The sequence below is a fragment of the Gordonia sp. Z-3 genome, from assembly GCF_036233855.1.
Lineage (GTDB): Bacteria > Actinomycetota > Actinomycetes > Mycobacteriales > Mycobacteriaceae > Gordonia > Gordonia tangerina.
Window position 1 is genome coordinate 57360 of record NZ_JAZARS010000001.1, and the last position, 115343, is coordinate 172702.

Below are 115343 nucleotides of genomic sequence, written 5' to 3' on the forward strand. Positions count from 1 at the left end.
GCTGACATGTGCAATCTCCCTGATGGTGACCGTCAGCGCGGGTCGGGGATGCGCTGATGAGTAAGAAGTTAGGAACGCATTGTTACCCGGCAATTAACGAAGGGATATATTTTCTCCGATTGGTCCGGCTCTACCGGAGTGAGGTTCCACGGAGCCTTCCGCTACCGTCCGTAGTCACGATCTGTGCCGCTCAAAGCGAAACTGTGTGCCACAACGGCGCCGACCCAACTGGTGGCGACCGTCGTCGATGAGCAAGTCCGTGCCATGCCGACGGCCAATTTGTTCCGACGGTGACTCGACATCAAGATCCACGTCGACGGTGCCTCGGGCGCCATGATCGCACCGTTCTGCCAGCCCGAACTCGAGTGGGACTTCCGTGTGCCACGGGTGGTGTCGATCAACACCTCCGGCCACAAGTACGGGCTGGTCTATCCCGGCCTGGGGTGGATCATCTGGCGCGACAAGGCGGCGCTGCCGGAGAGCATGATCTTTCACTGCAGCTACCTGGGTGGCGACATGCCCACCCTGGCGTTGAACTTCTCCCGCCCCGGTGCGCAGGTGCTGCTGCAGTACTACCAGTTCCTGCGGCTGGGCCGGGAAGGATATCGCCAGGTGCAGCAAGGCTCCCTCGACGTCGCGCAGTACCTGTCGTCCGCGATCGCCGAGATCGGCCCCTTCGAACTGGTCAGCAAAGGCGACACCATCCCGGTCTTCGCGTGGAAGTTGAAGGCCGACCACACCGACAAGTGGACGCTGTATGACCTCTCGGATCGGCTGCGGATGAAGGGGTGGCTGGTGCCGGCCTATCCGATGGCCGACGATCTCGCGGACCTGACCCTGCAGCGCATCGTCGTTCGGGCCGCCCTGAGCCGCGACCTGGCCGATGCACTGTTGCGCGATCTCGAAAGTGAGGTCGCGTTCCTGGACAATCTCTCGGCGCCGATGCCGAGCGAGGGGACCGGGTCACACTTTCATCACTGAGCTGGACGTCGGCGCGACCCGGAGCCTGTCCCGGTCGCGCCGACGACTCTTCGACGGAGGAGACCGCCGATGCATCCTCGACACCGCTGCCGACCCCGGGCGACGCGGTTCTTCACCGGTGCCGCGTTCATCCAACTCGTCACCAGCGGGCCGGTCACCGTGGCGGTCGGATATGCGCCGGGAACGATGGTCCGGGCCCAGTGGCTGGCGGCAGCGACTCAGTTCGTCGGGACTTTGCTGTTCAACGTCAGCACCGGGGCGGCGCTCGCCGCGCACTCGATTGCCGCGCAGAAGCATTTGGTGTGGACCCCGAACGCGGAGGGTTCGGTGGCGTTCCTCATCAGCGGGTTCTTCGTGCTGATCGCCTACTCGCACACCGACCGGGCCTGGGCACCGCGCAAGCGCGACTGGTGGTCGGGTCAGATCAACATGTTGGGCTGCATCGCTTTCGGGGTGTCGGCGGTCGGCGCCTACATAACCACGAACGGCGTCACCGTGGACGCAGTGCTGGCGAACCTCGGTACGTTCATCGGCGCGATCTGCTTCTTTGTCGCGTCCGCAATCGTGCTGCCGGAGGCGGACGACACATGACCGATGTCGCCGCAGAACAGGACCAAAGTCCATGTCTGTGTCCACGTCGCGATGGGAGGATCAGACGTCGGTCGGGGACCCGTGAGAAAGGCCGCATGTGACGTGACGGGCTCTGGACTCGACCCAGCGGTCGTCGATCGTTGGCGCCGACTGAACGGACCAGCACACGAATTGGGGAGTCTGCGTTCCCGCCAGGTCCGTACTCGCGGTCGGCACGGCATCGACGCCTATGCCGATCTCGTCGAACTGGAAGCCGACGATCCCGACGAGTTCGAGCAGTTGGCCCTGTGGCGTCCGTTCTCGAAGATCATCGCCTTCAGCATTCTGCAGACGGCCGCGCGGACACGACGTACCAGCGCACGGATTCGTGAGTATCCATCGAACTTTCTGATCGTGGCGTGTCAGACGATCGGACGCACCACCGGGGACGCCAACGGCCACCGGGTGTCGGCCGAACCCGGTCAGATGTCGATCACCGATAGCCGACGGCCGTATGACCTGCGCACCCACGGGGTGACCGATGCCACCGGGATCTGGGTGCCCACAGAGCTGATGGGCGCCGAGATCGCGGGTGGCGCAACAGTATCGCCGATCGCACCCGACACGGTGCTGAGCCGGTCGTGCGCTTCGCTGGTCGTCCGGTTGGCCCGCGATGCCGCCTTCGGTGGCGCCGACATCGACCTCGACACCGAACTCGCGGCCATCGAAGTCGTGCGCGCGACGCTCGAACAGGAGCACGCCGGTGACGATCTACGCGGCAATCCGCTGTTCTTGCGGGAGGCGGTCATCGACCTGATCGAGCGCAACTTCCGCGACCCGGATTTCGGGGTGGACGCCATCGCCCGCCACCTTCACATCAGCAAACGACACCTTTACCGCGGGCTCGAGGGACAGGGACTCTCGCTGCCGGAGATGATCGCCGATCGTCGGCTGGACTGGGCGTGTACGTTGCTTGCGCAACCCGCACGGGTCCGACTCGACGGGGTCGCGCAGGCGGCGGGGTTCACCTCCGCGGCCACCCTGCGCAACAGATTTCGGGCGAAGTTCGGCGTCGGTCCCGCGACATATCGGCGACAGCTGCAGTCAGGTGCACTCGACGGTGGCGAGGTGGATCGATGACCCAGGGGTGTACCGATGACCGGGGCGTACCGATGACCGGGGCGTACAGATGACCGAGGTCTGCGCGGGACCGCGTGGCCACATCGTGCCCGTCGGCTCGCTTCCGCCGTACTTCGCGGATTCGGGCGCCCTCGGGGTGGCACAGCCATCAGGAATTGACCGCGATCGGGTGGATCGCTGGCGATCGGCAGCAGGAGCAGACGATCCCGGTGTGACGATTCGCCGTTTCCGGGGCCGCCGCGGTCTGGCTGAGTTCCTGGGTCCGCTGCGGGTCGTATCGAGGAGTGCCGACGGCTTCGAGGCACTGGTCAGAGTCCATCAGGTGGGTGCGATCACCATTGTCGACGCGCTCGCGATGCCGTGTTCGGTGATTCGCTCGCGGCGTGAAGTCGACCCGGCCGTGGATGCCGAACTCGTGTTGCTGATCACGTCCGCCCCGGGCCGGTTGTCGCTGGCCGGGCGACCCGAGGAAGATTTTCGGGCCGGGCAGCTCATCATTCTCAGCACCGCGGAGCCGGCGACGATGACGGTGGACGACATCTGCGAGACTGTCCAGCTCACGGTGAAGGCCTCCGTGCTCGGTCGGGATGTCGTGCAGGCGTTGCACCGGTCGCGCCCGGTCTCGCCGGACACGGCACTGGTTCGGGCCGCGACCACTTTTCTCCGACGGTTCGGACAGACCGCAGCAGCAGGGACATCGACCGAGGTCACCGATGTCCTCGCCCAACGCGCAGCCGTCGGGCTACTGAGATCGGTTCTGGCGCAGCAGGCCTACCGCACGCACAGCGTCGACGACACGAGCCGAGCGGTTCGTGAACGCACCCTGCAACTGGTGGAACGACGCTTCGCCGACCCGGACTTCGCGGTGGCGGATGTGGCCCGCGAGCTGCACGTGAGCCGGCGTCAGCTGTATCGCCACTTCGCCGATTCCGGCGAATCGTTGGCGGCGGTTATCGCCGAGCGACGACTCGAGGAGGTGCGGATCCTGCTTGACGCACGGCCGGAGTTGCGCCTCACCGACGTCGCGGCCCGGTCGGGCTTCTCGTCGTCGGCGACGATGCGCAACCGTTTTCGCGCAGCGTTCGGCGTGACGCCGACCGAATACCGGGCCGGGCACACCATCGCAGGTGCCCCGGCCGGCCGTTTCGGTCCCGGCGAGGTGGCCGACCTCTGAGGCTCTCGCCCACCAGCGTCCCGGAGTGATTCAGTCGCCGCCCTGACGGTCACCCGTCGTGGCGGACGTCCAGCGACGCGGCGGTCTCGATGACCGCACTCTCCAGACGCCGATGATGTGTTTGCGCCACCTCCAGCACTGCTTCGGTGTCGCCGGCGACGAACCCCTCGAGCATGTTCGCGTGATCGGTGTTGAGTGCTTCCTGGACGGTGGTGCCCACCGAGCGCATCACCTGGAAGGGCTCGGTGAGATTCCAGGTCGCCTCGAACATGTTGAGCAGACGCGGCATCGCGCACGGTGCGGTCAACTCGCGATGGAACTCGCGCGAGATGTCGTGGAAAGCCTTGCGATCGCTGTATTTGACCGCGGTGACCAGTTCGTCGTGATGGCGTCGGGCACGCTCGATGCCGGCGGCGTCGATACGCGACACGGCTTGTGCCAGTGCAGCCTGCTCGAGAGTGCCCCGCACGAAGTAGATCTCGCGCAGCTCGTCGATGGACAGCTGGCTCACGCGATATCCGGCGTTGCGCTGATGTACCACGAGGCCCTCACCCACCAAGGTCTTGAGGGCCTCGCGCACCGGGATCGGACTCACCTGGAAGGCGTCGGCGAGCTCGCCGGGCGGGAGTTGGATGCCCGGTGGCGCGCCGCCGGACAGGATCAGCCGACGCAGCTCTTCGAGGACGTTCGCACGCGCACTGTCCGAACGGGTTTCGACGAGTTGTGCGATCAGCCGTTCGGTCATCCGGGAGGTCATCGGCGGGCTCCGGTGGCGCGCGAGGGATGTGCGTGAATCCATCCGGCCACGGCTTCGGTGAGGATCTGTTGGTTGTGCCGTTTGACGATCTCGTGCCCTTCGTCGTTGAACAGCAACAGCTCGGCGACCGCGCCGCGCGCACGCAGCTCGTCGACCATCTGTTGGGATTCACTGACCGGGACGTTGGTGTCGTGCGCCCCGTGGATGACCAGCAGGGGTGCGCGGACGTCGTCGATCCGGTGGATCGGGGAGAGGTCGGCGAGCAGTTCGCGGTCGGACTCGGGGTGCCCGTACTTGGTGTAGGCGGCCACCGCGATCCACGGTTCGGTGTTGCGGAAGAACGACTCCAGATCACTCATGCCGCAAATCGCGATCCCGGCGGCGAACATGTCGGGATGAAAGGTCAGACACGCCAGGGTGAGATAGCCACCGTAACTGCGTCCCGCGCAGTACACCGCGTCGGGATCGGCGATGCCGTGGTCGATCAGATATTCGGCACAGTCTGCCGCGTCGTCGATGCCGGCGTAGCGCCCGTAACGGTCGTCGGCGTGAGAGAACAGTCGGCCGTAGCCCGACGATCCGCGCACGTTGGGGGCAAACACGGTGATGCCGGCGTCGACGAGCGGTCCGAACAGGAAGTTGTACTCGGGCCGGGTCTGGCCCTCGGGACCGCCGTGGAAGTACACCAGCGTCGGACCGGGGCCCGATCCGTCGTTCGGTGTTGCCCGAAACAGCCATCCGGACAGAGGCATACCGTCCCGTGCGGAGAACTGCACGAGTTCGGGCCGCAACGCGGCCGACGGTCCGTCGCCAGCGACCACGTCGTCGCGGACCGCAACCACATCGCGGCTGATCGTGTTGATCAGGTGGACGAGTGGAGAGCGCTGCGGGCTGGAGACGGTGACCGCGACGAGTTTGCCGGCGGCGCTGATGGACAGCTCGTGCGCCACCTCGCCGGGCAATCGGATCGGTTCGTGCAGCGTCTGATCGGGCAGGGTGAGGATCTGAAGTTCACTGCGGCCGGCATGATTCCACAGGAGCGCGACGGTGGACTGGTCATGCGACACGGCGAACTCGTCGACGCCGACGTCCGGCCGTTGGGCCAACACCCGGAACCGCACCCCGCGATCGGCCACTTCCACGCCGAGCAGACGCGGGAATTTGGCGTCGAAGTCGCTGACTACCAACGCCTGCACACTGTCGAGATCGCGTTGTTCGTCCTGCGGCGGACCCACGAACACCAGGGACGGATGGTCGAAACCCTGATCGAGGATGTAGCCCTGATCGGTGACCGAGCCGGGATCGTTCGGCAGCAGCGGCGTCATGGCGATGGCGTCCTCGACGGTGTCGATCCGGCGACGGATGAGGACGATGTCGCGATACCCCCGGGGGCCGACCCGCACGAGTGTTGCGCCCTTCCACGAGTCGATGAGGGCCCCGCCGACGCGGACGTCGAGGGTCATCGTCGTGCCCGTGCCGGGGTGCACCCGCAGACTGTGGGCGGTGCCATCGGGTTCGGTGGCGGTGATCAGCACCCAATCGGTGTCCCAGCCGACCAGCGACACCGTTCCGAACGAGCGTCCGTCAGGCCTGGTGGCGCCGACCCGATAGGCGGTGTCGTCCTCGGCGTCGGTGGTGACCACCCACACCTGGTGATGCTCGCCGCCGCTGGGGGCGATCTCCACGGCCAGCCAGCGGCTGTCGGTGGAGTGGATCACCCGGCGCACCGGGCCGTTGGCACGAAGTCGCACCCAGCGGAGTTCGCCGACGCCGTCGGTGGACAACGACCGCTGGGCCGCGCGTGGATAGCCGTCGCCGTCGTCGACGATGTAGGCGAAAGCCGACCCGTCCGGAGAGACCGATGCGCCATAGGTGTGCCAGCCCCGGTCGTCGAACCGGACCCGACTGGTCGGTGCGGTGGCCCGCGGGTCGATGGTGGGGCCCGACGCGAACGGCTCGCGAGCGGTCATCGAGCGGTGATCGCTTCCATACTCTGCAACCACATCTCCAGCAGCGCGACCTGCCAGAGTTCGTTGCCGTCGAGGGTGGTACGGATTCCGTTGGGGTCGGCGAAGAGTCGGTCGAGGGCCGCCGGCCGGTACAGACCGCGGTCCACCGCCGCGCTCGACCGCAGCGTGTCGGTGACCAGGTCGAGCAGTCCGCCGTCGAGATGGCGGATTCCCGGTACCGGGAAATAGCCCTTGGTGCGGTCGATCACCGCAGCGGGCAGCAGGGATCGGCTGGCCTGCTTCAGAACTCCCTTTCCGCCGTGGGCCAGCTTGAGGTCGGGCGGACAGGTCGCGGCCAGCTCCACGAACTCGTGATCGAGGAACGGCACTCGGGCCTCCAGACCCCACGCCATAGTCATCGTGTCGACGCGCTTGACCGGGTCGTCGACCAGCATCACGGTGGTGTCGAGCCGCAGTGCGGCGTCGACGGCCGTACGCGCGCCCGGCGCGGACTGGTGGGCCAGCGCGAACTCCCAACTCGGGTCGTAGTCGGCGTCAACGTGATAGCGCTCGTCGAGGATGTCCAGGACAGCGCGATGGCCGCGGTCGAAGAATGCGTTGGCGTAGGCCTTGGTGGTGTCGGAGCGTGGGGTGTCACGCAAAGGTGGATACCAGGAGTATCCGCCCAGGATCTCGTCGGCGCCCTGCCCGGATTGCACCACCTTGATCGACTTGCTGACCTCCTCGGAGAGCAGGTAGAAGGCAACACAATCGTGGCTGACCATCGGCTCGCCCATCGCGGCGACGGTGTCGGGGACCGCCGGCAGCAGGCGGTCGGTGCCGATGTGGATCTTGTGGTGATCGGTGGCGAAGGTGTCGGCGATCAGATCGGAGTAGGCGTACTCGTCGCCGGATTCTCCTCCGGCCGAATCGAACCCGATGCTGAAGGTGGCCAGATCGTGTTGCCCCTGCTCGGCCAGCAGCGCCACCACCAGCGAGGAGTCGACCCCTCCGGACAGCAGGACGCCCACCGGGACGTCGGCGACCATGCGGCGCCGGACCGACGTGCGCAGCGACTCCAGGATCTCGTGCTGCCAGCGCCGTTCGTCCCAGTCGGCTCGATCCGGATGCGGTTCGAAACTCGGTTCCCAGTAGCGTCGTTCGGTGCTGCGCCCGTCCGGTGTGATGGTGCGCACCGTGGCCGGAGGCAGTTTCCGGATGCCGTTGTAGATGGTGTGTGGTGCGGGCACCACCGCGTGGAAGCTGAAGTAATGATGGAGTGCGACCCGGTCGATCGAGGTATCGACATCACCGGCACGTAACAGCGCTTGCACCGACGAGGCGAACCGGAGCCGTCCGGGGGTCTCGGCGATGTAGAGCGGCTTGATGCCGAGGCGGTCGCGCGCCAGGGTCACCGTGCCGCTGTCGGTGTCGACGACGGCGAAGGCGAACATTCCGATGAGATGGTCGACGCAGTCGGGGCCCCACGCATGGAAGGCCTTGAGGATCACCTCGCTGTCGGCATGGGAGAAGAAGCGGTAGCCCTTGGCCTCGAGTTCGCCGCGTAGTTCGCGATGGTTGTAGATACAGCCGTTGAACACCAGTGCCAGGGCCAGTTCCGGGTCGACCATCGGCTGGCCGCCGCGTTCGGTGAGGTCGATGATCTTCAACCGCCGATGGCCCAGTGCAACCGAGCCCTTGGCGAACACGCCGGAGCCGTCGGGGCCGCGTCGGGTCATCTCGCAGGTCATCGCGTCAACCGCCGAGATGTCCGGAGAAGTTGCGTCGAACCGGATCTCACCACATACGCCGCACATTTCTGAGTCCTCTCCCATTGCCCCGTCGTCAGGCGCCCTCGCCTGCACAGCCGCCGGTGCGACGTGTCCACTGCGCATCCCCGCCGTCTCAGCCTAGAAGTATGTGGCGGGGGTGGCAGAGTGAACGATCAGTTGTGCGGCGTGACCCATGTGGTGATGTCGCAATGCACCACCTCGGTGCCGTGCTTGTCGAGCACTCGGACATCGATCACCACATCGGTCCCCTCGACGATGCTCGCGAAGTCAACGTCGGCGGGCAGGGTCGCCTCGGCGGTCAGCCGCGTGGTGGCCTTGGCGAGGTAGCGGGTGGACATCGCCTTGGGTATCCACCGATGGGTGGTCGGGGTGCTGGCCTCCATGAGCATTCCCATCGCCGCCTCGGCGAGGTTGCAGGCGGCGATCGCGTGGAACGTGCCGAGATGGTTGTGCACGCCGAACCAGTTCGGCCCGGTGACCCGGCAGTAGCCGGGTCGCATGTCGGTGACGTAGGGCAGCACCGTGCCGAAGTAGGGCACCCGGGCGACCATGCCCAGCGAGAACAGGGTGTGGCCGACGACGTTGTCGGGTAGGCGGCGACGGAGGCTGTAGGTCGGGGAGGTCATGGGGGTACCTTACCCGTCGGTAAGGTGCAGTTCTGCTCGCCGACGGAACCCTGTTTCGCGTCGACAGAACCCTTTTTCGCGTCGACAGAACCCGGAATCTCGCCGAGCGAACCTTCAGGGGGGCCGGGTCTGGTGGTGGTTGGGGCGGTTCTCTCGGCGAGATTCCGGGTTCTGTCGACCGCCGTGCCAAGGCCTGGTGAGTCGGGTTCCGGAGTGGATTTGAATCTGCGCCCCGGGGTGGTGCATACTGTTCGGGTTGCCTTGACCGGCGGACGCAGGATCACTGCGGCCTCGATCAGGTGAATGACTCCCAGGCCCCGGATTCCGGGCCAGGGCGTGTAACGCGTGCGCTGAATCAGGCGTACGGACACGACACGCCCGACCGCGGGTGCCGGAGCACAGCCGGTTCGCTCAAGTGGCGAGCCAACGTACAACGATAGATGAACAGCGTCGATCCCCGAATCTCACGCGGGTGGTCATGTGTCCAGCGGCGAATTGCGCCGGCTTGTCCTTCGGGGCGGCATCAGGTCACGCGGTGTTTGTCTGTCGAGAACAACTGACGGAAGAGGACACAGCGTGGCGGGACAGAAGATCCGCATCAGGCTCAAGGCCTACGACCACGAGGCGATCGACGCTTCGGCGCGCAAGATCGTGGAAACCGTGACCCGCACCGGGGCACGGGTGGTCGGCCCGGTGCCGTTGCCCACCGAGAAGAACGTCTACTGCGTCATCCGTTCGCCGCACAAGTACAAGGACAGCCGCGAACACTTCGAGATGCGCACCCACAAACGACTCATCGACATCCTCGACCCGACGCCGAAGACGGTCGACGCGCTGATGCGCATCGACCTGCCGGCCAGCGTCGACGTCAACATCCAGTAGGCGGGGGGCGAGAAGAAATCATGAGCAATCAGAGCGCGACCAACCATCAAAGTGCCACACGGGGAATTCTGGGCACCAAGCTCGGGATGACCCAGGTCTTCGACGAGAACAACCGTGTCGTCCCGGTGACGGTCATCCAGGCCGGACCGAACGTCATCACCCAGCTCCGGACCGCCGACCGCGACGGCTACACCGCCGTGCAGCTGGCCTACGGCGCCATCGACCCGCGCAAGGTCAACAAGCCCGTCGCCGGCCAGTACGCCAAGGCCGGTGTCACCCCGCGCCGTCATCTCGCCGAGATCCGCATCGCGGACGTCTCGGAACTCGAGATCGGCCAGGAGCTGACCGCCGAGATCTTCGAGAACGGCACCAAGGTCGACGTCACCGGCACCTCCAAGGGCAAGGGATTCGCCGGCGCGATGAAGCGCCACGGCTTCTCCGGTCTCGGTGCCAGCCACGGCGCGCACCGCGTGCACCGTGCACCCGGCTCGATCGGTGGCTGTGCCACCCCGGGTCGCGTGTTCAAGGGCATGCGGATGGCCGGCCGGATGGGTAACGACACCGTGACCACACAGAACCTGACCGTGCATGCGGTGGACGCCGAAGCCGGTCTGCTGTTGATCAAGGGCGCGATCCCCGGCCGCAAGGGCGGCATCGTGGTGATCCGCGACGCAGTGAAGGGTGGTGCGACCAAGTGAGCACCGAGACAACGACAAAGCTGACGCTGGACGTGAAGACGGCCGACGGCACGACCAACGGCACCGTTGATCTGCCCGCCGAGCTGTTCGACGCACCGGCCAACATCTCGCTGATGCACCAGGTGGTCGTGGCCCAGCAGGCCGCAGGCCGTCAGGGCACCCATGCGACCAAGACCCGTGGTGCGGTCTCCGGCGGCGGCGCCAAGCCGTACCGCCAAAAGGGCACCGGTCGCGCCCGACAGGGTTCGACCCGCGCACCGCAGTTCGCCGGCGGTGGCACCGTGCACGGTCCGCAGCCGCGTGACTACAGCCAGCGCACGCCCAAGAAGATGAAGGCCGCCGCCCTGCGTGGCGCCCTCTCGGACCGGGCCCGCAACGAGCGCATCCACGTGATCACCGAACTGGTGGCCGGGCAGACCCCGTCGACCAAGTCGGCACGTCTGTTCCTCGAGGCACTGAGCGACCGTCGCAAGTTCCTGGTGGTCCTCGGCCGTGAGGACGTGACCGCCTGGAAGAGCGTCGCGAACCTGCAGAACGTTCTGCCGATCGCACCGGATCAGCTCAACACCTACGACGTCCTGGACTCGGACGAGGTGGTGTTCAGCGTCGAGACGCTCAACGCGTTCATCGAGCAGAACACCCAGAAGAAGGAGGCCTGAGATGGCTACGCAGGCAGACCCGCGTGACATCATCCTGGGGCCGGTGATCTCCGAGAAGTCCTACGGGCTCATGGAGGACAACGTGTACACCTTCCTGGTGCACCCGGAGTCGAACAAGACCGAGATCAAGATCGCGGTCGAGAAGATCTTCGACGTCACGGTCACCAGCGTGAACACCGCCAACCGGCAGGGCAAGCGCAAGCGCACCCGCTTCGGCTACGGCAAGCGCAAGGACACCAAGCGCGCGATCGTGACCCTGGCCGCCGACAGCAAGCCCATCGAGATCTTCGGAGGACCGGTCGGCTGACCGGGACTCGCAGAACTGAGGGACTAGAACATGGCTATTCGTAGATACAAGCCGACGACCCCGGGTCGTCGTGGTGCCAGTGGCGCCGACTTCGCCGAGGTCACCCGTGACCATCCGGAGAAGTCGCTGGTTCGCCCGTTGCACGGTCACGGTGGACGTAACGCCCACGGCCGCATCACCACCCGGCACAAGGGTGGCGGTCACAAGCGCGCTTACCGCGTCATCGACTTCCGTCGCAACGACAAGGACGGCATCGACGCCAAGGTCGCCCACATCGAGTACGACCCGAACCGCACCGCGCGGATCGCGTTGCTGCACTACGTGGACGGCGAGAAGCGCTACATCATCGCCCCGCGCGGCCTGAACCAGGGCGATGTGGTGGAAAGCGGTGCCGGCGCCGACATCAAGCCCGGCAACAACCTGCCGCTGCGCAACATCCCGACCGGTACCCAGATCCACGCCGTGGAGCTGCGTCCGGGTGGTGGCGCGAAGATGGCCCGTAGCGCCGGTGCCGCCATCCAGCTGCTCGGTAAGGAGGGCACCTACGCGACCCTGCGTATGCCGTCCGGCGAGATCCGTCGTGTCGACGTGCGCTGCCGCGCCACCGTCGGTGAGGTCGGCAACGCCGAGCAGAGCAACATCAACTGGGGCAAGGCCGGCCGTATGCGTTGGAAGGGCAAGCGCCCGACCGTGCGTGGCGTCGTGATGAACCCGGTCGACCACCCGCATGGTGGCGGCGAGGGCAAGACCTCGGGTGGTCGTCACCCGGTGAGCCCGTGGGGCCAGCCTGAGGGCCGGACCCGTAAGAACAAGGCCAGCGACCAGCTGATCGTTCGGCGTCGTCGCACCGGCAAGAACAAGCGATAAGCACAGGAGGGAGTTAGAGAATGCCACGCAGCCTCAAGAAGGGCCCGTTCGTCGACGACCACCTGCTTGCCAAGGTGGACACGCAGAACGAGAAGGGCACCAAGCAGGTCATCAAGACCTGGTCGCGCCGTTCGACCATCATCCCCGACTTCATCGGTCACACCTTCGCCGTCCACGACGGACGCAAGCACGTGCCGGTGTTCGTCTCGGAGTCCATGGTCGGGCACAAGCTGGGCGAGTTCGCCCCCACCCGTACCTTCAAGGGTCACATCAAGGATGACCGGAAAGCGAAGCGCCGGTAATGACTACGCAGACCGATAATCCCACGGCCAAGGCCACCGCACGGTTCGTGCGCGTCACCCCGATGAAGGCACGCCGGGTGCTGGACCTGATCCGCGGCAAGAACGTGGACGAGGCCCTCGACATCCTGCGGTTCGCTCCGCAGTCGGCCTCCGAGCCGGTGTACAAGGTGCTCGCCAGCGCCGTCGCCAACGCGGAGAACAACCTGGACCTCGATCGCCGGAGTCTCGTGGTTGCGACCGCGTTCGCCGACGAGGGCCCCACGCTCAAGCGGTTCCAGCCGCGTGCGCAGGGCCGTGCGTTCCGCATCCGCAAGCGCACCAGCCACATCACCGTCGTCGTCGAGAGCCTTCCCGAGAAGGCCCCCGCCGGCCGCGGACGCTCACGTCAGCCGAAGAAGGGAGCTCAGTAGTGGGCCAGAAAATCAACCCGCACGGCTTCCGTCTGGGCATCACCACCGACTGGAGTTCGCGGTGGTACGCCGACAAGCAGTACGCGGACTACGTGAAAGAGGATGTCGCCATCCGCAAGCTCCTGTCCACGGGACTCGAGCGCGCCGGCATCGCCAAGGTGGAGATCGAGCGCACCCGTGACCGGGTCCGCGTCGACATCCACACCGCCCGTCCGGGCATCGTCATCGGTCGCCGCGGCGCCGAGGCCGACCGGATCCGTGGTGACCTGGAGAAGCTGACCGGCAAGCAGGTACAGCTGAACATCCTCGAGGTGAAGAACGCAGAGTCCGAGGCCCAGCTGGTGGCCCAGGGCGTCGCCGAGCAGCTGAGCAACCGTGTGGCCTTCCGACGCGCGATGCGCAAGGCGATCCAGTCGGCGATGCGTCAGCCGAACGTGAAGGGCATTCGGGTCCAGTGCTCGGGTCGCCTGGGTGGCGCAGAGATGAGCCGCAGTGAGTTCTACCGCGAAGGTCGGGTGCCGCTGCACACGCTGCGCGCCGACATCGACTACGGACTCTATGAAGCCAAGACCACCTTCGGCCGCATCGGCGTGAAGGTGTGGATCTACAAGGGCGACATCGTCGGCGGCAAGCGCGAGCTCAGTGCAGCTGCGCCGGCCACCGAGGACCGTCGTCCCCGCCGGCCCAGCCGGCCCCGTCGCAGCGGTGCTTCGGGCACCACTGCCACGAGCACCGACGCGGGACGCGCGGCGGAGGCTCCGGCAGAGGCGACCGCGGGTGCTGGTGCGGCCACCGAGAAGCAGGAGGGCTGATCATGCTGATCCCCCGTCGGGTCAAGCACCGCAAGCAGCATCACCCCAGCCTGAAGGGCCAGGCCAAGGGCGGCACCAAGGTGACGTTCGGCGATTACGGCATCCAGGCTCTCGAGGGTGCGTACATCACCAACCGGCAGATCGAGTCCGCTCGTATCGCCATCAACCGGCACATCAAGCGTGGCGGCAAGGTGTGGATCAACATCTTCCCGGACCGTCCGCTGACCAAGAAGCCTGCCGAGACCCGTATGGGTTCGGGTAAGGGTTCGCCGGAATGGTGGGTGGCCCCGGTCAAGCCGGGCCGCGTGCTGTTCGAGATGACCTACCCCAACGAGGAGACCGCTCGCGAGGCTTTGCGTCGCGCGCAGCACAAGCTCCCGATCAAGACCCGCATCGTGACCAGAGAGGAGCAGTTCTGATGGCACTCGGAGTGGCTGCGTCTGAGCTGCGCGAGCTCAATGACACCGATCTGGTCGATCGTCTGCGTGAGTCGAAGGAAGAGCTGTTCAACCTTCGTTTCCAGATGGCCACCGGCCAGCTCGACAACAACCGTCGTCTGCGGACCGTGCGTCGCGAGATCGCGCGGATCTACACGGTGATGCGTGAGCGTGAGCTGGGTCTGGCGTCGGGACCGGATGGTGATGACGCATGAGTGAGGACCAGACAGTGAGCGCAAGCCAGAACGTCGCGAGCAACCCGCGTGCGAGCCGCAAAGAGCGGATCGGCTATGTGGTGAGCGACAAGATGCAGAAGACCATCGTGGTCGAGCTGGAAGATCGTACGCGGCATCCGCTGTACGGCAAGATCATCCGGACCACGAGCAAGGTCAAGGCACACGACGAGAACGAGATCGCCGGTATCGGCGACCGCGTGCGGATCATGGAGACCCGCCCGCTGTCGGCGACCAAGCACTGGCGCATCGTCGAGGTGCTGGAGAAGGCCAAGTAGGCCGTTCTCCGACGCGAGACGTACACGCGGCCCGTTCCCCGATGGGGGACGGGCCGCTGTCGTGTTCGGACACCGCTGTGACGCGCGGACCCGCAGAGTCCGTCGGGGTGCGGCATAATCCCGACCATGCTCATCGGCCGGACCGCGGGTGTGTGATGACCGATTCCGCGGTTGCCGTCATCTGTGTGCTGTTGCTGCTGTGGGCGGTGCTGTCGCGGGTGCTGACCCGCCACGACGTCACCGGGCCGCTGCTGTTCGTGCTCGCCGGGTACCTGCTCGCCAACCCGGAGTGGGGTGTGTTGGCGGTCGATGTGGACACCTCCATCGTGCACATCCTGGCCGAGCTGACCCTGGGCCTGGTGCTGTTCACCGACGCCTCCCGCGTCGACGTGGGCCGACTGCGCCGGGCGATACGACTACCGGCGCGGCTGTTGCTGGTGGGTCTGCCGCTGACGATCGCGCTGGGCACCCTCGGCGCCGAAGTCATCTTCGGCGAGTTCGGCTGGGGATTGGCGTTGTTCGTCGGTGCCGCCCTCGCTCCCACGGACGCGGCGCTGAGCGTGCAGGTGATCGACGACGACCGCATCCCACGCCGACTGCGGTTGTCGCTGAACGTGGAGAGCGGACTCAACGACGGGATCGCGACGCCGGTGGTGACCCTGGCCATCGCACTGGGGGCGACGGCGCTCGGCGTCGGTGGTGCCGAGGGCATCACCCTGGGCCAGGCCGGCATCGAGTTGGCGGTCGGGGTGGCCACCGGGGCCGTGGTCGGCGGCATCGCCGCGTGGGCGATCAACGTCTCGGCGCTGCGCGACCTCTCGTCGCCCAAGACCCGGCAGATCGCCGCACTGGCGACCGCGGTCGGCGTGTTCGCGCTGGCGGTCACGATCGATGGCAACGGTTTCATCGCTGCATTCGTTGCGGGAATGACGTTCGGTCACGTGCTCGACCGCGATCGGGCGGAGAGCAGCGCAGACCCTTCCACGCAGGAGTTGGGCCGCCGTCGCAACGAGGACTCCACCGTGCTGGAGGTGCTGCCCGAGCTCGGTGGCGAACTCCTCGCGCTGGTGGTGTGGTTCCTGTTCGGCGCCATTCTGATGCCGCTGGCTTTTCACGTGGTGGAGGCGGGCGATCTCGCACTCATGGCCGGCTACGCGATACTGAGCCTCACCGTGTTCCGCATGATCCCGGTCGCGGTGTCCCTGTGGGGGAGCGGTCTGCCGACCCGCGATGTGCTGATCGTGGGCTGGTTCGGTCCGCGCGGCCTGGCATCGGTGGTGTTCGCACTCCTCGGTGTCGAACAACTCGGCACCGACGGCGGCGCCGGTCCCGCCGTCGCCGCGATCGCGGTGACCGTGCTCGCCAGCGTGGTCCTACACGGAGCGACCGCCGGTCCGGTGGCCCGCCGATACCCTCACGACGGTGGCGCTGACGCATCCGACGCAGGACATGTGCGGCTGCGGCCCAGCGGTGTGCACCGGTGGCGTCGATGACGGATCGACCAGCCGATATCGGCCCTCGTCGGCTCCCGCCGTCCCCGTTGATCTACGAGATCAACACCTGGGTGTGGCTCGCCGAGCTGTCCGACCGAATCGGCTGCACGGGCGCGAGCGAACCGATCACGCTCGCCGACGTCCCGCACGCCACCTGGGACGCCATCGCGGAGTCCGGCTTCGACGCCGTCTGGCTGATGGGGGTGTGGCGGCGCAGTGCGGTCGGCGCCCGGATCGCGCGTGGCGATCGCGCCTTGATGGAGTCGTTCGCCGAAGCGGTAGGGGACCTGCAGTCGCAGGACGTCGTCGGCTCACCGTATGCCGTGCGCGACTACACCGTCGATGACCATCTCGGCGGGCCCGCCGGGTTGGTGGCGGCACGGCGCGCACTCGCCGACCGGGGAGTGGCGCTGATCCTGGACTACGTGCCCAATCACGTCGCACTCGACCACCCGTGGGTCGGCACGCATCCGACTTGGTTCATCGGCGGGGATCGGGCCGACCTCGCCGGCGACGACGCGTCGTTCACCGAGATCGACGGCCGGGTCATCGCACACGGCCGCGACCCGTACTTCCCGGCGTGGACCGATGTGGCGCAGCTCCACGCGTTCGACCCGCACCTGCGCGCGGCCACCGACGCCGAGCTGTCCCGGATCGCGACGCAGTGCGACGGCGTGCGCTGCGACATGGCGATGTTGGTGATGAACGAGGTCTTCGCGTGGACCTGGGGTAACCGAGCGGGCCCGGTGCCCACCGACGACTTCTGGCCCGACATCATCGCCTCGGTGCGCGCCCGACACCCGGGGTTCGTGTTCATCGCCGAGGCCTACTGGGGCACCGAGTGCGCGCTGATCGATCAGGGTTTCGACCACTGTTACGACAAAACGCTCTACGACACACTGCGAGATGAACCGGGCACGCTGGCCCACCGCCCGAACGCCGACGATGGAGATCCCCACACAGGCGTGCGTTTCATCGAGAACCACGACGAGCCGCGCGCTCCGGAGGCCTTCGGCGAACGCGACCGGCAGGCCGCGGTGGTGATCCTCACCGTGCCAGGAGCCCGGTTGATCCACCACGGGCAGCTCACCGGCCGCCGACGTCGCCTTCCCGTCCAACTCGGTCGCAGCCCTGACGAACCGGTCGACGGTGACCGCGCGGTGTTCTACCGTGCCCTGCTCGGCGTCGTCGACGACGACGCGTTCCGGTCGGGCGGGCAACGGTGGTGCGACACCCGGTCTGCACCCGCTCTGCTCGCCTGGACACGGGGCGCACGACGGTGGCTCATCGTGGTGAACACTGCGGGTACGGCGACGGCAGGGCGCATCAGGCCGGACTGGTCCGATCCTGATTCCGATCCCGATGAGGCGCACCCGGCCGGACAACCCGCACCGGGCACCCGGCTGGTCGACGCGCTCTCCGGCCAACCGCTGCACATCTGCGGCGACGGAGCCGTCGACGTGCGGCTGGGGCCATGGGGGTGGTTGGTGCTGCGCCTCATCGACACCGACACCGACCGCGCTGATGTCGGGTGGGTGCCGTGACGGCGGCAAAGCGTGGCAAGGTCGTCACCGAACCACAGGACCGGGCGACGAGGTGGCCGCGGCAATGACGATCGTCTCCACGCCGAAACGCAGGGCATGGTTGCATGCCTGGCGCTTGCGGCTGATCGGGCCGACCGACGACTCCGATCTGGCTCGCATCCGCCGATTCGGCGCCCGGTTCGTCGGTACCGGACTACTGATCTTCCCGGTCGCACTGACGCCGCTGATCGCCTCGGAGTCCGCGTTGACCGACCGGTGGTGGCCACCGGTGAGCGTCCTGCTCGTGACGGTGCCGGCCATGGTCGTCATCATCGCCACCTACCGTCGGCGACCGACCGGATTTACCGCTCTGGCGACGGCCTGCTGCGCCGGCCTGCTGCTGGCCACTCTGTTGTGGTTCGGCGCCTGGACGGGAGCGGTCGCATCCGAGGACACCACCTGGAGCGTGTGGTTGGTGCAGTTCCCCGGGGTGCCGGGTCTACTCCTCGGGCTCAGTGGCCACCCGCGTCTCGCGTTGGCGTACATCGTCATCGCGACGCTGGTGACCCAAACCGCCAATCAACTCGGGCTGGACGGTCAGATCCGCCCGGAGTTGTACCTGGGTTCCCTGCTCACCATCGCGCTGACCGCAGTGTTCCTGGCGGTCGCAGTGGTCACCGTCCGGACGGCGCAGGTCCTCGACGAGACCCGAGCAACGGCGATCGAGGCGGCGGCCGCGTCGTCGGCGGCGGCCGCCGAGGACGCCGAACGCACCCGGTTCGCCACGCTGATCCATGACAAGGTGCTGGCCATCCTGCTCGCCATCGACGTCGGTCGACCATCGTCGGCGCTTGCGGCGCAGGCGTCCTCGGCCGTCCATGAGCTCGACCGTCGCGGCGAGCACCCGACGGCCGGCCCGCTCGACGCCGACGAGTTCGCGCGGCGCATCCGGTTGGCGATCCGATCGACCGGGGTCGAGGTGGACCGTGAGCTGTCGATCGACCCCGACGCGAGTCGGCGCTATCCCGCCGAGGTCGCTGCGGCTCTGATCGATGCGATGGGCGAGGCCATCCGCAACCAGGCGCGCCACGCCGGCGACGACGCCTCCTGCCTGGTCGTCGGTGACCTCGGGGACGCATCGATCAGCCTCGCCGTCGTCGACGACGGCCGGGGATTCGACGAGGCGCATGTGCGACCGGAAAGGTTGGGGTTGGCGATCGGTATCCGCCGGCGGATGGCCTCGGTTCCCGGTGGTTCGGCCGAGGTACGCAGCACGCCTGGACACGGCACCACGGTGATCCTGCGGTGGACCGACGAACCGACCACACACGCGCCGGTGGCGATCGCGGTGCCCGATGGACGGGCCTGACGTGGCGGCCGACGAGGCCGACCCGGCGATCGAGGACACCACCGACCTGTTCGGTCTGCGCTCGCCGTTGGTGGTGCGCGCACTGCTCGCCCTGGCTGTGATCTACCTGGTCGTCACGATCGGCTCCGGCGTCAACATCACGTCGGTGTGGAGCTGGGTCGGCTTCGCCGGTGCCTTCGGGTTGCTGGCCGTCGACCTGGCCGTGCTGACCCGGCTGCGAGGCGACCCGCTACCCGCGCGGGCAGCGGCGGTCGCCGCAGGGTTGATGCTCGGCGGGACCGCACTCGCGTGGTGGTCGGTGCCGGCCGCGACTTTCGCGCCGGTCCAGTGTCTGCCGGCGGCCATCGCGGGCATCGTCGCCCTGGCGTTGCTGGTGGTCCGCGGACGGATCGGCACGGCATGGGTCGGTGCCGTCGCGATGAGTCTGTCGGCTGCGACATGGACAGCGGCGCGCGGACTCGGATTCACCGCCGGTCTGGTCTTCACCTCGTGGGTCTATCCGGTGATGCTGTTCGCATCGCTGTTCGGCGTGATGCTGCGGCCCATCGCCGAGACGATCGGCACGCTGCGCGCCCGGGCGGTCCGGGACGCGTCGGATTCGGCGGCCACGGCGGCCGCCGCCGAGGAGCGGGAGCGCCAGGTGGCGCTGCTCGACCGGCAGGCGCGACCCCTGCTCATGCAGGTAGCTGCCGAGCACGCATTCACCGTCAACGAGGTGAGGGATGCGCGTCTGGTCGAAGCCGGATTGCGTGACGGCATCCGGGCACCGGCCTGGCAGGCGGTCGCGGTGCGTGCGGCGGTGTGGCAGGCACGACGACGCGGGGTCACGGTGGTGTTGTTTGACGACGGCGGCACGGCCGACGTCCCGGCCGTGCAGGCGCGCCTCGACGACCTGCTCGTGGCCGAACTCGGAGCGATGCGGACCGGCCGGGTGACCGCGCGGGTGATGCCACCCGGGCGACCCACCCGCGCCAGTATCGTGCTCGCTCGCGCAGACGGCGTGCGACGCTACGACTGTGCCCACAACGGACAGATCACCGGCGGGGATGTCGAAAGCCGATGAGGACGGCCGTGCGGTGAACGGCATCGCTCGACTGCAGACCGCCACCCACGGGGTCGGCCGCGGCCAACTGCGCGCCGACGACTCCGACCTGGCGCGGCTCGAACGCGTGGGCACCCGGTTCGTGGGCTGCGGGCTGCTGGCATTCAGCCTGCTGATGGCGCCGGTCGCGGTGCGCACCATGCACCTCACCGACCCGTGGTGGACGGTACTCAGCGTCGTACTCGTGGTGGGTCCGGCGGTCGCACTCGTGGCGATGTCGTTCCGCGACGAACCCGGCAGGCTCGACTGGCCGGTGGGCGCCTGCGCCGTGGGTTACGTGTTGTCGACGCTGCTGTGGTTCGTGGCGTGGCGGGGCGTACCCGACGGCACCGACCGCTACACCATTTGGCTGATCCAGTTCCCGTCGGTGGCCGCCATCGCGCTGGTGCTGATCGGCCGGACCCGGTGGGCGATCACGCATCTCGTCGTCGCGACGACCCTGGTACATGCGGCCAATCAGATCGGGCTCGACGGTGCGGTGACGCCGCGTGAGTTGTTGAGTGCGCCACTGACCATGGCGCTCAGTGGGGTGTTCATGGCGGTCGCGTACGCGACCGCGCGCAACGTCCGGTCGTTGGACACCCGTCGGGCCGCCACCATCACCGCGGCAGCCGCCACTGCAGCGATGGTGGCGCGCGAATCCGAGCGCGCTCGATTCGCCGCGGTGATCCACGATCGGGTGATCGCCGCGCTGCTGGCGGTCGGGGTGGGGAAGCCCGATCGGCGCCTCGCCGCCCAGGCGGCATCGGCGTTGGCCGAACTCGACCTGGGCGACGAGCGGGACAGTGCCGAGGTGCCCGCGTCGCTGTTCGCGCACCGACTGCAGGCCCTCGCCGACGAGGTGGGGGACGGGGTGGTGGTCGAGTTACGGGTCGTGGACAACGCGGTTGCGTACCCCGCCGAGGCGTTCACCGCGATCAGTGGTGCGGTGGGTGAGGCCTTGCGCAACTGGCGACGACACGCCGGGGTGGGCAGTCGGTGCGTCGTCGACGGTGAGCTGGCCGGCGACGCGGTCTCGATCACCGTGCGCGACGACGGCGTCGGCTTCGACCCGACCGCGTTGGGCAATGAGCGATACGGGGTCGCGGTCGGCATCCGCGGCCGGATGGAGGCCGTGGCCGGTGGGTCGGTCGACGTCGCGGCAGCGCCGGGCGACGGTACCCGCATCCACGTGGGCTGGCGCCGCTCATGACCGGACGCGATGGCGGGTTGCGCGGTGGTCGCCGGACGCCGAAAGGTACCGGAGATCACGACGACGAGCACCCGGCCGATCCCGCCGCAGTCGATCTGTTCGGCCTCGGTTCGGCTGCGGTGATCTGGTCGTTGGGGATATTCGCCTTGACCTATGTGGTGGTGGCGGTAGGTGCGGGTTGGGAGATCCGGTCGTGGGTGAGCTGGGTCGGTGCGGCGGCGGGACTGGCGGCGTTCGGCGTTGCGGCGGCGTTCGTCGTCGGAGGCCGCGGAGCGCGGACGCCGGCACCGGTCGCCGTGGCGGTGACCGGATTGGTGGTGGGTGCGCTGGCGCTGTCGTTGTGGAGTCTTCCGGTGGAGACCTACCGCACGTTGCAGACGTCGCCACCGGTGTCGGCGCTGACCGTGGTGGCGACGATGCTCGCACTGCATCGGCGCCCGGTGTTCGCCTGGGTGGGTGCGGTGTGCGCCAGTGTGGTCGCCGGGGTGTGGGGTGTCGCGCAGGGGTTCGGCTATCCGGCCGGCGCCGAGATCACGTTCTTCTGTTTCCCGGTGCTGGTGATGGCCACCTTGTTCGTGTTGATGGCACCGCCGATGGAGGTCCGCATCCGAGCGCTGCGCGAGCGGGAGATCGCGCAGGCGCAGACGGAGGCCGCCGCGAGAGCCGGGGCTGCCGAACGTCATGATCAGTTACGTCGTCTCGACCGCGGTGCCCGCCCGATCCTGCAGCGGATGGTCGACCGGCATGCCTTCGGCCCGGACGAGGTGATCGACGCCCGGCTGACCGAGGCACAACTGCGTGACGGCATCCGGGCGCGGGCCTGGGAGTCCGAGGAGGTGCGCAGCGCCGCGTGGCAGGCGCGGCGGCGCGGAGTGACGGTACTGCTGCTCGACGACGGGGCGCTGGACGCGCGCGGCGATACGGAGACCGCCCGCCGACTGCGGCGGCTGCTGGTCGCCGAGCTCCGAGCAGCTCGCGACGGTCAGATCACCGCCCGGGTGCTCCCGCCGGGACGCGAGGTGATCGCATCGGTGGTGGTGAACTCCAGCACCGGGGTCAGTCGTACCGAGTGCCGGTTCGACGGCGCCGTGTGCGTGTTTCCGGGAACCCTCAGCTGAGTTCGGCGTCGAGCCACCTCAGGATGTCCGGCGTGGGCTTGCGTGCGGCGTCGGCATATTCGGGATGTTTGCCGAGATAGGCCGCCACCATCGGGCACACGCCGACGATGACGATGCCTTCGGCGCGGGTCTGGTCGAGGGCGTGTCGGATCAGGATCGTGCCGAGTCCGCGGCCTCCGAACTCCTCGGCCACCTCGGTGTGGAAGAACACCCGTTGCCGACTGTCGCCGTCAGCGCGATCGCGGTAGGCGGTGAATCCCGCCGGGGCCGGTTCGGATGCGGTGTCGGCGACCGCGATCTCGAAGCGCTGCACGTCAGGCTCGTGGGTGACGGTGACCGCGGCCCCGGTCTTGTCGATCGTCATGGTGACGACCTTACGGCCTGGCAATGGGAGGACCGGCCGAAGACGGCCGGTCGGCCGCCCGGAGTTCTCGCCAGGCGCACAGCTGGCACGTGCGCGCGGCGATGACGTGCACCCGCGTGGGGCGACGCGGGCGTCTGGGCCGATTGTCATCACCGGTACCATCGGGTCCACTGACCTCGATGCGCACCATCCGGGTCCGGGGACGTTGCGGCGCGCCTGCCGCGGGCGCCCAGGGCGACGGATGCACTACCCACACGAGAGGAACGACAGAGCAGATGACCAATCCGTTCGACGACGAGAACGGGCGTTTCTACGTCCTGGTGAACGACGAGAACCAGCATTCGCTGTGGCCGACCTTCGCCGACATCCCGGCAGGCTGGACCGCGGTGTTCGGCGAGGACAGCCGGGCGGCGTGTCTGGAGTATGTCGAGAAGAACTGGACCGATCTGCGTCCGAAGAGCTTGATCGACGCCATGGAGGCCGACCGCGCCGAGCGCGCCGCCGAGTGACACGCCGGTAAGGCAGCCAAACCAGTAGAAATCCACCGTGCCCCGGTGACATTCGGGGCGTGAGCTGTCATCATTTCCTCAACAGGGAACTGGTCGGGTCTGGAATCGGTGGTTCTCAGGTGCTGCGGAAGCAGGTGAGACATGGTCGGCGAATACGGACCGTGGGAGGCCGCACGTTTGCGTGCGACCAGTGACGAGATCGCGCGCAGGGCTCAAGTCACCCCGACGCTCACAGCGGTGCGGGTGCATGGCGAGTCCGCCACCTACCGCGAGCTCGCCGGTGCACTGGTCCGCTACGGCCGGGTGTCCGACCTCAACGGGCTCGGGGTGGGCTCCACGATCGCTGCGGCGATCCTGCACTGTCTGCCCCGCATCGGCCGACTCGGCGAACCGATGGCGGTGGTACACACCGTGCGTCAGGTGCTCGATTGGCTGGCGCGTGACCTCGACGAAGGTTTCGGCGGTCTTCGCGCCATCGGCTGATGCGATCGGTGGGCCGGGCGACCCGGCGTCGGAAACCGCGCAGGCGTCACCGCGCGGTCGCCGCCTTTCGGTAGCCGCGCAGGGCCGGGTACACACACACGGCGATGATCCCGACGGTCCAGATCGTCACCTTGATCAGGTTCTCGGCGATCGGACCGCCGGCCGCCAACGAACGCATCACCTCGATCGTGGGCGTCATCGGCTGGTTCTCCACGATCGGTTGGAGCCAGCCGGGGTAGGCGTCGATGGGGGAGAACCCCGAATTGAAGAACATCAGCACACTCGACACCAGCGACAGCAGCGGCACGAGCGGGGCCGATGGAGCGGCACTGACCGCGAGTGCCAGGACCAGTGTGGCGTAGGCGACGCCAAACATCAGCGCCACCCCGAAGATCCCGGCGATGGCACCGAACCCGCCGGTGATGTCGAACCCGATGAACGAACCGACCACGATCAGTAGCGCCGTGACGAGCACGATCCGGAACATCTCGCTGAGCAGTCGCGAGGTCAGATCGGCCGCGCGGTTGATGGGCAGCACGTACAGCCGCGACAGCAGACCGGTGCCACGCTCCTGATTGAGTCGGATGCCCGCGGCGACCGATCCGAACATCGCGCTCACCAGGATGACCAACGGAACGGTGCCGTAGGTGCTGTCCTGGCCGGTCGCGCTGCCGATGGCATCACCGAGGACGACCTTGAACATCAGCAGGGTCAGGATGGGGACCAGCACCAACTGCAGGAATGTCGCCTTGTCGTGCACCATCACCGACAGCTGACGCCACGACAGCACCCCGCTCTGGGTGAACCAGGCGCGGATCGTGCCCTCGCCGGGGGCGGCGACCGGTGGCGCCTTCTGCGCAGACGCGGTCTGGTCCTGCACCGAGCTGGTCTGGTCCTGCACCGGGGTGGTGTGGGGCGCGACGGCGGGGGTGGGCGCGGCACCGGGTGTCCGGGCGGGCACGGCGGTCATCGCACAGCCTTCCGGATGCCAAGTCCGGTCAGGAACACCCCGGCGATCCCGAGTCCCACGCACCACCAGATCGTGGGAGTCAGAATCTCGAGGGTGACCGTGCCGTCGCTCAGCGCTCGCATCGACGTCGCGAACTGCGAGATCGGCTGGTTGCGGACGAACGGCTGTATCCACTCCGGGAACTGGTCCTCGGGGACGAAGCCGGTGGACAGCAGGCCGAGGACGAGAATCGGCAGGGACAGCGCCTGACTGGTCGCCTCGGGGCTGTTCGACAACAGACCCAGGGCGTCGGCGAGGATGGCGATCAGCAGCCCCACGGCAAGCACCACCGCGAACAGTCCCACCGTCTCGAGTACCGAACCCGCCGGTCGCCAGCCCATCACCAAGCTGGTGACCGCCGCGCAGATGACCGAGATCACCAGCAGAGCCCCGTTGGTGCCGAACCGGGCGAGCGTCGGGATCGCGACCGGCATCGGCATCGTCCGGAACCGGGTGTTGATGCCCTTGGTGGTGTCCACGGAGGCGCGCATCGCCGCCGAGGACGCCACGAAGCTCACCGATTGCAGCGAGATGATCGGCATCAGGAACGCGGCGTAATCCATGTCGGGATCGGCGTCCATGATCGACCGCAGTGGCAGGTAGAAGCAGATCGCCAGCAGCACCGGCGCGGCGAAGGCGAAGATGATCTCCCCATTGCGGAAGATCGCGCGCAACCCGCGGATCGTCAGGGCCCACCACTGGGCGGTGGCGTGAGTCCGCGGGCGGGTGATCACCGTCGGCGTCGCGACGGTGTCCGTCGCACCCGCACGCCCGACTCCGGCCGGGTCGACCCGAGCGGTGTTCGCCCGCGCGGTGTGCACTGCGGTCCGAGCGGCTGGGGTGGAGGTCACGCCGGATCGTCCGCGGGTTCGGCAGCCGGGTTGGAACTCGGCGCGCTGGGATCGGTCAACGCGAGGAAGACCTCGTCGAGACTGGGGCGGCGCAGTGCGACATCCGAGAGCCGGATCCCCGCCCCGGTGGTGCGTTGCACGATCTCGACGAGGGTGTCCGCGCCGTCCGGTGCGGGCACCGCGACCGAGGCCGACGATTCGCCGTCGGCTCCGCCATTAGGGGACGCTGGGCCACGTGGGGACGTTGGGTCGCTGGGGGAATCGGTGAGCAGGTCACCGAGGCAATCGCGCAACCGTGGCAGGTCCTCCGGGTCGGCCGGCGTGACGTCGTAATGCGAGGCACCGGTAGCGGCCTTGAGCTCGTCGGCCGTACCCGATGCGATGACACGACCGCGGTCGATCACCACGATGTGGTCGGAGAGCGTATCGGCCTCTTCCAGGTATTGGGTGGTCAGTAGCGTGGTGACGCCCTGGTCGCGCAGCGACTCGACGAGTTTCCACACCTCCTGGCGGCTGCGCGGGTCCAAACCGGTGGTCGGCTCGTCGAGGAAGACAACCTCGGGCTGGGTGACCAGGCCGCACGCGATGTCGATGCGACGCCGCATACCACCGGAATACTCACCGACCCGGCGGCCGGCGGCTCGGGTGAGGTCGAAGGATGTGAGCAATTCGTCGGCGCGGACGCGTGCCGCGGATTTGGACAGCCCCATCAGCCGTCCGAACAGGATGAGGTTGTCGCGGCCGGACAGCGCTTCGTCCAGTGCAGCGAACTGCCCGGTCAACATGATCGAGCGTCGCACGCCCGCAGCGTCGGACACCACGTCATGGCCGGCCACCGTCGCGGTACCGCCATCTGGTTTGAGCAGTGTGCACAGCATGTTGACGGTCGTGGTCTTGCCTGCCCCGTTGGGGCCGAGGAGCGCGAGGATCGAACCCTTGGCGACCGAAAAACTCACCGATTCGACGGCCACGTTCGCGCCGAACCGCTTGTGCAGACCGGTCACCTCGATCGCGGCGGGAGCGGCCGGCGTGAGATCGAGGGACTCGGATTCGGCTGCGGTGTCGGGTTCGGTCGCTGACGGGGACGCGGCCCGGTGCGCGGCCTCGGACCGTCGTGCCGGCTCCGGCACGGACGGCGCAGCGATCGGGGCGCGCTCGGCGCGGTTTTCATCGAGGAGGCCGGTGTCGCTGACGGCGGGATCGCTGACGGCGGGATCGCTCATGTCGGCGATGTGGGAAGTATCACCCGGCGGGGTGAGGATTCGCCATCCATCGGCGACGTCTGGCGCGACCTGGTCCACCGGACCGTCGGCGATCGAACCGTCCCGGGTGGCCGGGTCGGCGGTAGGGGCATCGACGGTGGGCCGGGGGCTGTCGGTGGCCTCGGGTGCAGGCGTGGCGGCCGGGGTCAGCGCCGGAAAGGCGACGGTCGGCGAATCGTCGCCGGTCACTTTCGCGTGCCGTGCCCGGCGGTGGCGGGCTGCGGGCGCAACGCCCTGGTCCGACGGGCCCGAGGCATCGGAATCGCCTGCGTTGCCGTTGGTCCATGCACGAGTGATCTCGAGGTCACGAGAGGTCAGCAGATCGGCGTCCCGACCGACATCGACGGGTGAACGGGGCGTCGCCGAGGTCGTGGACCTGTGGGACGGCTCGGCCATCGACTACTCCTCTCGGGCCACGTCGGTTGCCGGAGCACACGGCCGGTTGCTGTGGGCGATGGTACCCAAACAATCGACACGCCCTGCGACATTGTCGTCGGGGGATACCAAAACATTACTTTCGGGCAGGTACGGTTCCTACGTTTGGACGACGCGCCGGGGCCGCGCGTAACGATCTGGCGTCCGGATACGAAATCCATCTGTGAGCTTGTCGTTTACCGGCAATTCAGGTGGTTCGGTCTGGGCTCATCCATTCAACCGAATCATGGTGAAGTAGGAATTGAAGGGTGGATAATGACGCACACTGTTGCGAGGGAACACCGTTTCCGCGGAACAGACAGCCCACAACGGTCGTTGCGGTGGACACATCGATCGACGTACGACCGGGCTTGCCGATGAGTCGCTGGATCAGGCTGGCCGACGAACTGGAAGAGAGAGGCGATGGGGTCAGCACATACTGCGCGTGATGCCGACGGCACGGAAGCGACCCCTCTCGAACTCACCGCTGCTCAGCGCGGGATGTGGTTCGCGGAGAACCTCTCCGCCGACTATTCCGTTACCGTTGCTCAGTACCTCGACATCCGCGACGCCGGCCGGGAACTCGACCGCGAGCTGTTCCGTCGGGTCACGGTGGAGAGCGGTCGCGCCCGGGAGTCCGCATTCACCCGGATCGTCGAGGTCAACGGCGTCCCGATGCAGATTGTCGATCAACAGATCGACAATGATCTCGATTTTCTCGATTTTCGCGATCAACCCGATCCGGTCGCCGCCGCGCACCAATGGATGAATGACGATTATCAACGACAAATGGATCTGCGCGGTGACCGGCTGGTGGTGTCAACGCTGATCCGCGTCGCGGATGATCGGTCGTTCTGGTACGTGCGGGCCCACCACATCGCACTCGACGGATATGCCGGACTCATGTCGGTCCTCGACGTCGTCAACCGGTACAACGCGGAGCTTGCGGGCGACGAGTACGCGCCGAAGGCGGGCGCAAGCCTCGCCGACCTCGTCGCCGACGACATCAAGTACCGCGAGGGCACTCGTCGCGCCGCCGATCGGGCGCACTGGGTGGACCGGGTCGCGGATCTGCCCGAGCGGGTCACGCTGGCGCAGCAGTCCGCCGCCGCCACGCTGTCGCCACGCAATCTGGTTGCCGGCGCCCAGATGAGCGTTGCTGCCCAGGATCAGCTCGACCGCGTGGCCACCGAACTCAACACCTCGGCCGCCGTCCTGCTGACGGCCGGTTTCTCGGCCTATCTCGCGCGGATGGCCGGCACCGACGATGTGGTTCTCAGCCTTCCGGTGACCGGCCGCGCCACGGCGAAGATCAAGAATGCCGCCGGGATGCTGGCCAACATGCTGCCGATCCGCGCCCGCGACGTGTCCCGGCTGACGATGCGCGACCTCATCGAGCAGAGCCAGCTCGAACTGACCGGCGCCCTGCGCCATCAGCGATATCGGTTCGAGGACATCCGCATCGATGCCGGGCTGGCCGATGCCAACACGGCGTCCTTCGGACCTATCGTCAATCTGATGTTCTTCGACAAGCCGATCGAGATGGTCGGTGCCGACGTCGAATACCAGATCCTCAGCTCGGGCATCCTGGAGGATCTGCGCCTCAACGTGTACCAGGCCAGCCCCGGCGCACGCCTGGTCGTCGACTTCCACGGCAATCCGCATCTGTACACCGAGGACGAGTTGCGCGGTCATCTCGAGCGGTTCCTGGTGTTCCTCGGACGGGTGTTCGCCGGTCTCGACACCCTGGTGGCCGACGTCGATCTGCTGATGGACGACGAACGTGCGGAGATGCTGGCGCTGGGCAAGGGGCCCGCGCTCGCGCTGCCGGAATCGGTTGATCATCTGCTGACCTCATTCGAGCGTCAGGTCCGCGATCACGGGGACCGCATCGCGGTCGAGTTCGACGATCGGCAGTGGACGTATGCCGAATTCGACCAGTTACGTGCGGTGATCACCGCGCATCTGCTCGCCGAGGGCGTCGGACGCGGCGACCGCGTGGTCGTGTCGGTGGGCCGCGGCCCGGGGCAGGTGGCGGCGATCTACGCTGTGCTCACGGTGGGGGCCGCCTATGTGCCGGTCGATCCCACCCAGCCCGACGAGCGGCGACGACTCATCGTGGATGCGGTGTCGGCTCCGGTGGTGATCGATGCCGCGCTGCTCTCCGCGATCGGCGTCGATGCGGTGGCCCGTGATGCCGCGGCCGCGCAACCGCCCGCCGTCGCTGCGGTCGGCGGGCGCGACGAGGCCGCCTATGTGTTGTTCACCTCGGGTTCGACGGGTACGCCGAAGGGTGTGCAGGTGTCGCACTCGGCGGTCCTCAACCGGCTCGCCTGGATGCAGGCGAACTATCCGCTCTCCGAGGCGGATCGGGTGCTGTACAAGACCCCCTTCACCTTCGACGTCTCGGTGTGGGAACTGCTGTGGCCGTTGGCCGAAGGCGCGCGGATGGTGATCGCCCGCCCGGACGGACATCGCGATCCCGAATACCTGCTGGACCTGATCACCCGACGTGAGGTCAACGTCGCGCACTTCGTTCCGTCGATGCTGGACGTGTACACCGAGGTGTTGCAGAACGAGGGCCACGAGACCCTGCTGCCGGCCACCGTGCGCCGTGTGTTCACCTCCGGTGAGGCGTTGCCGCGGCTGCTGGCCGATCGGGTGATCGACGGCTCCACCGCCGAACTGGTGAACCTGTACGGCCCAACCGAGGCCGCGGTCGACGTCACCGAGCACCGCGTGGTGGCCGACGACGGTCCGGTGCCGATCGGTCGGCCGGTGGCCAACACCGAAAGCTACGTCCTCGACACCCGGCTACGTCCGGTGCCCACCGGTGTGGCAGGAGAACTGTATCTCGCCGGCTGCCAGTTGGCCGACGGCTACCTGGGGCGTAGCGATCTGACCTCCGACCGGTTCGTCGCCGACCCCTTCGGTGGCGCGGGCTCGCGCATGTACCGTACCGGCGACCTCGTGCGCTGGGATGCGGCCGGCGAGCTGCAATACCTGGGGCGCACCGATTTCCAGGTGAAGATCCGTGGCCAGCGGATCGAACCCGGTGAGATCGAAGCGGTGCTCGACGCGATGCCAGGTGTGGACGCCACCGCGGTGGTACCCCGTACCGACCTGGGTCCCAGCCCCGTACTGGTGGCCTACCTGCGATCCGACGACGACTCGGTGACCGAGGCTGCGGCGCTGTCGTGGTGTCGCCGCCATCTGCCCTCGCACATGGTGCCGTCGGCGGCCGTGCTGCTCGACCAGTTCCCGGTGGGTACCGCGGGCAAACTCGATCGAAAGAGTCTGCCGGCTCCCGATCTCACCCCGGTCGTCGGTTACGAGGCGCCGCGCACACCGGTCGAGATGACGCTGGCCTCGCTGATCTCCGAGCTGCTCGGGGTGGAGCGAATCGGTTTGCGTGACAACATCTTCGCGCTCGGCGGTGACTCATTGATGGCCGCCCGCCTGGTGTCGCGAGCGCGAGTGGAGCACAACGTCCGGGTCGATCTCACCGACGTGTTCACCTCGGTGGACGTCGGTGAGATCGCCGAACGTTCTCGATCGGGCGGGGCCGACGGCCGGCCGGCGCTCACCCGTGTCGACCCACGCCCGCAGATCATTCCGCTGTCGCACTCGCAGACGCGACTGTGGTTCGTCAACCGGATGGATCCGGGTGCCGGTACCTACAACATGCCGGGCGCGGTACGGCTCGGCGCCGACGTCGATGTCGCGGCCCTGCAGCAGGCGCTCGGCGACCTCATCCAGCGCCACGAGACCCTGCGCACCCGGTTCGGATCCCATGGTGGGGAACCGATTCAGGAGATTCTGGATGCCGCCGAGGCGTCGACATCGGTGGACACCGAGGTGGTCGACGTCGATGGCCGCCTCGATGAGGTGATCGGCGCCGAGGCGGCTCGTGGATTCGACCTCGCACACGAGATCCCCTTCCGGGCAAGGATTCTGCGTGACGGCTCGGGATATGTCGTGGTGGTGGTGCTGCATCACATCGCCGGTGACGGCTTTTCCCTCGTGCCGCTGATCCGAGACCTGTTCGTCGCCTACACCGCCCGGCGCGACGGCGTCGACAACCCGCTGCCGCCGCTGGATGTCCAGTACGCAGACTTCGCGATGTGGCAACACCGCCTGCTCGGCGCCCCCGATGAGCCGACCGAGGTCGCGATCGACGGGCTGGCCTTCTGGGAGCAGGAACTGGCCGGTCTGCCCGGTTTCCTGCCGCTGCCCACCGACCATCCGCGCCCGCATGTGGCCACCGGCAGCGGTGGATACGTGGACATCACCATCGAGCCCGATCTGGTTGCCGGCGTCCGCGCGCTGGCACGTGACCACAACGTCACCCCGTTTTCGGTGCTGCACACGGCATTTGCCATCCTGCTGGCACGGTGGGCCGAGGTGGACGAGGTCGCGATCGGTACTGCCGTCGCCGGACGCGACGAACCCGAGACCAGCGATCTCGTCGGCATGTTCGTCAACACGGTGGTGCTGCGTACCGCGATCGCACCAGGAGACACCACCGCCGAATTGCTCGATCGTGCGCACACCACCCGCACCCGCGCGATGCGGCACGCGACGATCCCGTTCGAGCGGGTCGTCGAGGCCGTGGCGCCGGAGCGGTCGGCTGCCCACACCCCGCTGTTCCAGGTCTCTCTCACCATGCATCCGGGTCAGGCCCGCGCGCTCGAGGAATGGGCCGACTCGGCGGAGATGCTCGACGCCCGTGTGCAGTCGGCCAAGTACGATCTGTCGATCACCGTCACCGATCAGGTCCGCGACGCCGGTCTGGACGTCGAACTCGCCTATGCCGCTGACCTCTTCGACCAGCGGACCATCGAGCGGGTCGCCGATCAGCTGGTCACGGTGCTGCGTGCGATGGTCGCGGCCCCCACCAGGCGGGTCGGCACCATCGACCTGGTGGCCGGCGCGGAGTTCGCCGCACTCACCGAGCGTCCGAAGACTCCGGCGATCCCCGAGACGTTGCGGGATCTGCTGTTCAACGGTGTGGTCCAGGCCAATCCCTCTGGTGTCGCGATCAGCGGCGCCGGTACGATCACCTGGTCCACCCTGGAGGCCGGCACCAACCAACTCGCCCGCGAGCTGATCTCCCGTGGACTCGGTCCGGGTGATGTTGTTGCCCTGTGCATCCCCCGTTCACACCAGTCGGTGATGGCCATGCTGGCGGTCGCCAAATCCGGTGCGGCGTTTGTGAACATCGACCCGGCTCATCCCGCCGGCCGGCTCGCGGAGATCCTCGCCGACAGCGAGGCCGCGCTGGGGCTGACGGTCCTCGAGGTGTCCCGCAAGGCCCCCGACGGGGTCGAGTGGCTGTCGATCGACGACGAGACCATGGAGCTGCAGCTCGCCGGACACAGCGGCGCGCGGGTGCGCACCGACGAACTGATCCGGCCGCCGGTCCTCGATGACCTGGCGTATCTGATCTACACCTCCGGTTCCACCGGTAAGCCAAAGGCCGCCGCGTTGAGTCATCGCGGCCTGGCCACGGTGGTGGCCAATCAGAAGAAGATCCTGCGACTGGATCAGCGGTCTCGGGTGCTTCATGTCGCGTCGCCGAGCTTCGACGCCTCGATCTTCGAGATCCTGATGGCGATGTGCACCGGCGCCGAACTCGTGGTGAGCCCCAACGGCGTCTATGGCGGCGACGAACTCGCGACGGTCATCGACACTCATCAGGTCAGTCACGCCGTGATGACACCATCCGCGCTGGCGACGCTGGAACCGGCTGCGGTGCCCAGTCTGTCGCGGGTCATCAGTGTCGGTGAGGCCTGCCCGCCGGACCTGATGCGCCGATGGGCCCGCGCGGGTCGCGCGTTCTTCAACCTCTACGGCCCCACCGAGGTCACCATCTGGGCGACCGCTGCCGGACCCCTGCACGAGGGGGACGAGGTCACCATCGGCCGCGCGGTCCCCGGAGTCGGTGCGCTGGTACTGGATCCGGCGCTGCGGCCGGTCCCCGCCGGGGTCCCCGGTGAGCTGTACCTGTCGGGCATACAGCTTGCGCAGGCGTATCACGGTCGGCCAGACCTGACCGCGACGCGGTTCGTGGCGAATCCGTTCGGTGACGGCGAGCGCATGTACCGCACCGGTGACCGGGTGGTCCGCACCACGTCCGGCGCGCTACGGTACGTGGGACGCACCGACTTCCAGCTGAAGATCCGCGGCCTGCGGATCGAGCCAGGCGAGGTCGATGCCGCCATCGCGCGGCATCCCATGGTCAGCGAGGTCATCAGCCTGGGAGTGCCGGGGCCCGGCGGCGACGACGTGCTGGTCGCCTACGCGCGTCTGGTCGACGGGGCGGCGGCGGACCCCAAGCGCATCCTGGAGCAGGCGGCAGTGCACCTGCCCGCCTACATGGTGCCGCATTCGCTGGTGGTCGTCTCGGAGTTCCGGCTTACCACATCGGGCAAGATCGACCGCAGATCGCTACCGCCGGTGGACTTCTCCGCCACGATCGGGTATCGCGCACCGAGCTCGCAGATGGAGACCGTGGTCGCGGGTATCTTCGGGCAGGTGCTCGGGCAGGATCGGATCAGTGCGGACGCCGACTTCTTCGACCTCGGCGGCAGCTCGTTGTCGGCGACCAAGGTCACCTCGCGGCTGTCGGCCCTGCTCGACCGGCCGGTGCCGGTGAAGTTGCTGTTCGAACGTCCCACCGTCGCAACGCTGGCACAGGCGTTGGCGGCGAGCCCAACCGGTCACGGGGCGCCACCGTTGCTGGCCCGCAGTCGTGCCGAGCTGGTTCGTGTGTCGGGGATGCAGCGCGGGCTGTGGTTGATCAACCGCGCCAACCCGGGATCGGCGGCCTACAACGTCGCGATGGCGTTGCGGTTGACCGGTGATCTCGACGTCGCTGCATTACAGCTGGCCACCGCCGACCTGGTGCGCCGCCACGAGTCGCTGCGCACCACCTACCCGATGATCAACGGGGAGCCGATCCAGGTGATCCTGCCCGCCGATGTCGTCGAGAGCGAGCTGACGGTGCAGGTCCGGGAGGTGGGGTCCGCGCTGGAGGATGCCATCGGTGAGGTGACCGGCGAAGGATTCGACATCACCACCCGGCCGCCGGTACGTGCGGTGTTGCTGCGGTTGTCGACCACCGAGCACATTCTGGTCTTCGTCATCCACCACATCAGCGCCGACGGTGCGTCGATGTCGCCGCTGGCGCGCGATCTGATGACGGCGTACGCGGCACGCAACACCGGGGCCGAACCCGCGTGGAAGCCGCTTCCGGTGCAGTACGCCGACTTCAGCCTGTGGCTGTCGGAACGCCTCGCGGTGACCGATGGCGAGGGCACCACCGAGGAAGAGCGTCAGCTGGCCTATTGGGATGATCGCCTGGCCGGTGTCCCGGAGCGACTGGATCTGCCGCATGACCACCCGCGGCCGAAGTCGCCCACCTTCCGTGGCGCTGCGGTTGACCTGGAAATCCCCGCCGCGGTGGTTGCGCAGCTCGAAATAGTTGCGCGCCAACACCATACGACATCATTCATGGTGATCCACGCTGCCTTCGCGGTGTTGCTGAACCGGATGTCGGGTGCCACCGACCTGGTGATCGGTACGCCGTTCGCGGGCCGCGGCGAGCAGAGCCTCGACGACGTGGTGGGTATGTTCGTCAACACCCTGGCGCTGCGTACCCGCATCGACCCGTCCGAGCCCTTCGTGGACCTGCTGGCGCGAGTCCGCAACGAGGACCTCGCCGACATGTCGCACACCGACGTGGCCTTCGACAACATCGTGGCGCGCGCTCTACCCAAGCCTCCGACGTCGTACAACCCGATCTATCAGGTGATGTTGGCCTTCCAGGACGTCGAATTCCCCACCCTGCAGTTCGACCGGTTGACGGTCGCACCCATCGGGGAGGAACTGACCTCGGCGAAGGTGGATCTGCAGCTGACCCTGTTCCCCAACGACCCTGAGCGCGACAGTCGCGGTGGCGGGATGCGGGCGCAATTCCTCTACGCCACAGACCTGTTCGACCCGAGTACCATCGAGCGGCTGGCGGCACGGTACGTGCAGGTGCTGGATTCGGTCACCACTGATCCGGACCTCCATGTCGGCGACGTCAGTATCCGTCTCGACGATGAGCTCCTCGCCAGCGCGGTCGACGACACCGTGGCCGAGGTGGCGCTCGCCGATCTCGTGGCGCAGGCGTCGGCCGCCGACCCCGCCGCATTGGCGGTCGCCGGGCCACCCGCGCTGAGCTTCGGTGATCTCGACATCATGATGCAGGCGATGAGTCCCACTGCGCCCGACGCGGACTCGGCGTTGACGATGGCGGCGATGACGTTGATACCCGGCCTCGCGGAGGCCGGACCCGAAGAGTTCGACGCGGTTCTCTACGAGTTGCGCGAACGTGCCGGGAGGGTAGTGGCCCAGGGCGACCATGCGACAGATTCCACTGAGTCGGAAGGCAGCGAACGAACGTGACAGGGATCGGTGTGGACGCGGTGGACATTTCTGCTGTATGGGGAAGACGACCACCGACGCGAGACCTGATCACCATCGCGGCGCAGCTCGCACCGCAGTCCGTCGCGCTCGACGCCAACGGAGCCGAGGTGTCCTTCGCCGACCTGTTCACGCGGGTGTCGGCGACGGCCGCGGTGTTCGAGGCGCGCGGGATGGACACCGAGGCCGCGGTCAGCGCCATCGTCACCGCTCTGATACCCAAGGACGGACTCGATCCGGCGGGGATCGCGGCGGCGATCCGATCGGCCACCGACGGCATCCGGGAACGCGCGTGTGCGATCGCCGGCACCACCGATTGGCAGTCGCTACCGGGTATCTTCCGGTCGGCGGTGCACCGTCACCCCGATCGGGTCGCGGTCACCGACCTCGACGACGGTGCGCTGACCTACAGGGAACTCGACGATCGTTCCGACCGCGTCGCAGCCGGACTGCTGGCCGCCGGCGTGTCGGCGGGTGCCGTGGTGGGTCTGGCGACGCCGCGCACGGTGGACGTCATGGTCGCGATCCTGGGCATTCTCAAGGCCGGCGCAGCCTATCTGCCGCTGGACACCTCTCATCCGGCCGACCGGCTGACGTTCATCGTCGAGGATGCGGGCCCGACACTGGTCATCACCGATCACGACGGTCGCCAAGCACTGGGCTTCCTCGACGTTGCGCGGCACACCATCTCCGATCTGATCGAACACCCACACGCCGGTGCGGCCGAGCTTCCCGCAGTCGTGGACGACCGCACCGCCGCGTATATGATCTTCACCTCCGGCTCCACCGGTCGACCCAAAGGTGTTGTGGTGGAACACCGCAGCGTCGTGGCGCTGATGGCGGCCGCGCAACAGCACTATGGCTTCACCGAGAACGACGTGTGGACGATGTTCCACTCCTATGCCTTTGACGTATCGGTGTTCGAGATGTGGGGTCCGCTGCTGTTCGGCGGACGTCTGGTGGTCGTGGACTTCCTCACCACCCGCAGCCCCGATGAGTTCGCCCGCCTGCTGACCACCGAAGCCGCGACCGTCGTCTCCCAGACCCCGTCGGCCTACTATCAGCTGGCCGCCGCCGTCCGCCCAGGTGCGCCCAACGACCTGGCCGACAGTGTCCGCTACATGGTGTTCGCCGGTGAGGCACTGGATTTCGCTCAGGTCAAGCGGTGGTACGCCGACCGTCTCGCCAGTGAAGGCAGGGTCGGGCCGGTATTGGTCAACATGTACGGCATCACCGAGACGACGGTCCACTCGACTTTCCGGGCCTTGGACCCCGACTTCGTGGAGACAGCCAAGGGCTCCGATGTCGGCACCGGGCTGCCCAACCTGACGATCCACCTGCTCGACGATCGTCTGCGGCCCGTGCCCGACGGTGTGCCCGGCGAGATCTATGTGAGCGGCACCCAGGTCACCCGTGGCTACCTCGGCCGTCCCGGTCTGTCATCGATCCGGTTCGTGGCCGATCCGTTCGCCGCAGACGGATCCCGGATGTACCGGTCCGGCGATCTGGCGATCTCCCGCGACGGAACCCTCGAGTATCTGGGCCGCTCCGACGCGCAGGTCAAACTCCGTGGCTTCCGGATCGAGCTCGGCGAGGTCGAGACCGCGCTGTTGAGCACCGACGGAGTCGATGCCGCCGCAGTCGCGGTGAAACGTCGCGACAACGGCGACGAGCTGTTGGTCGGCTATGTCGTACTCGAGGCGGACGACGCCGCCACACCGTCGGATGTGCGGATCGCGGCGGCGGCGTCGCTGCCCGGCTACATGGTGCCCGACGTCGTGATGGTGCTCGACCAGTTGCCGTTGACGGTCAACGGCAAACTCGACCGGCGGGGACTGCCGGAACCGCAGATCACCGGCGCCGCAGAGTATGTCGCGCCGAGTACGGAGACCGAGAAGATCCTCGCCGAGATCGCTGCCGACGTGCTGGGGCTCGAGCGGATCAGTGTCGCCGAGTCCATCTTCGATCTCGGCGGAAACTCCCTGGCGGCCGCGCGTATCGTCGGCCGCGCCGGCGAGGCGTTCAACGTCGAACTCTCGGTGCGTGATGTGTTCGACATGCCCTCGGTGCGCGGATTGGCCGAGACGATCGGTGGCCGTAGCGTGGGCGTAGCCCCGGTGCTGGCCGTAGAGCCTAGGCCGCAACGGATTCCGTTGTCGTTCGCGCAGCTGCGGATGTGGTTCATCAACCAGTTCGACACGGCGGCGTCGACGTACAACATCCCGATGCTGCTGCGGTTGACCGGGCCGGTCGATGCCGACGCACTACGTGTCGCGCTGACCGACGTGGTGATCCGTCACGAGGTTCTGCGCACCGTGTTCCCCACGGTTGACGGCGTGCCGGTGCAGGTCATCTCGCCGGCCGACGAGGTGACCGATCGGCTGGACTGGGCGATCGTGAGATCGCAGGCCGATCTCGCGGCCGCGATCGGCGCCGGGTTCGACGTCACCGAGCAGTGGTCGTTGCGGGCGCGGCTGTGGCAGGTCGCCGAAGACGAATTCGTCTTCGGCCTCGTGGTCCATCACATCGCCGCCGACGGCGAGTCGATGGGGCCACTGGTGGCAGACCTGGTGACCGCCTATGCGGCGCGCGTGGCCACGGTCGAACCGGAGTTCGTCCCCCTCGATGTCCAGTTCGCCGACTTCGCGATCTGGCAGCACGAGGTCCTCGGTTCCGCCGACGATGTGGACTCGGTGGTCGCACGGCAGTTGTCGTACTGGGACACCCAACTGCGCGGACTCCCTGACGTCCTGGAGTTGCCGACCGACCGGCCGCGGCCGGTGGTGGCCACCCAGCACGGCGCGCAAGTTGGATTCGAGGTTCCCGGCTGGGTCGTGGACCGGATCGGCGTGATCTCCCGCGAGTACGGTGTGACCCCGTTCATGGTGGTGCACGCCGGTCTCGCCGTGTTGTTGGCGCGGCTGTCGGCGTCGGACGACATCGCCGTCGGCACACCGATAGCCGGTCGCGGCCAACGCGTCCTCGACCCGCTGGTGGGGATGTTCGTCAACACCTTGGTGTTGCGCTCGCAGATCGACTCGTCGATGTCGTTCGCCGAACTGCTCGATTCGGTGCGTGCCACGGACCTGGAGGCCTTCGCGCATGCCGACGTGCCGTTCGAGACGGTCGTCGAACACCTGCAACCGGTTCGGTCGGAGTCCTTCGCGCCGCTGACCCAGGTGCTGCTGTCGTTCGACCAGTCCGTGCTCGCCGAGTTCTCCACCGGTGTCCTCGCCGACGATGTCGCGGGTGTGGCGGTGAGTTCGGTTCCGGTCGAGGAGATCCCGGCGAAAGTCGACCTCACCGTCGGTGTCACCGATGCCGGCGATCGCTGGCAGGGCACCTTGATCTACGCGGTCGACCTGTTCGATGCCGACACCGCCGACCACATGGCCGCCCAGTTCGTCCGGATCCTCGATCAGCTCACCGCCGACCCCGCTGTGGCCGTGGGAGATGTCGCGCTGCTCGGTGAGGACGAGGCGGCGGCGCTGCTTCCGGTCGCCGGAGCGGTGGGCGCGCCGGCGCGGCATCTCGCGGAGGTGTTCGCAGAGGTTGCCGCTCGCCATCCGCAGCGTCCGGCGGTAACCGATGACACCGGCGCCGCGCTGACCTACGCACAACTCGACGAACGCTCGAATCAACTGGCCCGCTGGCTGATCTCGCGTGGCGTCGGGACCGAGTCGCTGGTGGCGCTCGCCGTCGGACGTTCCGCCGAACTGCTGGTCGCGATGTGGGCGGTGGCCAAGACCGGCGCCGGCTATCTGCCGATCGACCCCGACTACCCGGCCGAGCGCATCGAACACATGCTGACCGACTCGCAGGTGCGCATCGGCCTGACCACGGCGCGGGTGCACGATCGGCTGCCGGCCGGTCCCGAGTGGTCCACCGTCGAACAGCTCGGTGCCGCAGGGGTTCTCGACACTCTCGACTCCGCGCCGCTGCGTGCCGACGAACTGTCGGCCGCGCGGCATCTCGACGCCACGGCCTACGTCATCTACACCTCCGGGTCCACCGGCGTACCCAAGGGGGTGTCGGTCACCTATCGCGGCATCCACAACTTCGCCACCGCCGAGGTCGTCCGTTTCGGTACCGGGCCGTCGTCGCGCATCCTGGGCTTCGCCTCCCCGAGTTTCGACGCCTCCATCCTCGAGTGGTTGCTGGCGTCGGTGGCCGGTGGTGCGCTGATCTACCGGCCCGACGGCGTACTCGGTGGGGACATGCTGGCGGCGTTCATCACCGAGCAACGACTCACCCATGTCTTCCTGACCCCGACGGTGCTCTCCACGCTGGAACCCGGGTCGGTTCCCGGCCTGCAGGTGTTGATGTCGGGCGGCGAGGCGGTCTCGCAGTCCCTGGTGGACCGGTGGTCTGACCGACTGCGGTTCTTCAATGCGTACGGCCCCACCGAGGCGTCGGTGGCGGTGGCGATGAGTGCTCCGCTGCGGGCCGGCCGGCCGGTGCACATCGGTGGCCCGGTCGACGGTGTGGGACTGATGGTGCTCGACGAACGGCTGCACGCCGTGCCCGTCGGCGTGGCGGGCGATCTGTACGCCGGTGGGGTGGCCCTCGCACGTGGTTACCTCGACCGACGCCGGCTCACCGCCGAGCGGTTCGTCGCCGATCCCTACGGCGCGCCCGGCGAGCGCATGTACCGCACCGGCGACGTGGTCCGGTGGAGCCGCGACGAATCCGGTGATCTGGTGCTGGAATACGTCGGCCGCAGTGACGATCAGGTCAAGCTCCGCGGCCTGCGCATCGAACTCGGCGAGATCGAGGCGGTCCTGGCGTCGCATCCGGCGGTGTCCTCGGCGGTTGTGATCGGCGTGGGCGGTTCGGTGGCCTCGGCACTGGCCGGGTACGTGGTGGCCGACCCGGCTGCCACGGATCCCGGCGTCGACGTCGCCGCGCTGCGTGGCTTCATCGCCGAACGTCTGCCGGCGCACATGGTGCCGGCCAGCCTCCAGATCCTCGACTCGTTGCCGTTGACGCCGGCCGGGAAGCTCGACAAACGCGCCCTCCCGGACCCGCAGATCGACACCGATACAACGGACTACGTCGCTCCCGGGTCATCGCTGGAAGAGCGATTGGCGCAGGTGGTGGCCGGTGTGCTCGGCGTCGATCGGGTCAGTGTCACCGAGTCCTTCTTCGCGTTGGGCGGTGACTCGATCACCTCGATCCAGTTGTCGTCGGCCGCGCGGTCGGCCGGGTTGTCGCTTTCACCGCGCGACATCTTCGAGCACAAGACGGTCCGCGCGATGGCACAGGCGGTCGCCGAGGGCGGCGAGCGCCTGCCCTTGCTGGCCGACCCACACGGCGGGGTCGGCGATATCGCGCTGTCGCCGGTCGTGTCGTGGATGCTCGAATCCTCTGACACCGCAGCCGACTTCGCGGACTTCTCGCAGGCGATCGTACTGATCGCGCCGGAGCGTCTCACCGCCGACGACGTGATGCGTGTGTTGTCGGTCGTCGTCGATGCCCACCCGATGCTCTCGGCGCGGCTGACCGAGGTCGACGGTCACTGGACCTCGACCGCGGGTGTGGGATCGCGTCCGGTGGTGCGCACGACATCCACCCCGGCGACCGACGGATCGGTGGAGCTGCAGTCGGCGATCGAGACCGCGCACGCCGACGCGCTGGCCCGTCTCGATCCGTCCGCAGGCGTCCTGGTCTCCGCGGTGCTGGTGTCGGCCGCCGACACCGCACGGCTGGTGCTCGCCGTCCATCATCTTGGGGTCGATGCGGTGTCGTGGCCCATCCTGATCGAGGACATCATCACCGTGTGGGGGCAACTGCAGTCGGGCAGTGAGCTGCAGGTGCGGCCCGAGGTGACCTCGGCACAGGCCTGGCATGCCGCGATGAGCGAGCAGGCCGACGACCGGGCCGACGAGGTCGCGTACTGGTCGGCCCGGTTGGGTGAGCCCACTGGGTTCGGCGCCTCGTTCGACCGGACCCGGGATCGGTTCTCGACGCTGCGCTCGGTACGGCATCGGGTCGACGCAGAGGTGACCGAGGCGCTGGTCACGGTGGTGCCCGAGGCCTTCGGCGGCCACGTCAACGACGCGCTTCTGGCCGCGCTGGCCCGTGCCGTGCGGTCCTGGCAGCACTCGGTGGGTATCGCCGACGAATCGCCGATCGGCGTGCTGCTCGAGGGGCACGGCCGTTACGAAGAGCTCGTCGCGCAGGGCGACCCCCCGCGCCACGCCGACCTGTCCCGCACGGTCGGCTGGTTCACCACCATCGCTCCGATGGCGCTCGACCCGGGCATTGACGTGGTGCACGCGGTGAAGGCGGCAAAGGAGCAACGACTGGGACAACCCGACCGCGGGGTCGGGTTCGGCGCGTTGCGCTTCGGTGGGGACGAACGCCTGGCCGGCCGCGCACTGCCGTCGATCGGTTTCAACTTCTTCGGCGCGGGTGGTCGCGCCGGCGCGACCGAGGACCTGGTCGTTGATTTCATGGTGGACCCGGATGCGCCGGCATTGCCCGCAACGGTGTCGGGCGCGATGGCCGCGATGCACGTACTGACGGTGAACGTCGGTACCCGGCAGACCGGCAGTGGCCGGGAACTGTCGGCCGATCTGCTGTTCATCGACGGCATCCTCACCGAGGACGACGTCGCCGGTATCGCGCAACGGTGGTCGGCGGAACTCGCGGCAATCGTCGACGTCGTGGCCCACGGTGACGTCGGCCCGTCACCCTCGGATATCGCGGGTACGTCGGTGACGCAGGAGGATCTGGACCGGATCACCGAACTGCACCCGGGTGCCGCGATCTGGCCGCTGTCACCCCTGCAGAAGGGTCTGTATCTGCAATCGGCGCTCACCGACGCCGCCGACGCGGTGGACGTCTACGTCAGTCAGGCGGTCCTGCGGCTCGGCGGGGACGTCGACGAGGCGCGGCTGCGCGACGCCGTGCAGGCGCTCGTCGCCCATCACCGCGTCCTGCGGTCGGGCTACCTGCGCACCGACAGCGGCGCCGTGGTCGCGGTGATCCCCGACACTGTGGAAGTACCTTGGCGCACCGTCGATCTCGGTGCGGTGGACGAGGCGGACCGGCGTCGGCTGGTCGAGGAACACACCGCGCGCGAGCGCGTGGAGCCGTTCGATCTGGCGCGCCCGCCGCTGCTGCGCGTGGTCCTCGTCCGGGATGCGGTCGGGGTGAGTGTGGTGATCACCAACCACCACATCCTGTTCGACGGCTGGTCGGGGCCGCTGGTGTTGGCCGACTTGCTGGCCCTGTACGCCTCCGGTGCCACCTACACCGGTCAGATCGCTTCCGGCGGCGGTGATTTCGCCGACCACCTGCTCCGCCTCGCGACAGCTGACGATGCCGCCGGCCGGGATGCGTGGCGACGAGTTCTCGCGCCCGTCGAGGGCGCCACCCTGGTGGCACCCGGCGTCGAGGCGACCAGGGAGTCATTGCCGCGCAACCATGCGGTTGTGGTCGATGCCGAGCTGACCGCCGCACTCGAGCGCCTCGCGCGGTCCCACGGCGCCACCATGGCCACGGTGCTGCAGTTCGCCTGGGCGCTGCTCGTGTCGCGCCTCACCGGCAACCGGATCGTCACCTTCGGCGAGACAGTCTCGGGACGCCCGGCCGACCTCGACGGGGTCGAGACGATGGTCGGACTGTTCATCAACACCCTGCCCGCGGTCGTCGACGTCGACCCGTCCGCATCGGTCGGGGAGGTGCTGGCCGGGCTGCAGGACGCCAAGATCAGTGTGCTCGACCACCAGCACCTGGGCCTTCCGGAACTGACCGCGCTGGCCGGTGTCGGGCAACTCTTCGACACCTTGACCGTGCACGAGTCCTATCCGGTGGATACCGACTCGCTGTCGACCACCGACGCGGCGGCGACCGGCGGCCTCGACATCCGCGAGGCGCAGGTCAGCGACTCCACGCACTACCCGCTCAACATGATCACGTCACCGATGGGCGAGGAACTGTCCATCACCTTGAAGTATCTGCCAGATGCATTCTCCGATGCGCAGATCGCGGTGTTCGCCGACGCGGTCGTGGCGATCCTGCGACAGACCGCCGGCGCACCCGAGACGCTGATCGCCGACGTCGATCTGCTGGCCGGGACCGGCGCCGACATCGTCGAGCAGTCCACCGGTGCCGAGGTGAGTGTGCCGGCAGGCACGGTCGCCGACGCCGTGGCCGCGCAGGTCGCCCGGACACCGGACGACGTCGCCCTGATGTTCGGCGACCGCACCTTGACCTACGCCGAACTCGGTGCGCGGACTGCCGTGTTGGCGCGCGAGCTGATCGCGACGGGTGTGGCACCCGGCGTCGCCGTGGGTGTCTCGATGGACCGCTCGGTCGAGATGGTGCTGGCGATCCACGCCGTGGTCGCGGCCGGTGGGCAGTACGTGCCGATCGATCCGGGCGTCCCCGCCGACCGGGTGCAGTACATGGTCGAGACGGCCGGTGTGCGTACCGTGCTCGTCGGCCCGCACGGCGCTCCGGCGTCGGTAGCCGGTCTCGGGCCCTCGGTGCGGGTGATCGAGGTGGACGCCGCAGACGACGTCGACCTGGCGGTCGAGCCGGTGACCGACGCGGACCGAAACGCACCGCTGCGGCTCGACAATGCGCTCTACACGCTGTTCACGTCCGGTTCCACCGGGCGGCCGAAGGGTGTGACGGTGTCGCACCGTTCGGTCCTCAATCGGCTGTGGTGGGGTCTCGACGAATACCCGTGGGCATCGGGGGAACGGGTGGTGCTCAAGACCCCGTTCACCTTCGACGTCTCGGTGCCGGAACTCTTCGCCCCGCTGATGGCCGGCGCGACGGTCGTCGTCGCGCGCGCGGGCGGCCACGCCGACCCGGTCTACATCGCCGATCTGATCACCGGCACGGGTGCCACCTCGGTGCATTTCGTGCCGTCGATGCTGTCGGTGTTCCTCGATGTGGTGCCGGCGGAAAAGATCTCGGCGTTGAGCTCGTTGCGGTGGCTGTTCTGCTCGGGCGAGGCGTTGCCGCCCTCGGTGGTCGCGCGCGCCCACACGCTGCTGCCGCAGGTGCAGATCGTCAACTTGTTCGGGCCCACGGAGGCGGCCGTCGAGGTGGCCTACGTCGACGTCACCGACGCCACCGAGGTGGTGCCCATCGGTGTGCCGGTGTCCAACACCTCGACCCTGGTCCTCGACGCCCGGCTGCGGCCGGTGCCGCCGGGCATCCCGGGAGAGCTGTATCTCGGTGGCGTCCAGGTCGCGCGCGGGTACGCCGCCCGCCCCGGCCTCACCGCGGAGCGGTTCGTCGCCGACCCGTTCGGGGCCCCTGGTTCGCGGTTGTATCGCACCGGTGACCTCGTTCGCTGGAACACCGAGGGCGCCATCGAGTACCTCGGGCGCACCGACTTCCAGGTGAAGTTGCGCGGTCAGCGCATCGAACTCGGTGAGATCGAATCGGTTGTCGCCGCCGCGCCTGCAGTGGTGCACGCGGCCTGCACGGTTGTCGAAACCCCCGGTGGGGGACAGCATCTCGTCGCCTATGTGTCGCCGTCGACGGTCGACGAAGCCGTGGTGCGCGGTGCCGTCGCCGAATCCCTGCCGGAGTACATGCGTCCGACGGTGTGGATGCTGCTCGACGACATCGCGCTCAACAGCGCGGGCAAACTGGACCGTCGGTCGCTGCCGGCCCCGGTCTTCGAGACCGCCACCCACATCGCCCCGGCGACCGACGCGGAACAGGCGGTCGCGACGGTGATCACTGAGGTCCTCGGGCTCGACCGCGTCAGCGTCACCGACTCGTTCTTCGACATCGGCGGCAACTCGTTGTCGGCGATGCGAGTCGCCGCCCGAGTCGGCGACGCGTTCGGCGTCGACGTCTCGGTTCGGGATCTCTTCGAGGCGCCCACAGTGCGGGCGTTGGCCGCGGCGGTCGCCGGGCGGGAGACGGGACTACCGCCGCTGGTGGCGATCACCCCTCGCCCGTTGCCGATCCCGTTGTCGTTCGCCCAGACCCGGATGTGGTTCATCAACCGCTTCGAGCCGGGCACCCCAACCTACAACATCCCGGTGGTACTGCGCCTGGACGGCAGCCTCGACATCGCGGCGCTGCGCGCGGCGGTCGTCGACACCGTGGTGCGCCACGAGGTTCTGCGCACCACCTTCCCGGCCGTCGACGGGGTGCCGGTGCAGGTCATCGGCCCGGTCGACGACGTCGCCGACCACCTCGACTGGGCACTGGTGGACTCCGAGGGCGACCTCGAGGCCGCGATGACCGCCGGATTCGACGTCACCGTCGATCGGCCGCTGCGTGTCCGGTTGCACAGGGTGGCCGATGGCGAGTACCTGCTCGCCGTGGTGGCCCACCACATCGCGGCCGACGGTGAATCGATGCTGCCGCTGGTCACCGACGTGGTGTCCGCCTATGCGGCGCGCTCGGAGGGGCGGTCGCCCCAGTTCGCACCGCTGACAGTGCAATTCGCAGACTACGCGATCTGGCAGCACACCGCGCTCGGGTCACCCGAGCAGGCGGACTCGGTGGTGGCCCGACAGCTGGCCTACTGGACCGAAGCTCTCGGCGGAGCACCTGATGTCCTCGAACTCCCCGCCGACCATGCGCGACCCGCGATCGCATCCCATGTCGGTGCGCGGGTGGAGTTCGCGTTGCCGGCCACGCTCGGCGACCAGGTCACCGACGTCGCCGCACGATTCGGCGTCACTCCGTTCATGGTCGTGCACGCCGGGCTGGCTGCGCTGCTGGGTCGGCTCACCGCGCAGGACGACATCACGATCGCGACCCCGGTCGCCGGCCGCGGTTCGGCCGCGCTCGACCCGCTCGTCGGCATGTTCGTCAACACGCTGATCCTGCGTACCGCCATCGATCCCGCGACCACCTTCGCCGAACTGCTCGACGCCGTCCGGTTGACCGACCTGGAGGCCTTCGCGCACGCCGACGTACCGTTCGAGACGGTCGTCGAAGCGGTCAACCCGACGCGGACGGCGGCTTTTGCCCCACTGGCGCAGGTCATGTTGTCCTTTGATCCGGCGGCGTCGGCGGAGAACACCGACCTACCGATCGCCGGGTTGTCGGTGCGATCGGTCGAACCCGCGTGGGTGCCGGCCCAACTCGACCTGTCGGTGACCGTGAGTTCGGCACCCTCGGGAGCCGACTGGACGGGTTCGATCGTCTACGCCACCGACCTGTTCGAATCCGCGACCGTGGCCCGACTGGCCGCGCGGTTCACCGCATTACTCGATCATCTGCTCACCACACCGGAACTCCCGATCGGCGACGCCGCCATCATCTTCGACGACGAGCAGAGCGCGGTCGCGGAATGGTCGACCGGCGCGGTCGTCGATGTACCCGCTGAGCTGGTGGGAGATGCGGTGTTCGGTCAGGCGTCCCACGCCCCCGACGCGACGGCTCTGGCCGTCGACGGGCGAGAGATCTCCTACCGTGAGTTCGCCGACCGAGTTGCGATCCTGGCCCGCGAACTGATCGCCGTCGGTGTCGGACCCGGGGCGGCCGTGGGTGTCTCGCTGGAGCGTTCGGCGGCGATGGTCATCGCGGTCAACGCGGTGCTGGCCGCCGGTGCACAATATGTGCCGATCGACCCCGATGCGCCGCTCGATCGTGCCGAGTACATGATCGACACCGCCGGAGTCGGTGTGGTCATCGTCGACGCCGCCCGGGAGTCGGGTGTCGTCGCAGCCGATGTCCCCGGCATGCGAGTGATCGAGGTCGACGCCGCGGCTGCAGTGGAGTCGATGCAGCCTCCGGTGACCGACCGGGACCGACGCAGCCCGCTGCGACCCGACGACGCCGCCTACACACTGTTCACCTCGGGTTCCACCGGCCGGCCGAAGGGCGTCACGGTGACCCACCGTGCGCTGGCCAACCGTCTGCGCTGGTGTGTCGACGAATTCGACTGGTCGCCGGCCGATCGGGTGTTGCTCAAGACCCCGTTCACCTTCGACGTGTCGGTGCCTGAACTGTTCGGTCCGCTGATGGTGGGTGCGACCACGGTGATCGCCCGGGCCGGTGGGCACCGGGAACCGGCCTACATCGCCGATCTGCTGGCCGCCGAAGCCATCACCTCGGTGCACTTCGTGCCGTCGATGCTGTCGGTGTTCCTCGACGTGGTGCCCGCCGCCCGACTGGCGCAGCTCACCACGCTGCGGTGGCTGCTCACCTCCGGTGAGGCACTGCCGCCCGCGGTGGCGCGGCACACCCATGAGGCACTGCCGCACACCGCCATCCACAATCTGTACGGCCCCACCGAGGCCACCGTCGACGTCACCTCGACTGACGTCACCGAGGCCGTCGACATCACCATCGGTGGCCCGGTGTGGAACACCTCGACCCGGGTGCTCGACGCGCGCCTGCGTCCGGTGCCGCCGGGGGTGCCCGGTGAGCTCTATCTCGGTGGTGTGCAGGTGGCCCGCGGCTATGCGTCCCGGTCGGCGCTGACCGCCGAACGATTCGTCGCCGATCCGTTCGGTCCCCCCGGCGCCCGGCTGTACCGGACGGGTGACCTGGTGCGCTGGAGCACCCGGGCCGGGAGTGGACCGGAGGCGTCCGGCGCCATCGAATATCTGGGCCGCACCGACTTCCAGGTGAAGCTGCGCGGCCAGCGCATCGAACTCGGCGAGATCGAGTCGGTCATCGCGTCCGCACCGGGGGTGGTGCATGCGGCATGTGATGTCGTCGACGCACCGACCGGTCCGCAGCACCTTGTCGCCTACATCGCACCGGCGACGGTGGATCAGGCGGCGGTGCAGGCGGTCGTCGCCGACCGCTTGCCGGAGTACATGCATCCCTCGGTGTGGATGCTGCTCGACGACATCGAACTCAACAGCTCGGGCAAGCTCAACCGGAAGACGTTGCCGGCCCCGGTGTTCGAGATCGGCGAATACGAGGCGCCGGCATCCGACGCGGAGGCCGCGGTCGCCGCGGTGATCGCCGGAGTGCTCGGTCTCGACCGGGTCAGCGTCGCCGAGTCCTTCTTCGACATCGGCGGCAACTCATTGTCGGCGATGCGTGTCGCGGCGCGAGTCGCCGAGGAACTCGGTGTCGATGTCTCCGTGCGTGACCTGTTCGACACCCCCACGGTCCGGTCGCTGGTGGCGGCGGTGGCCGGGCGTGAACAGACGGTGGCCCCGCTGGTGGCCGGAAAGCGCCCGGACCGCCTGCCGCTGTCGATGGCGCAGGCCCGGATGTGGTTCATCAACCGATTCGACCCGACGTCGGCCGCGTACAACATCCCGATGGCCATGCGGCTCACCGGTGATCTCGATCTCGACATTCTGGTCGCTGCGGTCTCCGACGTGCTCGAAAGGCACGAGGTGCTGCGTACTGTCTATCCGCTCGATGCGGACGGTCCATACCAGCAGATCCTCGAGGTGGGTGCAGCGCGTGCGGCGCTGGATTGGTCGGTGGTCGACGACGCGGCCGAACTCACCACGTCGGTCGCGCGAGGCTTCGACGTCACCGAGGACCTGCCGATTCGCGGACGGGTGCGGCGTGTCGGTCCGGACACCGTCGACGTCGTGTTGACGGTCCACCACATCGCCTTCGACGGAGCGTCGACGGCAGTGTTCGTGCGAGATCTGATGGGCGCGTACCTGTCGCGGATCGACGATACGGTGCCGACGGCACCGGCGCCCGCAGTCCAGTACGCCGATTTCGCGCTGTGGCAGCGGGATACGCTTGGTACGGCCGACGACCCGTCGAGCCGGATGGCCGAGCAGCTCGGCTATTGGCGCGAACATCTGCAGTCACTGCCGTCGGTCACCGACCTGCCGATGGATCGGCCCCGACCGGCGGTGATGGAGACCACCGCCGGAGTGGTGACGGTGCAGCTCGACGACGAGCTGGCCGCGAAACTCGACGAGTTCGCCCACGCGCAGGGTGTCACCGGTTTCATGGCATCACATGCGGCGCTGACGATCCTGATCTCGCGATTGGCGTCGACGAGTGATGTGGTGATCGGCACGCCGATCGCCGGACGCACCGACGCCGCACTGGGCGATCTGGTCGGCATGTTCGTCAACACCCTGGTGTTGCGGACGCAGGTCGATCCGGCATCCTCGGTGGCCGACCTCGTGGCCCGCGTGCGTGCCGAGGATCTCGAGGCGTTTGCCCACGCGGACGTCCAGTTCGAGGAACTCATCGACGAACTCGCCCCCACCCGCTCGACGGCGTTCCCGCCGCTGGCGCAGATCGCGTTCAGCCACGTCGACGGCGAGGAGTCGATGACCGCCCTCGAGGGCGCCGGCCTCGTGGTCCAACCGCTGGAACTGCCCGACCAGATCGCCAAATTCGAACTGTCGGTGGGCGTCTCGAACCGCACCGAATCGACCCCGATGAGCGTCGACTTCATCTATGCCCGGTCGATCTTCGACGAAGCGACGATCCGGGGCTTCGCGACCGCCTGGTTGCGGATTCTCGAGGCGATGGTGGCCGATTCCTCGGTCGCCGTGGGCGACATCGACCTACTCGGCGAACGGGAGAGGGCGGCGCTGGCCCCGGTGTCCGGGGGCGCACCCGATGCGCCGCCGATGGTGCTGCGCGAGATCTTCGCCGAAGCCGTCGCCTTACATCCCGACAATGTGGCGGTGCGCGATCCGCGCGGCCACAGCCTCACCTATGCCGAACTCGATGCGCGCGCCAATCAGCTCGCGCGGTGGCTGACCGAGCGCGGCGCCGGGCCGGAGACGCTGGTGGCGGTGGCCATCGAGCGCTCGGCCGAGTTGATGACCGCGATCTGGGCGGTCGCGAAGACCGGCGCGGGCTACCTTCCGATCGATCCGGACTATCCCGCCGACCGGATCGCCTACATGCTGTCCGATTCGGGGACCGAACTCGGTCTGACCACCACGGCCCGGCGGTCGGGCCTGGGCGACACCGTCGACTGGCAGTGCCTGGACGCCGATGACATCGTCGGCGAGGTCGCGACGCACGACACGGCCGCGCTGTCGGCGGCCGAGTGCAACGGGACGCCGGAGGTCGACGCGATCGCCTACGTGATCTACACGTCGGGCTCGACCGGAACGCCGAAGGGTGTCCAGGTCACCAGCCGCGGTCTGGTCGACTTCGCCCACGCGGAGCTGCGCCGGTTCGCCGTCACACCGGATTCGGTGATCCTGGGTTACGCGTCACCGAGTTTCGATGCGTCCATCCTGGAATGGTTGCTGCCGTTGCGATCGGGAGCCACGCTGGTCTATCGACCGGCCGATGTCGTCGGCGGCGAGGCGCTCGCGCAGTTCGTTCGCGACCAGCACATCACTCACCTGTTCCTGACGCCGTCGGTGCTGGCCACCATCGACCCCGACGCCGTTCCCGAGCTGCGGTCGGTGGCCTCCGGTGGGGAAGCGGTGCCGCAGGCCATGATCGACCGGTGGGGAGCCCAACACGCGTTCTTCAACGCCTACGGTCCCACCGAGACGACGGTGGCCGTGACGCTCAGCGCGGCGTTGGCGCCCGGGCAGTCGATCACCATCGGCCGACCCATCCCCGGGGTGGGCATGCTCGTGCTGGACTCGCGTCTGAACGTGGTGCCCGTCGGCGTCACCGGCGAGCTGTACGTGGCCGGCGGCGCGCTCGCCCGCGGCTATGTTCGACGACCCGGGTTGACCGCGAAGCGGTTCATCGCCGACCCCTACGGACGCAACGGCGAACGGCTCTACCGGACCGGCGATCTGGTTCGCTGGCGGCCCGGGCCGACCGGTGAACTCGAGCTCGAGTACGTCGGCCGTAGCGACGATCAGGTCAAGCTGCGGGGGCTGCGCATCGAGCTCGGCGAGATCGAGACGGTACTCAACTCGCATCCGGCGGTGGAGTCAGCGGTGGTGATCGGCGTGGGCGGCTCGGTCGCCTCGGCACTCGCGGGCTATGTGGTGCTGCGCGAGTCCGCCGGCACCACGGTGGACCCCCACGAGCTGCGGACCTTCGTCGGTCAGGCCCTGCCCTCGCATATGGTGCCGGCGAGTATCGCCGTGCTCGATGCCCTGCCGTTGACCCCGGTCGGCAAGCTCGACAAGCGCGCGCTGCCCGAACCGGTCATCGACATCGCTGCGGAATACGTGGCACCCGAGACCGAGTCGGAGGAATCGGTTGCGGCGGTCTTCGCCGAGGTGCTCGGCGTCGATCGCGTCGGCGCGACCGACAGCTTCTTCGAGGTCGGCGGCAACTCGCTGTCGGCAACGCGGGTGGCTGCCCGGGTCGCCGACGTGTTCGGTGTCGACGTGTCGGTCCGCGACGTGTTCGAGGCGCCGACGGTGCGGGCGCTGGCCGCCGCGGTCGCCGGCCGCGGGGCGGGCCTGCCCCCGGTCGCCGCGGTTTCACCGCGGCCGGAACGGATTCCGGTGTCGTTCGCGCAGCAGCGTATGTGGTTCATCAATCAGTTCGATCCGTCGGCGTCGACCTACAACGTCCCATTGCTGCTACGCCTGACCGGTAGCCTCGACGTGGACGCGCTGCGTGCGGCACTGGCCGACGTGGTGGTGCGCCACGAGGTCCTGCGCACCACGTTCCCGGCGGTCGACGGTGTGCCGGTGCAGATCATCGCCCCGGCCGAGGCGGCCACCTCGACCCTGGACTGGGCCGAGGTGAACTCGACCGCCGATCTCGAGACCGCGGTGAGCGCCGGATTCGACGTCACAGAACAGTGGCCACTGCGGGCGCGGCTGCTCCGCGTCGCCGACGACGAATTCGTCTTCGCCATCGTCGCCCATCACATCGCCGCCGACGGCGAGTCGATGGCGCCGTTGGTGGCCGACCTGATGACCGCATACGCGGCACGGGAGGCCGGCGACGCCCCGACGTTCGCCCCGCTCGAGGTACAGTTCGCTGACGTCGCGCTCTGGCAACACCGCGAACTCGGCTCGGTCGGCGATACGAATTCAGTGGTGGGACAACAGCTGTCGTACTGGACACGCAAGCTTGACGGCCTTCCCGATGTGCTCGAGTTGCCCGGCGACCGGCCCCGTCCGGTGGTGGCCTCCCAACGCGGCGATCAGGTGTCGTTCGAGATCCCTGCCGACGTGGTCGAGGCCATCTCGGCGGTCGCCACCGGACGGGGCGTCACCCCGTTCATGGTGGTCCACGCCGGTCTCGCGGTGCTGCTCGCCCGGCTGTCGGCGACCTCCGACATCGCGGTCGGCACCCCGATCGCCGGACGCGGGCAGCGTGCCGTCGACGCGCTGGTCGGCATGTTCGTCAACACGCTGGTGTTGCGCGCCGAGATCGATCCGGGCATGACCTTCGCCGCAGTGATCGACCAGGTCCGCGGTACCGATCTCGAGGCGTACGCGCACGCCGACGTGCCGTTCGAGACGCTGGTCGAGCAGTTGGATCCGGTGCGGTCAGAGGCTTTCGCACCGCTGACGCAGATCCTGCTCACCTTCCATCAGTCCACGCTGCCGGAGTTCTCCACCGATCTCGGCGACTCGGTCGCCGAAGCGTCCAGCATCGCCGGACTGTCCATCGCGCCGATCGAGGCGCCGGAGACACCCGCCAAGGTCGATTTGACCTTCGCGATCGCCGGCGGCACCCAGGGACAACCGTGGCCGGCGCAGATCGTCTACGCCACCGACATGTTCGATGCGGCGACCGTGCGCACCATGGCCGATCGATTCGTCCGGGTGCTGGCCACCTGCCTGGCCGACGTGCAGGTGCCGGTGGGGGATGTCGCGCTGCTGACCGATCACGAATCGAGCGCCCTGGCGGCACTTCCGGCGCCCGTGACCGAGACGACGAACACCGACCGCACCCTGGTGGAGCTGTTCGCGGACACCGTCGCCGACCACGCGACGCGGACCGCGGTGACCGCGCAGGACGTGTCGCTGTCCTACGCCGACCTCGATCGCCGCTCCGATGCGGTGGCAGCGGCGTTGGCGGCCCGGGGTGTCCGCGCCGGTGACCTCGTCGGTATCGCCACCGCACGCTCGGTCGACCTCCCGGTGGCGATCCTCGCCGTGCTCAAGGCCGGTGCCGGCTATCTGCCGCTGGACACCACCAACCCGGTGGACCGGTTGGCGTTCATCGTCTCCGACGCGTCGGTGCGCGTGGTGATCACCGACGCGGCGACCTCGGGCCACGAGCTGTTCGCCGGTCTGCCCGCCGGCGTGGTGGCCGTCGACGTCGACGAACTCGCCTCGGCCGGGACCGATCTCGCGGTGCCGGTACCCTCGGTGCGGCCGTCCTCGCGGGCCTACGTCATCTACACCTCCGGCTCGACCGGTCTGCCCAAGGGCGTCGAGATCACCCATCGCGACGTCATCACCCTGATGGACACGGCGGCCGGCGACTTCGACTTCCGGCCCACCGATGTGTGGACGATGTTCCACTCCTATGCGTTCGACTTCTCGGTGTGGGAGTTGTGGGGACCGTTCCTGTGTGGGGCGCGGCTGGTGATCGTCGATCGTGCCCTGGCGCGCGACCCCGATGCCTTCGTGGAGCTGCTCGCCGCCGAGGGCGTGACGGTGCTCAACCAGACGCCGTCGGCGTTCTATCAACTCATCGACGCGCGGCGGCGCGACCCGGTCGATCTGCCGTTGCGCTACATCGTGTTCGGCGGTGAGGCGCTGGGCTTCGAGCAGGTGCGGCGCTGGTTCGACGACCATCCCGACGAGACCACCCAATTGGTCAACATGTACGGCATCACCGAGACCACCGTGCACGTGAGTTTCCGTCCGCTCGACCGCGACCTCGTCGCCGCGGGCGACGCATCCCTGATCGGGCGGCCCCTGCACTCGCTGGCGATCCACATCCTCGACGAGCGGTTGCATCCGGTGCCGCCGGGCGTCGTCGGCGAGATGTACGTCACCGGTGGGCAACTGGCGCAGGGCTATCTGGGCCGGCCGGGACTCTCGGCGACCCGGTTCGTAGCCAATCCCTTCGATCGCAGCGGTGCCCGCATGTACCGGACAGGTGACCTCGCCCGCCGCATCGGCGACGACATCGAGTACCTCGGTCGCGGTGACGCGCAGGTGCAGTTACGTGGATTCCGCATCGAGTTCGGTGAGATCGAGGCAGCGCTGCTCGGTGTCGACGGGATCACCGCGGGTGCCGCCAATGTCGTCGAACTCCCGGGGCGTGGTGAACAGCTCATCGGCTACGTCGTCGCCGAACCGGGCGCCGACGTCGACGCGGCGCGGGTGCGCGACGCGGTTGCCCGGGCGGTACCCGGCTACATGGTGCCCAGCATCGTGGTCCCGGTGACCGCGCTGCCGTTGACGGCCAACGGCAAGCTCGATCGTCGGGCGCTTCCGGTGCCCGAACTCGACGGCGCCGGTGACGATTACGTGGCGCCGGAGACCTCCACCGAGGAAACACTCGCGCGTGTCGTGGCGGGCGTGCTCGGTGTCGATCGGGTGAGTGTGGCCGAGTCGTTTTTCGCGCTCGGCGGCGACTCGATCCTCGCGATCCAGCTCTCGTCTGCCGCCCGTGCCGCCGGGTTCTCGGTGTCCCCGCGAGATGTCTTCGAACACAAGACGGTTCGGGCCATGGCGCATGCGGTGGCGGCGGGCGGAGACCGGCTGCCGCTGTTGAGCGAGCCTGCCGGTGAGCAGGTCGCGATCCCGCCGGTGGCGGCCTGGATGCTCGAGTTGTCGCAGAGCGGGGCGGACTTCGCCGACTTCTCCCAGTCGACGGTGCTCATCGCACCCGATGGACTCGACCTCCCGACGCTGACCGCCGTGCTGGATGCGGTGACGCGTGCCCATCCGATGCTGTCGGCGACGTTGCGCCACACCGACGACGGCTGGGCGTATGCGCTTGGCGAGGGCATCGGATGTGTCGTCGACGAGGCGACCACGGCCGCGGCGCCCGGCTCCGCCGAGTACGACGAGGTATTGCGCACCGCGCATGCCGCAGCACTGCGCCGGCTCGACCCGGCTGCCGGAGTGATCGTGTCCGCGGTCCTGGTCGTCGGCGACGGCGGTGCCCGTGTGGTCCTGGCCATCCATCACCTCGGTGTCGATGCGGTCTCCTGGCCGATCCTCATCGAGGACATCATCACCGTCTGGGGTCGACTGCAGTCCGGTGCGGAGCCGGCGGTGCGTCCCGAGGTGACCTCGGCGCGGGCCTGGCATGCGGCACTCGCCGCGCAGGCCGGCGAACGCGGTGACGAGATGGGGCACTGGCTGGCCCGCGTGGACCGCGATCCCACCGACTTCGGTGTGCCCTTCGACCCGCACCGCGATACCTTCGCGACCGTCGACTCTCTGCGGGTCCGGGTGGACCGCACGGTCACCGAGGCGCTGCTGACGAGGGTCGTCGACGCGTACTCCGGTCACGTCAACGATGCGCTGATCGCGGCGCTGGCCCGCGCGGTGCGATCGTGGCAACGCGATCGCGGCATCGTCGACACCGCCGCGGTCACCGTGCTGGTCGAAGGCCACGGCCGCTACGAGGAAGTGGTGGCCAGGGGGACCGACCCGCACACCGCCGACCTGTCCCGAACCGCCGGCTGGTTCACCACCCTCGTGCCGTTGGCGCTCGACCCGGCCGACGACGTGGTGCACGCGGTGAAAGCGGCGAAGGAGGAGCGCCTGGCTCAACCGGACCGCGGCATCGGCTACGGACTGCTGCGCTTCACCGCGGCGGATGCCGGTGGGGACGACCGGCTGGCCGGGACCGCGTTGCCGTCGATCGGTTTCAACTTCTTCGGTGCCGGCAGCCGCTCATCCGGCGACGACGTGGTGGTGCCGTTCACCGCCGACCCGGCGGCGCCGGTCCTGCCGGCCACGGTGTCGGGTGCGATGACCGCGATGAACACGCTGACGGTGAACGTCGGCACCCTCTCGGACCGGGACGGCCGCGAACTCTCGGCGGACTTCCTGTTCGTCCGCGGGGTGCTGGGCGATGCGGATGCCGCCGATATCGCATCGCGGTGGCAGGCGGAACTGGCCGCGATCGTCGACACGTTGTCGGTGATCGGTGATCCGGGCCTGTCCCCGTCGGACGTTCCGGGCGCCGGGGTCACCCAGGACGACCTCGACGACGTGGCCCAGCGGTGGCCCGGGGCCGACATCTGGCCGCTGTCTCCCCTGCAGAAGGGCTTGCACTTCGAGGCCGAGCTCGCCGGCGGCGCCGTGGGCTCGGAGACCGACGCGCCGGTGGATGTCTACGTGGTGCAGTCGATCCTAGAACTCGGTGGGACCGTCGACATCGACCGCCTGCATGCTGCGGCCCAGGCCCTGTTCGCGCACCATCGCGCATTGCGGTCGGGCTTCGTGCGCACCGGCAGTGGTGCGGTGGTGACGGTGGTTCCGCCATCGGTCGAGGTGCCCTGGGAGGTCGTCGACGTCACCGACGGCACCGGCCCCTCCGACGATGTGGTCGAGCAACGGGTGGCACAGGTCGCCGAGATCCAGCGGCGCACCCCGTTTGACCTGGCGCGCCCGCCGCTGATGCGGTTCGCAGTGGTCCGCCACGGCGATACCGCGCATCTGGTGGTGACCAACCATCACATCCTGATCGACGGTTGGTCGGGCCCGCTGGTGCTGGCCGATCTGCTGGCGCTGTATGCCAACGGAGTCACCTACACCGGCCAGATCGGTACCGGCGATGGTGATTTCGAGGACTACCTGCGTCACCTCGCGGCGACCGACGACGTCGCCGGTCGGCAGGCCTGGCGCGAGGTGCTCGCGCCGGTGACGGCGCCCACCTTGGTGGCGCCGGGCGCGGAAGCAACGAATGAGGCACTGCCGCAAGATCTGTCGGTCATTCTTGATGCCGACGTGACCGCCGGCATCGAGGCCCTCGCTCGCGCCGAGGGGGCCACGGTGGCGACGGTGCTGCAGTTCGCCTGGGCGGTGCTCGTGTCGCGGTTGACCGGCAACCGGGTGGTCACCTTCGCCGAGACCGTATCCGGTCGTCCGGCCGACCTCGAGGGCGTCGAATCCATGGTGGGGTTGTTCATCAACACGCTGCCCGCGGTGGTCGACGTCGATCCGGAGGCGTCGATCTCGACCGTGCTGGGTCGCCTGCAGCAGAGCAAGGTGGCGGTTCTCGATCACCAGCATCTGTCGCTGGCGGAGTTGACCGGACTGGCCGGCGGCAACGGCATCGGCGGTCCGCTGTTCGACACGTTGACGGTGCACGAGTCTTATCCGGTGGACACCGACTCGCTGTCCACCACGGATGCCTCGTTGACCGGCGGGCTGGAGATCGTGGACTTCGCCGGTTCCGACGCCACCCACTACCCGCTCAACATGTCGACTTCACCCGTTGCGGGCCAACGACTCTCGCTGACTCTCAAGTATCTGCCGAACGCCTTCGACGCCACCCAGATCGAGGTGTTCATCGACGCACTGGTGCAGATCCTGCGGACCGTGTCGAGCGCTCCGGAGACCCTGACGGCCGACATCGGTCTTCTCGGCGGCGGCGAGATGGCCGCGTTCACCACGGTGTCCGGCGGCACGGGGACCGCGCCGCGCCTGCTCGGCGACATGTTCGCCGAGGTTGCGAACACGCACCCCGACCGCGTCGCGGTAGTCGACGGAAACGGTGCCGCGCTGACCTATGCCGAACTCGATGCGCGGTCCAATCAGCTGGCGCGCTGGCTCATCTCGCGGGGGATCGGCGTCGAGTCGCTGGTCGCGTTGGCGATCGGTCGGTCGGTGGAACTGCTCACCGCGATCTGGGCGGTCACCAAGACCGGTGCCGGATATGTGCCGATCGACCCCGACTACCCGGCCGAACGGGTGGCGAACATGATCGAGGACTCGGGGGCGATCCTCGGGCTGACCGTCCGCACCGGGGAACTTCCCGGCGACGAGTTCGAGTGGGTGCGTCTCGACGGTGACTCGACCCGAGCGGCGATCGCTGACCTGTCCGACGCCGCGGTGAGCGCCGTCGAGATGTCGGGTCGCGTGCGGACCGACAATGTCGCGTACGTGATCTACACATCCGGCTCCACCGGCCGCCCGAAGGGTGTGTCGGTCACTCATGGTGGGCTGGCGAATTTCGCCGCACAGGAGACCTCACGACTGTCGGTCGCAGATGCCCCGGTGGTCCTGGGGTTCGCATCGCCGAGTTTCGATGCGTCGGTCCTGGAGTACCTGCTCGCCACGGTCAACGGCGGCACCCTGGCCTACCGGCCGACCGCGGCCGTCGGCGGTCACGTGTTGCAGGAATTCATGCAGCGTCACCGAGTGACGCACACCTTCCTCACCCCGACGGTGCTCTCGACGCTGGACCCGGCCGCGCTGCCGGATCTGGCCGCGCTGATGGCCGGCGGTGAGGCGGTGCCGCCGTCGCTGGTCGACGCGTGGGCGCCGCATGTGGCCATCCACAACCTGTACGGACCAACGGAGACCACCATCGGCATCACGCTGAGTGAGCCGATGGCCGTCGGCGCGCCGGTGCGGTTGGGACGGCCGTTGGCCGGGGTGACGTTGCTCGTGCTCGACGGTCGTCTGCGGCCGGTGCCGGTCGGTGTGCCCGGCGAGCTCTACGCCGTCGGTCCGGCACTGTCCCGGGGTTACCTGGACCGGCCAGGGCTGACCGCCGAGCGTTTTGTGGTCAACCCCTTCGGCACCGCGGGGGAGCGGATGTACCGAACCGGCGACGTGGTTCGCTGGCGCCGTGACGGTGCCGGCGAACTGGTGCTGGAGTACGCCGGACGTTCCGACGATCAGGTGAAGCTGCGCGGACTGCGGATCGAGCTGGGCGAGATCGAGGCCGTGCTGGCCGAACATCCGGCGGTGGAGTCGGCCGTTGTCGTCGGTGTGGGCGGCTCGGTCGCGACCGCACTGGCCGGCTACATCGTCGGCGACGGTGGGATCGACGTGGCCGAGGTGCGTGAGTTCGTCGGCCGACGGCTGCCGTCGCACATGGTCCCCGCCGCGATCATGGTGCTCGATGCGCTGCCGTTGACCCCGGTGGGCAAGCTCGACAAACGGGCGCTTCCAGAAGCGGTGATCGAGACCGGCACCGAGGAGTACGTGGCCCCGGAGACCGAGATGGAGGCCGTGGTGGCCGCCGCGTTCGCCGACGTGCTCGAACTCGAGCAGGTCGGTGTCACCCAGAGCTTCTTCGAGTTGGGCGGCAACTCGCTGTCGGCGACGCGGGTGCTCGGTGCGTTGCGTGAGCAGGGGCATGACGTGGAGTTGGCCTGGCTGTTCAACGACCCCACGGCGCGTGGGCTCGCGGCTCGGATCTCCGGCGGCTCCGGTTCCGGCGAGGTGGTGATCACCCTCAACGCGCAGGGGACGCGGCCGCCGCTGTTCTGCATCCACCCTGCCGGTGGCCTGGCTTGGTTCTATGGCGGGTTCGTGCCCTATCTCGGGGATCGCCCGGTGTACGGCCTGCAGGACCCGCATGTGGTCGCCGGCGAGCCCAGCGCGCGGAGCGTGGAGGAAATGGCCCAGCGGTATCTCACCGAGATCCGCCGGGTGTCGCCGCACGGTCCGTATCACCTGTTGGGCTGGTCGCTGGGCGGCTACGTCGCGTACGCCATCGCGACCGCGCTGCGCGCCGAAGGAGACGAGGTCGCCTTCCTCGGCGTCATGGACTCGTCGCCGATCCCGCCGCAACCCGACGAGGGTTCCGGGTCTGCACCGGCCGGTGTCGAGCTCGGCGGCGACTATGTCGGCGACTTCCTCGGCGGATGGCGCGATCTGTTCGACCTCGACGACAATGTGCACGCGGACAGCGCCGAAGAGGTCGCCGAGATCATCCGCGAACAGATCGCGTCGATGGGCCTGCTCAGCGTCGACCAGGTGCAGGGCGTCATGGACAGCTTCGCGGTCGGCGAAACGCTCGTCGAACAGTTCCGGCCGGCCCCGTATGACGGTTCGCTGCTGGTGTTCACCGCGACCCGCGACAAGGCGGATCCGGCCGCGGTCGCCGACGGTTGGCGACCCCACGTCGCGGGCCGCATCGCGAATGTCGATGTCGATGCCGATCACCTCGGCCTGGCCAACCCCGGCGCGCTCGAGGTCATCGGGCCCGAACTCGACCGGTGGCTCGCCGACGCCGACGCCGCGGAGTCGTAGGAGCCGCAGCACCGTCACCGCAGCGGCACCGTCACCCGCAATCCATCTGCACTATCCACCCACGATCCCTGGAGGACACCCGTGACCAACCCCTTCGACGACGACAACGGCCGCTTCTACGTATTGGTCAACGACGAGAATCAGCACTCGCTGTGGCCGACCTTCGCCGACATCCCCGCCGGCTGGAGGACGGTGTTCGGGGAGGACAGTAGGGCGGCATGCCTGGGCTACGTGGAGAAGAACTGGACCGACCTGCGTCCCAAGAGCCTGATCGAGGCGATGGACGCGGACGCGGCGCGCCGCGCGTGACTCTCATCCGGCCACGACGTCGCGAGGCTGTGTAGCCGGGATAACGCTTGAACATCAAGCACTATCCGCCACTCCAACAACTTGAGTCACAGCAGTAACATGGAGTCGTACTGAGAATCTGCTCTGACCTGTGGATTCGCACACAATCTGGCGTCCGCGGTTCCCAAAGAGCCGTTAGCAAGGCAAGCTATATAGACGGACCTGGCGCCAGAACCATTCTGGGAGGCAACGTGGCCAGGGTCACAACACGGAGTTCGGGGGAACGACTGTGAACATGTTGGATTTGATCGAAGACATCCGGCGGCGGGCCGAGATCACCCCGCGCCTGACTGCTGTTCGCTTCGGTGACGATGTCGTCACCTACGGTGCCCTCGACGAGGCCATCGACTCGTACCGCTCCGTGATGGACCGCCACGGCATGTCGCACGACGCGGCATTCCACGCCGGCCTCATCCACTGCATGCCCGGTCTCACTCGTATCGACGGAGCCGCCGAGCGCAACCGGGTGATGAGCGACATCGTCGCGTGGCTCGGTCGCGAACTCGGCGGCGGCGAAGGTCGCCGCCTGCGCGCCGTCAGCTGATCCACTTCACCGACACGCTTGTGGGTAGGGGTCGGCCTGGGCCGCCCCGACGCTGTCCGATCGACGCTCAAACGATCGCGAGCACCATCAAGATCACCAGCAGTATCGGTGCGCCGATGATCATGCTCGCGATTCCCGCGACCGTGCCGGCCACGGCCCGGCCTGTGCCGCGATAGCGGTTCGGCTCCGGCGCCGGTCGTCGGCCGCTCGCGATCTGTACCAGGGCGATCACCCCCAGCGTCGTCGCAATGAAGCCGAGGATGGCTCCCACGCCCACAAGGGCCAGTGGGAGCGAGATCATCGATGTGATCAACGCCGTGGTCGCCATCCGGGAACTCGGCTGTGCCGGGGCATTCATCCCGTTCGTGTTCAGGTGCCTCGAGTCGGTCGCCATAACCGGAGCGGGGTACCAGACGTCGGCGACCGGGGGTAGCGGGGCGTCGTTCGCGGAGCTACTCGCCGAGAGTGGCCAACTCGCATTCATCGCTGAGGGCGGCCACATAGAACCGGGTACGGCGGCCGATTCGTCGGTCGCGCCGGGCCGGTCTCGCAACGTCTCGATTGTGGATTCGCCGGTCTCCGGGAGCTGTGTGTCGATGTTCTCGAGCGGCCACCGGGCGATGCGATCGGTCAACGCGGGCGGTATTGACTCGGTGGGGTGATCGGTCTCCCGCATGGCGTACCCTCCTGGCCGGCGGCCCACGGGTGGCCGATCATCGGTTCTGTTCGATCTCCAGTACTGCACGAACGAACGCGGCGCTGCACGGTGCTGGGTCTACATGGTGCTGGTCCTGCACGATTGCCGGGCACGGTTGCCCGACGCTCTGCCTCCACTGCACCCGAAGAACATCACATAGCGATAACGATAGGTGCGACGACAATCGCCGCGTCCGGGTTCCGGACGCGGCGACAGCGTGGTGCAAGCCGATGATCGGTTGAAGCTCAGCCGCCGTGCTGACCGCCCATGCTGGTCAGCGTGTCGACCGCGTCCGCGGTGAGCTTCCAGTTGGTGCCGACACGCACATAATTCAGTTGGATGTCCACCGGTGCCGGGGCGTGCGGGCTGGCGACAGCAACGGTCGCCGTCGCGGTGCTCGAGCCTTGCTCAGTCACCTCTTTGACCGTGTACACGTCGGGCGTGTAGCCGGCGGCGCTGGAGGTCTCGGCATAGGTCTGCAGCGCGCTGATCGTCTCCGGATTGTTGGTGTCGACGGCTCCTTCGACCTGCTCGGTGGTGCTCGCCGGGTCCACCGCCGTGCGCAGCGTGCTCTGGGCGTCCTCGGTGCTCAGTCCGATCACCGCATCCTTCGCCGAACTGACCGCACCGCTGACGGCATCGCGGGCCTGGCTGGCTGCGTCACCGGCCGCCGAGGCGACCGCCGCCGACGCGTCGTTGGCAACACTGCTGGCCGTGTCCGACGCCTCCTCGGAGCAGGCGGCCGTGGCCAGGACGGTGGCGGCGGCGAGAACTGCCGCGGCAAGGGGCTTGCGAACCTTCATATTTCGTCTCCTCCTCTTGAGTAAGCCCACACTAACTCATGGTTGTCGGGCGGCAGCACCGCGGAATTAATCGGACCGTGGTCCGGTTAGACTGAATGACACATCCGCCGAGTGCGCAGGAGGCGCGACAATGCAGTTCGGAATCTTCAGCGTCAGCGACATCACCGTCGATCCCACCACCGGGGTCGCGCCCACCGAGCACGAACGGATCAAGGCGATCGTGCAGATCGCGAAGAAGGCCGAGGACATCGGCCTCGACGTCTTCGCGCTCGGCGAGCACCATAACCCGCCGTTCTTCTCGTCGTCACCAACGACGACGCTCGCCTACATCGCAGCCCAGACCGAGAGGTTGCAGCTGTCCACGGCCACCACGCTCATCACCACCAACGATCCGGTCAAGATCGCCGAGGACTTCGCCATGCTGCAACACCTCGCCGACGGTCGGGTGGACCTGATGCTGGGGCGCGGCAACACCGGGCCGGTTTATCCGTGGTTTGGTCAGGACATCCGGCAGGGCATCCCGCTGGCCATCGAGAACTATCACCTGCTGCACCGCCTGTGGAGTGAGGACGTCGTCGACTGGGAGGGCAACTTCCGCACTCCGCTGACGTCGTTCACGTCGACGCCACGGCCATTGGACTCCGTGGCCCCGTTCGTGTGGCACGGATCGATCCGCAGCCCTGAGATCGCCGAGCAGGCCGCGTATTACGGTGACGGCTTTTTCGCCAACAACATCTTCTGGCCCAAAGAACACTTCCAGCGACTCATCGGTTTCTATCGCGAACGGTTCGAGCACTACGGACACGGCACAGCCGAGCAGGCCATCGTCGGCCTGGGCGGCCAGTTCTACATCCGGAAGAACTCGCAGGACGCGGTGCGGGAATTCCGCCCGTACTTCGACAACGCGCCGGTGTACGGTCACGGCCCTTCGCTCGAGGACTTCACCGAGCAGACGCCGCTGACCGTCGGGAGCCCTCAGGAGTTCGTGGACAAGACCCTCTCGTTCCGGGAGAGCTTCGGCGACTACCAGCGACAGCTGTTCCTCGTCGACCACGCGGGGCTGCCGCTGAAGACGGTGCTGTCCCAGCTCGACGAGTTGGGAGAGGTGTTGCCGCAGTTGCGTGCCGGCTTCGAGGCCGGCCGACCCGCCGCGGTACCCGACGCCCCGACCCACGCCTCCCTGGTGGCTGCGCGCACCGCAGCCGCGGCCGGCGACACGCGCGAAGAGGCGAGTGTATGACCGCGGCTCGGACTCCCCGGCGGATCGTCGCCGTCAATGCCGGACTGGGCGATCCGTCGTCGACGCGCCTGCTCGTGGATCGGTTGGTCGAGGCCGTCGTCGGAGCCCTCGACGACGGGACCGGGGCTGGTGCGGTCGACGTGACGGTGATCGATCTTCGTGACCTCGCCACCGACATCGCCCGTTCGATGGCCACCGGATTCGCAGTCGACCCGGTGCGCGAGGCGTTGCAGCGGCTCTACGAGGCCGATGGACTCATCGTCGCCACGCCGGTCTTCAACGCGTCCTACAGCGGATTGTTCAAGTCGTTCTTCGACCTGGTCGACGTGGAGAAGCTCGGGGGCACCCCGGTGCTGCTCGCCGCCACCGGCGGGAGCCCACGACACTCGATGGTGCTCGACCATGCCATGCGTCCGTTGTTCGCCTACCTGCGCGCGATCGTGCTGCCGACTGCTGTGTACGCGGCAGCGCAGGACTGGGCCGGTGCGGCCGGCGACACTGCGGCGCTCGGCGATCGCATCCGGCGGGCGGCGGGTGAACTCGCGGCCGCGGTGGGTCGACCATCCGCGCCGGGCGTACCGGCTCCCGAGCCGGAGCGTACCGAGAACGGGGTACGGTCCTCGGCCGAGGATGCAGGTATCGCGAACTTCGCGCGCCTGCTCGGTCAGCAACCCTGACGGTCGCTCACGCCTGGCCCGGGATGTTGTGCCGCGGGCTCAGCCGGCTGTTCGGCAACGTAGGCGCCGGCAGATGCTGGACGTCACCGGAGTAGCCCTCGACCTGGCCGAATCGTTCACTGTGCTCGGTCCACTGCTGACGGAACGCGACGATGTCCTCATGGCTGCGCCCGAGGAAGTTCCACCACATGATGATCTGCTCGTCGAGCGGTGCGCCGCCGAGCAGTATCACGCGCGCCGGTTCGTCGGACTCGTTGCGCAGGCATAGTGCCGTCGCACCGAGCCCGATGTAGCCGAGTTCGGTCGGTTGCAGGGGTTCGGCCGCGGAATTCACGACGCGGATCACCCCGGCGTCCACGAGCAGACCGTGCTCGTGTGCGGTGGTGACCGGTAGCTCGATCTGGGCGCCGGGTGGCAGCCGCAGTTCCGCGCCGAGTAGGGGTGTGAAGGTGTGGACGGGTGACCGCTCACCCAGGAGTTCGCCCAGGAATACCCGAATCTCGACGTCGTCGTGGTGGAACGCCGACGGGATGTGGTGGGCGAAATCTCGCGGGGTGTCGGCGGCGAACTCGGGCAGCGCCACCCACAGTTGAACGCCGTGCAAGATCGTCGTGTCGGGTGTTGACACCTCGGTGTGTGCGATTCCGTGTCCGGCGGTCATCAGGTTGAGTTCCCCCGGGCGCACCATCGCGTGATTGCCCATGGTGTCGCGGTGTTCGATCTCGCCGGAGAACAGCCAGCTCACGGTCTGCAACCCGGTGTGCGGGTGCGGTGGCACATCCATCCCGCCGGTCGCCGAGACATCGTCGGGACCATAGTGATCGGCGAAACACCATGCGCCGATCAACGAACGGCGACGTTGAGGCAGGGTGCGATGCACCGTCATGGCGCGCGGGCCGCCCAACGGAACGTCGCGGGCGGCGAGCACCTCGACCGTCACGGTCCCTTCGGCTCCCGCGTCGCCGCGGTGAACAGTTGAGCGACAATCGATCTCGTCGGGACGCGTCTCCAGGTTGCTCATCGGTGCGGCCGCTCCACGTGTTGTCCGGGTTCCTCGGAGTCAGTGTAGCGAGACCGGTGTCGTCGGCGAGTGAGGTGAACGTCGCGGAAAGCGACACGTTCGCCTCACTCGGCCTGCGGTCTGCTGGGGCGGGGGCTCGGGAAGGGGCGCCGGGCTCAGGAGATGGTTGTCGGATCCTCGAACGTCATCGTCAGTCGATCCACCGATGTCGTCATCAGCGCGCGCCGGCTCAGGCGTAGTGTCCGCAACTCGGCGGCGATCGGATGGTCACCCAAGGTCAGGCGCGCACCACCCAACCGGGTGCGGGTGCCGGCGGTGGACGTCAGCTTCCACGGCGTCATCCGCAGCACCCCGTCGAGTTGGGAGTACGCGTTCAGCACGGTGTCCTTCGCGTTGTCGGGCACCGGGATGCCGCGTCGGGTGGTGAGGTCTGCGATGAGGTGTCCATCCGCGGAGACCCTGCCGTGGCGGGTGGGGGAGTCGTGGTCCACGTCGAAGTCGGCGAGGGTCTTGGGGAAGCCCCAGATGCCCCGGCCGGCGGCGAGGGTGAAGTCGCCGTCGACCGGCAGGTGGTGGATGAGTGCACGGGCGTCGCCGCGGGCCAGCGAGCGCAACGCGGAGGCCGGCGATGCGGCCGGCCGGCCGGGCTCCTCGACCAGGAAGCAGACGCCGAACTCGTTGTACGGTCCCAGGTCGCCGTCGATGTAGTCGACGAAGACCAGCATGCACATCGTCCGGCCTGGTCGCAGGCGCAACGGCCGCAGCTCGGGCGCCGCCGGGCCAGCCGACCGCATCGCGTGGGCCACCGCGGCGGCGTCAGCGGTGAATCCGGCGACAAAACACCGAGCATTGCGGATCTCGACCGGCATCGAGACGGCGGTGCCCAGGACGTCATGGGTGGACCCGGGTTGGGACATCGATAGGTCTCCTCGAAACTGGAACATGTTCTCATTTGCTTCCGTCAGCATGTCAGATCCGAACCGGCGGTGGGCCGGTTCCACCCGGTGAGCTCGGTGGGTCGGACATCCGGCCGAATTACGCGCCATCGGCGACCGCGCACTCGCGGCGCTGTGACAAGGTTGTCGGAAGGCGTTGGTGACGTCGGGTCGTCGGCACTCTGGGCGTTGCGCGTGCGCATACCGGTGGTCGGAGGGAGGACGGGTGGCAACCGCGGACCGGTCGGTGGTCGGGGTGGGGATGGTCGACGATCATCCCTCACCGGTGTGGGGAATCGAACGGATTCTCGACCGCCAACCCGACCTGGAATTGGTGTGCTCGGCGTCCACAGTGGACGGACTGCTGGCGCAGGGTATCGCGATGGACATCGTCATCCTCGACCTGCGGCTCGACGACGGCACGAGCCCGGGTGAGAACGTCGCCCGGCTCACCGAAGAGGGCATCGGGACCGTCGTCTACACCTCGGGGGAACACCCGGATCTGCTCCGTTCCGCCGCGCGGGCGGGCACTCTTGGCGTGGTCCTCAAATCCGCTTCGGAGGGTGAGATCGTCGATGCGATCCGAACGGCGGCTTCCGGACATGCGGTGCTGACCACCGAGTGGGCGGCAGCCATCGATGCCGACCCCGACCTCGCCGCGGTCGATCTGAGTCCACAGCTGCAGCGGGTGCTGACCCTGTACGCCTCCGGCGAGACGTCGGCCGGAGTCGGTGCCGCTCTGGGGGTGACCGCGGAAACGGTGAACGAGTACCTCAAGCGAATCCGGCAGAAGTACGCCGCCGCGGGGCGTCCCACCCGGACCAAGCTCGATCTGTTCAAGCGCGCGGTCGAGGACGGTTGGCTGCCCCTCCCCGGCCGACGGCCCGCCCCGGCACCGGACCGATCCTCACGCAGAGGTGGTATCGGGCGCACACCTGAGTAAGGCGGGGTGAATGTCACATCCCGTCTCACTCGGTACGCGTGGGTGAATCCATACATCGCCGCGGCCCGGAGCGCTGGCTCCGACTCTATGCGCTGGACCTGACGGGCATCGGTGTCCCCAGTTCTGGGTCTACACCGCGCGGCGGTGATCGCCTAACCTGCTGTTTCTGTGGTGCGGTCTTGTCGGGGGACTGGAGCGCCCGCATCAGCGGGAAATGTTGGTGCCGAGCGAAGGAAGACAGATGACCGCGCATTCGCATACGCCGTATCCGGGCCGCTCGACACCCGCCCGCCCAGCGGGTCCCGACGATATGGCCCAGCCTGCCGCCGTGGGGCTGAACGCGCGGGTGACACGACTGTCGGATTACCGTCAAGCGGAAGGTACGATGCCCGACCCACGACGACCGGAACTCTCGTCGCGCGAGGTCGAGGTCCTGCTCGCGTGGCTGGCGGCTGAGTCGAAGGAGGAGGCGGCGACTGCGCTGTTCATCTCCGCGTCGACGGTGAGTACCCACCTGGCCCGTATCCGCGCCAAGTACTCCGGTGTCGGCCGGGAAGCGCCGACCAAGGCGCATCTGCTGGCCCGCGCACTACAGGACGGCTACACCAGCCTCGACAGCTGGTGAGTCCCCCGGGGGTGGGGAACCCGGGGAAGTCAGCGTAGGTCGCGTTCGATCTGCGGCCAGGTCCGGTGCAGGTCGTCCTGCCAGTAGCCCCACGAATGGGTTCCGGTGTTTCGGAACGTGACGTCGGCGGGGATGCGCAGCTCGGCGAGGCGGCCGGCCATCTGACGCGTGCACTGATCGATCGCCACCTCGATCGCGCCACCCAGTAGGGCCTGATTGGCGAGGAAGAACGGATCACCCTGGACAAAGGGGTCCTCGAGGCGTTCGTGGGTGCCGGGCAGCCCGGTGCCCGAGGTCATGTAGATCTTGGTGCCCCGCAGCTTCTCGGCGTTGAGATACGGGTCGTTGGCGCGCCACCCCGGCCCGTCAAGGGGACCCCACATGTTCTCCAGGTTGCCGCCGCCACGGTCGGCGGTGACGAACCGGATGTACTGCTGACCCACCGGGTCACTGGTCCGGGCGCATCCGCTGAATGCGGCCACCGAGCGGTAGAGGCCGGGGGCGGCGATGGCGAGGTTGAACACCGTCGTGCCGGCCATCGAGATGCCGGCGACGGCGTTGCGCCCGGTGGTGTTGAACTGCGCGTCGATCAGCGGGGGCAGTTCCTTGGTCAGGAAGGTCTGCCACTTGTTGCGGCCGAGCACCGGGTCGTCGCGCTGCCAGTCGGTGTAGTACGAAAAGGCGCCGCCGATCGGTGTGACGACGTATACATCCTTGTCGGCGAAGAACTCTTTGTAGTCGGTACGTGCGTCCCACGTCGCCGAATCCTCGCCGCCGCCGGCACCGTTGAGCAGATACAGCGTGGGGCTGGGCGTGGACCGATCACGGGGAGTGAGCACGGTGACCGGGATGTTCTTGTTCATCGCCGCCGAGTAGACGAGCAGCGTGACCTGCTGCGGATCGTCGTCATAGGTGCTCACGATGCGCGATGCCGGTGCGGCCGATGCCGTACCCACACCCACCGTTGCGACGACCGCCGCAATCACCGACAACATCCCGACGATCAGACGCTGATGTCTCCCCACGATGCCCCAATCCATTCCCACTCGCCGAAAACCCCCACTCGCCGAAAACCCATGGCTGGGTGGCTGCCCAAGTCTAGCGGGCGATCCTCCGGTGCTGTTCTCCCGCCGTGATCCCGGTCTGCCCCGGACCGCTTTGGCTACCGTGGAGGGATGACATCCACGGGGGCGGCCGACGATCCCGATCTCCTGCGTACCCTGCTCGCGGATTCCGCGCTCGGCGATCGCGGTGCATTCACCCGCTTGTACGACCTCACCAGCGGCCGTGTCTACGGCCTGGCATTGCGCGTCGTCCGGGACCGGAACTACGCGGAGGAGATCGTTCAGGAGGCCTATCTGCAGTTCTGGCAGAAGGCCGACCAGTATCACCCCGGCCGTGGCTCGGTGATCAGCTGGATGATGACCATCACTCATCGGCGCGCTGTCGATCGGGTCCGATCCGAGGAGGTGCATCACCGCAAGGCCACCGAATACGAGTCGAGCAATCAGGCGCCCGCGTCGGCGGTGCCGTTGGAGATCGTGGTGGCCCGCGAAGAGAACACCGAACTGCGGACGTGTCTGAACACGCTGAGTGTCCTGCAGCGTGACAGCATCGAGATGTCCTATTTCGGCGGCTTGACCTATCCGGAGGTCGCCGAACACATGTCGACTCCGCTGCCCACCATCAAGACGCGTATTCGCGACGGACTTCGCAAGCTTCGCAATTGTCTGAGAGGTCGAGATCATGTCTGACACCGACTGGCTCGACGATCACATCGAACTGTATGCCGTCGCGGTACTGCCGCCCACCGAACACGACCGCGTGGAACGTGAACTGGCGGACCTGAGCGAGGTCGAGCGGCGCATCTACCACACGCGAGTTGCCGAGACGCGCGCGGCGATGGTGGAATTCGCGAGTTCGTATGCAATCGATGCCCCGGGTGACCTGCGTGCGCGGGTGCTCGACCATGTCTTTGCGGTGTCCGACGGGCGTGGTGACGCTGTATCGTCCGACGGACCCAGCGGTGATATGACGGCCGATTCGGCGCCCGCGCCGATTCCGATCGACCGAGCACGCAGCCGCCGACGGGCCGCGGTGATCGCCGCCGCGGCAGCAGCGATCGTGGTGGCGCTCGGCGCCGGAGTGGTGATCGGACGCGGTACCGCACCGGACCCGGCGGCGCCCACGGTGACCGCTGCGGGGCAGCAGGCACTCGACGTGCTGACCGCACCGGACGCCCAACTCGCCGCACAACAGCTCGACGATGATCGCGGCACCATGTCGGTCGTCACCTCACGCGAGCGCAATCAGGCTGTGGCACTGCTGCGTGATCTGAACAACCCCATTGCTTCCGACCGCGAGTTCCAACTCTGGTTGGTCGGCAAGGAGGATCAACCGGTGTCGGCGGGTCTCATCCCGTCGACGGGCGCCGACGATCCGACGCTGGTCGAGAACCTCGACTCGGCAACGGTTCTGGCGGTCACCGTGGAACCGGAGGGCGGGTCGCCGCAGCCGACGACACCGATCCTGGCGCAGGTGCAGCTGTAGACGGTGTGCCACGGCGGCGGTGGTCTCGATACGCGGCCTCGGCTGGCGCCTCGGTCGCTACTCGACCAGCGGAGGGTGGTCTCGCGGGTGTAAGGCCGTTCTGGTGTGGTCTCGATACGCGGCCTCGGCTGGCGCCTCGGTCGCTACTCGACCAGCGGAGGGTGGTCTCGCGGGTGTAAGGCCGTTCTGGTGTGGTCTCGATACGCGGCCTCGGCTGGCGCCTCGGTCGCTACTCGACCAGCGGAGGGTTGTCTCGCGGGTGAAAGGCCATTCTGCCGGTGGTCTCGCTACGCGCCCCGGCGTGGCTGGGCGATTCCATCGCTGGTCGAGTAGTCGCGAACGGAGTGAGTGACGTATCGAGACCACTTCAACCGTCAGCGCGTCGAACGCCGATACAAGATGAGCGACAACGGAACACAGATGGCGAGGATCGCCACGCTGGTGCCGATCGAATAGCCGACGGCGTGCTCGGCGACCCAACCGGTAGGGGCGGGGAAGTCCGGCGGCGAGGCATTGCCGAACTTCTGCCGGCATGCCGTGGCAACGGCGGTCACCGGATTCCACTCGGCGATGGGACGCAGGAAGCCAGGCAGGCTCTGCGCGGAGATGAACGCGCTCGAGAGGAAGGTGACCGGAAACATCCATAAGAAGCCGATGCTCTGCGCCACTTCGACATTGGGTGCGGCCAGTCCGGTGACGGCACCGATCCACGCCATTGCCAGCGCGAACAACACGATGATGCCGAAGGCGATCGCGGCGTCGGCGGCGCTACCACGCACCCGCCAGCCGATGGCGAGCCCGCAGGCCACCATCACCGCGAGCCCCAGGATGCCGAGCAGCATGTCCGAGCTCACCCGACCGGCGATCACCCCCAGACGTGACATCGGCAGCGAGCGGAGTCGGTCGATGATGCCGTCGGACATGTCGTTGGCGAGCCCGACGGTGGTGATCGCGGCATTGAACACCACCGTCTGGGTGAAGATCCCCGCCATCAGGAACTCCCGATAGGAGCCCCCGCCGAACGTCGCGCCGAACACATACGCGAACAGGAAGACGAACATCAACGGCTGAATTGTCGCGCTGATCAGCAGAGTGGGGATGCGGCGGACCGTCAACAGGTTTCGTTCGATGATCACTGCGGTGTCGGCGAACATCAGACACGCTCCAATCGTTGGGTGACGGCTTCGGCGGCGTGCTCGAACGACGCGCCGCCGCCCGGATCGCGGTCGCCGTGAGGATCGCTGCCGTCGGTATCTCCGCGGCCGGTGAGGTCGAGGAACACGTCATCGAGAGTCGGGGTGCTCACCGTTGCGTCGAGCACGTCGATGCCGAGTGCATCGCATACCCGGACGGCGGCCACCGCGCTGCGGGTGCCGTCGGCGACCGCGACGGTCCAGGTCTGGGCGTCGACGTGATGCGGGGCGCTCAGTCCGACCTCGGTCAGCGCGGTGCGCACTCGAGCCTCGTCGTGGCGTCCGCGGAGTTCGACAGTCAGAATCGATTGGGCGGTCGTGGCTTTCAACTCGGCAGCGGTGCCCTGGGCGCGAATCGCGCCCTGGTCGATCACCGTGATCTCATCCGCGAGTGCGTCGGCCTCCTCCAGATACTGGGTGGTCAACAGCACGGTGGTACCGGCCGCGACCTGCTCGGTGATGACATCCCACATCTGGCGGCGTCCGCGAGGGTCGAGGCCCGTGGTGGGTTCGTCGAGGATGACCAGGGATGGTTCGTTGATGAGGGCACCCGCCAGGTCGAGCCGTCGCCGCATACCGCCCGAGTAGGTGCGCATCGGTCGGTCGGCTGCATCCTCGAGGCGCAGATCGGCGATCATCGCCCGCGCCCGCTGCGACGCCACGCTCCGTCGATGCCCGTAGAGCTGGGCGACCATCCGCAGATTCTCGAACCCCGTCAGGTTGCCGTCGACGGCCGCGTATTGGCCGGACACGCCGATCATCTCGCGCACGGTGTCCGGTTCTGCGAGTGCATCCACACCGTCGACGACGACCGACCCGGCATCGGGCCGCATCAGCGTGGCGACCGCGCGCACCGTGGTGGTCTTTCCGGCGCCGTTGGGGCCGAGTAGCGCATGCACGGTGCCCGACGACACCTCGAGGTCGATGCCGCGTAGCGCCTCCACTCGCGGTCCCCGACCGAAGATCCCGGAGCGGAACGTTTTGGTGACCCCGTCGAGGCGGAGTGCGACGTCGGTGCCCCGCTCAGGCATCGCGTGTCGTCCCATGTGCCTGCTCCCTTCGTTCCATCGCTTCGATCAGGCTGGCGGGTCGCATGTCCCGCCAGTTCTCCTCGACGTAGGCAAGACAGTCGTCGTGGCCGGCCGGGCCGTATACCGTGGTCCAGCCATCGGGGACGGCGGCGAACTCGGGCCACAACGAATGCTGGTTCTCGGCGTTGACGAGTACCAGGAACACGCCTTCGGTGTTGTCGAACGGATTGGTCATCGGTCCTCCTCGCTGATGGATGTCACTGGTCGTTCGGACGACCGGGGTCCGCGGATCGGTCCGATGTGACGGACCCGTCCACGGCTGCCGCGTACGCGGTGACGTTCGCCGGCAACAACATGCGCGCGTGACTGCAGTCGACGACGAACTCGCGCACGGTTCCGGTGATCCGCCCCGCCCAGTCGTCGACGGCCGGGCCGCCGGGTGGCGGGTCGGCGGTGGCGGTGACGAATCTCGCATCCCCGGCGTAGGTCCGCGGTCGCCAGTCGGCGGCCAGCGGGGTCGCGGCCAGGAACGTGCGGTGAACCGCTGCGAACTCGTGCTCACTGAGACCCGAGAGAGGCCCACCCGCGTTGCGCACCGACTCCCACGCGTGGGCGATACTCGGCTCTTGCCCGTCGTCGGTGTCGATGTCCAGACCGAATTCGGCCATCAGCTCAGCGACCGACGGGGTCCGGTCGAATCCCGGACGATCGGCCACGACAAAGGAATCCAGCAATGTCAGCTCGTCGACGACGTCGCCCGACTCGGACAGTTGCACCGCCATCTCCTGGGCGATGAGCCCGCCCAGCGACCAGCCGAGCAGCCGGTACGGCCCCTGTGGTGCAACCGAACGGATCAGTTGCACGTAGTGAGCGGCCAGCTCGGTGATCGACTCGGGTGCCCGACCGCCGGACAGCATCGGGTTCTGCAGTCCGTAGACGGCGCGCCCGCGGTCGATGTGCGGCAGCAGTGATGTGAAACTCCACGACAGGCCGATCGCCGGATGCACCACGAACAGCGGACTGTCGTCACCGGTGTGTGCATCCCCGCCGGCAGCCGGCCGTCGTAGCGGCAGCAGGGTCGCGAACGGATCCACCATTCCGGTGGAGTTGTCGGCATCGTCGATCACCGCCGCGAGCTCGGCGGGAGTGGGTGCGCCGAAGAGGATTCCGGCGTTGACGTCGCGGCCGAAGCGCTCGCTGAGTCGGGTGGTGACCGTGGTGGCCATCAGCGAGTTGCCCCCGAGGTCGAAGAACCCTTCCTCGGCACCGACCGCGTCGTCGTCGATCTCGAGCACCTCGGCGAACACGGCAGCCACGGTCGCCTCGGTGCCCGGCCGCGGTGCCCGCGACCGGGACACGATCTCCGGTTGCGGCAGTGCCCGGCGATCGAGTTTGCCGACCGGCGTGAGCGGGATCGCCTCGAGGACGGTGATCGATGACGGGACCATGTGCCGGGGCAGGACCGTCGCAACCTGACGGCGTAGCTCGTCGACATCCGGCGTCTGTCCGTCGGCGGCGGTCACGTAGCTGCGGATCATCGGCGGACCGCTGCCCTCGTGATCGGCCCCGTCGATGATGGTCGCGGCGAAGTCGACCGTCGGCGCGGCGGCCAACGCGTCGTCGATCTCGCCGAGTTCCACACGGAAGCCCCGGATCTGCACCTGATCATCGTCGCGGCCGACGTAACGCAGCCGGTTGTCCGCGGTCCAGCACGCCAGGTCACCGGTGCGATACATCCGGTTGCCGGCGTGACTCGGGCCGGCGACCATCGGCGCGGGAACGAATTTCGTGGACGTCAGTTGCGGTCGCCCGTGATAGCCGCGGGTGACCTGGCCGCCGACGAGATACAACTCTCCGGTCACCCCCGGCGGCACCGGGTGCAGTCGTTCGTCGAGCACCAGTGCACCCACCCCGTTGTTCGGGGTGCCGATGGTGAGCTCGGTGTCGGCGTCGAGTTCGTCACTGCCGGTGGTGATCACGGTGGTCTCAGTGGGTCCGTAGACGTTGATGACGGTGCGGCCCGGAGCCCAACGGCGGACCAGTTCGGCACCGAAGGCCTCGCCGCCGATGGCCAGCGACGCCAGGGTGGGCACCGCATGGGGATCCATGGTGGCCACTGCGGCCGGCGTGATGAACGCGTGGGTGACCCCGTGGCGGTCGATGAAGTCCGACAACGGTTTACCGCCGTAGACATCAGTCGGCGCGATGACCAGCGCCGACGCCCCGGCCGCAGCCATCAAGAACTCCAGCACCGACGCGTCGAAGCTGGGGGAAGCGAAATGCAGGACCCGTGAGGACATGTTGGGTGCCATCCGGTCGCGCAGCTCGTCGCGCACCGCCCGCAGCCCCGAGTGTGGTACCAGCACGCCCTTGGGCCTGCCGGTCGACCCGGAGGTGTAGATCATGTACGCCAATTGATCGGTGCGGATCGGTGCGATCCGTTCGCCGGGGCCGAGCGGCGCGGGCGACGAATGACCGATGCGGGTTCGAACAGCGGGATCGTCGAGTACGACGACCGGTGTGCCGGCATCGGTGGGAACCGACGAACGTGCCTGCTCGGTGGTCACCACCAGGCGGGCGCCGCTGTCGGCGAGCATGTGCGCGATCCGATCTGCCGGATACGTCGGGTCGATCGGCACGTAGGCGGCGCCGGACCGGACGATCGCCCAGATCGCGACCAGCGCATCGATGGACCGGGGTACGGCCATGGCCACCACAGGTTCGGCCGCCGCGAGGTCCACGGACTCGGGATCAGCGCCGATCCCGCGGCCGAGCAGGACGCGGGCGAGTCGGTTGGCGCGCGCGTCGAGTTCGGCGTAGGTGATCGATGCGTCCTCGGTGATCGCTGCGCAACCGTCCGGGTTGCGCCGCACCGCCTCGTCGAGCAGGGCGTCGAAGGTGGCCGGTGCCGCGGGCGTCGGACCGGTCATCGGCGACAGCCGCGCGACCTCGAGTGGATCGGTGACCCGGATGTCGCCGACGAGGCGCTGCGGGTCGCACAGCATCGCCCGCAGCACCCGCATGAGGCGCATGACGAGCATCTCTACCTCGTCGCGGCGATAGCGTGCCGCCGCATAGGACACCTCGAGGGCTGCGTTGTCGGCGTCCGGGCTCATCCCGGTGACGGTGAACTGCAGATCGAACTTCGCTGTGCCCGTGTCCACCTCGGACACGTCGACGTCGAGACCGGTGTCGACCGACAGCGAGGTGCCATCGATGCCGTCGGCGAAGTCGTGCACCGACAACGCGATCTGGAACAACGGATGCCGTCCGGCCTCGCGAGGTGGGTTGACTTCGCTGACCACGTCGTCGAAGGGCACGTCGCGGTTGTCGAGCGCAGCGAGGTCGTCGTCGCGGACCGCGGCGACGAGGTCGGCGACGCTGCCGCTCGGTTCGATCTGAGTGCGCAGCGCAAGGGTGTTCACGAACATCCCCACCACTCGGGAGAAGTCGAGATCGGTTCCCGACCGCGGCGACCGGTTGGCAACCGGCGTGCCGATCACCAGATCCCGGCCGAGTCCCATGCGGTGCAACAGGATCGTCAGGGCGGTGTGCAGTACCGAGAATGCGGTGGTGTGGTGGTCGCGGACGAAGTCGGCCAGCCCGCTACGCACATCGTCGTCGAAGGCAACGGTGGTGACGGCACCGGAATCGTCGTCGGTGCGATCCCCTTCGATCCGCCGATCCCGGTCGGTGCCGCCGTCGGAGACGGGCAGGGTCGTCTCGGTCGGTGCGCCGGCGAGTCGATTCACCCAGTACGCCACCTGATCCTCGGGACGGTCGTCGCCGACGCGTTGCGCGTAGTCGCGGAAGTCGACATCGGCGGGGGGCCACGGATCGGTACGGCCGTCGATTCGTTCCCGGTAAGCGGTCAGCAGGTCGCCGACGAGTACCGGCAACGACGCCCCGTCCGCGGCGATGTGGTGTACGGCGAGCACCAGCACGTGTTCCCCGGTGCCGGCAGCGGCCACCGCAACGCGCAACGGTGCGTCGAGGGTCAGATCGAACGGTCGCGCGGCGAGTTCGTCGGCCACCCCGGACGGATCTGCGTGTCGGTGCACGCGGAGTGCCCCGATGACGTCGGCCGGTTCGTCGAGCACCACGCCGACAGGCCGACCGTCGCGGATCGGATACACCGTGCGCAGTGCGGTGTGTCGCGACACGACATCGGTCAGGGCGCCGCGCAGGGCATCGACCGACAGCTCACCATGCAACCGCAGGGCCAGCGGGATCGTGTACTGCACCGAGTCGGGCGTGGCACGTGTGATCGACCAGAGGCGCCGCTGCACCGGTGCCAGGGGTACGGTCGACGGCCGCTCGGCCGGCGGTCCCGCGGGGGCTGCCGGGGTCACATCGACCTCGGCCCGCTCCGGGTCGATGTCGACGCGATCGGCCAGATCGGCGATCCTCGGGTGGTCGAAGACCTCTCGGACGCGCAGCGGTTCGCCCCGATGGAGGTGGTTGAGCCGGCTGGTCACGGTGGTCGCCTGCAGCGACGTGCCGCCGAGTGCGAAGAAGTCGTCGTCGGCTGCCACCTCGTCGTGGCCGAGCACCTCGGCGATCACTCGCGCCACCACGTGTTCGGCGGCGGATGCCGGTGCCCGGCCGGGCACCGACCGCCGATGGCGGTTCGGCGTGGGCAGAGCCGCGCGATCCAGCTTGCCGTTGCGGGTCAGCGGGATCTGATCGATGACGGTGACCGATGCCGGGACCATCTGCGCGGGTAGACGTCCCCGGACGGTGTCGAGAATGTCGGCACCCTCGGGTCGGTCACCGGCCGCCAGATCATCTCGCAGCGTCACGTACGCGGCCAACGCGGCTTCGGCGCCGCTGCCCACGACCAGTGTGCCGGCCCAGTCGACTGCCCGATGGCGGCCCAACGCGGCGTCCACCTCGTCGAGCTCGATCCGGAAACCACGGACCTTGACCTGATTGTCGGTGCGGCCGTGGTAGATCAGCGCACCGTCGCCGCGTCGGCTCACGATGTCACCGGTCCGGTACATGACCGTGCCGCTACCGCCGGGGGCGGCGACGAACCGGGTCGTGGTGGCCTCCGTGCGGTTGAGATAGCCGCGCGCCACGCCAGGACCGACCAGGTACAGCTCGCCGGGCACGCGGTCGGCGACCGGACGCAGCCGGTGGTCCAGCACCAGGGCGGTCGCGTCGTCGACCGGTGTGCCGATGGTGATCTCGTCACCGGGCGTCAACGGGTGCGACATCGTGGCGACGATCGTGGTCTCGGTGGGGCCGTAGCAGTTGAGATAGCGGCGACCCGGAGCCCAACGCGCCACCAGTTCCGGCGGTGACGCCTCGCCGCCGACACCGAGGGTCTGCAACGCGGGCAGCTCGCGGGGAGCGGCCGCCGACAACGCGGCCGGCGTGATGAACGCATGCGTGACCGCCTGCGTGTCGAGCAAATCGACGAGTTCGTCACCGCCGTACACCGTAGGTGGTGCGATGACCATGGTGGCGCCTGCCTCGACCGCGAGGAGCAGTTCCAGCATCGCGGCATCGAAACTCGGTGACGCGAAGTGCAGGGTACGGCTCTCGGGAGTCACCTGATAGAGCTCCCGCTGCGACGCGGCGAACGCCGCCAATCCGCGGTGGGTGACGCAGACGCCCTTGGGTGTTCCGGTCGAGCCCGACGTGTAGATGACGTAGGCCGCGCTGTCGATGTGGCGCGGTCCGCGCGCGGTGACTCGCGATGTACCCCGACCGGAATCCAGTGCCTCGGGACCGATCCACCAGAGGTGGTGCGGCAGTGTGCCGAAATGCGCGGCGGCCGTGATGCCCAGGATGGCGCCGGAGTCGGCCAGCATGTGGGTCACCCGGTCGGCGGGATAGCCGGGATCGATGGGCAGCGCCGCGGCGCCCGCCTTGGCGACCGCCCACACGGCGACAACGGATTCGATCGAGCGTTCCAAGGCGATCGCGATGACGTCGTCGGTGCCGATACCCAGGTCGATCAGATGGCGCGCCCATGCCGCCGAGCGTTCGTCGAGATCGCGGTAGTCGATGGAGTCGGTGCCCGCTTCGATGGCAGTCCGCGCCGGATGCTCGTGGGCACAAGCCTCGAGAATGTCGGCGAGGTGCCGCGGCTGCGTGGTCGGCGCGGCCACCTCAGGCTGCACACCGAGAACGTGGTCGTCGATCCGACGATCGGGGTCGGCGACGATCTGCCGGGCCAGCGACACGAATGCATCGGCGATGCGGCGCACGCGCTCACGGCTCAATACGTCACCGGCATAAGTGAAACGTGCCCGGTCGCCGCGTATGCGTAACTCGAGATCAAAACGTGCCGAACCGGTGTCGACCTCCTGCGCCTCGACCGCCAGACCGTCGAGTTCGAGCATCGGACCTGACGGTGTGCGCCCGTCGGTGGTCTCGGCATCGAAGGCCAGGACCACACCGAACAGCGGATGACGGCCGTTGCGTGGAGGATTGACCGCCGCGACAACCTGCTCGAATGGCAGGTCGGCCTGCGACAACGCCTCCAGGTCGCACCGACGCACGGTGTCGAGCAACTCACCGAAGGTGGCCGAACCGTCGATCGGGGTGCGCAACACCACCGAGTTGACGAACATCCCGACGAGATCGGACAGTCGCGGATCATTGCGCCCGGCAACCGGGGTCCCGATCACCACATCGGCGCGATCGCCCGTGACGTGGACGTCTGGGTCGGAGTGCAGCCGATGCAGCAGGGCGGCGAACACGGTGTGCACGGTCATGAAGTCGGTGGCCTTGCCGTCGGCGAGATCACGCAGGCTGCTTCGCAGTCCGGCGTCGAAAGCCACGTCCACGACGCCGGTGTGTGGCTCGTCGTCGGCCCCCTCGACGTGGTCGGGGAGCAGGACGGGGGCGGTGTCGATCCCGTCGAGTTCGCGACGCCACCAGTCGGCCAGTTCGGCCTGCCGCGTCCCGTCCTGCCCGTCGATCCCGTGCGCGTCGATCGACAGACCGCGCTGCGGGTCGACACCCAGATTCTCGGCCTGCCACCGCAGATAGTCGCGGTAACCGACCGAAAGTGGACGCTGCGCCGGTGATCGACCGGCCCGCAGGTCCGCGTACGCCCCGGCGATGTCACGCGCCAGCGGCGTCATCGACCAACCGTCGGCAGCGATGTGGTGCACGACGATGGTCAGCTTGTGGTGTTGTTCGCCCGATTCGCTGGTCGGTGAGGAGCGAGGCGCCAGCCGAGTGTCACGAAGGGCCCCGCCATCCCGTCCGTTCTCGATGCGGTGCAGCGCGATTCGGATCGGCGCCTCGGTGGTGAGATCGAAACCACGACGCGCCAGCACAGCGGCGTCGGCGTCGGCGCCCGCATCGTCGGTGACGACGGTGGTGAACGCACTCACGACCTCGTCGGCCGATCGGATCTCCATCACCGGGCGGCCGTCGTGTTCGGGGTAGACGGTGCGCAACGGTTCGTGGCGCGCCACCGCATGGCGCACGGCGCCACCGAGCGCTTCGACGTCGAGGTCGCCACGCAGGTCGAGCGCGAACGCGATGTTGTAGGCACTGGCTGACATCTCCGTGCCGCCCGCCTCGCCACCGGCCTGTTCGTCGCTTGCCAGGCGGTTGAGGAACCAGAGCTGCTGCTGCGCCGGTCCGGGGGCCACGACGGCGTCGGGATCGTGGCGCAGCTGGGAGAGCGGATGTGTGTCCGTCGCCTGGTCGACCGGGTTGCTGTCGGTGGTACCCGATTCGGCCGGTGCCCGGTCGCCGACGTCCGCGGCAAGACGGGCCATCGCGGCGACGGTGGAGTGCTCGAACACTTCTCGCACGCTCACCCGGCGCCCGGCGATCTGCTCGAGACCGCCCACCAGTTGGGTCGCCGACAACGAGTTGCCGCCCAGATCGAAGAAGTCGTGGTCGCGGCCGATCTCGGAGACGTCGAGGCCCAGCTGTTCGGCCAGCAGTGTGGCCACCGACCGTTCGGCGGCGGTACGTGGCGCCACATAGCTCGTGTCGGTGTCGATGCCGAGTGACGCCGGGTCGGGCAGCGCCCGGAGATCGACCTTGCCGATCGGGGTGGTGGGGATCTCGTCGAGTTCGATGATCGCCGACGGGATCATGTGCCGGGGCAACCGCTGCGCCAGACGAGCTCGGATGTCGGCTGTCACGTCGCCGCCGGCGTCGCGGGCGGCCCCGGTGAGGGTGACGTAGGCGACGAGCCGGGCCGTCGACGGAGCGCCGACGGTGGTGGCCACCGCGGCGGTCACCAGGTCGTCGTTGACGAGGGCGGCGTCGATCTCGCCGAGTTCGATCCGGTGGCCGCGGATCTTGATCTGATGGTCGGCACGGCCACGGAACTCCAGTCGGCGTCCGGTCGGTTCCGGTGTGTCACTGGTCCACCGCACCAGGTCGCCGGTGCGGTACATGCGGTCGCCGGGATCGCCATAGGGGTTGGCGACGAAGCGTTTCGAGGTCAGCGGTCGCACCCCGTGGTACCCACGGGCCAGGTGCGGGCCGGCGATGTAGAGTTCGCCGACCGACCCGGGTGCGACCGGCTGCAACCGTTCGTCCAGCACCATCGCGGCAATCCCGCGGATCGGACGGCCGATGGTGAGGATTTCGTCGCCTGGGTCGATCTCACCGGACATGGTGGCGACCACGGTGGTCTCGGTGGGCCCGTACGCGTTGAACAGGGCCCGGCGGGCCGACCATCGCCGCACGACCTCCGGGTTGGGGTGCTCGCCACCGATGACGAGCGTCCGAAGGTCCGGGAGCTCATCGGGATCCATCGTCGACAACAACGACGGCGTCAGGAATGCGTGGGTGATGCGATGTGCCCGCAGCAGTTCGGCGAGTTCACGCCCACCGACGACCCCGGACGGTGCGACATGCATGGTGGCCGCCGCAGACACGGCCATCAGCAGTTCGAGAACCGAGGCGTCGAAGCTGGGGGAGGCCAGTTGCAGGGTCCGGCTCTCGGGGCTCAGACCGAATGCGCGCACCTCCTCGGCGGCGAAGTCGGCGATGCCTCGGTGATTGACCACCACACCCTTCGGGGTGCCGGTGGTGCCCGAGGTGTAGATCAGATACGCCGGATGGTCGACGTCGAGCGGCGCGTGGCGGTCCGTGTCGGTCGGCGCCGTCGCGTCGAGTTCGTCGAGCTCGGCACGGATCCCGTCGTCGTCGAGAAGCACGGTGTGTGCTCGCTCGACGCCGGGGTCGCTGTCGCGGGTGGTCACCACCAGTTCTGCGCCGGAGTCATCGATCATGAAGGCGATGCGCTCGGCGGGATACTCCGGATCCACCGGGACCCACGCCGCGCCGGTGCGGGCGATCGCCCAGAGTGTGACGATCCAGTCGACGCCGCGCGGCATCGACACGGCGACGAACCTCTCGGGTCCCGCTCCGAGCGTGAGCAGCAGTCGGGCCAGCCGGTTGGCGGCGGCGTCGAGTTCGGAATAGGTGAGTGCGCGGGTGCCGTCGGTGACGGCCACCCGGTGCGGTTCGGCGTCGACGGCGGTCGTCAGGATGCGGGACAGGTGCTCGACCGGGCGCTTCCCGGCGCCCACCGCGGGAACCAGATCGAGTCGCTCAATCGGTTCCAGCAGCGAGACGTCGCCGATGGTGACCTGCGGGTCGGCGAGGACCGCGGTGATCAGGCGACGCAACCTGGTGCTCAGTCCGGTGATGGTCGAACGGTCGAACAATGCTGCAGCATAACCGAGTTCGATGCTCATTCCGCCCGGTCCGCCGTCGGCGGCGCGATGCTCGGTGAAGGTGAACTGCAAGTCGAATTTGGTGTGTCCGGTGTCGATCCGCGATGCGGTGGCCGCCAGTCCGGCGAAGTCCACGTCGATGGCGGAGCTGTCCTCGAGTGCCACGGACACCTGAAAGAGCGGATGCGAGTTACCCCGGTCCGGGTTGAGTTCGGTCACCAGCCGGTCGAACGGCAGGTCGGCATGCTCGAACGCAGCAAGGTCTCGGTCGCGGACGTGCGTCAGCAGCTCGGCGAACGAGCTGTCCTTGGCCACGTCGGTCCGGAGGACGACGGTGTTGACGAACATCCCGACCATCGCGTCCACCTCGGCGTCGCCGCGGCCGGAGACCGGCGTGCCGACAGAGATGTCGGAGGTCTGGCTCATGCTGCGCAGCAGCGTCGCCACCAGCGCGTGGCACACCATGAACACCGTCGACCCGTGGGCTTCGGCGATGTCTCGGACCTTCTGGTGCACAGCCGGTTCGAGGCCGGCGTGCAGCAGGCCGCCGGTCGCATCGGGAACGCGGGGACGTGGGCGATCGAAAGGCAGTTCGGTCTCGCGCGGCGCATCGGCCAGTTCGGCAGACCAGAAGCCGAGGTCCTCGGCCACGGTGTCGGCGAGTTGTGCGTGTCGCCGGGCACTGACCTGAGAGTAGGTCAGTGGGAGCGCGACGAAGTCGGGTGCCGCACCATCGCGACGGGCACGATAGGCCTGCGCGAGATCGGTGGCCAGTGGTGCCAGCGACCAGCCATCGGCGGCGATGTGATGGATCACCACGGTCAGATGGTGGTCGGCGTCGCCGGTACGGATGATTCGTGCCCGGATCGGCAGGTCGGCGGCGAGGTCGAATGGTGCCGAAGCGAATTCGGTCACCGGCGAGGCCGCCTCGGCGTCGAGCACCGGAACCCGGAGATCCACGTCGGCTGCGTCGATCACGTCGGCGTACGGGGTCCCGGCGTGTTCGGTCACGCGGGTGCGCAACGGTTCATGCCGGGCGACGACATCGCGCATCGCCTCCGCCAGGGCGTCGGTGTCGAGCTCGCCGACCAGCCGGACCGTGAACGGGATGTTGTAGGTCGCGGCGTCGGTGGTCTCCATCCGGTTGGTCAGCCAGAGTCGGGTGGCCGCCGGCGAGAGCGGGACGGGCCCGGCAGGGAGGTCGGCAGAAGCGATGTCGGCAGTCGCGACGTCCGGCGCGGGCGCGTCGGCGAGCACGGTCTCGTCGACACCGAGCGACCGGACGGCGTCGGCGATACCCGCGATGTCCTTGGCGTCGAACAGGGTCCGGATACCCACGCGGTGGCCCGTCGATCGGGTCAGGCGTGCCGCGACCCGGGTCGCCGACAACGAGTTGCCACCGATGTCGAAGAAGCTATCGGTCATCGAGATCCGGTCCACGCCCAGGACGGCGGAGACAGTGTCGGCGACCAGCGCGTCCAGCGGTGCCGTCGGGGCGACGTACTCTCCGGCGTCGCGATACGCGGGCGCCGGCAGCGCACGCCGGTCGAGTTTCCCGTTGGGTGTGGTGGGCAGCTCGTCGAGCACCACGATGGCGGTGGGGATCATGTGCTCGGGGAGCCGGTCGCCGAGTTCGACGCGGAGATCACGGTCACCGAGGTCGTTGTCGCCGATCACGTACCCGACGAGCGTCTGTTCACCGGCGACGACGTCGTCGCGGATGAGGACGGCTGCCGAGCGGACGCCACTCAGTGTGCTCAGGGCGGCTTCCACCTCACCGAGCTCGACTCGCTGGCCGCGGATCTTGACCTGGGAGTCACTGCGCCCGAGATACTCCAGTTCGCCGTCGGGACGGCGCCGGACCAGATCCCCGGTGCGGTAGAGGCGGTCGCCGCCACCGTGCGGGTCGGCGACGAATCGTCCCGCAGTCAGATCCGCGCGGCCGGTGTAGCCCCGCGCGAGTTGCACGCCGGACAGATACAGTTCGCCGACCGCTCCGATCGGTTGCGGTCGCAGACGGTGGTCGAGCACGCATGCGGCGGTGTTCCATACCGGAGTACCGATCGGCACCGTGCTGTCGTCGGTGGCGCAGCGGTCGTGAAAGGTCACGTCGATCGCGGCCTCGGTGGGCCCATAGAGGTTGTGGATCGGTGCATCGGTGAGCGTGGCGGTGGCGCCGACGGTCTCCGGCGTCAACGCCTCCCCGCTGGTGAAGATCTGCCGCAGCGAGCCCAGATCGTCGTGAGTCGCGGCCGCGTCGTCGCCGTGAGCGGCGGAGAAGGTGGACAGCATCGACGGGACGAAGTGGACGGTGGTGATCTGTGTCGCTGCGATCACGTCCCGCAGATACCACGGATCGCGGTGCCCGTCCGGGCGCGGGATCACCAGTGATGCACCGGACACCAACGGCCAGAAGAACTCCCACACCGACACGTCAAAGGTGGCGGGGGTCTTCTGCAGGACCCGGTCGTCGGGGGTGAGGGTGTAGCGCGACTGCATCCAGCGCAGGCGGTTGACGATCGCCCGGTGGGAGATCATGACACCCTTGGGTTTTCCGGTCGACCCAGAGGTGAACAGGACGTAGGCGGGGTGATCGCCGCGTAGGGAGTCGCGTACGCGGCGACGGGCGGCGCGGGTGGTGACCGCCGGAGCCGCGGAGTGGTCGGCGAGACCGGACAGGGTGACGGTCTCGACAGTCGGGTCGGTGGTCTGTGGGCGGCCGAGGGCGCCGATCACCAGGGTCGGTCGGGCGGTCGACATGATGTGACCGAGTCGTTCGGCAGGTTCGTCCGGGTCGATGGGCAGAAAGGCACCACCGGCGCGGATCGTCGCGTGCAGCGCCACCACCTGGTCGATGCTGCGGGGCAACGCCACCCCGACCACACTCTCCGGCCCGACACCGCGGGCCCGCAGGCCCGCCGCGACGGCTTCGGCGCGCGCGGTCAATTCGGCGTAGCTGAGCTGACCGATTGTCGCGCCGATGTGGTCGGTGTACTCGGAGACAGGGGACTCGGAGACGGTGTACTCGGAGACGGGGGAATCGGAGACGGGAGAATCGTCGAGCAAAGCTGCCCGGCGACCGTGACGGCCGGCGGCATCGGAGAGCAGATCGAGCAGGGTAGTGTCGCCGAGGTCGACGGGCTCCCCGATAGCCGTGTGTGCCACGGTGCGGGCTTCTTCATCACCCATCACCGCGAGGTCGCCGACCGCGGTTGCCGGGTCGGCCGTGACGAACCGCTCCAGGAACTCCACGATTCGCCCATGGTGGGTGCGGATCTCCCATGGTGAGTAGACATTCGGATTGGCCTCGAGATCGAGCCGCATCCCGCCGGTGAAGCCGTCATAGACATTGACCGACGCATCCTCGACCGGGCCGGTGGACAGGACATTCAGTTCGCCGCGCAGGGTGCCGAAATCGATGTGCTCGAAGAACAGCATCACGTTGACCATCGGGCCGAAGAAGCCACGTCGGCCCCCGGGGGCGCCGAGCACATCGCCGGTGATGTCCTCGTGGCGGAACTTCTGGTGGCGCACGGCCTGTTTGATCTCACGGTTCACCGATCCCAGGAGGTCGGCGACGGACACCGGTTGCGCACCACCGTCGATGCGTGCGCGCACCGGCACGACGTTGGAGGTCAGGCCGGCCGAGGTCCGCAGGATGTCGCGGTCGCGGGCAGCCATCGGCAGGCTCAGCATGGTCGTGTCGCGGTCGTTGAGCCGTGCCAGGTAGGCGGCGACCGCGGCAGTGATCACCGACGCGGCGCGCACACCGTGTTCGGTGGCGCGGGCACGGATGCGGTCGACCAACGCCCGCGGCAGGGTGTGCGCCCGCACGGTTGCGGTCGGCGCGGCTGCCGCGGTCGCCGACGACAGCGACGTGATCTCGGGCAGTTGCCCACTGTCGCCGCCCGCATGCGCATCATCGAGCAGGGTGGCCGCCCAGTGCGCGCGGTCCCGGTCGAACTGATCGGACGACCGGTACTCGGCGTCGAGTGCGGCGATGTCGGCCATCGAGGCGATGTCGGCCGGCGGGGCTTCGTCGCCGTCGACGATTGCGGTGTAGTGCTGTGCGACGCGCAGCATCATGTACATCGCCGCGTACCCGTCGAACGCCAGGTGGTGACCCCAGCAGTACCAAATGTGATGTCTGTCGCCGAGGCGCAGCAGATAGGTCTCGAGCAGCGGATCGGTGAACAGGTCGGTGACCTGGGACCGATGCTCGTCGATCCAGGTCATCGCCGCCGCACGTGGATCGTCGGCCGCGCTGAAGTCACGTCGCCCCAGGGTGACCGTGCGGGTGCGGTCCACCACCACGTGCGGTTCGTCGTCGCCGGCGTCCACCAGGCGCAGCAGTCCCGATTCGGTCTCGTCGCAGGTCACGGCGACGGCGCGCTGCATGATGTCCCCGTCGACCGCGTCGCGGAACTCGGCGAAGGCCGCCACCGCCATCGGCACATCGGGGTCGAGTTGCTGGGCGTAGTAGATGCCGCGCTGGGCGGCGGTCATCGACAGCGGTGCGCCGAGGCCGTCGGCGGAGTGGGCATCGGTGCGGATGACGTTGTCGGTGGTCACGCAGTCCTCCTCGTCTCGGCGGTGCCATCGGCCGGGTGGCCGACCATGTGTGCCGTCTGCGGGTACTTCGCGTGGCGAAGGGTGGGCGGATTGGTCTGCTTTCCGGCCCCGCCGACAGATTCCGGAATCGCGCCGAGAGCATGCGGAATCGCGCCGGCTTGACCCGGTAACCTGTCGTGAAAATGACTGCGCACGTGGAGTGCTCCACGGATTTGGTCCCCACCTGCGGTTTCCCCTACACTTGTGGGGTTGCCTGCGGCACCGACGTGCCGCAAATCGGCTCGCGAACCCACTGGGATGGCCGTCGGAAGACGAAAACCCCAGGCAGGCGCGTGTCCGGTGGGCAGCAGACCGTGTGCGTCGGGTCGGCAATCCGGCGGGCATACAAGTCCAGGTCAAGGAGACAACGAGTGATTCAGCAGGAATCTCGCCTGCGGGTCGCCGACAACACCGGAGCAAAGGAAATCCTCTGCATCCGCGTGCTCGGCGGTTCCTCGCGGCGCTATGCCGGCATTGGTGATGTGATCGTCGCCACTGTCAAGGACGCCATCCCCGGTGGCAACGTGAAGAAGGGCGAGGTCGTCAAGGCCGTCGTCGTGCGCACCTCCAAGGAGCGCCGCCGTTCGGACGGCAGCTACATCCGCTTCGACGAGAACGCGGCCGTCATCCTCAAGGGTGAGAGCGATCCCCGCGGGACCCGCATCTTCGGCCCGGTCGGCCGTGAGCTGCGTGAGAAGAAGTTCATGAAGATCGTGTCGCTGGCACCGGAGGTGATCTGACATGAAGGTGCACAAGGGTGACACCGTGATCGTCATCTCGGGCAAGGACAAGGGCGCCAAGGGCAAGGTCATCCAGGCCTTCCCGCAGGAGCAGCGAGTTCTGGTCGAGGGCGTCAACCGCATCAAGAAGCACACCGCCGCCTCGGCCAACGAGCGTGGCGCATCCTCCGGCGGCATCGTGACCCAGGAGGCCCCGATCCACGTGTCGAACGTGATGGTCGTGGACTCCGACGGAAACCCGACCCGCGTGGGCTACCGCGTGGACGAGGAGTCCGGCAAGAAGGTCCGTATTTCCCGCAAGAACGGGAAGGACATCTGATCATGACTTCTACTGAAACCAAGACCCAGCCGCGCCTGAAGACTCGCTACCGCGAGGAGATCAAGGACGCGCTCAACACCGAGTTCGACTACGCCAACGTCATGCAGATCCCCGGCGTGGTCAAGGTCGTCGTGAACATGGGTGTCGGCGACGCCGCCCGCGACGCCAAGCTGATCAACGGTGCCGTCGAGGACCTCGCGCTGATCACCGGTCAGCGCCCGGAGATCCGGCGCGCCCGCAAGTCCATCGCGCAGTTCAAGCTGCGTGAGGGCATGCCGATCGGTGCCCGCGCCACGCTGCGCGGCGACCGGATGTGGGAGTTCCTGGACCGTCTCGTGTCCATCGCACTGCCGCGTATCCGCGACTTCCGCGGACTCTCCGATCGCCAGTTCGACGGCAACGGCAACTACACGTTCGGCCTCAACGAGCAGTCGATGTTCCACGAGATCAACATCGACAAGATCGACCGGCCGCGCGGTATGGACATCACCGTCGTGACCACGGCGACCAACGACGAGGAAGGCCGCGCGCTGCTGCGTCACCTGGGCTTCCCGTTCAAAGACAACTCCGTGAAGGAGAACTGACATGGCAAAGAAGGCTCTGGTCAACAAGGCCAACAAGAAGCCCAAGTTCGCCGTGCGGGCCTACACCCGGTGCAACAAGTGCGGTCGTCCGCACTCGGTGTTCCGCAAGTTCGGTCTGTGCCGCGTGTGCCTGCGCGACATGGCGCACGCCGGCGAGCTCCCGGGCGTGCAGAAGTCCAGCTGGTAACTCCCGATCCCGTAGTACCAACCGGCGCTACACGCCGGTAACTACTACGGATTCGAAGGGTTTGGCGATCGGCCCCACCTCCACGACGGAGGTGGGGCCGATCGTGCTACCCGGCAGTGGGTTTCCGTCGCCGGCGTTCCTTCCGGTTGGGACCGTAGCTGCGCGAGATGACTCGCGGTCCGGTGATCGGGACCGCTGGATCGGACAGAACGCCCTTCACCGGTTGATGCTCCGGCTCGAGCGCGTACGCCTCATCCCAAGGGAAGTGACCCCAGTCGTCGGGCCAGATCACCTGCAGGGCGGGCGCGTCGGGGAACAGGACGTTGCTCACGCACATGTCGTCCTTGTCGATGAGTTCGACGAGGCGTAGCGGCACATCCAGTGCGGCGACACAGATCTCGGTGCCGGCCTGCACGAGTTCGGTCCAGTCGCACCGATGCAGCAGGTCCCCGAGTTCGTTGATCACCGCGCCGGAGGTTGCGGCGTCTAGGCCGTAGACGATCAGCTCGGGGATCGAATGCAGCGTTAGGCCGGTGGAATAGGCGAAGGCGCAGTCGGGTACCTCGCATTCCTCCGCGCACTCGGCGCACAACTCCGAGACCGCGGTCACCGACCACCCGTGTGCTCGAATGCGATGGATCGTGTCCTGGACGAGCGGCTCGGGATGCCATCGCGGCAACCCCCGGATCGCGGCGGCGTGGTCGGACATGTTCGCTCCTTTGTTCGAAGGTGCGGTCCAGTAGACCAGGCGGGTCCGACAGGTTCATCCGGCTCCAAGCGGCCGAAGGAGACGAGCGATCGGCGCAGCGCGGATCAGCTTGCCGATCGCTGCGCGATCCCAACCACCTCGTCCTCGGTGGGCGGACTCGGCGGGTGATGACTCAAGCAGAGCGGGGTCGTCACCTTGGTGAACCCGGCGCCCTCGCGCGCGACGTAGAACACGCCGGTGCTCAGGCGGCCGACGTCGCCGATCGAACTGCCCTTCGCGCGGGCGATCTCCTGTGCGGTCGCGATCTGCACAGGTGCGTTGAGCATGCCGAAGAACTGCGTGGCGGAATTGCCGGGGATCTTGGCGTTGAGACCCTTGGGTGCCTGCGTCGCGAACACCAGGCCGAGTCCGTACTTGCGTGCCTGCGACACCAACGCCAACGTGCTCTGCAGGCAGGCGGTGCCACGGTCGGCGGGCGCATAGTTCTGCGCTTCGTCCATCACGAAGAGTCCGCCGAGCGGCCGCCCCTCGGCTGGGTGCTTCTTGATCCACGCGAACAGCGCCATCTGCAGTTCGTTGACGAAGTTCTGTCTCTTGTCATCGCTGGTTAATGCCGAGAGGTTGATCACCGAGACGCGGGCGCGATACCCGGGAGACGGCGTGAGCAGGACCGCGGGGTTCGCGGGCGCTCCGGTGCCGCCGAAGAGCGGGTCGTATGCGCGTGCGGCCTTGAGGTTCTCGGCCATCTCGGCGGCATAGCGGCGCGCCTCCCGCAGTCCGCTGACGTCGTCGGGCAGGTCCGTCAGCAGATCGATGAACTCGACGATCCCGCCGGACTGCCGTCGACCGAAATAGCGCAGAGAGTCCATCAACACGGCCCGTGACTGCGTGGCCTTGGCGGTCTTGCCGCCGACCATCGCCCGGGGGATGAGTCCGGCCGTCGCCGCTTCCACGGCCGCCTCGAACTCGTCCGCGTCGTCGGTGACCTCACTCAGATCCGGGAGCGGGCGAAAGCTCAACGGACGGCCCGACGAACGGCCCGGGGTGAACACGGCGACCTCGGTCCCGGCGATGTAGTCGGCGGCCTTGTCGCGTTCCGCGTCGTCGGCCCACGTGCGCTCGTCGTGCGGCCATGCCGAGCCGAGCCGTGACAGATCGTTGTTCACGTCCAACACGATCGACGAGACACCCTGCAGCGCACATTCTTCGACGATCCGTCGGATCAGGACGGTCTTGCCGGAACCGGACCCGGCGAAGATCGCGGTGTGTTTGCGCAGGGCCTCGAGCGCGATGGTGACCGGACGTCCGGACCCGACCTCTGCACCCATGGTGATCTTCCCGGCGTCGGCATCGCCACTGATGATCGGCGCGGGTGGCCGTGCGGCGGCGCCGAGCACGACACTCGTGGCCGACTCACTGAGCGCGGACACCGCGTAACGGTCGCCGCTGCGATCGGGCGTGACGGCGGAGCGGCCCCGTGGCCGTTCGTGTCGTGCCGGCTGGTCGGTCCGGACGAGGTCGTCGACCGTTGCGGCAGGCGGGACGGCGCGCGCGGCGGGCTCGAGGATCTTCGCGATGAAACCGACTCGCGCGGCGGGGTTTCGGCGGGCGGTCCATTCGCTGAGAAATTCCGAACGCTCCGAACGTATCCGCGCGAGTGCGGTGAGGACCGTGATGTCGTCGTCGGTCCAGGCGACGACCCGTCCACCCCGCTGGTGGAGTTCGGTGACCATCTCCGCGGTCTTGGCCCCCGACGGCCAGGGGCCGCGGCGGAGGATGACCAGGGTGCGTGCGGCGCTGCCGAGTGACAGCCCGGCGGCGGTCGTCGCGTTGGCGAGACGGGCCTGCACCGAGCGTGGGTGCGTGGCCGAGACGGCCCGGAAGCTCCACGATTCCTCGGCATCGGTCTCGGGATCGAGAATCCGCGTGATCCGTCCGTGGAGCACGGCTTTGGGACTGGGCTTGGGGTCCTGGCGGAAGGCGTCACCGGTGTCGCCGAGTGCCTCGATCCAGGAGGCGAACCCGGCCTGCAACAGAGCCGGCACGGTCTGATCCTCCGACTCCGGCGTCAGGGCGAGGGAGGGATCGGCCGCCGCGAGCAGCTCCGCGAAGCGCTGATCGAGTTGTGCCAGTTCCGGTCTTTCGTTGTCGGTGGGTACCGGCTCGACCGGCGTGTCGGTTGTCAACGACGCCATCTCGCGGAAGGCGTCGGCGCGCAGGCATGCCCCGATGTGCCGGTCGACAGTCCGCATCAGTTCCCGCGGGGTGAAGTCGACGGACGCCGACAGTGCGGCGTCCGAGACCGGCCAGGTGGGATACGGCGCGATGAAGTCCGCCTCGGCGAAGCACGGCGCGAACCGCTTGGCCAGCAACGCCCGACCGAAGTCGGCAGATGGCGGACGCTGCAGTCGTGGTGGCTGGCGGAACCGGTCCATCGCCGACGCCATGACATTGGCCTCGAGATACTCCCACGCTGCGGTGATCGAGGAGACCACGGCCGCCGTCCGGCTCATCGTCTCGCGGATGGACATCAGGCCGTGAGCCACCTTCTCGACCGAGTTCTCGTCGTGTCGGTTCTCTGATTTGGCCGCCTCGATCAGCGTGTCGATCTGGTCGATGGCCAGCACCGTCGCATTGTCGAAAGCGATGATGCGCGAGATGTTCTCGACGATCTCCTGGTAGCCCAGGCGTGCGTTGCGGATTCCCCACTCCGCGAGCTCCTCGCTGTCGTCGACGTCGAGGTGCAGGAACGCCTCGCCGAGATCCTTGGTCGCGAAGTCGTCGGCCTCGGTCAGCACCAGCGCGCGCAAGATGTGCTGAGACCGTCGGCGGTGCCGCGAGTGCGTGGTGTAGACGGCGGTCACGTACCGATCCAGGATGTCTGGGGTCACCGACGTCTCGCCGGTCACCGCCGCCAGGTCGTCGGGTTCGACGCCGGTGGCCGTGCCGAGTCGGTCGAGCAGCTGGGCGAGTTGGGAGCGGTGCGTCGGGGTGGGCCGGCTGAGGTCCTCCAACATGGCAACCAACACCGAACGCCAGAAGTCCTCACCATCGAGCAGCTTCACCAGGAAGAAGTACCCGCCTCCCGCCTGGACGCGTTCGCGCACCTGACCGAGCAGATGTGTCTTCCCGGCGCCTGCGGGACCCCGCACGGCGACACCGAGTGGGCTCGTCCCCTTGCTGCGCTGCGCGTCGACGAAGGCGCGCATGATGTCGTCGACGGTGGACTCGTGCAGGCCGGGGACATGCAAGGGAGCCTGGGCTCCCCAGACGTCGTCCGGGGTGGCGGCCCAGTCGAGACGTATCGATTCCAACGCCTGCCGGGTGCGTTCATCCATCATCACAGCTCCTCGATGGCAAAGAGATGACACTCCTGGGTGCCGACGACCACCGCGGCGTCGCGGTCGGCTCTACTGAGCAGTGCCCGGTCTTCTTGCGGAATCAGACTCACCCCCGGACTGCGCTGGAGGTTCACCAACGCGTCGTCGACGGTGTCGGCGGCCTCGTCGGACAGGGCAGTACGCAGCGCCGCCACCGCCACCCATGCGCCCGGACGTGGCGCGAGATCGTGGTAGGCCGATCGGATTCGGCTCTCGATGCCGATCGTCGCGGATCGGTCGGACCCGGATGGCTCGGTGTCGGGCTGTTCGGTGATGGGCTGTTCGGCCGGACGGAACACCTCGTGCAGCCGCAGATCTTCGGTATCGAGGTAGCGGCCGATGGCAGCCATCACCGCGTACAGGGCCCGGATCGGGGGTTGTGATCGGTGGGGCGGATCGGCTGCGAGTTCCCGGCTGCACCACGCCCATCCACGGTCGGTGAGCGCATGCACGTAGCTGTTGCGCGGTCCGCGGACCGACTCGATGAGGCCCAGGTCGTTGAGCGTCTCGCGGCTCCTGCGGGTGAGTTCTGGGGCCAGGCGGCGCAGCTCCGGGTTGGGTACTTCCCGTGCCTGGGACAACAAGACGAACAGCACCGCGCTCTGCGACGGTGTCAGCGAGGCGTGATCCAACGTCAGTGACTCCTCGTCGGTCGCGAAGCCAGATGGTCTGCCGACACGGCGTCACTGATCTGCGCGGCACGGCGCGGTGGTGTACGCGCGCGTCGAGCGCGGCTCGGGTCGACGGACATCGCCGCGGGTAGGCCATCGATCATCGGCGGACGATCTCGGCGGTGATCGCGGGAAGTGGCCGATGGCGGGAAGCGACAGTCATCGAGAGAAATATATCGGTCGGCGCCACCGTGGGCTCGGCGATGTCCCGCCGTCGTCGGCCGGCGCCGCGATTTCGGGTGTCGCGACGCGCTATGTCGCGTGCTCGCGGACCGGCCCCCGTTTGATTCCCAACAGCGTGAACACCGCGGCGCCGGTCGCGAAGACCACGAGCAATGCGAGGCCGACCGTGTAGCTGTGCTCCTCGGCGTTGTAGGTCGCGCCCATCACCATCGGCGGGAAGAAGCCGCCCAGGCCGCCCGCGGCGCCGACGATGCCGGTGACAGATCCCACTCGTTCGGTCGGGGCGGATTGCGCGACCCAGGTGAACACCGATCCCGACCCGAGTCCCATGCAGACCGCCATCAGCACGAAGTCGAGGCCCGCCAGGAACTCCAGCGGAGGCTCGGTGATCATCCAGATCGCCAGCACCGCAGCACCGGCGCAGGAGATGAAGGTGATCAGCTTGGGTCCGAACCGGTCGGACAGTACGCCTCCGATGGGTCGTGCGATGACAGCTGCGACCGCGAATCCCGCGGTGCGGGTGCCGGCCGCCTGCAGGTCGAAGTCGTAGATGTCCTTGAGATAGGTGGGCAGATAGGTGGAGAAGGCGACGAAACCACCGAAGGTCGCTGCGTAAAGGAATGACATCTGCCAGGTGATGGGGAGTTTCGCAGCGGCGATGAGTTTCGGTGTCACGGCCGCGCGATTGGGCTGCCAGGCGGGCGAATCGTGCATGAACATCCACACGATCACCGCCACCACGACCAGTCCCGCCGCGACGATCACGTGGGTGGTGACGTAGCCGAACCAACTGACGAAGCGCGGCGTGAAGAACGCCGACAACGCGGTCCCGCCCATACCGGCGCCGAAGATACCGGTGGCGAAACCGCGCTTGGACGGTTGATACCAGGCGTTCACGAACGGGATGCCGACCGCGAACGTGGTGCCGGAGATACCGAGGAAGAAGCCGACGACGAGCATCATCGGATAGGACCCGACCTCGCCGGCGACTGCGACCAACACCACGAAGGGTGCGGTCGCGATCAGCAGAACGGGGAACATCAACCGGCCGCCGTATCGGTCGGTGAGTGCGCCGGTGAGGATGCGCCCCACCGAACCGACGATGATCGGGATCGCGACCAACACCGACTTCTGGGTCGACGACAGGTGCAGGACCTCGGCATAGCGCACACCGAGCGGAGCGATGAGATTCCATGCCCAGAAGCTGATGCAGAAGGCAAGCGTCGCGAGGGCGAGGTTGAGGGTCTGACCCGACCGGAGATCTGCCGGGGTCGACGTGGCGGTGGTCATCGCTGGCGATCCTTTGTTCCGACGGGCGCCCAACCGGGCCGGTACGAGCGACTGCCGGGCGACTGCGCGACATCCCGGCTGCGGTAGACGATGTAGGGTCGGAACAGATAGTGCACCGGCGCGGTGAAGGCGTGGACGAGCCGGGTGAAAGGCACCATCGCGAACACCAACATCCCGACGAGCACGTGGATGTGGAAGCGCAGCGGTGCGGCGGCCATCGCATCCACATCGGGTTGCAGCACAAAGATCGACCGGAACCACGGCGACACGGTCTCGCGATAATTGACGCCCTCGGCGTCGGGCAGAGTGCCGATGAGGGTGATGTAGACGCCCAGAACCAGTGCGCCCGTGAGGACCACGTACATCAACTTGTCATTGGCCGTGGTGGCCATGAAGACCGGCCCGGTACGCCGTCGGCGGTAGATCAGAATCGCGATTCCACCCAAGGTCGCGACCCCCGCGATCAGGCCGAAGCCGGCGGCGACGACGTGATAGAGGTGCTCGGAGACCCCGATCGCCTCCGTCCACGACTCGGGGATTACCAAACCCATCGCGTGGCCGATGATCACCACGAGAATGCCGAAGTGGAACAGCGGTGACCCGATCCGGAGCAGCCGGGACTCGTAGAGCTCGGAGGATCGGGTGGTCCAGCCGAACTTGTCGTAGCGGTACCGCCAAATGGTGCCGCCGATCAGCAGCAGCAGCGTCACGTACGGTAGGACTCCCCAGAGCGCCACGTTCATTGGTTCGCCTGTGATCTCGACATCGGTTGGGTGCCGACGGCCGTTGGGGTGAGCGGTAGCAGACGTGGATCGAACGGGGCCAACCCCACCGTTTCGACGGGTGCGGACGCATCTCGCATCGCCATCACCGCGTCGCGTTCGGTTGGCGAGACGCCCGGCAGGGTTGCGCACACGGCGCCGATGACGTCGGCATAGGGAGTCTGCCGCTCTTCCAGTGCCAGACGCAGCAACTCAAGGGCCCGGCGATGCTCGACGAGGAGTTGGGTGCCGGCATACCGATCGCGGGCGGTGAACTCCAGCACGATGGGCAGATGATCGGGCAATTCTCCGCGCAGGTCGACCAACAAGCCGCTGTCGCGGTAGCGCTGTTTGAATTCGCTGAGCACCGAGCCGCGCCGGCGGGTGTCCCCGGCAGACCAGTACGACAGGTAGAGGGTGTGTCGACGAGAGAGGTCGAAGATCTCGATGTAGTGCTGCCGCAGCGTCATTGGATCGGTGTCGCGAAGGTGGGTGACGAACGAGCGAAGCGGGGCGACTGACTGGTCGGTGGCGGGTTGTTCGGCGAGTGCGGCGTCGAGAAGTGGGACCAGCGCCAGCGTGTCGTCATCGGGATAGCTCAGGCACACCGAGGCCGCCTGGGCGATGACGGCGGGGTCGGCGGTCCGCGACCGGCGCCACCTCATGTGCGTTCCGATCGTCGCGGGAACAGGCCGTCGGGGGCTCCGTTGCCGTCCCAGTTGAGCAGGTTGGTGCGGCCGGCCAACGAGTCGGAGCCCGCAGCGGTGTCGGTGGTCTGACGTTGCCGCAGGGCATGGAACGTCTCCACCGACACCGGTGCCGGGCGCCCGCTGGCCTCCCCGAACGCCGACGAGTCGAACATGCCGGGCCCGTCGTCGTAGTCGAGGGAGCAGCCCATCTCTTCGAGGTCGTGCGCCTGTTCGAGGTGCGCGGTCGGGATGACGTAGCGTTCGTCGTATTTGGCGATCGCCATCAGCCGGTACATGCGGTACATCTCTTCTTCGGTCATGCCGACTGCGGCCGGAATCGACGCGTCGAGCTCGCGGCCCAGCGTCACATTACGCATGTACGCCCGCATCGCAGCCAGGCGGCGCAGCACGTTCTCGATCACCGAACTGTCGCCGGCGGTGAACAATTCGGCGAGATAGTCCACCGGGATGCGCAAGGCGTCGATGGCCCCGAACAGGTTGCGGTGACTCTCGCCGTCGTGGCCCTGATCGGTGAGCAGATCGACGATCGGCGACAGCGGCGGAACGTACCAGACCATCGGCATGGTGCGGTATTCCGGATGTAGGGGCAATGCGACGCGGTACTTCTTGGCCAGTGCGTACACCGGTGACCGACGGGCGGCGTCGAGCCAGTCGTCCGGGATGCCCTGTACACGTGCTGCTGTGATGACCTCGGGATCTTCCGGGTCGAGCAAGAGGTCCAGCTGGGCCTGGTAAAGGTCCTGTTCGTCGGAGGTCGATGCCGCGTCGGTGACGGCGTCAGCGTCGTAGAGAAACAGGCCCAGGTAACGCAACCGCCCGACGCACGTCTCTGAGCACACGGTGGGTAGCCCCACCTCGACCCGCGGATAGCAGAAGGTGCACTTCTCGGCCTTGCCGGACTTGTGGTTGAAATAGATCTTCTTGTAGGGGCAGCCAGTGATGCACTGTCGCCAGCCGCGGCATCGGTCCTGGTCGACGAGAACGATGCCATCCTCGGACCGTTTGTAGATCGCGCCCGACGGACACGACGCCATACACGACGGGTTGAGGCAGTGCTCGCAGATCCGCGGCAGGTAGAACATGAAGGTCTGTTCGAAGCTCAACTTGATCGCGTCTTCGGATTCGCGGCGCAGCTTGGCCACGATCGGGTCGAGTCGACCCATTTCCGGTGCGCCACCGAGGTTGTCGTCCCAATTGGCCGACCACGTCACCTTGGTGTCCTCGCCGGTGATCAGCGACTTCGGGCGCGCGACCGGGAAATCGTCGCCGAGCGGGGCGTCGACGAGGGTCTGATAGTCGTAGGTCCACGGCTCGTAATAGTCGTCCAGGGTGGGCTGCACCGGGCTGGCGAACAGCGTGAGGAGCTTCTGCAACCTTCCACCCGTGCGGAGCCGCAGGCGGCCCCGCTTGTTCAGCTTCCATCCGCCGCGCCACTGGTCCTGGTCCTCGTAGCGCCGCGGATAACCCTGTCCCGGCCGGGTTTCGACGTTGTTGAACCAGACGTACTCGGTGCCGGCCCGGTTGGTCCAGGCCTGCTTACACGTGACCGAGCAGGTATGGCAGCCAATGCATTTGTCCAGGTTCATCACCATGCCCATCTGGGCCATCACGCGCATCAGTACGTCACCTCCTGGTTGCGTTTGCGGATCGTGGCGACCATGTCGCGCTGATTGCCGGTGGGGCCGAGATAGTTGAAGGCATACGACAACTGCGCGTAGCCGCCGATCAGGTGGGACGGCTTCACCAGCAGGCGGGTGGTCGAATTGTGAATGCCGCCGCGGCGGCCGGTGGCCTCCGACTTCGGGACGTCGATGGTGCGTTCCTGGGCGTGGTGGACATAGCAGACACCTGCAGGCATGCGGTGGCTGACAATGGCCCGGCAGACCACCACGCCGTTGGCGTTGACGCATTCGATCCAGTCGTTGTCGCAGACGTCGATGGCTGCGGCGTCCTGCGGGCTGAGCCATGCGGTCGGTCCGCCGCGGGACAGCGACAGCATGAACAGGTTGTCCTGGTACTCGGAGTGGATGGACCACTTGGAATGTGGCGTGAGGTAGCGCACCGTGATCTGCCGGCCGCCATCGGGACCCAGCTTGGGTTCGCCGAACAGCAGGTGCATGTCCAGCGGTGGGCGGTAGATGGGCAGCGACTCGCCGATGTCGATCATCCAGTCGTGATCGAGGTAGAAGTGCATGCGCCCGGTGAGGGTGTGGAACGGTTTGAGCCGTTCGATGTTCACGGTGAACGGGGCATAGCGTCGGCCACCGGTCTCCGATCCGGACCATTCCGGCGAGGTGATCACCGGCACCGGCGCCTGCTGGGTGTCGGCGAACCGGATTCGCTTCTCCTCGGACCCGCGTGCAAGATCGTCGAGTGGCATCCCGACGCGCTGTTGGAGCTTGCCAAAGCCGTTGACGGCCAGTTCGCCGTTGGTGGTGCCCGACAGGGTGAGGATGGCCTCGGCGAGTTTGGCGTCGGTGTCGATCGCGGGTCGGGAGTCGCCGGCACCGCCGAGCATGACCCCGTTGGCCTCGGCCAGTCTGGCGGTCTGTGCGGCGAGGTCGTAGGTGATGTTCTTGACCGTGAAGCCCGTCGAGTCGGCCAGGGGCCCGATGGTGGCCAACTTGTCGGCGATGGCGGTGTAGTCGCGTTCGACCACGCTGAAAACCGGCGTGTTGTGCCCCGGTTGGGCAGGCGCATCACTGCGCACCCAATCCCGAACCCGGCCATGGGGTTGCGCCGTCTCGCCGGGTGTGTCGTGTTGCAACGGCACGCTCACCAGGTCGCTGCGCACGCCGAGGTGTATGCGAGCGAGGTCGGAAAGTTTTCGCGCGAGCAGATGGAACATCTCGAAGTCGGTCTTGGCCTCCCACGGCGGATCGATCGCCGGGGTGAAAGCGTGCACGAACGGATGCATATCCGTCGAGGACAGATCGTGTTTCTCGTACCACGTCGCGGCCGGGAACACCACGTCGGAGAGCAACGTCGTCGACGTCATCCGGAAATCCGCTGAGACCAACAGGTCGAGCTTGCCCTCGGGTGCGTCGTCGTGCCAGGCGACGTCGCGCGGTCGTGGGGTGTTGGGGTTCTCGGTACCCAGGACGTTGTGGTGTGTGCCCAGCAGGTGACGCAGGAAGTACTCGTTGCCCTTCGCCGATGATCCCATCAGATTCGAGCGCCACAGAACCAATGTGCGGGGCCAGTTCTCGGGGGCGTCCACATCGGCGATCGACGGTGTGAGAGCGCCCGACGTCAGCTCTTGGGTGACGTAGCTGCCCACGTCGTCGGCGTCGCCCGCCGCGACGGCTGCGTCGGCGGCCTCGGCCACCTCGAGCGGGTTGGCCGAGAACTGCGGGTAGAACGGCATCCAGCCCAGGCGTGCGGACTGGGCGATCGCATCGGCGGTGTGTTGGTCGCCAAGAACCCCACGTGCCAGGGGAGAGGCCAGCGAAGCGGTGGAGTAGCCGTCGTTGCGCCATTGGTCGGTATGCATGTACCAGAACGAGGTTCCGGTCATGGTGCGTGGTGGTCGGGTCCAGTCCAGCGCGTTCGCCAGCGAGATCCACCCGGTGATCGGTCGGCACTTCTCCTGACCCACGTAGTGGGCCCAGCCGCCGCCGTTGCGGCCCATACACCCAGTGAGGATCAGCAACGACAGGATCGCCCGGTAGGTGGCGTCGCCGTGAAACCACTGGCAGATCCCGGCACCCATGATGATCATCGACCGACCGTCGGATTCGTCGGCGTTGGTGGCGAATTCGCGGGCGATCCGGATCGCCGACTCGGCCGGCACACTGGTGATCTCGGCCTGCCAGGCCGGGGTGTAGGGGATGGTGGTGTCGTCGTAACCGCTCGGCCAGTCGCCGGGCAGCCCGTCACGGGCAACGCCGTACTGGGCCAACATCAGGTCGAACACGGTGGTGACCAGGTGCCCACCGACACGGCGGGTGGGCACGCCGCGACGTAGCACCGTCCCGCTGCCGTCGGGCGAGTCGAACGCCGGGAAGCCCACCATCACGGGTTCGGCGGATGCGCCGTGCAGACTCAATGCGGGGCGGACACCGCCGAGATCGAGGTTCCAGTTGCCCATGCCGGAATCGGCGTAGCGAAAACCCATGGAACCGTTGGGGACCACGGGTTGCCCGGTGTTCTCGTCCAACAGTACGGTCTTCCACACGTCTTCGTCGGGAGACGCGGCGAGGTCGAGTTCGTCGGCGGTGACGAACTTTCCGGGCACATACGATCCGTCGTCGTGCTCGTCGAGGTGGATCAGGAACGGCAGGTCGGTGTAGGTGCGTACGTAATCATCGAAAAACGGTGTGCGGCGCCGTACGAAATACTCGGTCAGAATTACATGTCCCATTGCCATCGCCAGCGCCGCGTCCGTGCCGGCCTGCGCGGGCAGCCATTCGTCGGCGAACTTCGTGTTGTCGGCGTAATCGGGACTCACGGTGACGACCTTGGTGCCGCGGTAGCGGACCTCGGCCATCCAATGGGCGTCCGGGGTGCGGGTGACGGGGACGTTGGAACCCCACATCAGCAGGTAGGTCGCATCCCACCAGTCGCCCGATTCGGGAACGTCGGTCTGGTCGCCGAACACCTGTGGGCTGGCGACCGGCAGATCGGCATACCAATCGTAGAACGACGTCATCACGCCGCCGATCAACTGGATGAACCGGGTTCCGACGCAGTGCGACACCATCGACATCGCTGGAATGGGGGAGAAGCCGGTACACCGGTCTGGTCCATGGGTCTTGATGGTGTGGACGTGGGCGGCGGCCGCGATCTCGATCGCCTCGTCCCACGAGACCCGGATTAGTCCACCCTTGCCGCGAGCGCGTTGATAGGAGCGGCGGCGCAACGGATCGTCGACGACATCGGCCCAGGCGAGTACCGGATCACCCAGGCGTGCCTTGGCTTCCCGGAACATCTCCACGAGAACTCCGCGGGCATAAGGGTAGCGGACGCGGGTGGGTGAGTAGGTGTACCAGGAGAAAGCCGCCCCTCGCGGGCATCCGCGGGGTTCGTACTCGGGACGGTCGGGACCTACGGACGGGTAGTCGGTTTCCTGGGTTTCCCAGGTGATGATGCCGTCTTTGACGTAGACCTTCCACGAACACGATCCGGTGCAATTGACCCCGTGGGTGGAACGCACCACCTTGTCGTGGCTCCAGCGGTCGCGGTAGAACACGTCACCGTCGCGACCGCCGCGACGGAACACCGCGCGACCGTCGTCAGACTCGTCCCACCGGGTGAAGAATCTGCCGATGTCCAGCAGAGCCTTCGCCGCTTCACCGTCAACCCCCGCTGACCGGCCCATAAGCCGTAACCATACGAGCTCATGCCCGTCGATTGGTGAAATGCGGGAAATCAGTTGATGAACCGCTGTTGCTCACAACCGCGCACGTGGTCGGTGAGGTTCGGCGTCTGGTGTGCCCGAGGTGGATGTCAGCTGGTCGCCACTGTGAGTAGGACGGCCGAATCCTGTTGTGCCACCAAGCCGTGGCGTTCGTCTGGGATGGCCAACAGATCGCCGTCGATGCCCTCCCATTTCTCGGTCGCGGTGCTCAGCGTGACGTGTCCGCGCAAGATCTGCAGACTCGCCTCTCCCGGACTCTCGTGATCGGCCATCCGGTTCCCGGCAACAAGGGCGATGACCGTCTGGCGCAGGCGATGATCGGCACTGCCGTAGAGGGTCTGGGCAGCCCGGCCGCTGCTGGCGGAATGCGCGGTGGTGAGCAGTCGGTCGACGAGTTCGGGCAGGCGGGTGGCATCCATACCGTCAACTTTCGCACCGTCTCCGGTCGGGAGCGACCCTTCTCGTCGAAATCGCCGAAGGCAGGACGCCTGGCCGGTCGACGCACACCGTGACGCGCAGGATGCGGTCATCGCCGGGTGCGGACGCTCCACGCCCGTCGGTGTTGCTCGTGCTGACCCACAGCGATCCGTCCGGGGCCGCGGCCACGGCCCGCAACCGGCCGTATGTGTCGTCGAACAGTGCCTGCGGTTCGCCGACATCGGTGCCAGCCCCGAGCGGTATCTGCCACAGCCGGCGCCCACGCAACGCCGCCATGTACGCCTGGCCGCCGATGATCGCGAGACCCGCCGGCGAGGCCTGGTCGGTGGACCAGGTGGTCATCGGTGCGATGAAGCGGGGATCGTCGGATTCGCCCTCGAACTGCGGCCACCCGTAATTGCCGCCGCGTTCGATGAGGTTGAGTTCATCGCGTCGGTCCTGACCGAATTCGCTGGCCCACAACCGCCCGGCGCCGTCGAACGCCAGGCCCTCGTTGTTGCGATGTCCCATCGACCACACCTCGTTGCCGAAGGGGTTATTCGGAGCCGGACGGCCGTCGTCGTCGACGCGCAGGATCTTGCCGTTCAACGCGTTGACATCCTGGGCGACCTCGGGCTGGGTCGCGTCGCCGACCGCGACATAGAGGAAGCCCTCGGGCCCACGAACGACGGCGCCGCCGTGATGGTTGAACGCGGTGTCGAGGCCGGTGATCAGCGGCCTCGGGTTCCAGACCCGTTCGCCGTCGAACTCCATCCGCACCAACCGGTTGTCACGTTCGGTGGTGTAGTACACGAACACCGTGTCCTCGTCGGTGCCGAGCGCGATGCCTTGCAGGCCTCCCTCGCCGCGGGGTGCGGCGTCGGAGATGTCCCCGACCGTGCGGACGTCCCCGTCGGGGGAGATCCGCACGATCGTGGCGTCGTCTCGCTGGGTCACCAGGGCCGAACCGTCACGCAGGAAGGTGATGGCCCACGGCACATTGAGGCCCTCGGCGACCGTCGCGGTCACCGTGGGCGACGCGGCGTCGGTCGTGGGTGGTGCATCGGACGTGAGGTCGGAGTCGGACGACGGCGACGTGATGGGCTCGACGTCGGCGCAGGAAGCGACGAAGCCGGCCACGCCCGCCAGCGCTCCGGCGGTCAAGAACTGTCGGCGGTCCATGACATCGATGGTGCCCGAATTGTCGGAAGCGTGCCCGCCCCGAATCTGCCGAACCACATCCGGTCGGCCACGCAGGTCGTCTCGCAACACGCAGGTCCGCTCCGAAGGCGCGGCTCGTCGACCGCTCGCGCGACCCGAGCCGACCCGCGCGATCCGAGTCCACCCGCGCGACGATCATCCGCCTCCGGCCGGTCCGACACCGACCGGCTAACGTCGCCAACATGGCGGCGAAGACGATTGCGGCGATCTGGGACGACGACCCGACATCGGCCCTGCTGTCCGGCGGATTTCGGGATGCCTGTGCCGCGGCCGGCGCACAGCGGCTCCAGGTGAACATCAGCGACGCCGCGGTGGCCGGGGCGATGCGGATCAGCGAATTCGACCCACCGATCGATGCGGTGGTGAGCATCTGGGCCGACGATCCGACCGACGTTCTCGACCTGCTCGATGTACGGGTGGGCGCAATGGCCGCCTGGCAGGTCGATGAACGCACCCCGCTGCACCCCGCGCTGCCGGCCGACGGCTCCCGGATCGACGCGCTGGCCAACGTCGCCTTCCTGCGGCGACCGGTCGACCTGCCGCGTGCCGACTGGCTGCGCATCTGGCTCGACGATCACACCCGCGTGGCGATCGAGACCCAGGCGACCTTCGGCTATGTCCAGAACATCGTCGAACGGGCGCTCACCCGGGACGCCCCGGTCGTCGACGCCATCGTCGAGGAGCTGTTCGCAATGGACGCGGTGTCCGACGTCCACGCGTTCTATGGCAGCGGGGGAGATCAGCAAGAGCTCGAACGTCGCATGACGCGAATGCTGGAGAGTGTTGCGCGGTTCGGCGCGCACCAGAATCTGGATGTCGTGCCGACGTCGCGGTACGACTTCGAAGTCGGGCCGCGGTGATCTCGATACGCTCGCTCGCCCGGGGGGCTCGCGGGCTACTCGATCACCGGTGGGGGCCGCGCGCCGGTGGAGTACCCCACCTGCTGGTTGAGTAGCGCCGCGCGAGCTTGCGAGCCGGCGCGTATCGAAACCCGGTGACCCGAGCCCGCGACGCCCGCTCCGTGAGGAACCTCCCGCAACGATTTGGGTCTGGCCAGCCAATTCTCTACACTTGAACGGTTGCCTGCCCGTGGCGGGCTGCTCACCACAACTGAACAGTCGCCGGTGCTGGTGAAAAGCCAGGGGCATCGGCGGCAAGAACCTTATGCACAACTATCCACTTCGTGGAAGGCCCACCGCAGGTCAGGGATCATTTTCCCGTGTCCGGCGCTGTATGGGAACCGCTACGAGAAAGGTTGACGGTCAACCATGACCATGACTGACCCGATCGCAGACTTCTTGACACGTCTGCGTAACGCCAACTCGGCGTTCCACGACGAGGTGACCCTGCCGTCGTCGAAGATCAAGGTGAACATCGCCGAGATCCTCAAGCGCGAGGGCTACATCACCGAGTACCGCACCGAAGATGCGGAGATCGGCAAGAACCTCGTCGTCACCCTGAAGTACGGCCCCAGCCGTGAGCGCAGCATCGCCGGTCTGCGTCGCGTGTCCAAGCCGGGCCTGCGGGTGTATGCAAAGTCCACCAACCTGCCCAAGGTGCTGGGCGGCCTCGGCGTGGCCATCATCTCCACGTCGTCGGGCCTGCTCACCGACCGCCAGGCAGCGAACCAGGGCGTGGGCGGCGAAGTCCTCGCCTACGTCTGGTAGGGGAGTCCTCACATGTCGCGTATTGGAAAGAGCCCCATCGAGATCCCTGCCGGCGTCGACGTCACCATCGACGGGCAGGACGTGCGGGTGAAGGGCCCCAAGGGTGAGCTGAGCGTCACTCTGTCGGAGCCGATCACCGTCGCCAAGGAAGGCAACACGATCGTTGTCACCCGGCCGAACGACGAGCGTCGCAACCGTTCCCTGCACGGCCTGAGCCGCACGCTGGTGAACAACCTCGTCGTCGGCGTCACGCAGGGCTACACCACGAAGATGGAGATCTTCGGTGTCGGCTACCGCGTGCAGGCCAAGGGCAGTGACCTCGAGTTCGCCCTGGGCTACAGCCATCCCGTTCCGATCGAGGCGCCCGAAGGCATCTCCTTCGCCGTGGAATCACCCACGAAGTTCTCGATCTCGGGTATCGACAAGCAGCAAGTCGGCCAGATCTCGGCGAACATCCGCCGCCTGCGTCGTCCGGACCCCTACAAGGGCAAGGGCATTCGCTACGAGGGTGAGCAGATCCGTCGCAAGGTCGGAAAGACGGGTAAGTAAGCCATGAGTGATACAGCAACCAAAACTGTTCGCAAGCCCCTGGGCAAGGACGTGTCGACGCGTCGTCGCACCGCGACCGCCAACCGGCACTTCCGTCTGCGCAAGAAGGTCAGCGGCACCCCCGAGCGTCCGCGTCTGTCGGTCAAGCGCAGCTCGCGCCACATCCACGTGCAGTTGATCGACGACCTGGCCGGCAAGACCCTGGCCGCGGCGTCGTCCATCGAGGCCGACGTTCGCGCCGCCGGTGGCGACAAGTCCGCGCAGGCCCGCAAGGTCGGCGAACTGATCGCCGCCCGTGCCAAGGCAGCTGGCGTCGAGACCGTCGTGTTCGACCGTGGTGGCAAGGAGTACCACGGCCGGATCGCCGCACTCGCCGACGCCGCCCGCGAGGGAGGGCTGACCTTCTGATGACCATCTACACCAGCTACACCACCATGACCGGAGGGAACCTCTGATGCCCGGACGTCAGCGTGACGGCGGAAACGGACCCGCCGGAAACGACAACAACGCCGCCACCGGCGGCAACAACGACCAGCGCGGCGAGCGTCGCGGCCGTGGTCGTCGCGACGACCGCGGCGGCCGTGATCGCGAGGATCGCAACCAGCTCGAGCGCGTGGTCGCCATCAACCGTGTCTCGAAGGTGGTGAAGGGTGGCCGTCGCTTCTCCTTCACCGCACTCGTGGTGGTCGGCGACGGCCAGGGCATGGTCGGTGTCGGCTACGGCAAGGCCAAGGAAGTCCCGGCCGCGATCCAGAAGGGCGTCGAAGAGGCTCGCAAGAACTTCTTCCGCGTGCCGCTGATCGGCGGCACGGTGACCCACCCGGTGCAGGGTGAGGCCGCCGCCGGTGTCGTGATGCTCCGTCCGGCCAGCCCCGGTACCGGTGTGATCGCCGGTGGCGCGGTGCGTGCCGTGCTGGAGTGCGCGGGCGTGCACGACGTGCTCGCCAAGAGCCTCGGCAGCGACAACGCGATCAACGTGGTCCACGCCACCGTTGCCGCGCTGAAGATGTTGCAGCGGCCGGAGGAGGTCGCCGCACGTCGTGGTCTGCCGATCGAAGATGTCGCACCCGCGGGCATGCTGCGGGCGCGCGCGGGCCAGGGAGCGTGAGAGTGATGGCAGAGCTGAAGATCACCCAGATCAAGGGCACCATCGGTACCAAACAGAACCAGCGTGACAGCCTGCGGACCCTCGGACTGAAGGGCATCCGCAAGTCGGTCACCCGCGAGGACACCCCGATCAACCGCGGCCTCATCAACGTGGTTCGGCACCTCGTGACAGTCGAAGAGGTCAAGTAATGACAATCAAGCTCCATCACCTTCGCCCCGCTCCGGGCGCGAAGACCGAGAAGACCCGTGTGGGTCGCGGTGAGGGGTCCAAGGGTAAGACCGCAGGCCGCGGCACCAAGGGAACCAAGGCGCGTAAGAACGTGCCCGCCGCCTTCGAGGGTGGCCAGATGCCGATCCACATGCGGTTGCCGAAGCTCAAGGGCTTCAAGAACAACAACCGGGTCGAGTACCAGGTCGTCAACGTGGGCGATATCGCACGGCTGTTCCCGCAGGGCGGCTCCATCGGTGTCGACGAGCTCGTCGCCGCCGGTGCGGTTCGTAAGAACCAGCTCGTCAAGGTGCTCGGCGACGGGGACCTCGGCGTGAAGGTCGACGTCACCGCCAACAAGTTCACGGCTTCGGCCAAGGAGAAGATCGCGGCTGCCGGCGGCAGCGCGACCGAACTCTGAGTCGTCACCGCTGACCGACGGACGGCTTCACGGACTTCCGTGCAGCCGTCCGTCGTGTCACGTCGGACAAGCCGGACACCGGGCCGTCGCGCTGACGAGCGCCGATGACGTGACTGTTAGAGTTCAAGCGTTGTCTTGACGCTTCGATCAACGTCGATTGCCGAGCACGTGGGGGATGCGAGTCCTCGTCGCGTGGTCGTTCCTAGGAGGAGTTAGTGCTTTCCCCCCTCGTCGCGGCCTTTAGGACGCCCGATCTGAGGAAGAAGATCCTCTTCGTCATCGGCATCATCGTGCTGTACCGGTTGGGAGCGACCATCCCATCGCCCGGCGTCGATTATCAGGCCGTACGAGCGTGCCTCGATGAGGTGTCGCAGGGCGACTCGGCCAACATCTACTCGCTGATCAGCCTGTTCTCGGGCGGCGCGCTGCTGCAGCTGTCCGTGTTCGCGATCGGCATCATGCCCTACATCACCGCCAGCATCATCGTGCAGCTGCTGACGGTGGTGATCCCACGCTTCGAGCAGCTGCGCAAGGAAGGTCAGTCCGGCCAGGCCAAGATGACGCAGTACACCCGCTACCTCACGGTGGCGCTGGCCCTGCTGCAGTCCACCGGCATCGTCGCACTCGCCGATCGCGGACAGCTACTGGCCGACTGTTCAGTCGGCGACCAGATCATCAACGACCAGTCGATCTTCGGTCTGGCCATCATCGTGCTGGTGATGACTGCCGGCGCCTGTGTGGTCATGTGGTTCGGCGAGCTCATCACCGAGCGCGGTGTCGGCAACGGCATGTCGCTGTTGATCTTCGCCGGTATCGCCGCCCGAATCCCGGCCGAGGGTAAAAACATCCTGGACACCCGTGGGGGACTGGTGTTCGGCCTGGTCTGCGTTGCGGCGCTGCTCATCGTCGCCGGCGTGGTGTTCATCGAGCAGGGCCAGCGCCGCATCCCGGTGCAGTACGCCAAACGCATGGTGGGCCGCAAGATGTACGGCGGATCGTCGACGTATCTGCCGCTGAAGGTCAACCAGGCCGGCGTCATCCCAGTGATCTTCGCCTCATCACTGCTGTATCTTCCGCAGCTCATCTTGCAGCTGACCCAGGATCCGGCGGGCGAACAGTCCACCTGGCAGCGCTACATCAGCGAGTACCTCACCGACCCGGGGAGCTGGGTCTACATCGTCGTGTACTTCCTGATGATCATCTTCTTCACCTACTTCTACGTCGCCGTCACCTTCAATCCGGAGGAGCGCGCCGAGGACATGAAGAAGTACGGCGGCTTCATCCCGGGAATCCGTCCGGGCCAGCCGACCGCCGACTACCTGGGCTATGTGTTGAGCCGCATCACACTGCCGGGGTCGATTTACCTGGGTATCATCGCCGTACTGCCCAACCTGTTCCTCGAGATCGGTAACAGCGGTGGTGTGCAGAACTTGCCATTTGGGGGCACGGCCGTGTTGATCATGGTCGGTGTGGGTCTGGACACGATGAAGCAAGTCAACAGTCAATTGATGCAACGTAAGTACGAAGGATTCCTCAAGTGAGACTCGTCATTCTCGGCCCCCCCGGCGCCGGCAAGGGTACCCAGGCGGAACTGCTGTCCGAGGCGATCGGCATCCCGCACATCTCCACCGGTGACCTGTTCCGTGCCAACATCTCCCAGGGAACCGCGGTCGGCATCGAGGCCAAGCGCTATCTCGATGCCGGTGACCTGGTGCCCTCGGAGATCACGGTCGACATGGTGCGTGCCCGGGTGGGCGAGCCCGATGCCGCCAAGGGATTCATTCTCGACGGATTCCCGCGCTCGACCGAGCAGGCCGACGCACTCAAAGACATTCTCGCCAAGCTCGACACCGGCCTCGATGCCGTGCTGTCGTTCGTCGTCGACACCGACGTCGTGGTGGAGCGGATGATGGCCCGTGGCCGCGCCGACGACACCGAAGAGGTGATCCGCAACCGGATGGCGGTCTACACCAAGGAGACCGCACCGTTGCTCGAGTACTACGGCGACGAGGTCAAGACCATCGACGCCGTCGGCGACGTGCAGGACGTCCACCAGCGTGTGCTCAGCGCGCTGGGTGCGGGCGTGTCCTGATCGGCACCACGGCACCGTAGCCCATCTGCTCATGGCTTTTCGTAAACCCAAACCTGTGCCGTTCCGGACGCCCGGTGAGGTCGACGCCATGGCGGCGGCCGGCGTGGTCGTCGGCGCCGCCCTCGTTGCGGTGCGCGCGGCCGCGACGGTCGGGGCCACCACCCTGGATCTCGACGAGGTCGCCGAGTCGGTGATCCGGGATGCCGGGGCGATCCCGTCCTTCAAGGGCTACCACGGCTTTCCCGGATCGATCTGCAGCTCGGTCAACGAGGTAGTGGTCCACGGCATCCCGTCGACGGATGTGGTCCTCGCCGAAGGCGACCTGGTGTCCATCGACTGCGGCGCCATTCTCGATGGTTGGCATGGTGACTCGGCATGGACGTTCGGGGTGGGGGAGCTCTCCACCGCCGATGCGGAACTGTCCGAGGCCACGCGTCTGTCGATGGAGGCCGGTATCGCCGCCATGGTCGACGGCGCCCGGCTCACCGACATCTCGCATGCCATCGAACTCGGTACCCGTGCCGCCGAACAGAAGTTCGGGCGTTCCTTCGGCATCGTCGCCGGGTACGGCGGTCACGGGATCGGCCGAGAGATGCACATGGAGCCGTTCCTCGCCAATGAGGGCAAACCCAACCGCGGTCCGCGGTTGGTGATCGGTTCGACGCTGGCCATCGAGCCGATGCTCACGTTGGGTACCACCGAGACATCGGTCCTCGACGACGACTGGACCGTCGTCACCGACGACGGGTCGCGCGCAGCGCACTGGGAGCACACCGTCGTGGTGACCGGCGACGGTCCGCGGATCCTCACCACACGCCCGAACTGATCGCTCACCTGCGCCGGAACGCAGGTGAACCGGGTGATGCGTTGCTAGGCTGACCTCCAGACGAAACCTGGACCGGACGGTGGGCGATGGTCACGACCGAGGAAACCGCGGCAAACGCAGACATCGCCGGTGGTGTCCGCGCAAGGATGTCCGATGCCCGGCGAATTGTCGGCCGCGTCCCATTCACCATCGGTCTGTGGTCGCTGATCCTCATCGTCGGTGTCATCACCGGATCGTTGTGGGGGCGGGCGCCGGAGAAGAGTTGGTACTCCGATGTGGCATTCGGTCTGCCGTCGCTCGGCGATCTCCGGTGGTGGACGCTGCTGTCGTCCGGCGTGGTGGAGACGAGCCCCGGCACATATGTGGTCGCGCTGATCGCGGTGGCTGTCGGGATCGGTTGGGCGGAATGGCGTTTGGGGACCGTTCGGGTGTCGATGGTCGCCATCGGTGGTTTCGTGCTGGCCGAGCTGATCTGCGCGATTGCGTTGTGGCTGTTGACCCGTGGTGGGCTGTCCTGGGGATGGGCCGAGCAACTGGCCGACACACGGACCACCGGCGCCATGACGATGGTGATCTGCGCCGTCGCGGTCGCGGCGGCGACCCTGCGCTCGCCGTGGCGACTTCGGCTGCGAGCGCTGCTGGCCGCGGCGGTCGCCATCACGTTTCTCTTCGAAGGGACGTTGGCGACCACGCAGTATGTGGTGGCGGTCGTGGTGATGCTGTGGATCGGTGAGAAATGGTTCAGCACTGACGAACACGGGTTCTTCGCTCGCACCCGACGGGAGGTTCGGCTGCTGGCCTGCATCGGTGTGCTGGTCATCGCGGCCGCGAGTCTGGTCGTGTGGATGTTCCCGACCGACGGACCGTTCGGGCCGACCGACGCCGCCGATGACGACTCCGTGTGGTCCATCCTGATCGGCGTCGTCATCAACGTGCTCATCGCCGATCAGCTCCGGCGCGGCCGTCGGTGGGCGTGGTGGGTGGCCGTGGTGCTGGGTTCGCTCACCGTCAGCATCACCGTCGTGGTCCTGGTGCTGCTCGCCGTGACGAGGGATTTCGACTCCGAGGGCTCCGTGACCATGGGGACGTCACTGCTGTGGGCCGTGGAGTTGGCCATCCTGATCCCCGGGCGGTTCGCCTTCCGGGTGCCGTGGCGGGTCAAGTACGACGGGCCTGCCGGCGACGATCCGGTCGCCGCCGTCAAGGATCTGGTGCGCGAGCACGGTGGCGGCACCATGTCGTGGATGATCACCTGGCCCGGAAACGATTACCTGTTCTCCGCGAACGGGTCCGGTGTGGTGGCGTATCAGAGCCACATGGGCACCCTGCTGGCATTGGCCGATCCCGTGTGTGACGACGACGAGCTGCTGCCGACCGTGCAGGGTTTCATCGATCTTGCGGAGCGGAGCGGGAAGACGCCCTGCTGGTTCTCGGTCGGTGCGGACACCGCCCGTGCGGCAGAGGAACTGGGCTGGCGCAGCGTGCAGATCGCCGAGGACACGATCGTCGACCTGACCGACCTCGCGTTCACCGGCAAGAAGTGGCAGCACGTGCGGTCGGCGCTGAACAAGGCCAAGAAGCAATCGATCTCATGCCGGGTGACGGATCTGTCCGCCGAACCGTTCTCGATCAAGTCGCAGGTCCGGGCCATCTCCGAGGAATGGGTGGGGGACAAGGGGCTGCCGGAAATGGGTTTCACGCTCGGCAGCGTCGACGAGGCGATGAATCCCGAGGTGCGGGTGGCGCTGGCGCTCGACGACGAGGGCAGTGTGCACGGCGTGCTGTCGTGGCTGCCGGTCTACGCTACCGGTGGCGAGATCCGCGGCTGGACCCTCGACATCATGCGTCGACGGACCGACGGCTTCGGGCCGGTCATCGAGTATCTGATCGCGTCATCTGCGGTGATCTTCTCTGGCGAAGGGGCACAGTTCATTTCCCTGTCCGGCGCACCGTTGGCGCACAGTGAGGACGCGCCGGAGCCCGAGCGGATGGATCGGGTGCTGGACAGTCTCGGTGCGGCGATGGAACCGTTCTACGGCTTTCGATCGCTACATGTCTTCAAGAAGAAGTTCAATCCACGCTATGAGGCGGTGTACCTCGCCTATCGCGACGAGGCCGACCTTCCGCGTATCGGCGTGGCGATCAGCAGGGCGTATCTTCCCGATGCGACTCCGCGTCAGCTGGTGCGGTTGGCCGCCTCGCGCGGCGGCGACTGATGGTGCCTCGTCGCTGCGAATGGGCTGCAACCCAGATTGTCCTGCGCAGGTCGAGAACCTTGCCATCGTTGATGACACCTGGCCGCCAGGGGCGCCGTGGTCACCTCCCTGGCCAACGACCTCAATCCACGCACGATCGCCGACGGGTACTCCGCGATCATCGAGAACGTCTATTCGGATCGAGAGTCATCCCCGATATGTTGGTCGATCCATCGCAGGACCGCGGGGTCGGTACTGCGTAGCCGAGTCATCTCTTCGCCCGCGTCACAGGTTCGCAGTGACACGACCGCTTCGTCGTGCCGTAGCGACAGAATCTCGACGACGCCACCTGAGTCGTGCCATCGACGTATGGACGATAGGGCATCCTCGTCGGTCATCGTCTCAGATCACACCCAGCGAGAGCATCGCGTCGGCCACATGGGTAAAAGACGCAATGTTGGCGCCCAGGACGTAGTCGCCCGGAACGCCGTACTCATCGGCGGTGGCCAGACAGGTGTGATGGATCGCGCTCATGATGTCGGAGAGACGATCCTCGGTGTGCTCGAAGCTCCAGGAATCGCGAGAAGCGTTCTGCTGCATCTCGAGTGCGCTCGTGGCGACGCCCCCCGCGTTGGCGGCTTTTCCGGGGGCGAACCGCACGCCCGCGCGAGCGAAAGCGCGAATCGCATCGGGCGTGCACGGCATGTTCGCGCCTTCGGCCACGATCTGGCAACCATTGTCGATCAGCGCCTGTGCGCCGTCGGCATCGAGTTCGTTCTGGGTGGCGCAGGGGATCGCGATGTCAGCGGGCACGTCCCAGATGGACCCGGAGGTGACCGAGCGGGCGCTCTCGCCGCGATGCTCCACATAGTCGGAGATGCGTCCGCGCTCGACTTCCTTCACCTGCTTCAACGCGGCGAGGTCGATCCCTTTGTCGTCGATGACATAGCCATTGGAGTCCGAACATGCCACGACGTGTCCACCGAGCTGCTGCACCTTCTCGATCGCATGAAGTGCCACGTTGCCGGAGCCGGATACCACGACCCGTCGGCCATCGAACTGCGCTCCCGACGCGGCCAACATCTCTTGGACGAAGTAGACGACGCCGTAGCCCGTCGCCTCGGTACGCACCTGGGAGCCGCCCCATGCAAGCCCCTTGCCGGTGAGCACTCCCGACTCATAGCGGTTGGTGATCCGCTTGTACTGACCGAAGAGATATCCGATTTCTCGGCCGCCTACGCCGGTGTCCCCGGCCGGTACATCGGTGTACTCGCCGATGTGCCGGTAGAGCTCGGTCATGAAGGACTGGCAGAAACGCATCACCTCACCGTCCGAGCGCCCCTTGGGGTCGAAATCGGCGCCCCCCTTGCCGCCGCCGATGGGCAGACCGGTCAGAGCGTTCTTGAAGATCTGCTCGAAGCCGAGGAACTTCACGACGCCCAGGTACACAGTGGGGTGAAAGCGGAGGCCACCCTTGTATGGTCCGAGCGCAGAATTGAACTCCACGCGAAACCCGCGGTTGATCTGGACTCTCCCGTCGTCGTCCACCCACGGAACGCGGAAGATGATCTGACGTTCCGGTTCGCAGAGCCGCTTGATGATGCCGGCATCTGCGTAGTGCGGATGCTGTGCCAACACCAGCCCGAGGCTGTCGAAGACCTCGTGCACCGCCTGGTGGAACTCTGCCTCGCCCGGATTGCGGGCGACGACCTCGTCGTAGAGATCGCTGATCTTTCCGTCGAGTCTCGTCACGTCTGCGCGACCTCCTGTCAAAATCTGTCTGTCGTCGCCTTCCAACGCGATGTGGTGAGGCGACAGCTCCTCGCGAGCCTATCGGTCGACAGAATCCCAGACGACATGACCATC

76 protein-coding genes and 1 pseudogene (1 of these 77 only partly in view) are annotated in these 115343 nt (G+C 67.6%); 48 read left to right on the forward strand and 29 right to left on the reverse strand.

The window, feature by feature from the left end; translation table 11 throughout:
* Window positions 1-8, reverse strand: partial view of an NCS1 family nucleobase:cation symporter-1 gene (locus VX037_RS00275; protein ID WP_328712837.1) — the start only. It extends 1561 nt beyond the left edge of the window; only the first 8 of its 1569 coding nucleotides appear in the window; it begins with the start codon at window positions 6-8; its stop codon lies beyond the left edge, outside the window.
* 286 nt (window positions 9-294) lie between these two features.
* On the opposite strand from VX037_RS00275, the pseudogene VX037_RS00280 reads away from it, so the two are divergent.
* From VX037_RS00280 to VX037_RS00295, 4 genes and pseudogenes are all read left to right on the forward strand, one after another.
* A pseudogene (locus tag VX037_RS00280) lies at window positions 295-981 on the forward strand (pyridoxal-dependent decarboxylase); the annotation flags it as partial.
* 69 nt (window positions 982-1050) lie between these two features.
* Entirely contained in the window at window positions 1051-1572 is a 522-nt protein-coding gene (locus VX037_RS00285; RefSeq protein WP_235725539.1) for a hypothetical protein, read from the forward strand.
* Between the two features lie 102 nt (window positions 1573-1674).
* Window positions 1675-2691, forward strand: coding sequence for a helix-turn-helix domain-containing protein (locus tag VX037_RS00290; protein WP_235725541.1), 1017 nt, complete (start codon window positions 1675-1677; stop codon window positions 2689-2691).
* Window positions 2692-2740: 49 nt separating this feature from the next.
* Window positions 2741-3865, forward strand: coding sequence for an AraC family transcriptional regulator (locus tag VX037_RS00295; protein ID WP_328712838.1), 1125 nt, complete (start codon window positions 2741-2743; stop codon window positions 3863-3865).
* A gap of 49 nt (window positions 3866-3914) precedes the next feature.
* Here the strand turns inward: VX037_RS00295 and VX037_RS00300 are convergent, their stop codons facing one another.
* The 4 genes from VX037_RS00300 to VX037_RS00315 form a co-directional block, all read right to left on the reverse strand.
* Window positions 3915-4622 carry a GntR family transcriptional regulator gene (locus tag VX037_RS00300; protein WP_372475343.1) on the reverse strand — a complete coding sequence of 236 codons (708 nt, stop codon included), beginning with the start codon at window positions 4620-4622 and terminating at the stop codon, window positions 3915-3917.
* The gene (locus VX037_RS00305) at window positions 4619-6592 is read right to left on the reverse strand and encodes a S9 family peptidase (protein ID WP_235725546.1); all 1974 of its coding nucleotides are present in this window, start codon (window positions 6590-6592) and stop codon (window positions 4619-4621) included. Before VX037_RS00305 ends, VX037_RS00300 begins: the two co-directional genes overlap by 4 nt.
* Window positions 6589-8388 carry an N-acetylglutaminylglutamine amidotransferase gene (locus VX037_RS00310; protein WP_328712839.1) on the reverse strand — a complete coding sequence of 600 codons (1800 nt, stop codon included), beginning with the start codon at window positions 8386-8388 and terminating at the stop codon, window positions 6589-6591. The genes VX037_RS00305 and VX037_RS00310 overlap by 4 nt, the downstream gene beginning before the upstream one ends.
* A gap of 128 nt (window positions 8389-8516) precedes the next feature.
* The gene (locus VX037_RS00315; protein WP_328712842.1) at window positions 8517-8990 is read right to left on the reverse strand and encodes a hotdog fold domain-containing protein; all 474 of its coding nucleotides are present in this window, start codon (window positions 8988-8990) and stop codon (window positions 8517-8519) included.
* 576 nt (window positions 8991-9566) lie between these two features.
* On the opposite strand from VX037_RS00315, the gene rpsJ reads away from it, so the two are divergent.
* The 17 genes from rpsJ to VX037_RS00400 all read left to right on the forward strand — a co-directional run bounded on the left by rpsJ (window position 9567) and on the right by VX037_RS00400 (window position 22672).
* Window positions 9567-9872: a 30S ribosomal protein S10 gene (rpsJ, locus tag VX037_RS00320; RefSeq protein ID WP_003938093.1), complete on the forward strand. Its 306-nt coding sequence runs from the start codon at window positions 9567-9569 to the stop codon at window positions 9870-9872.
* A 20-nt stretch (window positions 9873-9892) separates the two neighbouring features.
* A complete protein-coding gene (rplC, locus tag VX037_RS00325) occupies window positions 9893-10570 on the forward strand; it encodes a 50S ribosomal protein L3 (RefSeq protein WP_235725549.1) in 678 nt (225 codons plus the stop codon).
* Complete coding sequence (rplD, locus tag VX037_RS00330) at window positions 10567-11229, forward strand: 50S ribosomal protein L4 (protein WP_235725550.1); 663 nt, start codon at window positions 10567-10569, stop codon at window positions 11227-11229. The genes rplC and rplD overlap by 4 nt, the downstream gene beginning before the upstream one ends.
* Before the next feature lies 1 nt (window position 11230).
* Window positions 11231-11536: a 50S ribosomal protein L23 gene (gene rplW / locus VX037_RS00335; protein ID WP_235725551.1), complete on the forward strand. Its 306-nt coding sequence runs from the start codon at window positions 11231-11233 to the stop codon at window positions 11534-11536.
* Between the two features lie 30 nt (window positions 11537-11566).
* Window positions 11567-12403, forward strand: coding sequence for a 50S ribosomal protein L2 (rplB, locus tag VX037_RS00340; protein WP_235725553.1), 837 nt, complete (start codon window positions 11567-11569; stop codon window positions 12401-12403).
* Between the two features lie 20 nt (window positions 12404-12423).
* Window positions 12424-12705, forward strand: a complete 282-nt coding sequence (gene rpsS, locus VX037_RS00345) for a 30S ribosomal protein S19 (RefSeq protein WP_005170311.1) — start codon at window positions 12424-12426, stop codon at window positions 12703-12705.
* Window positions 12705-13115, forward strand: coding sequence for a 50S ribosomal protein L22 (rplV, locus tag VX037_RS00350; protein ID WP_235725554.1), 411 nt, complete (start codon window positions 12705-12707; stop codon window positions 13113-13115). Before rpsS ends, rplV begins: the two co-directional genes overlap by 1 nt.
* Complete coding sequence (rpsC, locus tag VX037_RS00355) at window positions 13115-13927, forward strand: 30S ribosomal protein S3 (RefSeq protein WP_160900623.1); 813 nt, start codon at window positions 13115-13117, stop codon at window positions 13925-13927. Before rplV ends, rpsC begins: the two co-directional genes overlap by 1 nt.
* Window positions 13928-13929: 2 nt before the next feature.
* Window positions 13930-14346, forward strand: coding sequence for a 50S ribosomal protein L16 (gene rplP, locus VX037_RS00360; protein ID WP_086534385.1), 417 nt, complete (start codon window positions 13930-13932; stop codon window positions 14344-14346).
* Entirely contained in the window at window positions 14346-14579 is a 234-nt protein-coding gene (gene rpmC / locus VX037_RS00365) for a 50S ribosomal protein L29 (protein ID WP_235725556.1), read from the forward strand. Before rplP ends, rpmC begins: the two co-directional genes overlap by 1 nt.
* Window positions 14576-14875 carry a 30S ribosomal protein S17 gene (rpsQ, locus tag VX037_RS00370; protein WP_235725558.1) on the forward strand — a complete coding sequence of 100 codons (300 nt, stop codon included), beginning with the start codon at window positions 14576-14578 and terminating at the stop codon, window positions 14873-14875. The genes rpmC and rpsQ overlap by 4 nt, the downstream gene beginning before the upstream one ends.
* A 155-nt stretch (window positions 14876-15030) precedes the next feature.
* Complete coding sequence (locus tag VX037_RS00375; protein ID WP_328712843.1) at window positions 15031-16368, forward strand: cation:proton antiporter; 1338 nt, start codon at window positions 15031-15033, stop codon at window positions 16366-16368.
* The gene (locus tag VX037_RS00380) at window positions 16365-17912 is read left to right on the forward strand and encodes an alpha-amylase family glycosyl hydrolase (RefSeq protein ID WP_328712844.1); all 1548 of its coding nucleotides are present in this window, start codon (window positions 16365-16367) and stop codon (window positions 17910-17912) included. Before VX037_RS00375 ends, VX037_RS00380 begins: the two co-directional genes overlap by 4 nt.
* Before the next feature lie 64 nt (window positions 17913-17976).
* A complete protein-coding gene (locus VX037_RS00385) occupies window positions 17977-19260 on the forward strand; it encodes a sensor histidine kinase (protein ID WP_328712847.1) in 1284 nt (427 codons plus the stop codon).
* Complete coding sequence (locus tag VX037_RS00390) at window positions 19247-20323, forward strand: hypothetical protein (protein WP_328712849.1); 1077 nt, start codon at window positions 19247-19249, stop codon at window positions 20321-20323. The genes VX037_RS00385 and VX037_RS00390 overlap by 14 nt, the downstream gene beginning before the upstream one ends.
* Entirely contained in the window at window positions 20277-21554 is a 1278-nt protein-coding gene (locus VX037_RS00395) for a sensor histidine kinase (RefSeq protein ID WP_328712851.1), read from the forward strand. Before VX037_RS00390 ends, VX037_RS00395 begins: the two co-directional genes overlap by 47 nt.
* Complete coding sequence (locus tag VX037_RS00400) at window positions 21551-22672, forward strand: hypothetical protein (protein WP_287015697.1); 1122 nt, start codon at window positions 21551-21553, stop codon at window positions 22670-22672. The genes VX037_RS00395 and VX037_RS00400 overlap by 4 nt, the downstream gene beginning before the upstream one ends.
* Here VX037_RS00400 and VX037_RS00405 read toward each other — a convergent pair.
* Window positions 22665-23036, reverse strand: a complete 372-nt coding sequence (locus VX037_RS00405) for a GNAT family N-acetyltransferase (protein WP_266061509.1) — start codon at window positions 23034-23036, stop codon at window positions 22665-22667. The genes VX037_RS00400 and VX037_RS00405 overlap by 8 nt on opposite strands.
* 275 nt (window positions 23037-23311) lie before the next feature.
* On the opposite strand from VX037_RS00405, the gene VX037_RS00410 reads away from it, so the two are divergent.
* The gene (locus tag VX037_RS00410) at window positions 23312-23545 is read left to right on the forward strand and encodes an MbtH family protein (RefSeq protein WP_235725573.1); all 234 of its coding nucleotides are present in this window, start codon (window positions 23312-23314) and stop codon (window positions 23543-23545) included.
* Between the two features lie 141 nt (window positions 23546-23686).
* Entirely contained in the window at window positions 23687-24028 is a 342-nt protein-coding gene (locus VX037_RS00415) for a hypothetical protein (protein ID WP_235725575.1), read from the forward strand.
* Window positions 24029-24074: 46 nt separating this feature from the next.
* Here VX037_RS00415 and VX037_RS00420 read toward each other — a convergent pair whose 3' ends face one another.
* From VX037_RS00420 to VX037_RS00430, 3 genes are all read right to left on the reverse strand, one after another.
* On the reverse strand, window positions 24075-24998 hold the full coding sequence (locus VX037_RS00420) for an ABC transporter permease (protein ID WP_328712853.1): 924 nt from the start codon (window positions 24996-24998) through the stop codon (window positions 24075-24077).
* On the reverse strand, window positions 24995-25771 hold the full coding sequence (locus tag VX037_RS00425; protein ID WP_235725617.1) for an ABC transporter permease: 777 nt from the start codon (window positions 25769-25771) through the stop codon (window positions 24995-24997). Before VX037_RS00425 ends, VX037_RS00420 begins: the two co-directional genes overlap by 4 nt.
* Window positions 25772-25884: 113 nt before the next feature.
* Entirely contained in the window at window positions 25885-27546 is a 1662-nt protein-coding gene (locus VX037_RS00430; protein WP_328712855.1) for an ATP-binding cassette domain-containing protein, read from the reverse strand.
* A gap of 441 nt (window positions 27547-27987) precedes the next feature.
* Here VX037_RS00430 and VX037_RS00435 point away from each other — a divergent pair, with 441 nt between their 5' ends.
* From VX037_RS00435 to VX037_RS00450, 4 genes are all read left to right on the forward strand, one after another.
* The gene (locus VX037_RS00435; protein ID WP_328712857.1) at window positions 27988-36018 is read left to right on the forward strand and encodes a non-ribosomal peptide synthetase; all 8031 of its coding nucleotides are present in this window, start codon (window positions 27988-27990) and stop codon (window positions 36016-36018) included.
* 20 nt (window positions 36019-36038) lie between these two features.
* Window positions 36039-60992, forward strand: coding sequence for a non-ribosomal peptide synthase/polyketide synthase (locus VX037_RS00440; RefSeq protein WP_328712858.1), 24954 nt, complete (start codon window positions 36039-36041; stop codon window positions 60990-60992).
* An 81-nt stretch (window positions 60993-61073) separates the two neighbouring features.
* Complete coding sequence (locus tag VX037_RS00445) at window positions 61074-61301, forward strand: MbtH family protein (RefSeq protein ID WP_235725594.1); 228 nt, start codon at window positions 61074-61076, stop codon at window positions 61299-61301.
* Between the two features lie 274 nt (window positions 61302-61575).
* A complete protein-coding gene (locus VX037_RS00450) occupies window positions 61576-61884 on the forward strand; it encodes a hypothetical protein (protein ID WP_235725595.1) in 309 nt (102 codons plus the stop codon).
* Window positions 61885-61951: 67 nt separating this feature from the next.
* On the opposite strand, the gene VX037_RS00455 is transcribed toward VX037_RS00450, so the two are convergent.
* Together VX037_RS00455 and VX037_RS00460 are read right to left on the reverse strand one after the other, a co-directional pair.
* Window positions 61952-62212, reverse strand: coding sequence for a hypothetical protein (locus VX037_RS00455; protein WP_328712859.1), 261 nt, complete (start codon window positions 62210-62212; stop codon window positions 61952-61954).
* Window positions 62213-62826: 614 nt separating this feature from the next.
* Window positions 62827-63384 (reverse strand): DUF4878 domain-containing protein, encoded by a 558-nt coding sequence (locus VX037_RS00460; RefSeq protein ID WP_287015702.1) that lies wholly within the window; start codon window positions 63382-63384, stop codon window positions 62827-62829.
* A gap of 130 nt (window positions 63385-63514) precedes the next feature.
* On the opposite strand from VX037_RS00460, the gene VX037_RS00465 reads away from it, so the two are divergent.
* Window positions 63515-64624: an LLM class flavin-dependent oxidoreductase gene (locus VX037_RS00465; protein WP_266061517.1), complete on the forward strand. Its 1110-nt coding sequence runs from the start codon at window positions 63515-63517 to the stop codon at window positions 64622-64624.
* A complete protein-coding gene (locus VX037_RS00470; protein WP_287015704.1) occupies window positions 64621-65301 on the forward strand; it encodes a CE1759 family FMN reductase in 681 nt (226 codons plus the stop codon). Before VX037_RS00465 ends, VX037_RS00470 begins: the two co-directional genes overlap by 4 nt.
* Window positions 65302-65308: 7 nt before the next feature.
* Here the strand turns inward: VX037_RS00470 and VX037_RS00475 are convergent, their stop codons facing one another.
* Both VX037_RS00475 and VX037_RS00480 read right to left on the reverse strand, forming a co-directional pair.
* Window positions 65309-66322 carry a pirin family protein gene (locus tag VX037_RS00475; protein ID WP_287015705.1) on the reverse strand — a complete coding sequence of 338 codons (1014 nt, stop codon included), beginning with the start codon at window positions 66320-66322 and terminating at the stop codon, window positions 65309-65311.
* Between the two features lie 155 nt (window positions 66323-66477).
* Window positions 66478-67239 carry an acetoacetate decarboxylase family protein gene (locus VX037_RS00480; protein ID WP_328712861.1) on the reverse strand — a complete coding sequence of 254 codons (762 nt, stop codon included), beginning with the start codon at window positions 67237-67239 and terminating at the stop codon, window positions 66478-66480.
* 280 nt (window positions 67240-67519) lie between these two features.
* On the opposite strand from VX037_RS00480, the gene VX037_RS00485 reads away from it, so the two are divergent.
* A complete protein-coding gene (locus tag VX037_RS00485; RefSeq protein WP_328713027.1) occupies window positions 67520-68200 on the forward strand; it encodes a response regulator transcription factor in 681 nt (226 codons plus the stop codon).
* A 310-nt stretch (window positions 68201-68510) separates the two neighbouring features.
* A complete protein-coding gene (locus tag VX037_RS00490) occupies window positions 68511-68825 on the forward strand; it encodes a LuxR C-terminal-related transcriptional regulator (protein ID WP_328713029.1) in 315 nt (104 codons plus the stop codon).
* Window positions 68826-68854: 29 nt separating this feature from the next.
* Here the strand turns inward: VX037_RS00490 and VX037_RS00495 are convergent, their stop codons facing one another.
* Window positions 68855-69820 (reverse strand): alpha/beta hydrolase, encoded by a 966-nt coding sequence (locus VX037_RS00495; RefSeq protein ID WP_328713031.1) that lies wholly within the window; start codon window positions 69818-69820, stop codon window positions 68855-68857.
* Between the two features lie 180 nt (window positions 69821-70000).
* On the opposite strand from VX037_RS00495, the gene sigK reads away from it, so the two are divergent.
* Both sigK and VX037_RS00505 read left to right on the forward strand, forming a co-directional pair.
* Window positions 70001-70579 (forward strand): ECF RNA polymerase sigma factor SigK, encoded by a 579-nt coding sequence (gene sigK / locus VX037_RS00500; RefSeq protein ID WP_235725614.1) that lies wholly within the window; start codon window positions 70001-70003, stop codon window positions 70577-70579.
* Window positions 70572-71375, forward strand: coding sequence for an anti-sigma factor (locus VX037_RS00505; protein WP_328712863.1), 804 nt, complete (start codon window positions 70572-70574; stop codon window positions 71373-71375). The genes sigK and VX037_RS00505 overlap by 8 nt, the downstream gene beginning before the upstream one ends.
* Window positions 71376-71749: 374 nt before the next feature.
* Here the strand turns inward: VX037_RS00505 and VX037_RS00510 are convergent, their stop codons facing one another.
* Genes VX037_RS00510 through VX037_RS00525 form a run of 4 tightly spaced genes read right to left on the reverse strand, consistent with a single transcriptional unit; the run spans window position 71750 to window position 87842 of the window.
* Window positions 71750-72529: an ABC transporter permease gene (locus tag VX037_RS00510; RefSeq protein ID WP_235724962.1), complete on the reverse strand. Its 780-nt coding sequence runs from the start codon at window positions 72527-72529 to the stop codon at window positions 71750-71752.
* On the reverse strand, window positions 72529-73614 hold the full coding sequence (locus VX037_RS00515; RefSeq protein ID WP_266061525.1) for an ABC transporter ATP-binding protein: 1086 nt from the start codon (window positions 73612-73614) through the stop codon (window positions 72529-72531). The genes VX037_RS00510 and VX037_RS00515 overlap by 1 nt, the downstream gene beginning before the upstream one ends.
* Window positions 73592-73834, reverse strand: a complete 243-nt coding sequence (locus tag VX037_RS00520) for an MbtH family protein (protein WP_235724964.1) — start codon at window positions 73832-73834, stop codon at window positions 73592-73594. The genes VX037_RS00515 and VX037_RS00520 overlap by 23 nt, the downstream gene beginning before the upstream one ends.
* Window positions 73835-73856: 22 nt before the next feature.
* On the reverse strand, window positions 73857-87842 hold the full coding sequence (locus VX037_RS00525) for an amino acid adenylation domain-containing protein (protein WP_442903616.1): 13986 nt from the start codon (window positions 87840-87842) through the stop codon (window positions 73857-73859).
* A 410-nt stretch (window positions 87843-88252) separates the two neighbouring features.
* Here VX037_RS00525 and rplN point away from each other — a divergent pair, with 410 nt between their 5' ends.
* The 4 genes from rplN to VX037_RS00545 are packed head-to-tail and all read left to right on the forward strand — an operon-like array spanning window position 88253 to window position 89711.
* Window positions 88253-88621, forward strand: a complete 369-nt coding sequence (gene rplN, locus VX037_RS00530; RefSeq protein ID WP_235724965.1) for a 50S ribosomal protein L14 — start codon at window positions 88253-88255, stop codon at window positions 88619-88621.
* A 1-nt stretch (window position 88622) separates the two neighbouring features.
* Entirely contained in the window at window positions 88623-88940 is a 318-nt protein-coding gene (rplX, locus tag VX037_RS00535) for a 50S ribosomal protein L24 (protein ID WP_235724966.1), read from the forward strand.
* Window positions 88941-88942: 2 nt separating this feature from the next.
* On the forward strand, window positions 88943-89524 hold the full coding sequence (rplE, locus tag VX037_RS00540; protein ID WP_235724967.1) for a 50S ribosomal protein L5: 582 nt from the start codon (window positions 88943-88945) through the stop codon (window positions 89522-89524).
* Window position 89525: 1 nt separating this feature from the next.
* The gene (locus tag VX037_RS00545; RefSeq protein WP_160900647.1) at window positions 89526-89711 is read left to right on the forward strand and encodes a type Z 30S ribosomal protein S14; all 186 of its coding nucleotides are present in this window, start codon (window positions 89526-89528) and stop codon (window positions 89709-89711) included.
* 106 nt (window positions 89712-89817) lie between these two features.
* On the opposite strand, the gene VX037_RS00550 is transcribed toward VX037_RS00545, so the two are convergent.
* The 10 genes from VX037_RS00550 to VX037_RS00595 all read right to left on the reverse strand — a co-directional run bounded on the left by VX037_RS00550 (window position 89818) and on the right by VX037_RS00595 (window position 104373).
* Window positions 89818-90420: a DUF4262 domain-containing protein gene (locus VX037_RS00550; RefSeq protein WP_235724968.1), complete on the reverse strand. Its 603-nt coding sequence runs from the start codon at window positions 90418-90420 to the stop codon at window positions 89818-89820.
* A 104-nt stretch (window positions 90421-90524) separates the two neighbouring features.
* Window positions 90525-93758, reverse strand: coding sequence for a helicase HerA domain-containing protein (locus VX037_RS00555; RefSeq protein ID WP_328713033.1), 3234 nt, complete (start codon window positions 93756-93758; stop codon window positions 90525-90527).
* 2 nt (window positions 93759-93760) lie between these two features.
* A complete protein-coding gene (locus tag VX037_RS00560; RefSeq protein WP_235724969.1) occupies window positions 93761-94432 on the reverse strand; it encodes a MarR family transcriptional regulator in 672 nt (223 codons plus the stop codon).
* Window positions 94433-94723: 291 nt separating this feature from the next.
* The gene (locus VX037_RS00565) at window positions 94724-95944 is read right to left on the reverse strand and encodes an MFS transporter (RefSeq protein WP_235724970.1); all 1221 of its coding nucleotides are present in this window, start codon (window positions 95942-95944) and stop codon (window positions 94724-94726) included.
* Window positions 95941-96687: a respiratory nitrate reductase subunit gamma gene (narI, locus tag VX037_RS00570; RefSeq protein ID WP_235724971.1), complete on the reverse strand. Its 747-nt coding sequence runs from the start codon at window positions 96685-96687 to the stop codon at window positions 95941-95943. The genes VX037_RS00565 and narI overlap by 4 nt, the downstream gene beginning before the upstream one ends.
* The gene (gene narJ, locus VX037_RS00575; RefSeq protein ID WP_235724972.1) at window positions 96684-97370 is read right to left on the reverse strand and encodes a nitrate reductase molybdenum cofactor assembly chaperone; all 687 of its coding nucleotides are present in this window, start codon (window positions 97368-97370) and stop codon (window positions 96684-96686) included. The genes narI and narJ overlap by 4 nt, the downstream gene beginning before the upstream one ends.
* Window positions 97367-99031: a nitrate reductase subunit beta gene (narH, locus tag VX037_RS00580; protein ID WP_235724973.1), complete on the reverse strand. Its 1665-nt coding sequence runs from the start codon at window positions 99029-99031 to the stop codon at window positions 97367-97369. Before narH ends, narJ begins: the two co-directional genes overlap by 4 nt.
* On the reverse strand, window positions 99031-102735 hold the full coding sequence (locus VX037_RS00585; protein WP_235724974.1) for a nitrate reductase subunit alpha: 3705 nt from the start codon (window positions 102733-102735) through the stop codon (window positions 99031-99033). The genes narH and VX037_RS00585 overlap by 1 nt, the downstream gene beginning before the upstream one ends.
* Window positions 102736-102863: 128 nt before the next feature.
* Window positions 102864-103193, reverse strand: coding sequence for a LuxR family transcriptional regulator (locus VX037_RS00590; RefSeq protein WP_235724975.1), 330 nt, complete (start codon window positions 103191-103193; stop codon window positions 102864-102866).
* A 4-nt stretch (window positions 103194-103197) separates the two neighbouring features.
* A complete protein-coding gene (locus VX037_RS00595; RefSeq protein ID WP_235724976.1) occupies window positions 103198-104373 on the reverse strand; it encodes a PQQ-dependent sugar dehydrogenase in 1176 nt (391 codons plus the stop codon).
* Window positions 104374-104594: 221 nt separating this feature from the next.
* On the opposite strand from VX037_RS00595, the gene VX037_RS00600 reads away from it, so the two are divergent.
* From VX037_RS00600 to VX037_RS00650, 11 genes are all read left to right on the forward strand, one after another.
* Window positions 104595-105272 carry a YjbH domain-containing protein gene (locus tag VX037_RS00600; RefSeq protein WP_235724977.1) on the forward strand — a complete coding sequence of 226 codons (678 nt, stop codon included), beginning with the start codon at window positions 104595-104597 and terminating at the stop codon, window positions 105270-105272.
* Between the two features lie 408 nt (window positions 105273-105680).
* On the forward strand, window positions 105681-106079 hold the full coding sequence (rpsH, locus tag VX037_RS00605) for a 30S ribosomal protein S8 (protein WP_235724978.1): 399 nt from the start codon (window positions 105681-105683) through the stop codon (window positions 106077-106079).
* A 12-nt stretch (window positions 106080-106091) separates the two neighbouring features.
* Window positions 106092-106628 (forward strand): 50S ribosomal protein L6, encoded by a 537-nt coding sequence (rplF, locus tag VX037_RS00610; protein ID WP_328712865.1) that lies wholly within the window; start codon window positions 106092-106094, stop codon window positions 106626-106628.
* A 3-nt stretch (window positions 106629-106631) separates the two neighbouring features.
* On the forward strand, window positions 106632-107036 hold the full coding sequence (gene rplR, locus VX037_RS00615) for a 50S ribosomal protein L18 (protein WP_235724980.1): 405 nt from the start codon (window positions 106632-106634) through the stop codon (window positions 107034-107036).
* A gap of 46 nt (window positions 107037-107082) precedes the next feature.
* Window positions 107083-107736, forward strand: coding sequence for a 30S ribosomal protein S5 (gene rpsE / locus VX037_RS00620; protein ID WP_235724981.1), 654 nt, complete (start codon window positions 107083-107085; stop codon window positions 107734-107736).
* A 5-nt stretch (window positions 107737-107741) separates the two neighbouring features.
* Window positions 107742-107924, forward strand: a complete 183-nt coding sequence (gene rpmD / locus VX037_RS00625; protein WP_187589711.1) for a 50S ribosomal protein L30 — start codon at window positions 107742-107744, stop codon at window positions 107922-107924.
* Entirely contained in the window at window positions 107924-108364 is a 441-nt protein-coding gene (gene rplO, locus VX037_RS00630) for a 50S ribosomal protein L15 (RefSeq protein ID WP_235724982.1), read from the forward strand. The genes rpmD and rplO overlap by 1 nt, the downstream gene beginning before the upstream one ends.
* Before the next feature lie 215 nt (window positions 108365-108579).
* The gene (gene secY, locus VX037_RS00635; protein ID WP_235724983.1) at window positions 108580-109905 is read left to right on the forward strand and encodes a preprotein translocase subunit SecY; all 1326 of its coding nucleotides are present in this window, start codon (window positions 108580-108582) and stop codon (window positions 109903-109905) included.
* Entirely contained in the window at window positions 109902-110456 is a 555-nt protein-coding gene (locus tag VX037_RS00640; protein ID WP_328712867.1) for an adenylate kinase, read from the forward strand. Before secY ends, VX037_RS00640 begins: the two co-directional genes overlap by 4 nt.
* A 31-nt stretch (window positions 110457-110487) precedes the next feature.
* Window positions 110488-111282, forward strand: a complete 795-nt coding sequence (gene map / locus VX037_RS00645) for a type I methionyl aminopeptidase (protein ID WP_266061530.1) — start codon at window positions 110488-110490, stop codon at window positions 111280-111282.
* A 146-nt stretch (window positions 111283-111428) separates the two neighbouring features.
* A complete protein-coding gene (locus VX037_RS00650) occupies window positions 111429-113498 on the forward strand; it encodes a bifunctional lysylphosphatidylglycerol flippase/synthetase MprF (RefSeq protein WP_328713034.1) in 2070 nt (689 codons plus the stop codon).
* Between the two features lie 381 nt (window positions 113499-113879).
* Here VX037_RS00650 and gdhA read toward each other — a convergent pair whose 3' ends face one another.
* Entirely contained in the window at window positions 113880-115229 is a 1350-nt protein-coding gene (gene gdhA / locus VX037_RS00655; protein ID WP_235724986.1) for an NADP-specific glutamate dehydrogenase, read from the reverse strand.
* Between the last annotated feature and the right edge of the window lie 114 nt (window positions 115230-115343).

Excerpts from the sequence above, each read along its gene's own strand:
- VX037_RS00550 (WP_235724968.1), bottom strand. The coding sequence starts at position 90,420 with ATGTCCGACCACGCCGCCGCGATCCGGGGGTTGCCGCGATGGCATCCC.
- rplB (WP_235725553.1), top strand. The coding sequence starts at position 11,567 with ATGGCTATTCGTAGATACAAGCCGACGACCCCGGGTCGTCGTGGTGCC.
- VX037_RS00650 (WP_328713034.1), top strand. The coding sequence starts at position 111,429 with ATGTCCGATGCCCGGCGAATTGTCGGCCGCGTCCCATTCACCATCGGT.
- rplX (WP_235724966.1), top strand. The coding sequence starts at position 88,623 with ATGAAGGTGCACAAGGGTGACACCGTGATCGTCATCTCGGGCAAGGAC.
- VX037_RS00595 (WP_235724976.1), bottom strand. The coding sequence starts at position 104,373 with ATGGACCGCCGACAGTTCTTGACCGCCGGAGCGCTGGCGGGCGTGGCC.
- VX037_RS00405 (WP_266061509.1), bottom strand. The coding sequence starts at position 23,036 with ATGACGATCGACAAGACCGGGGCCGCGGTCACCGTCACCCACGAGCCT.
- VX037_RS00435 (WP_328712857.1), top strand. The coding sequence starts at position 27,988 with ATGGGGTCAGCACATACTGCGCGTGATGCCGACGGCACGGAAGCGACC.
- VX037_RS00510 (WP_235724962.1), bottom strand. The coding sequence starts at position 72,529 with ATGTTCGCCGACACCGCAGTGATCATCGAACGAAACCTGTTGACGGTC.
- rpsS (WP_005170311.1), top strand. The coding sequence starts at position 12,424 with ATGCCACGCAGCCTCAAGAAGGGCCCGTTCGTCGACGACCACCTGCTT.
- narI (WP_235724971.1), bottom strand. The coding sequence starts at position 96,687 with ATGAACGTGGCGCTCTGGGGAGTCCTACCGTACGTGACGCTGCTGCTG.
- rplR (WP_235724980.1), top strand. The coding sequence starts at position 106,632 with ATGAGTGATACAGCAACCAAAACTGTTCGCAAGCCCCTGGGCAAGGAC.
- rpmD (WP_187589711.1), top strand. The coding sequence starts at position 107,742 with ATGGCAGAGCTGAAGATCACCCAGATCAAGGGCACCATCGGTACCAAA.
- rpmC (WP_235725556.1), top strand. The coding sequence starts at position 14,346 with ATGGCACTCGGAGTGGCTGCGTCTGAGCTGCGCGAGCTCAATGACACC.
- VX037_RS00565 (WP_235724970.1), bottom strand. The coding sequence starts at position 95,944 with ATGACCACCGCCACGTCGACCCCGGCAGATCTCCGGTCGGGTCAGACC.
- rpsE (WP_235724981.1), top strand. The coding sequence starts at position 107,083 with ATGCCCGGACGTCAGCGTGACGGCGGAAACGGACCCGCCGGAAACGAC.
- VX037_RS00475 (WP_287015705.1), bottom strand. The coding sequence starts at position 66,322 with ATGAGCAACCTGGAGACGCGTCCCGACGAGATCGATTGTCGCTCAACT.
- rplW (WP_235725551.1), top strand. The coding sequence starts at position 11,231 with ATGGCTACGCAGGCAGACCCGCGTGACATCATCCTGGGGCCGGTGATC.
- VX037_RS00375 (WP_328712843.1), top strand. The coding sequence starts at position 15,031 with ATGACCGATTCCGCGGTTGCCGTCATCTGTGTGCTGTTGCTGCTGTGG.
- VX037_RS00600 (WP_235724977.1), top strand. The coding sequence starts at position 104,595 with ATGGCGGCGAAGACGATTGCGGCGATCTGGGACGACGACCCGACATCG.
- VX037_RS00300 (WP_372475343.1), bottom strand. The coding sequence starts at position 4,622 with ATGACCTCCCGGATGACCGAACGGCTGATCGCACAACTCGTCGAAACC.
- VX037_RS00410 (WP_235725573.1), top strand. The coding sequence starts at position 23,312 with ATGACCAATCCGTTCGACGACGAGAACGGGCGTTTCTACGTCCTGGTG.
- VX037_RS00465 (WP_266061517.1), top strand. The coding sequence starts at position 63,515 with ATGCAGTTCGGAATCTTCAGCGTCAGCGACATCACCGTCGATCCCACC.
- VX037_RS00470 (WP_287015704.1), top strand. The coding sequence starts at position 64,621 with ATGACCGCGGCTCGGACTCCCCGGCGGATCGTCGCCGTCAATGCCGGA.
- VX037_RS00390 (WP_328712849.1), top strand. The coding sequence starts at position 19,247 with ATGGACGGGCCTGACGTGGCGGCCGACGAGGCCGACCCGGCGATCGAG.
- rplF (WP_328712865.1), top strand. The coding sequence starts at position 106,092 with ATGTCGCGTATTGGAAAGAGCCCCATCGAGATCCCTGCCGGCGTCGAC.
- VX037_RS00490 (WP_328713029.1), top strand. The coding sequence starts at position 68,511 with ATGGCCCAGCCTGCCGCCGTGGGGCTGAACGCGCGGGTGACACGACTG.
- VX037_RS00305 (WP_235725546.1), bottom strand. The coding sequence starts at position 6,592 with ATGACCGCTCGCGAGCCGTTCGCGTCGGGCCCCACCATCGACCCGCGG.
- VX037_RS00515 (WP_266061525.1), bottom strand. The coding sequence starts at position 73,614 with ATGGGACGACACGCGATGCCTGAGCGGGGCACCGACGTCGCACTCCGC.
- VX037_RS00455 (WP_328712859.1), bottom strand. The coding sequence starts at position 62,212 with ATGGCGACCACGGCGTTGATCACATCGATGATCTCGCTCCCACTGGCC.
- VX037_RS00420 (WP_328712853.1), bottom strand. The coding sequence starts at position 24,998 with ATGACCGCCGTGCCCGCCCGGACACCCGGTGCCGCGCCCACCCCCGCC.
- VX037_RS00555 (WP_328713033.1), bottom strand. The coding sequence starts at position 93,758 with ATGGATGAACGCACCCGGCAGGCGTTGGAATCGATACGTCTCGACTGG.
- VX037_RS00590 (WP_235724975.1), bottom strand. The coding sequence starts at position 103,193 with ATGGATGCCACCCGCCTGCCCGAACTCGTCGACCGACTGCTCACCACC.
- VX037_RS00520 (WP_235724964.1), bottom strand. The coding sequence starts at position 73,834 with ATGACCAATCCGTTCGACAACACCGAAGGCGTGTTCCTGGTACTCGTC.
- VX037_RS00545 (WP_160900647.1), top strand. The coding sequence starts at position 89,526 with ATGGCAAAGAAGGCTCTGGTCAACAAGGCCAACAAGAAGCCCAAGTTC.
- VX037_RS00480 (WP_328712861.1), bottom strand. The coding sequence starts at position 67,239 with ATGTCCCAACCCGGGTCCACCCATGACGTCCTGGGCACCGCCGTCTCG.
- VX037_RS00460 (WP_287015702.1), bottom strand. The coding sequence starts at position 63,384 with ATGAAGGTTCGCAAGCCCCTTGCCGCGGCAGTTCTCGCCGCCGCCACC.
- rpsQ (WP_235725558.1), top strand. The coding sequence starts at position 14,576 with ATGAGTGAGGACCAGACAGTGAGCGCAAGCCAGAACGTCGCGAGCAAC.
- VX037_RS00315 (WP_328712842.1), bottom strand. The coding sequence starts at position 8,990 with ATGACCTCCCCGACCTACAGCCTCCGTCGCCGCCTACCCGACAACGTC.
- VX037_RS00400 (WP_287015697.1), top strand. The coding sequence starts at position 21,551 with ATGACCGGACGCGATGGCGGGTTGCGCGGTGGTCGCCGGACGCCGAAA.
- VX037_RS00285 (WP_235725539.1), top strand. The coding sequence starts at position 1,051 with ATGCATCCTCGACACCGCTGCCGACCCCGGGCGACGCGGTTCTTCACC.
- rplV (WP_235725554.1), top strand. The coding sequence starts at position 12,705 with ATGACTACGCAGACCGATAATCCCACGGCCAAGGCCACCGCACGGTTC.
- VX037_RS00415 (WP_235725575.1), top strand. The coding sequence starts at position 23,687 with ATGGTCGGCGAATACGGACCGTGGGAGGCCGCACGTTTGCGTGCGACC.
- VX037_RS00430 (WP_328712855.1), bottom strand. The coding sequence starts at position 27,546 with ATGGCCGAGCCGTCCCACAGGTCCACGACCTCGGCGACGCCCCGTTCA.
- VX037_RS00310 (WP_328712839.1), bottom strand. The coding sequence starts at position 8,388 with ATGTGCGGCGTATGTGGTGAGATCCGGTTCGACGCAACTTCTCCGGAC.
- VX037_RS00485 (WP_328713027.1), top strand. The coding sequence starts at position 67,520 with ATGGTCGACGATCATCCCTCACCGGTGTGGGGAATCGAACGGATTCTC.
- VX037_RS00450 (WP_235725595.1), top strand. The coding sequence starts at position 61,576 with ATGTTGGATTTGATCGAAGACATCCGGCGGCGGGCCGAGATCACCCCG.
- VX037_RS00385 (WP_328712847.1), top strand. The coding sequence starts at position 17,977 with ATGACGATCGTCTCCACGCCGAAACGCAGGGCATGGTTGCATGCCTGG.
- rplE (WP_235724967.1), top strand. The coding sequence starts at position 88,943 with ATGACTTCTACTGAAACCAAGACCCAGCCGCGCCTGAAGACTCGCTAC.
- VX037_RS00495 (WP_328713031.1), bottom strand. The coding sequence starts at position 69,820 with ATGTTGTCGGTGATTGCGGCGGTCGTCGCAACGGTGGGTGTGGGTACG.
- VX037_RS00585 (WP_235724974.1), bottom strand. The coding sequence starts at position 102,735 with ATGGGCCGGTCAGCGGGGGTTGACGGTGAAGCGGCGAAGGCTCTGCTG.
- VX037_RS00505 (WP_328712863.1), top strand. The coding sequence starts at position 70,572 with ATGTCTGACACCGACTGGCTCGACGATCACATCGAACTGTATGCCGTC.
- rplO (WP_235724982.1), top strand. The coding sequence starts at position 107,924 with ATGACAATCAAGCTCCATCACCTTCGCCCCGCTCCGGGCGCGAAGACC.
- map (WP_266061530.1), top strand. The coding sequence starts at position 110,488 with ATGGCTTTTCGTAAACCCAAACCTGTGCCGTTCCGGACGCCCGGTGAG.
- narJ (WP_235724972.1), bottom strand. The coding sequence starts at position 97,370 with ATGAGGTGGCGCCGGTCGCGGACCGCCGACCCCGCCGTCATCGCCCAG.
- sigK (WP_235725614.1), top strand. The coding sequence starts at position 70,001 with ATGACATCCACGGGGGCGGCCGACGATCCCGATCTCCTGCGTACCCTG.
- VX037_RS00295 (WP_328712838.1), top strand. The coding sequence starts at position 2,741 with ATGACCGAGGTCTGCGCGGGACCGCGTGGCCACATCGTGCCCGTCGGC.
- VX037_RS00380 (WP_328712844.1), top strand. The coding sequence starts at position 16,365 with ATGACGGATCGACCAGCCGATATCGGCCCTCGTCGGCTCCCGCCGTCC.
- rplP (WP_086534385.1), top strand. The coding sequence starts at position 13,930 with ATGCTGATCCCCCGTCGGGTCAAGCACCGCAAGCAGCATCACCCCAGC.
- rplC (WP_235725549.1), top strand. The coding sequence starts at position 9,893 with ATGAGCAATCAGAGCGCGACCAACCATCAAAGTGCCACACGGGGAATT.
- narH (WP_235724973.1), bottom strand. The coding sequence starts at position 99,031 with ATGCGCGTGATGGCCCAGATGGGCATGGTGATGAACCTGGACAAATGC.
- rpsH (WP_235724978.1), top strand. The coding sequence starts at position 105,681 with ATGACCATGACTGACCCGATCGCAGACTTCTTGACACGTCTGCGTAAC.